Consider the following 115343-nt stretch of genomic DNA (forward strand, 5'->3'; position numbering starts at 1 on the left):
TTTTTCCCGCTCTTATCCATTCCAGTGTAGAATGGCAATATTCAGCGCATCCATATCATCTATTGCCTCCGATGGACAGGTAAGCTATGAAAACACGCCCGAACAACAACGATACGACTCTCAAGAGGATTTGATGGGATTCTTCAGTAAACTGAAAAAGGCCTGGGCCAAGCCGGAAGATGTGGCGCAGCAGGCCTTGGATGAATACAAGCGGCAACAAGGCCTCGACGTGGAGCCCGAACCGGCAGAGGAGCCGGTTCCCGAGCCGGAAGCCGCCGCTCCTATAAAGGAAACGACGCCGGAGCCTGTACCTGCCCAGCCAGAAACCGATGCCGCACCGGTGCCCACCGAGGACTGGCAGGCTGGCCTGACTCTCTCTCTGCGACAGGCGGAGCCCAGACTCTCCCAGTGGTTGAACATCATCGTCGAAGGCGTGGAAGAAAAAGGCCCCGCCTTGTGGGACCGGCTGGCCTTTCTGTTCAAGGCCCTGGGCGCCCCCGAGGATGAAGCACAGAATTTCATCGGTAAATTCGAAACATGGCTCGACGAAATGGGCTATGTGGCCGTGGCCGAGTTCAAATCCGAACTCCAATACCGTTTGGCACTGGCACTGGATCTGGAGGACGAGGAAGACGAACGGGACCGCCTGTTCCTCAAACTTTCCGAAGGAATATCCAAGACCCGCGAGCAGATAACCAAACGCATCGACGGCCTGCTCTCCTCCCACTCCTCCTTGGACGACGATTTCTGGGAGGAATTCGAAGAGATTTTGATCATGGCGGACGTGGGCATGGAAGCCGCAAACCAGCTCATGGAAAACCTCAAGGCGCGCGCAAAGAAGGCCGGTACCGACGATCCCGATGACTTCAAGGACATCCTGAGAGCCGAACTCGAAGACATTTTCAAGGTTCCGCCGCGCATTGAGGCTGTAAATCCGCCCGAGGTGCTGATGATGGTCGGGGTGAACGGCGTGGGCAAGACTACCACCATCGCCAAGCTTGCCCACCGCGCTCAGATGCAGGGCCGCAAGGTGCTCATTGCAGCGGGCGACACCTTCCGCGCGGCAGCTATCGAACAACTCGAGGTCTGGGCCAACCGCATTGGTGCGGGATTCTTTGCCAAGGCCGAGGGCAGCGACCCGGCCGCAGTGGCTTATGAAGCCATGGATAAAGCTGTGGCCGAGGGCTACGACCTGCTCCTGCTGGACACGGCCGGTCGGCTGCACACAAAAATCAACTTGATGGAAGAATTGAAAAAAATCGAGCGAGTGGTTGGCAAGAAACACGAGGGTGCTCCCCACCGGACCATCCTGGTTATCGATGCCACCACCGGCCAGAATGCTCTGTCCCAGACCAAGCTGTTTAACGAGGCTGTGGGTGTGGACGAAATCATTCTGACCAAACTCGACGGCACGGCCAAGGGCGGTGTCGTCGTGGCTGTCACCCTACAGAACAAGCTGCCGATCACCTTTGTCGGGCTCGGCGAAAAGATGGAAGACCTGAGGCCGTTCAACGGCAAGGACTTCGCCAAGGCATTATTAACCTAAACCTTTAAGAAACGGTACAAATCGTGTCAGAAGAATTCAAGGATCGCAATGGGATCGAGGAAGGTGAAGCTTCCTTTGCCGAACTGTTCGAACAGTACAGCGAAGGCGGCGGGGACGACCTGAACGTCGGCGACAAAGTCGCCGGCTCCGTCATCCAGGTGGGCGAGACCACGGTTTTCGTCGACACCGGCACCAAGCTGGACGGCATCGTGGAAAAGGAGGAGTTGCTGGACGAAGACGGCAACTGCACCGTCAAGGAAGGCGACACCGTGGAACTCTACGTGGTCGGCAAGGACTCCGGCGGCATCAAGCTTTCCCGCGCCCTGTCCGGCATCGGTGGCCTGGCCATGCTTGAAGAGGCCAAGGCGGGCGGTCTGCCCGTTGAAGGAACCGTGGATTCCACCTGCAAGGGCGGTTTCAACGTCACCGTCATGCAGCGACGCGCTTTCTGCCCGGTCAGCCAGATTGACAACCGTTTCGTGGAGAACCCCGAGGAATACGTGGGCAAGACCATGGAATTCCTGATCACCAAGCTGGAGCAGCACGGCCGCAACGTCGTCATCTCCCGCAGGGCGCTACTGGAGCGGGAAACCGCCCAGGCCGTGGAGAACTTCACCGCCGAGACCCAGGTGGGCGACGTGGTGGAAGGCATTATCACCCGGCTTGCTCCCTTCGGCGCTTTCGTCGAAATCATGCCCGGCCTGGACGGACTGGTACACATCTCCCAGATCGGACACGGCCGCATCGGTCATCCCGAGGAAGCGGTGAGCGTGGGACAACGGGTCAAGGCCAAGGTTACCCGCTACGAGCACGACGACAAGGGCCGCCTCAAGATTTCCCTGTCCATGAAGGAACTGGCCCAGGACCCCTGGGATACAGTGACCGCAACCTTCTCCGAAGGCGACAAGGTCACAGGCAAGGTAGTGCGGCTGGCCGACTTTGGCGCCTTCGTGGAGATCGCGCCCGGTGTGGACGGTTTGGTGCACGTCTCCGAGATGAGCTACACCCAGCGCGTCCACAAGCCTTCCGACTTCGTCAAGGAAGGTCAGGAGGTCGCGGTCAAGATCAAGTCCATTGACCCTGCGGCGCGCCGAATCGGCCTGTCCATGAAGGATGCCGAAGGCGACCCGTGGATGGAAGTGGCAGAGAAGTACCAGGCCGGACAAAAGGTCACGGGCACCGTGGAGAAGCAGGAGCAATTCGGCATCTTCATCCAGCTTGAGCCCGGCATTACCGGCCTGCTGCCCAAATCCGTCATTGCCCGGAGCGAAAACGCGGCGGCCTTTGAAAAGCTGCACTCCGGCGACAGCGTTGAGATCGTCATAAGCGAGGTCAAGGCTGCTGAGCGCAGGATTTCCCTGACCACCGGCGATGCCGCGGACGATGGCGACTGGAAGCAGTTTGCCCCCAAAAAGTCCAAGCCTTCCAGTGATTCCGGCAACATGGGATCTCTTGGTGCAGCGCTTCAGGACGCCTTCAAAAACAAGAAATAGCGTCACTCGACAAACAACAAAAAAGCCCCGGCCTGTTCAGACCGGGGCTTTTTTTCATACAAAACAGCTTAAAACGGTGAGGATGCCTCGGCGACAAAACCGGGAAATTCGATGCGCTGATGATGCAGCCGCAAGCCGCCGTTTCCCGCACTGCCATAGAGGGAGTCACCTACGATGGGGTGCCCGATGGATGCCAGGTGGGCCCGAATCTGGTGTCTCGCCCCCCTCTTTATCAGGCAACGGACCAGGGTGGTCCGCGTCTCATGATCGTGAGAAAGCGTCTCTACCCCTGTCCAGCGCCCCTCATCCGGATTATCTCCCTCAAGTACTCGGGTCTTCTTGCGGTCATCCGTATCCAAAGCGTTCTTGACGGTAGCCAGCCCATCCAGCCGCCCCTGGACCTCGGCAAGATAAAACTTCCGAAGCTGTCCCGCCTCTTCCAGCTCCTGATAGCGTGTAGCGGCTTCGGGATTCAATGCCACAAGCAGCAACCCGGAAGTCAGGAAGTCCAACCGATTCAGAAGAGTGACCTCCCCATCGAACAGGTCTGGCAGGACCGCCTCCACACTGGCGTCATCCTTGCCCTCAATGGCGGCTGAATGCACGCCGCCGGGTTTGTACACGGCAGCGAAATCGCCGGTTTTCTCGACCACAAAAACGCCCAGTTCCGAATGCGTCACGGCTTCCTGCTCCCTGTTGATAAGAATTTCCTGGCCTGCCCGGACCTTGTATCCGGGCTTGCGGGGAGCGTCCGAAACCCGGACACGCCCCTCGTCGCACAACCTGCGGCGCAGGCGGAGCCCGGACTCGGGCAACGGTGACGCAAGGACCTTATCCAGGCGCAGGCCGTCACTTGATTCCGGCACGATGAAACTGATTTCAGCGGACATGCCCGATTATTGCCCGATCAAAGAATAATCCGCAAGTATTTCAAGCCTCGTTGACGCATAAAACAAATAGTCCTAGTGTGTGCCGACAATTGAACGCCGTTGCGGATTCGAAACGAAATTTCTCCTGGATGCATAACCGGTTGGGATTGCATCCAGACAATGCGAAAAGACAACTACCGCTTGCGCCGGAACAAGGCTTTCATGGGAAACGATAGAGAGGCAAGGAACGGATATATGACAACGGAAGTGCTTTGGATATCGGCGGCTGAGATCAGCGCGCTGAACATCCCCATGCAAGACATCATGGAACGGGTGGAGGCGGGATTCGCCTCCGTGGGTCGTGGCGAGACGGAAATGCCGGCCAAGATCGGCATTCACCCGAGAGAGAACTGCTTCATACACGCCATGCCCTGCTACGTGGGCGGGGAAGACCTGGCCGGGATCAAATGCATTTCGGGCTATCCGCCCAATCCGGCCAAGGGGCATCCGTACATAACCGGCCTCATGGTCCTTTGCGATCCCGCCACCGGCCTGCCCCTGGCAGTCATGGACGCAGCCTGGATAACGGCCTGGCGCACTGGCGCGGCCTCGGGAGTTTATGCCCGCCACTTCGGCAACCAGGACAGCGCCTCCGTGGCCCTCATCGGAACCGGCGTGCAGGCCAGAACCAACCTCCTGGCAATGAAGGAGGTCTTCCCCAGACTCGACACCGTTTTCTGCCAGGACATTTCGGACGAGGCCATGGCCCGCTTCATCAATGACATGCAGCCCCTGCTCCCGAAGGCTGAATTCGTCGCCTGTCCGGACATCCCCGCCGCCGTAGGGGATGCGGACGTGCTCATCACCTGCACCCCCATCGTGGAGGCGCCAGAACGACCCGTGGCCCGATCAATGATCAAGCCGGACTGCCTCGCCATTGCCGTCGACTACGATGCAGCGCTCAACGCCGATGTGTTCGCGGGTGGACACTTCACCTGCGACAATTTCAACCAATACACCTGGACCCGGGAACAAGGGGGATACTTCCGAAACGGGTATCCCGGCCCTGCCGACATTGACGCGGACATGGGAGAGATATGCTCGGGCGCAAAGGAAGGCTTGCGTGCAGGACAACGCGGCGCGGTGCTCATGGGCATCGCCAGCCACGACGTCATGACCGCCGCCCTGGTTCATGAAAAAGCTCTGGCCGCCGGGATCGGTACCGAGGTGAAACTGTAGCCATGACCGGATATCTCTACGTCCTCGCCGCTGCCGTCATGTGGGGTGTGATCGGCATCTTTACCAAGCACATCCTGGCCGAAGGGCTCTCCGCCCTGGAGATCGCCTTCTGGCGCGCCATGTTCGGTTGGCTCATGTTCCTGGCCCATGCCACACTCAAAAAGCAGCTTAGAATAGCCCGCACGGACCTCCCCCCCCTGCTCGGTTTCGGCTTCATCTGCGTGACCTTGTTCTACAGCTCCTATCAACTGGCTATCCGCGACGTTGGCATGGCCATGGCTGCGGTGCTGCTCTATACGGCCCCGGCCTGGGTGGCGGTTCTCTCCTGGCTGGTGCTCAAGGAGCGCATGACCAAGACCAAGACTTTCTGCGTAGCCATGACCATCCTCGGCGTGTCCAGCATCAGCCTGGGCCCGCAACTGACGAGCGGTGCGAGCTGGCAATTCGGCTGGTTCGGCCTCGCGGCGGGTCTTATTTCAGGGCTGACCTACGCCCTCTACTACATCTTCGGGAAGAAGTTCCTCTACCGCTACGAGACTCCGACCATCTTCGTCTACGCCATGCCCTTCGGAGCCGCACTGCTACTGCCCTTCGTGAACTTCGCGCCCAAGTCGGCCTCGGTCTGGATGTGGCTTATCAGCCTCTCCGCCGTGACATCGTACGGCGCGTTCTCCGCCTACTATGCGGGCCTCAAACGTCTGGACGCCACGCACGCCTCGGTGGTCGCCACCTTCGAACCCGTGGTTGCCGCCGTGCTTGCCTACTTCCTGTTCGGGGAAAAATTCTCCCTGCTCGGCTATGCCGGTGCCAGCCTGATCATCCTGGCCGTCTTCATGGTCGTCATGACCGGCTCCCGGGCCAGCCGCGCCGCTGCGGAGGGATAACCACGCATGTCCGAACTCAGGCAAGTCAAAGCGTCCGCAGGGTCGGGCAAAACCTACCAGCTCACCCGCCGTTTTCTCGGCCTGCTCGACCACGCCGGGGAAACCAGCCGCCCCTTTGCCTGCGCCTCCAGGCCCCACCAGGGCTACGCCTGGCCCGAGATCATGGCTGTGACCTTCACCAACAAGGCCGCCGCCGAGATGAAAGAGCGAGTCATCTCCGGCCTCAAGCAGGCCGCACTGGACCGTAACGACGAAGGCTCGGAATCCCACGCCTGCTCGCCTGCCAAGGCCGCCAAGGCCGTGGAAGCCATCCTACGCCGCTACCACTACCTAAACATCAGGACCATCGATTCACTCCTGGCCCTGCTCTTGCGCCTCTTTGCCTTGGAATTCGGCATCCGACCGGATTTCCAGATGATCTTTGATGAAAGTGAACTGTTCGAAGCGGTCTACGACCACTTTCTGGCACTATGCGAGGCTGACGAACCGGAGCGAGACCTGCTTGCCGGGGCCATGAAAACCCTGATCCACACCGAAGGCAGGTCCGGCTTCTGGGTGCAGGATACGGTGCGAGGCCGTCTGCTGGACCTGACCCGCTTCCTGCGCGCCGAAAGCGGCCCCCTGCTCACGGACCAGGAGGAGATCCTACAGTTGCTCATGGCCGGACACGCCGACTTCCTCGGGACGGTCAACTCCACCATTGAGTATTTCGCCGACACCGGGCTGCCCTTTGCCAAACGCTTCATCGATTTTCTAGAAGCATGCCGAGTCTGCGCCCTGTTCGATCCCCCCAAGGATTCGGCCTATGTCGCCAAGGAGAGCCTTCGCGACTGCGTGAACAAGGCGGGCAAGGACAAGGTGGATGACCGGGCAGAGGCGGCCTACGCCGAATTGAAGCAGGTGCATGCCCGCTACACCGTAGACCAAGCCATGCTCTCCGGGGCCTATTTTCTGGCTCCGGCGGTAAATATGGCCCTACGCTTCCTCAATGGCCTGGACGAGTTGCAACGACAGCGAGGCCTGGTCCTGGGTTCCTCCCTGGCGGGTTTTGTGGATCACCTCCTTAGCCGAGGCGACGCCGTTTCCGAGGCATACTGCCGCCTGGGCTGCCGCCTACATCATCTCCTGGTGGACGAATTCCAGGACACTAGCCGCGAACAGTGGCGGGCCATAACTCCGCTCTCGGGAGAATGCCTGGCCAAAGGCGGTTCCCTCTACTATGTGGGCGACGTCAAGCAGGCCATCTACGGCTGGCGCGGCGGCGACTCCGATCTCTTCGACGAGGTCCTGACCCAGCCCGACCTCGCCTCACTGACGGAGAACGCCGAGTCGGACACCCTGCCGGACAACTGGCGCAGCTTCCGCCATGTGGTGGAATTCAACAACCATTTCTTTCGGAATTTCGAAGTGCTTCCCCAGGCCTGCGCCTTGGCCGAAGCGATCTTTCCTGCCGTGCCCGACGAATTCACGGCGAGCTTCGCGCAGGACCTCACGGCCAACTTCGCTGACTGCGCCCAGGACATCCCGGCCAAACACGTGACCACCCTGGGATATGTGCGCATGGAGCGCCTGCCGGGCGGCAGGAATGAGGAGATTGAAGAACAGGCACTGGAGGCGCTGGAGGAACGGCTGGACGAACTGACTGCCCGCCGCCCATACAGAGACATTGCCGTCCTGGTCCGTACCCACACCCACGCGGCACTGGTATGCGACCTCCTGGTGCAGAAGGACATCCCAGTCATCACGGAAAACTCTCTGCAACTGGATCGCCATCCCGTGGTCAGGCAACTGACCGGTCTGCTCGGTTTTCTTGATTTTCCCAGGGACGACCTGGCCTTCCTAACCTTCGCCTCGGGACGTGAGGTCTTCCTCTCAGAAGCCGACATATCGGAAGAGACCTTCCACGACTGGCTTGCCAAACCCAGAAAACGCCCTCTGGGCGTCTGTTTCCGCGACGATTTCCCCGAGGCTTGGCAGCGGCTCATCGAGCCCTTTTACAATCAATCCGGGCTAATGACGCCCTACGACCTGACCCGCGAAGCCATCCGTGTCTTCCGCGTGCTGGAGCGCCACCCCGAGTCGGAGCTCTATGTGCGCCGCCTGCTGGAGGTGGTCCATCTGGCCGAGGAAAACGGCTACGGCTCCCTGTCCGGTTTTCTGGAGTTCTGGGCTGAAAAATCCGGCGAGGAAAAGGTCCCCCTGCCGGAAAACATCGACGCAGTAAGGATCATGACCATCCATAAGTCCAAGGGGCTGGAATTTCCTGTGGTCATCATCCCCTTCCATAACTGGCCCGTGCGCCCGGACCGGGATTTCCACATCGCCCGCCACGGCCAACACCGGGTGCTTACCCCCATGAAGAAAAGCCTGGGCAAGCCATACCTGACCAGCCTGGGCCGGGCCGTGCGCGAACAACTGAATCTGCTCTATGTGGCCTGGACCCGCGCCCGCGAGGAGCTCTACGGTTTCTTCACGGAGAAACCGGCCAACTCCCCGGCCCTGGCAGCCATGAACCTGTTTCTGGACATGGACGGGGACGAAGCGGTTTTCGAACACGGTGAGACACCGGAAGGAGCCACCGCCTCGGCCAAACCCGCTGCACCCGTGACGCGTGACCTTCCTGCCGGGACGGAGACGGTCAGGCTCATGGACTGGCTCCCTCGCCTGCGCGTCTATCGTCACAACCGGGACGAATATTTCTACAACGAACGCATGCGTGGCGAAGTGGCCCACCGGGTCATGGAACACCTGCGGATCACCGGAGACGACCAGAGGGATTCGGAGAGGGCCATGACCCTGGCCCTGCGCGACTTCCCGGCCTTGGGGGCTCTGGATGAGCCTGAGCAAGAACGGCTGGAAGCGGACCTGCGGGGCATGACCGCATGGGCGCTCTCCGAGCCCCGTCTGCGGTGCTGGCTCGCCACGGGTGAGCGCGAGCCCGAGGTCATGGACGCGGACGGTAACTTCAAGCGGCTGGACCTGCTCTACCAGGGCGAGAAAACCGTGGTCGCCGACTTCAAGACCGGCCAGCCCTCGCCCAAGAACCGCACCCAGGTGCTGGACTACATGACCATCCTCGAACAGACGGGCGTGATAGCGCCCAAAGGATTCCTGGTCTACCTCGACCTGCGGGAAATCCACGAAGTGGGAGGGGAAGGATAGTGCGCAACATCACCCTGATCCCCTGGCAGAACGATTTCATCCCGGCCCTGGGACGGCTTCTGGTCGCGCGCGACGATTTCAGCCGATGCACCGTGCTTTTCACCCATGATCGGCCTCGCCGCTATCTCAAGGCGTTCTTCAAGGAGTGCCATGATCTCCCGCGCCCGGTTTTCCTGCCGCGCATGACCTCGGTGACGGAGTTCACCGCCGGACTGCGGCGCGAGCTGGCCTCGGTCCCGGTCAAGGCCGTCCACCGGCTGGACCTGGTGGAATTGCTGCGTACCATTGTCTCCGACCTCCACGCTTCCGGGCGCGGCCTGCTGGCCCGTCTGCCCGAGCTGGATCGGGAGGCGTTCCTGCCCTGGGGCATGCAACTCGCCGGGCTTCTGGACGACCTCCTTCGCCAGGACATCGAGCCCGAAGATCTCACCTACATGGAGGGCGAGGTCTCCCTGTATGCCAGCGGCCTGCTGGAGCAGCTCGGGGCCATCCACCGGGAATATGTCAATCGCTTGTCCGAACGAAACTGGACCACGCCGGGACTAGACTGCGCCTTTGTCACCCGAAATATCATCGCAGTGACCGAACAACTGCGGGAACGCCCGGTGATCGCTGCAGGCTTTTACGCACTGAGCGGCACCGAGGACATACTTTTCAGGCGGCTGTGGGAGGATGGCATCCTGCATCCGGTCATCCACTCCGACCCGGCCCTGGCGCTGGGCGAGACTCCCCACTGGGCAGCCGCCGAACACACGGCGTGGCTCGGACGCTGGAAAACGCGCGCCGAAATCCCCGAAGGCGATGAAGCGCAGATCGGAGAACCCGTGATCCATTTCCGCGAGGGCTTCGACCGCCACTCGCAACTGGCGGCCCTGACCGAGGACATGGCAGCCGCCCCGGACCGGGATGGCAACGCCGTGATTCTGCCGGACGAAGGCGCGCTCCTGCCGGTCCTGCACAACCTGCCGGACAAGGAGCCGAACATTTCCATGGGCTATCCCCTGGATCGGACATCACTGGCCCGGCTGGTAGAGACCCTGCTGACTCTCCAGGAAAACCGGCTGGAGGACGGACGCTACTATTGGCGTGATGTCATCTCCCTGATCCGCCACCCCTACCTTCGCCTGCTCGGCCCTGAGCACCGCCCTCTGCGCAGGATATTTCACGTGTGGGAGGCCGAGATCCGCACGGGTGAAAGGTACATCGACCCTCTTGCCTGGCATCCTCCTTACGGTGACGAAATCCTGGACGGCGTGGATCGGGCGGAGGCTGAGCCGCTGCGCCGTTCCGTCCTGGACTACTGCCTGGACGGCTTCACAAACGTCCGTTGTCTGGAGGATCTTGGCAGAGCTCTGAATTCGCTCGCGGCCATGCTCCACGAACATGGGGAAGGGCTCTGGCACACTTATCTCGTGGACGCGGAATGCCTGTTCCGCTTGACCACCTCGGTAGTGCCCCAACTGCGCAACGTGGAAGCGCGGCATGAGGAATTCAGCCGCTCCACCCTGTTTGCCCTGCTGCGCGGCATCCTGTCCGGAGAGCGCGTCTCCTTCGAGCCTGACCCGCTGGGCGGCCTCCAGGTTCTGGGCGTGCTGGAGACACGGCAGCTCCACTTCCGTCGACTCTTCATCCTCGACGCCGTGGAGGAAAGGCTGCCCGGCACCAATCCCTACGACCCGCTCCTGCCCGACGCCCTGCGCAAGCTGCTTGGCCTGCCCGACGCCAGGGAGCGAGACAACGTCTCCGGCTACAACTTCTACCGGCTGCTCATGGGAGCCAAGGAAGCGTTCATCTATTACCAGAGCGGCGTCCAGCCCGGCCTGCTCGACGCCAAATCCGTGCGAAGCCGCTTCGTGGAGCAACTCCTATGGGAACGCGAAAAGCGGGAAGGCCGAATCCTGGCCCACGACCGGGACGTCATCCGCACGGTGACCTTCCCCACCGGCTCCCTGCAACGCGCGCCACGCCCAGTTCCAGCCACCGAAGCCGTCCGCTCTCGACTCATGGAAATACTGGTCAAACGCGGCCTGTCGCCGTCGGGGCTGGACCGCTACATGCAGTGCCCCAAGCAATTTTTCTACAGCTATCTTTGCGATGTTCGCCCAGTGGACCAAGTGAACGAGGAAGGCGACCGCAGCGAATTCGGCTCCCTGGTCCACGAAGTGCTCCGTGAATACCTCACACCGCACATCGGGCGAAAGACCCGCCTCGGCGAGTTGGACCCGGAACCGCTCGCGGCTCTGTTTGCAGAAAAATTCGCCGGGAGCGAACTGGCCCGGACCCTGTCCTTTGACACGCGCATGGCCCTGGTTCACACGGGCCGCCACCGACTGGAACGCTTCCTCGCCTCCCAGGAGACCGCCACGCTGCTCGGGCTGGAACAACGGCTGGAGACCACGGTCGAGATAACCGCACCATGCCCGCCCATCGTCCTGAAGGGTTTCCTGGACCGGGTTGAGGAACGCGAGCAAGGGGTATATATCCTTGATTACAAGACGGGCGGCGGGGTCACTCCGAAGAAAGCCGTATGGGAAGACATGGACCTATGGGACCGCATCCACGGCTTTGTCCGGGCCGAGGACGACCCGGGCCTGACCGAAGACGTCGCCCGAGTCGTCCAATCCATCCAGCTTCCGGCCTACATGCACCTGTACCACGCGAGCGAAGGGACCGTTCCGCACAACGCCGGGCTGATCAAGCTGGCAGAGGACGGCAAAACCGAACTGCTCTTCCCCGACAAATGGACAGAAGAGGAGCGCGAGGACGTGGTCGGCAATATGACCCCGCTACTGATCAGGACGTTGATCAATCACATGCTCACCACAACGGTATTCGCCCCTCAACCGGGCCGCCGCTGCAAGTGGTGCGACTTCAAGGCCCCCTGCGGGCAATAAGGAAAGACAACCATGCAATACAGTGAAGGAACCATCGGCAGGGTCTTCACCCTGCGCCTCGAAGACGGCGAACGCGTGCCAGACGTCATCGAACAATTCGCCAAGGAGCATGACATCCGCTGCGCCCACTGCACTCTGGTGGGTGGTATCGACTCGGGAGAACTGGTGGTCGGTCCCGAGGACGGCAATGCCGAAGTCATCAAAGCCGTGCACCTGCCCATTACCGAGGCCCACGAAGTGGCAGGGGTAGGCACCCTCTTCCCGGACGAGGATGGCGAACCGGTCCTGCACATGCACGCGGCCCTCGGACGCGACGGCAAGACCCGCGCCGGCTGCGTACGCCCCGGCCTGGACGTCTGGCTGGTTGGCGAGGTCGTGATCATGGAAATCCTGGGCACGGATATGCTTCGCAAGGTCGAACCGAAGAGCGGCTTCAAGCTGCTGGCCAAGGACTAAACCTTGCTCAAAGCCGATATCATCATCTGCGGGGCCGGAATCATCGGTCTGACCCTGGCCCGTGAACTGGTCGAGGCCGGTTATTCGGACATCATCATCTTCGACAAGGAAGATGCGCCGGGTTACCACGCCTCGGGCAGGAACAGCGGCGTGCTGCACGCGGGCATCTACTACGATCCCGGTACGCTCAAGGCGAAGATGTGCCTGGAAGGGAACCGACGCATGCAGGCCTATTGCGAGGAACATTCCCTGCCACTGCTCAAGACCGGGAAGGTCATCGTCACCCGGACCGCCGCCGAACTGGACACCCTGGATGAACTGCAACGCCGGGCCACGGCCAACGGCGGCACAGTGGAGATGATCGACGCCAAACAGCTTGCGGAAATCGAGCCCAATGCGAGGACCGTCCTGCGCGCCCTCCACTCCCCGCTCACCGCCGTAGTCGATCCCAAGGCGATCCTGCAATCCTTGCGCGATGAACTGGAACGCTCGGGAAAGGTCCGCTTCCTCTTCGGCACCCGCTTTCTCGAAGCCATAGGCGACACCATACGGACCAGCCAGGGCGACATGGGATACGGCCTGTTCATCAACGCGGCGGGTGCGTTCAGCGACAGAGTGGCCCAGTCCTTCGGCATAGCAAAAAAGTACCGCCTGCTGCCATTCAAGGGGATCTACCATGTCCTGAAAAAACCTGCGGCAGACAAAATCCGTGGCTCCATCTATCCGGTACCGGACATCAAGAATCCATTCCTCGGGGTCCATTTCACCCGTAGCGCGCACAATGACGTCTACGTCGGGCCCACGGCCATCCCGGCTTTCGGCCGGGAGAACTACGGTATCTTTCGGGGAATTGACGGCGAACTGCCTGAAATCCTGCTGCGTGACGCCCAAATGTTTATGCACAACCGAAAATTCCGAGGCGTTGCCCTGAGCGAGCCGCGAAAGTATTTCTTCAAATACTTTTTCCGAGATGCCGAAAAACTGGTCAAACATGTCGTGCCCCGAGATCTGCTGCCAAGCCCCAAGGTCGGCATCCGACCGCAGCTCGTGGACATCGAAAACAGGAAACTGGTCATGGACTTCCTGGTGGAAAAGCACAAAAACACCGTCCACATTTTGAATTCAATCTCTCCCGCTTTCACAAGCTCCATGTATTTCGCGCAATTAGTATTAAATAAATACATTCTTAACGGATAACACTCACTTGAAACATGTGTTTATCTTGACTTGATGGTAAAATAAGCGCATGGGACAGAAAATTTAGAAATCCATGAGGTACTTCAATGCAACTTCCGAGTTTGTCCTTCGGTGACCTGACCGCCAAGCTGCCCATCATCCAGGGCGGCATGGGTGTAGGCATCTCTCTTTCCGGCCTGGCCAGCGCCGTCGCCAATGAAGGCGGCATCGGGGTCATCGCCACGTCCATGATCGGCATGCGCGATCCCCAGCGCGCCAAGGACCCCGAAGGAGCGGACCATCGCAGCCTCATCGAAGAGATCCGCAAGGCGCGATCCAAGATGACCGACGGCCTGCTCGGGGTGAACATAATGTGTGCCCTGACCAACTACAGCGACATGGTCAAAACCTCCATTCGCGAAGGCGTGGACGTCATCATTTCCGGCGCCGGTCTGCCCATGGATCTCCCCGGCTACCTCCGTGAGGTCAAGGAGGAGATGAAGCAGGAAGTCAAGACCAAGCTTATCCCCATCGTCTCTTCGGGCCGCGCGGCCAATATCCTCTGCAAGAAGTGGATGAAGAAATTCGACTACCTGCCCGATGGCTTCGTGGTTGAAGGCCCCAAGGCGGGCGGGCATCTGGGATTCAAGGCCGAGCAGCTTGAAGAACCCGAGTACCAGTTGGAACGGATCGTCTCCGACGTCATCGCCGCAGTGAGACCCTTCCGAGAGTCGCACAAGAAGGACATTCCGGTCATCGCCGCCGGAGGTGTCTACACCGGTGAGGACATCGCCAAATTTCTCGAAATGGGTGCCGCCGGAGTCCAGATGGGCACCCGGTTCGTGGCCACACACGAATGCGACGCGGACGAGGCCTTCAAGCGCGCCTATGTCAACGCCAAGCAGGAGGACGTAACCATCATCAAGAGCCCGGTCGGCCTGCCTGGCCGTGCCCTGAAGAACGCCTTCCTCGACGCCGTGGCATCGGGCCTGAAGCATCCCAAGAAGTGCGTGCACAAGTGCCTGCACAGTTGTGCCGAGGAGAACTCGCCCTACTGCATCGCCCAGGCCCTGGTGAATGCCTACAGGGGCAAGCTCAACGCGGGCTTCGCCTTTGCCGGGGCAAACGCCTACCTGGTGGACAAAATCGTCTCGGTCAAGGAACTGATGAATTCCCTCAAGGACGAGTACGAGCGGCGGGTCAAATAAGCCCACCGGCTTCACTAGAATATGAAAAGAGGGCCTCCATTTGGAGGCCCTCTTTATTTTTGAGACGTCTGCTTAAGGATGCAGCCCAAATCTTCCTAGAAAAGAAGCACGGTGGCTTAAGCTTGTTTTTCCCGATGGCGTTTACTCGAAACGACGGGCGGAAATGATCGACACCGGGTCCACCGGAACGTCGTCGAATCCCTGATAGCTTTTAGTCTTGGTCTTGCTGATCTTTTCGGCCACGTCCATTCCGTCCGCGACCTCACCGAACACGCAGTAGCCGAAGTTATCATCATCCTCGCCCGTATGATCCAAGTCCGGATTATCCGCCACGTTGATATAGAACTGGGAGGCGGCGCTGTGCGGATCGGGCAGCCGGCCCATGGCCACGGTGCCCTTGAGATTCTTCAGGCCATTGGTCGCCTCGTTGGTGATGGGTTCGCGGGTCTCCTTCTCTTCCATGGAAAAGGTCAGGCCGCCAGCCTGTATCATGAACCCCTTGATGACACGATGAAAAAGCGTGCCGTCATAAAATTCGTCATCAACATACTGCAAAAAGTTCTCAACGGTCTTGGGGGCCTTTTCCGGAAACAGCTCCAGCAGGATTTCTCCTTCCGGGGTCTCGAGAAGAACCAGGGGATTTTCCATCTTTCACTCCGTATGGGGTTGATGCTTAGTCTTTGTCATCCTTGCCCTTGCCCAGACCGGCCAAGGGGTGCGCGGAGTCGTATACCTGCATGATGCGCTGCATGTCCAGATGCGTGTAGCGCTGGGTCGTGGTCAGGTTCTCATGGCCGAGCAACTCCTGCACGCTGCGCAGGTCGGCCCCTGCTTCAAGCATATGTGTGGCGAAGCTGTGCCTCAGCATGTGCGGATGCACGTCCTTGGGCAACCCGGCCAGACGGGCCAGCTTGGCAACGATGCGGTTGGCACCACGCCGGTTGAGACGCTTGCCGGAGCGGACGCCCAGAAAAAGCGCCTGCTCCGTGTAGTCGTCCCCGAGCAGGGCATGGCGTTGCTCCATGTAGCGACGGATGCGCTTCATCGCCGCGTCGGAGAGGGGCACGATACGCTCCTTGGCTCCCTTGCCCACCACGCGCAGCACGTCCGAGTCCACGTCATTGAGATCAAGACCGATCGCCTCGCTAATGCGCAGACCCGAGCCGTACAGAACTTCGGCCAGTGCCAGGTCGCGCAGACCCTCCGGGTCCGGCTCGATGGCCGCCTCCATCATGGCCACGGCCTGATCCACGTTGAGGAGTTGCGGATGCCGCTTCTCCTGCTTTGGATTACGCACCCCAGCCACCGGACTTGTCGCCACGATCTTGTGTTTGCGCAGGTAATTAAAATAGGCGCGCAGGCTGGAGAGCTTGCGACCCATGGAGGTCTTGGAAAGCCGTTGCCGATGCATGTCCGCAAGAAAGCCACGCACGTTATCCCGATCAACACGCGTTGGTTTCTCCAGGCTTCGCCGGGATCGTCCGAGAAAATCCTCGAACTGCTCCAGGTCCGTGGAATAGGCTCGAATGGTAGCCTCGGAGTAACCTTTCTCCACCGAGAGATACGCCAGAAAACCGCGTACCAGCTCGCCGTGACGTCTATCCCTTTCGCTGGTCGATGACATAGCTGGACTTGGGGTTTTCCTTAGCCTTCTTCTTCAGGCCCATGGCGATGGAGGAGACCTCACCGTAGTGCCTGATCCGGCCTTCCTCGTTGATAACCACGGCGATGGACACGGCCATGAGCGGGAAGACCCGCGTATTGCCCTCCCGGTCAACGGAGGTGATGTTGCCCCGCTTGCGATCCTCGGGGTCGTAGAAATGCGGTACGATGTCGTCGAACGCCTTGATGATCCGCCTGCACGCGTCCTCCACTTTGTCAGGAGGCAGGATGAAAACGAAATCGTCACCACCCACATGGCCCACAAAGCTGGGCACGCCGGGATAGCTGCGGATGGTGTTGACGATGAGCCGGGCTGACATCATCAGGATTTCATCCCCGCGCGAAAAGCCGTACTTGTCATTGTAGGACTTGAAATAGTCCAAGTCGCAATAGGCCAGGGCGAAGTCCTCCCGGGCATCAATAAGAGACTGGATTCGCTGAATGATCGAAGTGTTCCCTGGCAGCTTGGAGAGCGGGTTGGCGTCCAGGGCGCGCATGGCCCGGCACAGAGTCAGGTTGATGCGGTCACGGACTTCGGACGGATTGAAGGGACGGACCAGGAAGTCATCCACCTCAATCTGGTTCCAGTTCCATGGGGTTTCGACGTCGATGGGGTCCACGCACATGACCACCGGCAACTGCCGGTAGACGTTTTCGCTCTTGACCAGGTTGGCCACCTCGCGGCCGGAAATGTCGCTAAGCCGGTTATCCACAACCAGCAGGTCGGGCGGTTCGTTGAACAAATGCTCGATGGCCCCGCCGCCGTGCTCGAAGACCTTGAATTCCATCACGTCCGGAGACCACAATCCCTTGAGCATCTCGGCAAACGCCTTGTCTGGCGAAAGAAGAAAGGCGGTCTGCTTGCGCTGAAAAAGGGAATCTTCGAGGGTCTGGTTCATGAAACAATCCTGGTTGGTTACGGAATCAGAAGGTCACATCCGAGACCTCAAGCAGTTGATCGGCCATCTCGTCCATGACCTTGTCCAGGTCGGACATCTTGAAGCCCAGTTCCATGAGTGCCTCGGGGCGAAGATAGGAGGTCTGGTCATCGCCTGCATTGCCGAACTCGAAGAGGCGGACCAGAAAATCCCCCAGATGGACGACGCAGGACATAGGTTTATAAAACTCCGCCAGTTGCGGCGCATGATGGCGGGCCATGGCCTCGCGGATGTTGGGCGGCAATCCCCAGTGCCGGGCCAGCCAGGCGTTGATGCGGTCGTGCCCGAAACCGAGCACGTCCTTCTCCGCCTGAAAATAGGTCAGTTCCTTGGCCTGGACCGTCTCCGATATCCGCTGGTGCAATTCAGGAAGCTGGACAGCGGTAACGACCTTTCCCAGATCATGCAGCAGCCCGGCCACGGCGTACTCCTCCGGGTCCTCGAATCCGGCGCGGCGGGCGATGATGTTGCAGGCCGTTGCGCAGCCCAATGAATGCTCCCACAGGCCCTTCATGGCCTGGACCATCATGTCGAAGACCGAAGTGGAAATAATAATGCCCCGGATAACGTTGAAACCGAGCAGCACCAGGGCGTGCTGAATCGAACTGATGCGACCGGGAAAGCCGTAGATGGGCGAGTTGACCATCTTCAGGACCTTGGCTGACAGGACCTGATCCGTGGAAATAACCTTGGCGATGGCCTCGCTGGAGGTCTCCGGGTTCTCGATGAGCGAGGTCACCTCATCCAGAACGTGCGGCAAGGTCGGCAGGTCCTTGACCGCCAGGATCTCGCCCTTGACGCTGGTTTTGAGGTCCGGTTCCATGGCCTATTCCCCTGCTCCGTATGCAGCGCTATCGCCCGTCGCATCATTTTCGGCGCCGTCGTTGTCATCGCCTTCACCCGAGAGCAACGCCTCCATGGCCTTGCGCTTGGCTTCCTGCGCTGCAGCCTTGATACGAAAATACTGGGCCATGCGGTTCTTCACGCGCATCATCCATTTGTCCTTGGCATGACGACGAAAAAGATGGTCGAGCCGTTCCAGACGTTCGGCATAAACCGTCCCTGATCCGGCCCCGCCCATGTCCACGGGATGCCCCTGGACCGTAATGCGGTCGATCTTCATGTTCTCCAACCGGGCAATGAGGCTTTCGGTCAGCTCCATCCCCTCGGCCATGATAGTCATGCCGCCTTCCTTGGTCACGGGCTTGGCCAGCTTCATGCCGGGGGCGGCTAGATCTATGGGTATCTTCTGCATGCGGGTTCCAATTGGACTATTTCCGTCTTCAGCACACCATGGCGGGAGTAACCAATGTACACGCCCCACCCTTCCGGCTCAAGCCCGACGCGCGTCAAATCTTATCAAAAAAGATAAGTACGCCCATAATGACAAAAGCCACGGCCGCTATCTTCTTGATGACCTCTGTGGGCACGTACTGGCAAATGAATTGAGCAAACATCACGCCCAGGAAGCTCACGAGGACCAAGGCCAGGGAGGACCCCAGAAAGACGGTCCACGGTTTCTGGGTCTTGGCGGTCATCAGCATGCATGCCAGTTGCGTTTTGTCTCCCAGTTCGGCCACGAACAGGGTTCCGAAAGTCGTTGCGAGCAGTTTCCAATCCATATCTTTACCTCTTTATTATTCTTCCCTTGCGAGATACCACATACCGGGCAGTTGCTGCACCGCGCCACGCATCTCGAGCATTATCAAAATCTTGCTTATCTTAGCCGGAGGCCACTCAAGGCGACGCCCGAGAGAATCCACATGGACCTTGTCCTCTGCGACGAGAACTTCCATGACGCGGCTCTCGTCGCCGCTCAAATTCATGGACTCACGCTCCACAGCCGAAGGACGCTTGCGCGATGCCGGCAGCAAACCGTCTCCTTTGGCGGCCCCATTGGCTCGACCTATCCGTTCGGTAGGCTCCCTGCCGGACGACGAAGTTCCCTCTACAGGAGCGGTCATGAAATTTGTCGTACCCCTCGGCGTCCCTTCCAGTTCAGATGTCGTCCCCTCTTCAAATGGCTCCGGATCCGGAATATCGTCCAACTCGCGGGCGAAATCATAACGCAGAATCTCCACGATATCCTCGGCAGTTTCCACCAGGGCCGCGCCCTGCTTGATCAGCCGATGGCACCCGGTGAACGTTGGCTGACCAAGGGGCCCGGGGAGAGCAAAGACGTCCCGCCCCTGCTCGCCTGCCAGTCGGGCCGTGATCAGGCTGCCGCTATTGTGAGCGGCCTCGGCCACCAGAACCCCCAAGGACAGGCCGCTGATCAACCGATTGCGCACAGGAAAATGCCCGCTTCTCGGCCCCACACCCGGGCCGTATTCGGTGACGACCAGCCCCTGTTCCTCCAACTTCCGCCGTACGTCCGCATTCCGACCCGGATAATCAATGTCCAGCCCGCAACCCAGAACCGCGATTGAGCCACCAACGCCGCTCAGACCGCCGAGGTGGGCCTGACGATCAATCCCCAGTGCCAGCCCGGAGATCACGGTGATGCCGATCCCGGAAAGCTGGGATGCAATGTGCCCGGCCGCCCGCAGGCCCAGGGCAGTGCACTCGCGGGCGCCGACGACTGCCACGCCGGGGTTGTTGAAAAGAGTCGTGTCGCCCCGGCAGTATAGCAGGACCGGCGGATCCTCCAATGTCTTGAGGGAGTCAGGGAACCGGGGATCGAACCATGTGACCACATCCATACCCGCCCGACGAGCCAGCCGAAACTCCTCTTCGGCCTTATCGCGCCATGCCTCGGATCGACACTTGGCGACAATGGATTTGATGAAATGACTCTCCACGCCCAGAGGAATCCAGGCTTCTGTCCTGCTGAGCGCATCATAGGCGCTATCGAAATGGGAAAAAAGCTGTTTCCATACCCTCGGGCCAAGGCGCGGGGTATGTTTCAAGGCCAGACAGGCAAAAAATTCTTTATCCAAGTCCATCGGGATGCTGCCCCTGTTGCGGAAACCGCTTCACATGAAAAGCGACTAGCCGCCGGAAGGCCTGACGGCGAGTCTATCCGCCCAATCGGCGCAATTCCTTGCGGGCCAGCTTGGCGGGAGCGGAATCCGGGAAATCCTCGACCAGGGCGCGCAGATAGAAAACTGAATTATCCGGATCGCCCACCCTTTCATACGACATGCCGATCTTGAGCAGTGCGGCAGCCGCCTTGTCGTGTTTGGGGAAACGGCCAGTGACCTCCTTGAAGGCCAGGATGGACTGGGCATAATCCTTTTGAGAATAATAGGTCTCGCCTTTCCAATAGAGCGCGTTGGGGACCAGATCATCCTTGGGGAAACGCTTGAGAAAGGCGTCGAAACCGTCGCGCGCCGCTGCATATTTACCTGCGTCGTACAGGGCCATGGCCGATCCATAGGCGGCCTTCGGGGCTGATTTTACATTTTTTTTCGGAACAGGCTTGGGCTTGACGGCCTTGGGGGCTGGCTTGTCACGGTGAACAACCGTAGGTTCAGGGATAACCGGCGGCGGCCCGGGCACCTTGTCCCACGGCTTCTCCTCGGCGCTCTGGGCAACCGGTTCCGCACCGGATTCCGGCGCCGGCTTGCCGCCTTCCACCCATTCGTCGGGTTCGGGCTTGAGATCGGTTACCCACCCCTTGTTCGCCCCGTCCTTCATGTCGTCAGGTGCGTCGGCGGCACTGTCCGCCACAACGCCGCCCGCCTTCAGAGCAGCGACTTCCTGCTCCAACTCGGCAATACGCTTATCTGCGTCGGCGGCTTTTTCATCAATGGTGTCCGCCTGACGCCGCTGTTCCTCGCGAAAATTTAGGAAGCTCTCCTCCAGGCTCTTGAGTCGCCACTCCGTGCTCGCATCGGTGGTCGCCTGCCGCTGTTGCATGGCGGTACAACCGACGGCAAACAGGCACAAGGCGGCAAGCAGAACGAGCTTCAGATACTTCATGCGGCAATCTCCAGTGATGCGACGTCAAACATTGCATGATGAATAGTCGATGAACGGGTTTTTGGCAAGGAATCGTTGGGAATCAGCCGGCCGGAAACCCCTTCCGCGCCTTGCATCCGAGACGTTTTTCAGGCACATAAGCCCACGGGACGGCCCCTCTCGCGTCGTCCACACTATCCGGAGACAGATTACCGCCATGACATTACAAGAGACATTGACCATGACGGCCCTCATGCTGGCGCCCGCTTTCTTCAGCCTGCTCGGCATGGCCGCCCTGGGCAGCCCCGCCGTCGCCACCCTCGGCGAAATCGCGGCCAAGACCAAATCCAGGGTCTTTTACGAAAAATACGGACAGCAAACCGCCGCCATGGGCCTAATCCTTTTCATTCTGCTGATCCTCGTGGAAGTGGGCGGCATCGCCCTCATCTACGTAAAGTTTCCTCAATACATCAGGGACATCCTGACACCGGGGACTCCGTTCACCCTGGTGCTGGCAGCCCTGGGTGCGTTCACGCTTCTGGGGATTCCCTATCTGGCCTTCTGGAAAAAGATGCGCAATGCCAAGGCGCTGCGGTTGATCCTCGGCATCGGCGCATCCCTGGCTGGAATCGCAATGGTGGCCTTGGCCATTCCTGCCAAGCTGACCTTCGGCCTCCCCCCGGAGCAGATCACCCCCGCCATTCAGGCCATGCTCCCGCCCATGGCGGTCATGTACTGCATCCAGCTTCTCACCGCTGCAGCAGGACTGAGCTGCGCCTACCTGGTCATGCGCCGCAACAAGGATGATTTCGGACGTGACTACTACAATTTTTCCCTCAAGCTGGCAGCACGTTGGTCGCTGATCCCCATGCTTGGCTTCCTGGCCTGCCAGGGCTGGCTGTTCGCCGTGCTTCCCGAGAACTTCAAGACCCTTGTCATGGGCACCCCCCTGGGCATCGTCTGGGCTGCGGGCGCCGGACTGGGCCTCGTTTGCGCCATTCTCTGGCTGATTATCGCCAGAAGCGCCACTCCCCTGCGTCTCAAGGGACTGAGCTTCCTGAATGCGCTGCTCCTCTGGCTTGTCCATACAGCCAGCGCGGTGCTTTTCCTGAACCTGATGTCCATGAGCTGATCAACGGCTGAACAAGACATGAACAAAAAAAGGCCGGGATGCATTCGCATCCCGGCCTTTTAATATTCGTGCTTCTAGGATTGTTTGGGCGCGGGCAGGCCTGCACCTATAGTCGCGGCTTCCTGCTTTCTGCCAAGCTGAGTGGACAGGGCGTAGATCTCATGCGGATCGAGAATCAGAACCACCGAGCCATCGCCCATGATGGTCGCGCCGGACAGCCCCTTGAGATTGAAGTTGTTCAAATACTGGCCAAGAGGCTTGATGACAATCTCCTGCCTCTCCAGCAGCCGGTCCACGACCAAGCCCAGACGGCGATCGTTGTCATGAATGACGACCATGGGCAACACTTGCCGTTGATCCATGGTCTGGGCCAGGCCAAGCAGCTCGGACAACTCCACGATACCAAGAACTTCGCCGCGCAGGGTCACGGCCTTGCGCTTGTTGACGTCGGAGAGCTTCTCCACCTCGATCTTGGTGGTCTCCGAGACCGCGTCCAGAGGGATGGCAAAGGTATCGCCCGCCACCTGGACCATTAGAGCATCGATAATGGCCAGAGTCAGTGGCAGGGTCAAAGTGAGCTTGGTCCCCTTGCCCACTTCGGACTGGGTGTGAACGCTGCCCTTGAGATTCTTGATGTTGGTTTTGACCACATCCATACCCACGCCTCGTCCCGAGATATCTGTGACCTTCTCGGCGGAAGAAAAACCGGGGGCAAAGATGAGATCCAAGGCCTCGCGATCATCCATCTGGTTGGCTTCCTCAGGGGTGAGAATGCCCTTGCGGATGGCCACGGCCTTGAGCTTTTCCGGATCCATGCCACGCCCGTCGTCCTCGACCTCGATGGCAACGGAGTTGCCCTTGTGATAGGCCCGCAGCCAGACATGCCCTTTGGGCTTCTTGCCTGCGGCGATACGCTCCTGCTCATCTTCGAGACCGTGGTCCACGGCGTTCCTGACCAGGTGGACCAGGGGATCGCCGATCTCCTCGACCACGGACTTGTCAAATTCGGTCTCCTCGCCTTCCATGATCAGTTCCACCTGCTTGCCGGACTTGCGGCTGAGGTCGCGTACCAAGCGCGGGAAACGTGAAAAGACTGACTGAACGGGCACCATGCGCACCTTCATGATGGTGTCCTGCAGATCGTCGGAAATTCGCGCCATGGCGTAGGTGGTTTCCGTGAGCTGCTGGGCCACAACATGCACTTCCTCGTGCCCCTCTTCCAAAGCACGGGCGAGCATGGCGTAGCGGTTGCGGTTGATGATCAACTCGCCGATCACGTTCATCAGGTGATCCAGCTTGTGATGGTCAACGCGGATAGTGCTCGATGCCTTGGGCTTTGCCGGAGGCTGATTTCCGGAACTTCCCCGGCTTGCCGTCGGCGCAGCCTGCGCGGCGGGCTTGGGAGCGGGCTTTGACTCTGTCTTCGGCACGGGTGGCGCGGTAGGTTTCGGAGCAGGCGCAGCCTTGGGCTGAGCGACCGCCTTCTTCTCTGGAGCGGGCTCGGCCTTGGGAGCGGGCTCGGCCTTGGGAGTTGATTCGACTTTGGGAGCGGCGGCGGGGACCTTGACGTCTACAGTCGGGTCTTCCATCGGCTCACCGGAAATCTCCTCGACCTTCTTGAGAATCATATCCTTGAGAATGGCGAATTCCTGATCCAGAATGTCCAACATCAGGGAGAAATCCATATTCGATTTCCTGCCCTGGTCCACCAGGCCCACGTTGCGGCCGGCATACTCCTTTATTTCGTCGAGCCCCATGTACCCGGTGGAGTTATGAATGGTCTGGAAAGTCCTGAACAGCGCGTCCACGATATCCCGCTGGCCGGGATCTTCACGAAGCATCTTCAAGGCCACGACTGCGCTTTCAAGCTGCTGGCCGATGGTCATCACAAACAAGGAAATATCCTCAGGATCGTACTCGGACACTGCGGCACCTGCTGATGCAACGGAATCTGCCGGCTCTTTCGCAACCTCTTCAGCCGGTTCCTCTTCTATTTCGGCCTGTTCGGACACGCCGACGTTTTCCCTTTCGCTGGCCAGGTAATCGCGAACCTCGGCCACATCACCCTCTTCGGTGACCCGTTGGAGCAATTGGACCATAATGCTGGTATCCAGCGGCGTGACCCGATTTGTCTCCAGATCCACCTTGCCCACCAGGTCCTCAATCAGGTCCACTGCGGATAAAAGCAGGTCGATGATGCCCTGACCGCACTCCATTTCCCCCTTGCGGACCTTGTTGAGCAAAGTTTCGGCCTCATGGGTCAACGCATTGAGTTCCCTGAACCCGATGATGCCGCTATTGCCTTTGAGATTATGGAAATAGCGGAAAGTGTCGTTTATCATCTCCTCGCTGTCGTCCGGGCCTCCTTCCAGAGTCAGCAAACAACGATTGAGATTCTCGATAATCTCGTGCGCCTCCTCGAGGAAATCGGCAAGGTGCCCCTCCCCGACTGTCGTCAGTCCATACGGAGTGTCATCGAAATTCGGATCCGGCTGCGGTGTATAGGATGATGTCATGGTTTTCTCCTCCCTCTCCGCTGCGGGCGGAACGGGCGCGGTGTCGATTTCGGCCTGTGCTTCGGCTTCCGGTTCAGGGGCGGCAACGGGGGCTACTTCATCCACTGACTCGACCTCAGGCGGAGCGACGAGAGCTGGTTCGCCTGACAGGACCGCCTCTATCTGGTCAAGAATGGGCTCGGTATCGACGTCCCCCTCAACACCATTGTTCTCCAAGTTGTCGACCATGGTCCTCAAGGCGTCCGTGGCGGAAAGGATCAAATCCATGATCTCTTCCGTAACGCGCATGGAGCCTTGGCGAAGCTCATCGAGAATATTTTCCGCCTTATGCGCCAACTTGTTGATTTTATTCAATCCAAGAAATCCAGATGCCCCCTTGAGGGAGTGCATCGGACGGAAGATCTCATTGAGTAGTCCAAGATTATCCGGGGACTTCTCCAACTCGAGCAGATTGGGCTCAATGGTTTCCAAATGCTCTTTGGCTTCAATGAAAAAGTCGGCTAAGATTTCCGAATCAAGAAATTCCTGGCTCATTCGATGCCCTTATGTTTTGACGTCAGGCCCCTTGCGGACCGAACAACGCGGGATTCATGCCCGCTGCCTCCTCATCAAGGAATCAGCCGAGCAGCATCTTTACGTTGCGCACCAACTTTTCAGGCTGCGCAGGTTTGACCATGTACAGATTGGCGCCGACGGTCAAGCCCGTCGCAATATCCTTGTCCTGCCCCTCGGTGGAAAGTACGACAATGGGGATGTCGCGATAAGCCTCCTGCTCCCGCACGGTCTTGATGAAGGTCAAACCGTCCATGCGCGGCATGTTCACATCGGAAACAATGAGATCCACCTGCTCTGCGCTGTATAATTTTTCCAGTCCGTCCAGTCCGTCTTCCGCCGAAGTGACCCTGAATCCTTCCTTCTTCATGATGAAGGCCACCAGATTCCGAACCGTCTTGGAATCATCAACAATGAGAATATGCTTGGCCATGACTTCTCGCTTCCTCCAAAACTTGTGTAAAAAAACAATTATGCCGCACGGGGCATCCGCCCCGATACGCTTCCCCCCATTCAAGCCAGTTCCGCTATTCCTCCTTCTTGTAGACGATCGCTCCTGGATAGTGGATCGGCTTGAAGGCCCGGCTGATATTGTGCAACGACTCCGAATGGCCGATGATCAAATACCCTCCCGGCAGGAGATTGTCGTAGAATGACCCAATGACTCTTTTTTTCATTTCATCGTCAAAATATATTATCACATTGCGACAAAAAACGATCTGGGAACGCTCCACCAACCGGGTTTGCGCCCGGTCCTTGAGATTGATGGGGCCGAAGTTGACGATCTTCTTGACCTCTTCCTTCAAGGTGTTGGTTCCTTTGTCCATGATAAAATACCGTTGCGCGATCTCCTTGGGCGTGGTGCGCAAGGTATAATCATTATATACACCACGGCGCGCCGTTTCCAAAACCCGTCCGGAAAGATCGTTGGCAGAGATTTTGATGTCCCATTGCCCCACCTCGGCCTTGAGCATTTCATGAATGATCATGGAGATGGTATAAGGCTCCTCCCCGGTGGAACAACCGGCGGACCAGATCCGCAGCTTCCTTCCCTTGCTGCGGCATCCCTCAAGCACCTCCGGCAGGACCTGCTCTTGAAACACCTGCAACTGCGGTGGGTTGCGATAGAAACTTGTCTCATTAGTCGTGATGACCTCGAACAGTTTCTTCAATTCCTGATCCTTGCCCGCATCGTACCGCAGGTAATTGTAATACTCCTCGAAATTACGCAGCTTGAGTTTCTTCAACCGGTTGCCAAGCCGATTCTCCAACAAATACTTGCGGTTGTCTGCGACATATATCCCGCATTGATCATAAATGAAATCCCGCAGGCTCAAGAACTCCTGTTCAGTTATCTTGAGTTCCTTGCCAAGGGAAATAGTCTTGGAAAAAAGCGACGACATGTACCCTATTACTCCTGGGATTCCTGCAAAGCGGTAATGGCGTTTTCCGCCGCACTGACCAATTCATATTCATCGCTGTCCGCCAAATCGAGCAAAGCCCGGAAAGCCGCCGTTCCGCCGATGTGACCAAGGGCCTCGATGACCTTCAGGACCATGAAGCGGTTCGGATTCGCCAGCAACTCGATGAGTCTCGCGGTAGCCTGTTCATCCCGGTATTCGCCCAGGGCGTCTATAGCCCGTATCTTGACCCAGTCGTCGGGATCGTCCAGGGCACCAATAAGATAGGGAAGAAATTCCGGAGCCTTGCATTGCCCAAAAATTTCGACCACGGTCATCCTGACGTCCTTGCTTTCGTCCCCGATCATGGAGATGACCAAAGGCTTCCACTCTTCGCTGACGTCGCAAATGGTGACAAGTGACTCCACGGCCACCTTGCGGATATCGGGAATCTCGTCTTTCAGCCCATGCTTGATGTGTTCCAGATTCTCAAGCACGCCGACCTTGCCCAGGGCGTATACGGCCATAAGCCGCGACATGGGGTCTTCGCTCCCGGCCATTTCCTTGAACCGGTCGCGGATCTCCGGACTGTCTATGGCGATGCAGGCCTCCAGAGCGGCCTCCTTCACGTCGTCATACTGATGGGAAAGGAGGGGAAAAATCCTGTCTGCCACTTCGGCTAGCCGTAGCCTTTCACCCAGCATGTAAACCGCGCTCTTGAGCACGGTGCCGTCCCGGTGTTCCTCCAGGATGCGGATAAAGAAATCCTTGGCTTCGATGTTACCGCGCTCGGCGGCAACGGTGACGATCTGCCGCTGGATGGGCAGCCCCACCTGCCAGAAAGCGTCCATGAGCACCTTGCATACCTGATGCTCGCCGTCACAATGGTCCGGAGAAATCTGGGCCAGAGCCTGGACGGCAGCCCTCGCCACGTCCTGATCCTCGCCAAGGACTCCCTCCTCCAGGGCGTTGGTCATGCCAATCCTTGCAAGGGCGTCGATTGACGCACCATAGCGTTCATGGTCGCCGTCCGGATCAAGCCCGCCGGCAATTCGGAGAATGCCCTCGGAAGCCTTTTCCCCGCCCACGTACGCCAGGCCATTGATGGCCGCATCCTGAATTTCGACATCCTCATCCTCAAGCGCCACCAGCAGATACTGACGGAACCGCTCGCGCTCCTCGGCACTAAGCAGCGTGAGGGACTTGCCTCCAAGAATTCTGACCACGGCCTTGACGATCTTGTTGCGCAATGCAGTGTGGGAGCCCTCCATGCGACGGAGCAGCATGGTCACGGCCTTGACGTTGCCCAGCTCTCCAAGGGCGTCGATGATCATGGAGGCGACCAGGTCCGAAGCCTTGTCCAGGGCCTTGACCATGGCATCAACCGAGCTGGAATGGCCAATTTTGGTCAACGCCTCAATGACGGAATACTGGACCCACTCTTCATCTTCTATGGCCTTGTTCAGGCAAGTGGCGGCTTCCGGCTTCCCCAATTCCCCGAGGCTGACGGCAGCCTGATACCTGACGTTCACCTCCGGGTCCTTGAGCAGCGCCTCGCACAACGGCTGGACGGCCAGAGCGGTGTCACTGGAGCCGAGAATGTCGGCAACAAAAATTCGGATGTCCGGATCATCGTCATGAATGAGCTCGATAAGGGAAGGCAAATCCTGGCTACCGACCTCGCGCAGGATGTCCATGGACAGGTTGCGAACCGGTGCTTCATCCGATCGCAGCAGAGGCAGGACCGCACGCACGGTTTCCTTGCCTCCGATCTTTCGCAGGGAGCTGTCCGCCGCTTCCTGAATGCCCAGATGGTTGGTCGTCAACAATGCGGCCAGGGCGTCCACCGCCTCCACGCAATTGTCTTCTCCCGCCCTGAAAGCACTGTCGCGCACGACTTCCTTATCGTCGCTTTTCAGCAGAGCTAGGTACTCGGTACATTGTGCCATTTGGTTCTCTTCCCCCATACCGTAGTGTTTCCTGCCGGTGTCACTACATGTAAAGATTGGACAGAATGGTTTCCGCCAGATCATCCAGATCCACGACGGCATCCGCCAGATTCTCGTCGACGATGGCCTTGGGCATGCCGTAGACCACGCAGGTGGAGTCGCTTTGCGCCAACGCCCTGCCGCCCTTGGCCTTGAGAGCCCGAATTCCCTCGCAACCGTCATTGCCCATGCCGGTAAGAATGACCCCGAGGGCACGCTTGCCCACAGCCTCGGCCACGGAACTGATGAGCACGTTCGCCGACGGTTTGTAAAGCTCCCCGGCGGGCTCGTCGGTCACCACCACGTCGATACGGCTGATTTTCTGGTCCAGCACCACATGCCTGCCGCCGGGAGCGACGAACACGCAGCCGGGCCTGAGCACGTCGCCGGGCTCGGCTTCCTTGACCGAAAGCTTGCTGACGGAGTTGAGGCGCTGGGCAAAAGGCCCGGTGAAGGCTGCCGGCATATGTTGGGCAATCACGATGCCTGCCGGAAAGTCCTCGGGGAGCGAAGACAGAATCTGCTGCACCACGGGCGGACCTCCGGTGGAAACGCCGATAGCTACCACGTCCCGCTTTGGCCTTCCCGTCCTCGTAGGCATTGGCCTCTTTGCCGGGGCCGGAGACGGAGCCTGGGGCTTGGCCACGGCGTGACGTACAGGCGCTCGATGACGCAGCTTGCGCAAGGCGACCGCCTTCACCTTGGCTATGAGGTCCTTTTCAATCTTGATGATGTCCAAAGAGACCTTGGAAAGTTGTTTGGGAATGAAATCAACGGCCCCGAGCTCCATGGCCTTGAGCGTGGCCTCTGCTCCTTCGGTGGTCAGGGAGCTGACCATGAGCACCGGCCTCGGCGACTCCATCATGATGTGCCTCAGAGCGGTCAACCCGTCCATCCGGGGCATCTCTATATCCATGGTAACCACGTCCGGATCGAGCTTGCGCACCAGATCCAGGCCTTCCCGGCCATCCCTCGCCGTGCCTACGACGTTGATTCCAGGATCTTTTTCCAGCATGGTGCCGATGGCCTTCCGCATGAAGGCCGAGTCATCCACGACAAGAACTTTGATCACGTATTGGGCTCCTTGTTCCAGCTAAACGGCATCCGCCAAGCCGTTCTACAGGCCGGATTCACCCGGCCACAAGCGGTAAACATACGCATCCCTCCCCGACAGGGAAAGACCTATTTTCCGCAATTTCCGTGAAAATATAGGTGTATTTAGCCGCTTTGTCCATGGCATTAGAATAAAGGCTCAACTTTTGCCTTGCCTTTTAATCTCCCGTGGGCTAAACACCCCTCTCACGCAATCGGGATGTGGCTCAGTCTGGTAGAGCGCTGCGTTCGGGACGCAGAGATCGGAGGTTCAAATCCTCTCATCCCGACCAGACATTACAGGCACTTACGGCAAAAGCTGTAAGTGCCCTTTTCTTTTATCCTACACTTTTATCCGACAAGCACGTCGGATATATCCCGCTATGTACCACTCTTGGTCCACCACCATTTTTTCTTTTTCATTCCCTTTCCGGCCGAGATGACCCGAGTCCTCCACCAAGTCTCCCTCCCATGCCCCAAGCCTCCCACCGCAACCTCCCGAAACCACAGAGAAGAGTCTAACCTCTTTTTTTTGTTTCTTTTTACTCGTTGACGCCTAACAGAATCGAGCTATGATTTCGATTCGTTGGCCGTTCTGGCCGGTAACCGCAAACGACGGGGGTTTGATGCGGATTCAAGACCTTCTGGTCAGACAATTGGTCGATATACTCGAGGACGAGGAGCGGCAGGAGGTCGTCGAACACCTCACTGACACGAGTCCGTATTGGTATCTGTGGGTCAGCGACGTGATCATGTGTAAGGGGGCTGTTTTTCATCATGTTTTTGTCCGCGAAGTCCCTGGCGGCGGCTACGAGGGATACGTCTACCGCGGTTTCGACGTTGTCGAACCGATCCTGGAGACCGGACTCGTTTTCGACGCCGAGGCTGCGGCTAGGCAGTGGCAGGAGATCGTCGACAGTCCTGACACCGCGTTGTGTGTCGTTATTAACCGCGAATGCTAGGGGGTGATGGCGTGGAAATCAGCAGAAAAGACGTCGTTCTCGACGATGCCATATTTTCCGAGCTGGTAAGGGTAGGATCAATTGCGCAGTGTTCGATGTTCGATATTTTTGCAGGGATCCGGATTTATCTCGAGGAAAACGGCGAGGTCGTCGCAGAATTCCTCCCCGATGACGGTACGCTACATTACGTAACGTTCCGCCTTTGCGAGTGGTCTCCAGCAGAAGAGGCACCTGCAAAAATAGTCCGGGCTTATGAAGCCGCTCTGCGAAAGGCAGATTGCGGAGGTGGTGTTTACGACATTTTCACCGGCCAAAAAATCAATACTCCAAAACGAAAGGGGGAACTCGGTGAAAAACTCAGGCGAAGAATTGAGGCGCAGTGAATATGACGACCGGGATGAAGATCAGGATTTTGAAGGCCAAAAACGCTACATACAGAAACTTTTAGCAGATTTCGGCCTGGCAGTTGAAACTGTCGAAAACGACGACGGATCAGTGTCGTTCTACTTTTCTGACCCAGACGAACCGGGGCCGGACGACACGGAACAATGAGGAGTGAAAATGGAAGACAAGCTGACACGAAAATCACGCCGCCAAGGGGCGCTGGAGAACGGCGAAATCAACAAAGACGATGCGCACCAGCAGGAGATTCTTTGCTCATGGCCGGAGCTATTCTCCGTCCCCGAAGCCCTGGCATCAGAGATCAATCTCCGTTCCGGGTTCCTGCAAATCTCAACCCCGGGAATGCCGGTCAACGAGTTCGGACATGCGGTAAACGATCTCAAGCGCCACGGGCTTATCCCTGGCGGAATCCGGCCGCACCACTTGCTCTGGGATGGACAAAATATCGTCGACCTGATGCGCAAGCTCCGCGTCCTCCAGCTCCACGGCACCGTCCATTTTTATGATCTCCCAGGCTATGATCTTGGCCATCCTGCCGTCCTGACGACAGACGCGTCTTGCCAGTGTCTCCTCGACGACACAATCCACGGAAGACACATCTCCAAATATACAGGCCGCGTCGCATCGCTCGACTCTATCGAGCATTACGAGGCCATCGCGAAAAAATGTCTCCGTTCGCCGATCGTCACCCCAGCAACAGTCTACAAAGCCGGTTTCGAGATGACCGGCTTTGAAGCCCTCCCCGACCTGACCGAAGTACGCAAGCGGATCCCCGAAGACGGCCCAGCAACAATCAAAACACGCTGTGTCTACTGCGGCACTGCGGTCAAAGTTCGCGGGTACATGCAAGACCGGGAGCCGCATTACGAAGTCGATACGTCCCCGAGGTGTCCCCACCTCCGCCTCCTCGCCGGACAATTCCGGCTCGATGGACACGGCAGTCAGTTTTTCGATTTCCTTGTCGTCCGCCACGTCCGCGAACCAGACCGCAAGTCTCCCGCGTCACCCAAGTCTCCCAAGGCCGACGACTGATCCCCGTCAAGCCGTCAGCCCTCCTTTAGGCCCCCACTTCGGGGGCCTTTTCTTTTTCCATCTTCTTCCAACCTTTTTCCTTCCACTTTTTCAAACGCATAAAATCTTTTTTTTCGTGTTACCGTCTTTGGTCTTGTCCGAATCAACAAAACCCGGTCAGCGCCATGGGATTTTGCGTTTTGGTTATAGCGCAAAAAATATTGTTGTAAACAGTTGAAATTGCTCATTTTGGTATGAAATAACTAATGCATGGAGTGAGGCTGAACCCCGCAAAACAAGGAGATGAAGAAATGGGAAATGACAAGTTGAAGATGACGGCAGAGCAGTGCGCCAGTGCAGGTATCGCGCGCATCGAGGACGAGGCAAACGAACTCGCAATTGTGCCTGACAACCTGCCTGGAGGTTATGGGTGGGCGGTTTATAACTTCTCTGACTGGGACCTGATTTGCACTGCCCCGGGACACCTTACGGCTGAGGCGGCTGGTTACGCCGCAACCATGTGGCTGAAGGGTCGCGATACCGGATACGAGCAGGGAGAGGAATCTGGTGCCGATTCGGTGCGAAGAGGGATGCTCAAACTTCTTGGGTTCGACAAGGCAACCGTCAAGGTTCTCGACGACTACGGCGTTGCAAGGCCAACCAACATCTAGCTTTCAACGGCCCCGTGGGCGGCGGGGCCAACAAGGAGATAAATCATGGAAATCAAGAGCGACACAGATCTGGATATGACCGCCAGGGAGTTGGGGAACGGCTTCACTTCCGATGTTATCGGCGGTGCCATTGTAGCCGCTGGCACTGGCTCCGAATGGGAGTGGTTCTACATGCGGAAAAACGGCGACGATAGGTACGAGGAAACCCTCATCCTTCCCGGCGACCTCTCCATCCGCATGGCGAAGTTCATCATCCTCCAGTGGTTCGAGGGCTACGACTGTGGCCTCCAGGAAGGCGAGGCAATGGGCAAGGCCGAAGCCAAGCACAAGATGCAAATGGCGCTTGGCCGCATCTAACCACAACCCGTCCCCAGGAGGCAGGGGACGGCCCATAAAAACGGAAAACAAGGAGATAAAGAGATGGAACTGTCGAGGGAAATGATCAGGAATATTTTCAGGGCACCGGAAGCCTCCACCGACCGCCTTGTACGTGTCACCGTTCGACCGGATGTCAGGTTCCTAGACGGCCGAGGCCGAGAGAAGGATTGGTTGCCAGACGTCGATGAGGTCAAAACCTGGGCCTGTGTCGTTCACGGCCAGTGCTACGTGAGCAAGCACAATGGGGTGGTGTTATCAGGCCGGTCCCGGCCGATCGTCAACGACACGTGTCAGGATGGTGATCTTGCGACAGGGGCGCAGACAGTGCGCCTCGCGCCTGGCACTATCGTCCAGTCCGGAATATCAATCGTGTTGCGCAATGGTTTTCGGACTGTGACGGCGGTCGTCGGAATCGTTCCGGAACCTAACCCAATTCCCGCAGACAATGATTTCAGTGACGTGAATCTTTGGCCCCAGGACGCCGCCGTCAAGACGTCGGAAAGCCTCACGCACTTTGCGACGATCAAGGTCGAGGGGGTTGTGCAGTTGTCGCCAGAAGACGCGCGGTTGATCTCAAACTTTCGAGAAGATATTCGAATCCATGGCGAAAAGCATGTCCGAAAGGTATTGGATTTTGTGGCAAACCAAATAAGAAGAAGGATGGACAAGGCCCAACCAAAGTAAAGTCAGGGCCTTGTCCTGTGAAGTAAGAAGTTACTCCGGTCTGAATAATGGTCCCTGCGTCATCTCTTCCCAAAAAGCTCTACCCATTTCATGTTCAACCTGCTAGAGTCCTTAGCATCTCTGACCGGGGGCAAAGGTCAGAACAGGAATATACAACATGGAGGAGGTATGGATCGAAAAACGAAATCGATCTTGCTCATCGCTTTTGGAATCGTGATAGCATTCCCGATCTTTAGCATGACTTACTACACCATGGTGAGGACATCGACGCCTGCTTTTTGTGGCTCATGCCATGAAATCAGTCCTGCCGTTATGGCATGGAAATCGTCAACGCATGTCAATAATGGTCAAGGGTTTGTGGCAGACTGTATGGACTGTCATTTACCTGCACCACATGACACGTTTGACTTTTTTTATGCCAAAGCAGCTCACGGCCTCAAGGATGTCGTTGCCCACTTTACCGGTGGAGCGGAGACCTATGACCGTCAAGTCATGAAAGAGCATGTCTGGTCAACCATGAAAAATGACCAGTGCATGAAATGCCATCGCAACCTGCTGCATATGCCAGCGAAGCGGGGAGCAATGTTGGCGCATCGCAAAGTACTCTATGCCAACAATGGCGAGGAATACCGATGCACCGACTGTCACAGAGAATTGGTTCACAATGTCCGACAGTTCTACGACTACAAGCAGTTCAACGCTCCGTATCGAGCCAATGGCCTGCGAACTCTAGGGAAATAGGAGGGTTTGGAATGAGAAGAAACGTGATTATAACACTGGCTATCGCGATGACCGCCCTTTTCGCGACAGCGGCGGCAGCACAAAACTTCCCGAAGGTTCGGGAATTGCGCATGGATAGGGCAACTCCACCTCAGGGTGTTGCCTGTATCGAATGTCATAAACAGGAAACTCCGGGCATCTTTGCCGATTGGGCTATGAGTCGACACGCCTCGGCAGGTATCACCTGCCTTGACTGCCACCAGGCACAACCCGGCGATAAAGATATCGCAGTAGACCATGAAAAATATTACTCCAGAGGCGATATGCCCATGGGCGAGAAACAGTACTTTGTTCCCATCGCCTCTCCCGTCACCCCCAAAGACTGCTCCCGTTGCCATCCCGACGAGGCCAAGCAGTATTCCAAGAGCAAGCACGCCAACACGATTGAAGTCATGTGGAAGATCGACCCGTGGCTGAATCAGGGCATGAATTCCGACAATGAACGGAAGACCGGTTGCTACTACTGTCACGGAACGGTGCTCAAGATGAAAGATGGCAAGCTGGACCCGGCCACCTGGCCCAATGTCGGCGTCGGTCGTGTGAACCTGGATGGATCCCTTGGTAGCTGTACCAGTTGTCACACCCGTCACCGTTTCTCGGTGATGGAAGCACGCAAGCCCGAGACCTGCGGCCAGTGCCACCTGGGCCCGGATCATCCACAAATAGAGATCTTCAACGAATCCAAGCATGGCGACATCTACCAGGCCTTCAAGCACGAATACAACTTCGACTCCGCTCCCGGAGCATGGACTCCCGGTGTGGATTATCGCGCCCCGACTTGTGCGTCCTGTCATATGTCCGGTTCCGGCAAGCAGCCGACCACCCACGATGTGACCGAACGTCTTTCCTGGGAACTCCAGGCTCCCCTGACTGTTCGTCCGCAGGACTTCAAGCCGTTCCCGTCCGGCACGGATTGGAAAGTCGAGCGTGACAAGATGAAGGACATCTGCAAGCAGTGCCACGGCACCGCTTGGGTCGAGGATCATTACACCCAGACCGACAAGGCTGTGGAAGAGTATAACGAGAACTACTTCAAGCCTGCCAAGAAGATGCTTGATGATCTGTACACCAAGGGACTGCTCGACAAGTCCAAGTTCTTCGACGAACACCTTGAAGTCGAATACTATGAACTGTGGCACCACGAAGGCCGTCGCGCAAGAATGGGTTCTGCCATGATGGCCCCGGACTATGCATGGTGGCATGGGTTCTATGAGTGCAAGCACCGCTACAACAAGTTCATGGAAGAAGCGCGGCACCTCATTGAGACCAACACCAAGGCCTACAAGTACCCTGACTTCCCGAACACTGGTGGAGATACCACCAAGCCTGTGGAAGTTTTTGGCAAGCAGTAAGCCACCTAACCGTTACCAATATCAAGAGGGAGGGGCTTAAGCCACTCCCTCTTTTTTATATTCAGCACTTGGACCGATGATTTATTCCTTTAACGCCACTAACCGATTCCTATTGATGAGGTCATGTTTAGTAGATACGATGAGAGTGTTTTTGCTTGAGTTTAGAGACGCTACACTCTCACATTTTCAAACAGCACGGAAACCTATGCTTACCTATACCTTGATTGGCGTGTTGGCCTTTATAGCGGGCCTTGTTTTTGGAAGATATCTTTTGCCCTTTCCCCTATGGGATAGAGGGGGTTCCCTCGCCCGCCGAAATCGTAGGCAACCAGCCAACTTGAATCGCTTCAATTTTGACAAACAAAAAAAATACGAAAAAGAAGGCCGTAAATTTCCATTTTCATATTAATGAACTGTCGCCTGCCAAAAGGAAAGCATTCGACAACCACTCAGCAACGATTGATTTTTATAGAAGACTAGCTGGCTACAAGTGTTATTAATTGACCCAGGTCAAAGACAACTCCGACCAATGAAGCTAAACTATGCCCCAACAGACTTAATAACTCAGTGTGATAACGATTAGGATAGTAACGTATCTTTCCTACTCTATTGAGATTTTCAAGCGATAACCCTTAACGCGAGGAGACATGTATGTTCTGCTACCAATGTCAAGAAACGGCTAAAAACGCAGGTTGTACAATCAAAGGAATGTGCGGAAAGCCGGAGGAAACGGCCAATCTTCAAGATCTTCTGATTTTTGTCCTTAGAGGTATCGCCGTATATGGAGCAAAACTTAAGGAATTGGGACACCCGGACCGGACAAATGACGATTTCGTACTCCAAGGATTATTTGCAACCATCACCAACGCAAATTGGGATGATGTCCGTTTCGAAGGCATGATTGAAGAAGCCCTGAATCGCCGTGACGCGCTCAAAGCGAAATTCATGGATGCTTACAAGGCAAAAAATGGCAAAGAATATACAGACTCTCTGCCCGAGGCAGCGACATGGAGTGGGCCGGTTTCTTCCTTTGCGGAGAAAGCCAAAACCGTCGGCATCCAGGCCACGGAAGACGAAGATGTACGCTCCTTGCGAGAGTTCCTGATCATCGGCCTCAAGGGCGTGGCAGCCTATGCCGAACATGCCGCTGTACTTGGCTTCCGCAAGCCGGAAATCGATGACTTCATGCTTGAAGCACTGGCATCTACGACCAAAGATCTGTCTGTTGATGAAATGGTCGGCTTGGTTATGAAGGCTGGAGAAACCGCAGTCACAACGATGGCTCTGCTGGATGAGGCCAACACCACCACATACGGAAACCCGGAAATCACCGAAGTCAACATCGGTGTAGGCACTAAGCCCGGCATCCTCATCAGCGGCCATGACCTCAAGGACATGGAAGAGCTGCTCAAACAGACTGAGGGAACGGGCATCGACGTCTATACGCATGGCGAGATGCTCCCTGCCAACTACTATCCGGCCTTCAAGAAGTATGACCACTTCGTAGGCAACTATGGTGGTTCATGGTGGCATCAGAACACGGAATTCGAGGACTTCAATGGCCCAATCCTTCTGACCACCAACTGTCTCGTGCCGCTCAAGAAAAGCAACACCTACCTCGACCGTCTCTATACAACGGGCGTCGTGGGGTACGAAGGAGCCAAGCATATCGCCGAACGTCCTGAAGGCGGAGCCAAGGACTTTTCGGGGATCATTGCCCAGGCAAAGCAGTGTTCGCCCCCTACGGAACTCGAAAAGGGCACCATCGTCGGCGGCTTCGCGCATCATCAGGTCACCGCATTGGCCGACAAAGTCGTGGATGCCGTCAAGTCCGGTGCAATTAAACGATTCGTGGTCATGGCAGGTTGTGATGGACGCCAGAAGTCTCGCGAGTACTACACGGAAGTCGCAGAAAACCTTCCCAAAGACACGGTTATCCTGACCGCCGGATGTGCCAAGTTCCGCTATAACAAGCTGAACCTCGGGGACATCGGTGGCATCCCGCGTGTCCTCGATGCAGGTCAGTGTAATGACTCCTATTCTCTTGCCGTCATTGCCCTCAAGCTCAAGGAAATCTTTGAACTGGAAGACATCAACGACCTCCCGGTGTCCTACGACATCGCCTGGTACGAGCAAAAGGCAGTCGCGGTCCTTCTCGCCCTGCTCTTCCTGGGCGTCAAAGGCATCCGCCTGGGGCCGACTCTGCCTGGATTCCTGTCCCCCAATGTAGCCAAGGTCGTCATTGAGAAGTTCGACCTCAAACCCATCGGAACCGTTCAGGAAGACATCGCTGCCATGATGGCTGGCAAATAACATCAATAGCCCAGTGCCCGCCGGATTGCAGTTCGGCGGGCACTGCTTTTTCCTGACTTTCAAGTTGGCATGCACGATTCACCCCAATCCGTATGCAAAAATAAAAGAGCGATAATGAAAAAACAGTGTGATCCATTAGTGCTAACAGATGAAGACATCCTTGATGCCATGCAAGCCATGCAGGGCTATGTGGACATTACACCGGGGACGTTCAAAGAAATTTATTCGATATCGTATGATTTGGCTTTGAAAAGAATCAGATCATTGGGAAAAGCGGAAGAGATCATGACCGCGCCCGTTCATTGCCTGAACAAAGAAATGAGCCTCACAGAGGCGGCTTCTTTCATGGCCGAACACGGCATAAGTGGCGCTCCGGTTGTCGATGGCAAAGGGCTCGTCTGCGGGGTCATTTCTGAGAAAGACTTTCTCCGCAAAATGGGACTACCAACAACCGCAGGCATCATGTCCGTCGTTGGAGAATGTCTGACAGTCAACAAGTGCTTGGTTTCCGGCCTGCGAGGCCATTACGTCCATGAAATAATGAGCCAACCTCCCATATCCGCACGGGAGGAAACAACGCTGGCTGAAATCTCACAACTGTTCACGAACCATTCAATAAATCGAATCCCCATCTGCAATATGGATGGATCCCCCCTCGGAATCATAACGAGAAGCGATCTCGTCAGCTCCATGTGTCAAACGGTGTAATAGATGAATATTTTTGGAAAAATGAAAGGAACCACGCAGAGTCCTCCCAGAGTCGGAAGCTCAGAGGTAGTCTGGTCGTGGATAGGCGCCTTTCTCGGCATTGCGCTTGTGGGTTCATTTCAATCTTTGATTGTCGATAGCATTGACCGCAACCTTCTGATCGGTTCATTCGGAGCCACGGCAGTCCTCGTCTACGGAGCGATACGCAGCCCGTTGGCGCAGCCACGAAACGTCCTCGGCGGACATGTCCTCTCGGCGATAGTCGGTGTGCTGTCATTTCAGATAGCGGGGGACATCACCTGGCTGGCGGCGGCCCTGGCCGTATCTACCGCCATAGCGTTGATGCACGTAACCAAGACATTACACCCTCCGGGTGGTGCGACCGCGCTCATAGCCGTGATCGGCGGCGATTCGATCCACAACCTGGGATATTTTTATGCGCTGATTCCGGTTGGTCTCGGAGCGATTCTTCTCCTCGCAGTCGCATTAGTGGTCAACAATATGGCCGGTAAGCGGCGTTATCCCGAGTTCTGGCTTTAAATTGGCTAGCTTCAAAGCGAATACGCTTCAACCAATCACACCATAAAGGGGGATAAAATGAGTTTCAAACTGACAGAGAGCGTTACCTGGGTCGGTAAGATTGATTGGGAATTACAAAAATTCCATGGAGAGGAGTACTCAACTTTCAAAGGCTCTTCTTACAATTCATACCTCGTCCGAGATGAGAAAACAGTTCTGATCGACACGGTCTATGGCCCCTTTGGAAAGGAATTCGTCGCCAATCTGGAAAGAGAAATCGATTTGGACAAGATCGACTACATCGTCATGAACCACTGCGAGGTGGATCATAGCGGGGGGCTACCGGAACTCATGCGCCGCATACCGGACGTACCGATTTACTGTTCGGCCCAAGCGGTAAAAATACTGAAAGGCTACTACCACTCCGACTGGAATTTCCAGGTGGTCAAAACGGGAGACACTCTCTCCCTGGGAGAGAAAACCCTTTCCTTCATTTCAGCCCCGATGCTCCATTGGCCGGACTCCATGTTCACCTATATGGACAAGGAGAACGTCTTATTCAGCAACGACGCCTTTGGTCACCATCTCGCATCCGACCTAATGTACAACGATTTGGTCGATCAGGAAGAACTCATGAACGAATGCATAAAATATTATGCAAACATCCTCACGCCGTTCAGCAAGTTAGTGACAAAAAAGATCAACGAAGTGGTTGGGCTGGGATTGCCCGTTGACTTCATCTTCCCCAGCCATGGCATCATGTGGCGCGATAATCCTCTTCAGATCGTACAGAAATATCTGGAGTGGGCAGGCGATTATCAGGAAGATCAAATCACCATCATCTATGACACGATGTGGAACAGCACGCGGGACATGGCTGAAGCGATCGCTTCGGGCATCCGCCAGGCAAACAAAGACGTCGTCATCAAGATTCTCCATGTCGGGCAGCGCGACAAGAATGACATTCTTACGGAGATATTCCGCTCCAAAATGGTGGTAGCAGGTTGTTCGACCATCAACAAAGGCATTCTCTCCCACATGGCGGGCATGCTCGAAATGATCCACGGGCTTGCCTTCAAGAACAAGAAAGGAGCAGCCTTCGGCTCCTACGGCTGGTCGGGAGAGAGTGTCAAAATGATTTCTGACAGTCTTGAAAAAGCAGGAATAGAAGTGGTCACGGACGGATTGAAAACATTGTGGAAGCCTGACGAAGCGGGTCGCCGAGAATGCGAAGCATACGGTAGAAAACTCGCAGAGAACTTATAGCCTTGAAAGGAAATAATATGAGCAATACCAAGAAAGTTGGAGTCGCTTTTGAAATTGAGGGATCAATTCAGTATGCCGATGACTCTGTGGTCAGCCAGACTCTGCTCAACAAGGATACAGGAACAATCACACTCTTCGCCTTTGACGAAGGCCAGGGACTGAGCGAACACACAGCCCCGTTTGATGCAGTTGTCCACATCCTGGACGGACAGGCCCAGATCACCATTGGTGGGGAATCTCATGCAGTGAGCAAAGGCGAGATGATCATCATGCCTGCCAACATTCCTCATGCGCTTCATGCCGAGCAAAAGTTTAAGATGCTCCTGACTATGATTCGGGGAGAATAAAGCAATACAGTTTAGAATCAAATCGCAACCGCAATCCCTCCAGAATTGAAAGAGCCAATGAGTCCTTTCCTTTATAAAGGGCTCATTGGCCAATAAGTATACAAAAGGGGCTTATCCGACTTCTAGTTACTCGGATAGTCAATCCCCGCCAGCGCCCTCAGGAAGACAGAGTCTCACCACGCGGTATTCCCGTGGTAGATAGCCTTAATCCCAAGAACTTTGTCGAACACATCGGATACACCGAGTGGGCTTTCAGAAGGAAGTCCTAGTAAGGCTTCTTTGGTTACCATTTGGCACCCAATGTTCCGAGCCTCCTCTTTTCGTCACACCCGGTTGCGCCATCTGAGAATAAGTATTACATTTTAATAAAAGAGAACTCATTGTGTTGACGGTTGGAGGCACTCAGGCAAAGGATAATATACGACCAAACCTTGCAAAGGAGGCGCTTGTATGGGCGGATGTTGCGATCAAGGCTATAAGCCTAAGGAAGCGGAAAATGTTGCCAAGGATCCGGTCTGTGGAATGAAGGTGGATTGTGGGAAGAAGGATGCCCTCAAGATCAATCATGATGGTCAGGACATCTTTTTTTGTAGCACAGCCTGCATGACCAAGTTTATAAACGATCCTGGAGCCTATTGTAATCCAAAGAAGTCGCTATTCTGTTTTTTCAAGCGACACTAAACCTCAGGGGAGCAAGAAATCTTGTTCCCCTGCAAACTTATATGAGGTTACAATGAACACATTTCTTGCCAATACTGTTGCTCCTATGACCTCTAATGGTTCTGGGAACTGGGATGGACATATGATGAATACGCCCTTCGGTGGTCTAATGATGGTGCTTATTGTGGCCGCCATCGCTTATTTTGTATTCATAAGCATGAGAAGCTCTAACAGAAAGGATGGAAATGACTCCCCTCTGGAGATTTTGAAGCAGCGTTATGCCAGGGGGGAGATCGATAAGGAAACCTACGCTCGAATGAAGGAAGAAATCGAAAACGGGAAGCGATAGTGCGTAAAAAACGCACACATTGTCAGAGTAGGTCATATCTATTCTTTATTCCCCTTATTCGAAATAAGATGAGATTGTTTAATATTGTTGTCAGGAGCGGTTAATACAATACTCAGTCGGAGGCTGCCATGAGCGAATCTTATCATGATAAACGCGAGGAAAGCTCTCATTCAAACAACACAGATCCTGTCTGTGGAATGGATGTCAAAAACGATGAAAACGCGCTCAAGACGTCCATTGATGGAAAAGATTATTTCTTTTGCAGCGACCATTGTTTGAAAAAATTTACCGACAATCCCAATGAGTATATCGAGGAAAAGGCCACCCCCCTTGATCCCGAAGCTTCAACTCAAACGAATGGCTATATTTGTCCAATGCATCCTGAGGTTCGACAGAACAGTCCAGGATCATGTCCCAAGTGCGGAATGGCCCTTGAGGCAGAAATCCCTACGTCCAATGCTGTAAGATACACATGCCCTATGCATCCTGAGGTTATGCAGGACGGGCCAGGCAGTTGTCCGAAATGCGGCATGGCCTTGGAGCCAATGACCGTGGAGGCCGACGAAGAGAATCCCGAATATGACTTTATGCGAAAACGATTCTGGATTTCAGCATTATTCTGTATTCCTCTCGTCATAATAGCAATGCGCGACATGTTGCCGGGAGGGGAATATCTTGACCATCTGGCATCCAATGAAACGTATCACTGGTTAGAACTGGCATTGGCAACTCCCGTCGTTGCGTGGAGCGGATGGGTCTTTCACGTCCGGGCCATCCAATCCATAATGAACCGCAGCCTCAACATGTTCACCCTTATTGGCCTCGGAACTTCAGTGGCCTACATTTACAGCATCATTGCCGTACTATTCCCTGATATATTCCCCACATCTTTCCGCGATGAATCAGGAGCAGTCGGCGTGTATTTCGAAGCCTCTGCCGTCATCATCACTCTGGTCCTCCTCGGACAGATGCTTGAACTCAAAGCTCGGGGGCAGACCAGCGCTGCCATCAAGAGCCTTCTCGGGTTGGCCCCCAAAACCGCTCGTAAAGTATCCGATGACGGTACGGAAGAAGACGTTCCTTTGGAGGAGGTGCTTGTCGGTGACAAGCTACGAGTGCGCCCCGGAGAAAAGATACCGGTAGACGGCGTCGTGATTGACGGCAACAGCAATGTGGACGAATCGATGATTACTGGCGAACCACAACCAGTGGGCAAGACCTCGGGAGATAAGGTCGTAGGTGCTACTGTCAACGGCACAGGCTCGCTGGTCGTGGAGGCTGAAAAGGTGGGCGCTGATACACTTCTGTCCCAAATCGTCCATATGGTTTCCGAAGCCCAGCGAAGCCGTGCTCCTGTGCAAAAACTCGCCGACACTGTGGCCGGAATCTTCGTTCCGTTGGTCATCGGCGCGGCGGTAATAGCTTTCACAATCTTTGGAATTTGGGGACCAGCCCCCAAGATGGCGCACGCCATCATCGTGGCGGTATCCGTCCTTATCATTGCATGCCCGTGCGCCCTTGGACTGGCGACGCCCGTATCGATCATGGTCGCCATGGGAAAGGGGGCCTCCGCAGGCGTGCTGTTCAAAAACGCCGAAGCGATAGAGACATTCAAGCAAGTTGATACGCTGGTTGTCGATAAGACGGGAACCCTGACGGAAGGCAAACCAAAGCTGACCAAGATGGAAGTCATTGACGGTACGGATGAGAAAACATTTCTCTCTTTGGTAGGAAGCGTTGAACGCAACAGCGAACACCCCTTGGCTGAAGCCATTGCCACAGGAGCGAAACAACGTGGAGCTGCATTCAAGGAAGTTGAGGCATTCGAATCCGTAACCGGCAAGGGGGTCGGAGCCATCGTTGCAGGCCACAAGATTCTGTTGGGCAACAGCAGATTGATGGCTGACAACGATATCGACACTCGTGAGCTGACCCCAAAGGCCGAGACCTTGCGGAGCGAAGGGAGTACCGTCATGTTCGGTGCTGTGGATGGTAAGGCGACCGGCCTACTCTGCGTCGCAGATCCTATAAAAGAGACAACACCTCAGGCTATTGAAGCACTACATAATGAAGGACTGTACATCGTTATGTTGACAGGAGACACGGCCACGACAGCCCAGGCTGTCGCTTCCGAGCTTGGCCTTGATGACGTCATTGCGGAAGTCCTGCCAGACGGAAAGGCCGCAACGATAAAACGGCTTCAGGAAGAAGGTCGAACCGTTGCCATGGCTGGAGACGGTATCAACGATGCCCCCGCACTGGCGCAGGCTCATGTGGGGGTTGCCATGGGAACCGGGGCCGATGTCGCCATGGAAAGCGCAGGAGTCACTCTGGTCAAGGGTGACCTGAGAGGGATAGTCCGGGCCAGAAGGTTGAGCCAGGCGACCATGCGAAACATCAAGCAGAACTTGTTCTTCGCATTTATATACAACGCATTGGGCATCCCCATAGCGGGCGGTGCGCTTTTCCCAATGTTCGGCATTTTTCTCAATCCCATGATTGCGGCAGCTGCCATGAGCTTCAGTTCCGTTTCTGTGATCAGCAACGCTCTGCGTTTGCGTGGCGCAAAGCTTTAAAGAGCGAGATTCTGTCCATGCAAGAAAAGGAGGCATCAGTGGTAAACCCAAAGACCATTGTGACCGCCGTATTAGTGCTTGCCATCTCGGCGTCCCACTATGTCACGGCCATGACCGACCTGCGACCACATGTGGTTCTCAGGGAACTCTACTATCTGCCTATTATCCTGTCTGGCCTGTGGTTCGGAATGAAAGGAGGGCTAGGTGTTTCTGGACTGATCGTACTACTTTACGCACCAATGATTATACTCAACTGGTCTGATTTGGCCGCAGTTGATTTAGAGCGCATCCTGGAATGTGGATTGTTCATAACGGTGGGCCTACTGACGGGCCTATTGCGAGACCGGGAACAAGCCAAAGAAAGCCAGCGGGCAGAACAGGTCGCCGCCTTGGCAGGCACTGTGGCTCATGAAATCAACTCTCCGCTTTTCGCAGCCTTGTCCGCTGCCCAGATGCTGGAAGAAGATTTGGAAGACCAAAGCAAAGAGGATGTTGGACTCATCATCCGTAACTTAATGGACATCAAGGAACAAGTGCGCAAAATATCCGGCATCAAGGACGTGATCCTGCAGGATTACGCCGGAAACACACAGGTCGCCACCTTGGGTGGAGAGGAATAGAGGCTGGATTAAAAAGGCCATTCAACTGTAAGCTAACTGGAACAGTTTGGGTGGCGGCAAGCAGACTCGCCGCCACCCGAAATACGGGCTACTTCTTCATCTTTTCCTTGTCCATCTGAGGGCCTCCCTTTGGCATCATTTCCATACCGCCGTTCATCATGCCCATGCCGCCTTTCATCATGCCCATGCCGTTCTTTCCTTCCTTCTGCATCATCATGCCGTCACGCATCATATCCATGCCACCCTTCATCATACCCATGCCGCCTTTCATCATGCCTTGCATCATGGGGTTGTCGCCGCCCATCATGCCCATCTTCTTCTGCATCATGCCCATCCCCTCATCGGCGGACTTAAGGCCTTCTTCCACATCCTTGATGCCGTCCTGGCCCTTTTCCATCATCATCATGCCTTTTTGCATCATGCCCATGCCCTTTTGCATCATCCCCATGCCTTCACTCATCATCATGCCTTTTCCGGCCTTATCCATGTCACCCTTGGCAAACGCAGGAGCCGAAGCGAGTGCAAAAACAGCAATAATTGCGATTGTAAAAATGGACCGCATCTTCATTGAGTTAACCTCCGATTTGTTGATACCGCACCCTTCTCTCTGTCCGAACATCGGGCAGCAAGCGGATAGCGTCAAGATTAGCACATACTTCATAGAGAGGATAGGGGGGGCATAAAACTCCTGACGCCTTTCGTGCCTCACACAATCATTACTTCAATAATTCCTGACTATTATCTCGCTATTATTTAAACACAACGAGGAACGATAATAGAGAATGAGGAGCCAGCACCATGTTTACTCTTCGCCGTTATATCTCCACCCACATCGCGCATAGTTCTTTTGCAGGCAGCAAGGCTGAGGCCACTTCCCCCTTCCTTGGTGCTATAGAATGGAGAGAACAACTTGCAGACGTTTTCCTCACTAATTCCAACGCCCTGATCATCAATCCGAAGCTCACAATGATCGCCGTGTCGACACGTCGATACAACAACATTGTCACCGGGCTTGGATGCGTCCATTGCATTATCCAGCAGCTTCGCAAGCACCCAGGCGATAGCGGTAGAATCGACTTTTGACGGACAACCGCTTTCATCTTCCTTGACTTCCAGAGTTATATTCATGTCCCTGAACATCGGCTTATACTTTTGCACGATCTCGCCAACCGCATCGTTAAGATCAACGGTAGTAATTTGCAGAGTATCCTTGGCGGCATACCGGGTCATGGATTTTACCATATTATCCATGACGTCCAATTCCCCATTAAAATCCTGATTGAACCGAGGTAAACTCAAGCCTCCACCTCGCTCGAACAGAGTTCGTAACGCATGAAGATTATCCTTGATCTCCCAACTGAGGACCCCGACGGTCTTGCCTAACGTGCTCAAGCGCTCTGCTGCGATGAGTTCCTGATTTTTACGCCTCTGCCGGTCGGACAGCCAACCGAGCAGACCGGCCACAAAAAGGAAAATTGCAACTTGCGAAACCATCACCGGCAGAGGCATGGAATGCGCACTATCTGTCTCCATCCCTGTCAGAAAGAGGATCGAGACAAGAATAGAAGTCCAAAGTCCAGGCTTCAGACCAAACCAATACGCCGCCAGCAGGATTGGAATGAAAAACAATTCACGATGCAAACCATGATAGCTGAACGGACCATGAATCCCACTGAAATGCAGAACAGATGCTGCCGCGATCGTCAGGACCAATATATATTTCTTCATGCTTATCTTTCTAGAGCTCATGACAATCTCCTGAAATGACAATAATCTTGCTTACTGGTTAACAGACCGCACGGCCCCAGTGTTCTTTTGCACGATCAGCTTGTCGACGAGAGAACCGTCGTGTGTGACCACATCAACCATGTAATCATTTTCACGGTCTACGACCTCTCCGATAGTAAGATTCGGATTTCGGGCGATCTGACTCTTAACGATGGATTCGGCCTGCCCAGCTGTTGAAACAGCTTGATTCTGACCGTAGTTGCCACCAGAGGAATTCCATCCTTGATTCCCTGTCATCCCGGAGCCACTGGAACCACTCATACTACCACCGCTTCCCATCATGCCGCCAAAGGAACCGCCTTGCCCGTTCCCCTGCATACCTCCCCCCATCATGGCGAAAGAAGATGGCACGGAAACAGCCGCAGCAACGACAATAATACCCATAGCGAAAAGAATGTTTTTCATAATATTCTGCATACAAACTCCAATGTTTGCCGATCCCTTCGGCGTTGACAATGTAGATAGGCAAGGCAAACCGCGTGCCAAACGCTTTTCATTTAAATATATTTAATAAAAACAGATTGATACAAGAATGCATACAAAGTTTAAAAGGCTACGCACTTCTCTTTACGGGCTCCAAGCTGTTTAAAAACTGTACGCGCCTAGCCAGAGTGACTATTTTTTAGACAGCCCAATGGATACCCCATCATATGTTTCAAAAACTGAATGGGTATTATCTGCAGCATTGGCCCATGCATAAACACGTCACTTCTGGCCAAAAGAGAGACGAGGATTCTTCCAAAATTTCAGGCGGTCTGTCGACAAACAGCTAAGAACAGCATACAATATAGGATCAAAAAAAGACCAATTTGACGTATATAGGCCACACTGAGGAAGACAATGTTGAAACAATTCTTTTCACGCCGTCAGTTTGTTAGAGGGCTTGCTGTTGGGGGGACGCTGCTCGGCATGGGGATATCACCGGCCGCGCTGCTGGCCTCGACAAGTTCCACTGCCCATGCCCCGGTTCTCAAGGGCAAAAACTTTAATCTGACCATTGCTCCGCAACCAGTTAATTTCACTGGTGCCCAACGGACTGCCACTGCCATCAACGGCTCGGTTCCGGGACCGACACTTCGCTGGAAAGAAGGAGATACCGTCACGCTCAACGTAACAAACAACCTTGCGGAAACCAGTTCCATCCATTGGCACGGCATCATCCTGCCGGAACGAATGGACGGAGTCCCAGGGATCAGCTTCGACGGAATCGCACCGGGAACCACCCACCGCTATCGGTTTACGGTAAACCAGAGCGGCACATATTGGTATCACAGCCATTCGGGATTTCAGGAACAGACTGGCATGTATGGAGCGATCGTCATCGATCCCATAGATCCCGAACCGTACAGCTTCGATCGAGACTTTGTACTCGTTCTCTCTGACTGGTCGGACGAGGACCCGACCTCCATTTATTCCAAACTAAAAAAGCTGAGCCACTATTACAACTTCAACGAGCGCACCATCTGGGACCTGACCAGGGAAATAGAGGAAAAGGGGCTCCTCCGCACATGGAATGACCGTGCCATGTGGAACCAGATGCGTATGTCCGACCGTGACCTGTCGGACGTGACGGGCTATACTTATACTTTTCTCATAAATGGCCAGACACCGGCCGACGGTTGGACAGGGCTCTTTAAGCGCGGTGAAAAAGTTCGCCTACGCATCATCAACGGCTCCGCCATGACCTTTTTCGACCTCCGGATACCCGGCCTAAAGATGACCGTGGTAGCGGCGGACGGCCAAGACATCGTCCCTGTCTCTGTTGATGAATTCCGTATCGGCGTGGCTGAAACATACGACGTCATCGTCGAGCCCAAAGATGACAGCGCGTATTGCATCTTTGCACAGGCCATAGATCGCTCAGGCTATGCGCGGGGCACCCTGACGCCGGATGTATCCATGAAAGCGGAAGTCCCTGAGATGGATCCACTTCCTATCTTGGGCCATCAGGACATGGGCATGGCGATGAATATGGAAGGAATGGACCACGGGGGCGGCATGGACACGGCTTCCCACGATAGCATGAACATGACCGGAGCCCCGGCAATGGACCATTCCCAGCATCAAATGGCCAAACCGATGCAGGACATGGCAATGCTCGGGCGAGCCGGGTTCGGCAGCCAAGCGCCCATCAACCATGCCCCCACGGAATACGGCCCCCATGTCGATATGCGAGCCGACAACCCGTTGGCCAGGCTTGACGATCCAGGTGTCGGCCTGCGCGACAATGGCCGCAGGGTGTTGACCTATTCCGATCTCCGAAACCTCTACCATACGCCGGACATGAGAGAGCCTGAACGAGAGATACAACTCCACCTGACAGGCAGCATGTCCCGTTACATGTGGTCAATCAACGGTGTGAAGTATGCGGATGCGGAACCGATCCATTTCAAATATGGCGAACGGCTGCGTATAACGTTCGTCAATGACACCATGATGAACCACCCGATGCACCTGCATGGCATGTGGTCAGATCTTGAAACGGGCGATCCGCACACCATCCCCAGGAAGCATACTGTAATAGTCCAACCCGGCTCAAAGCTGAGCTGCCTTGTCACTGCCGATGCAATGGGGAGTTGGGCCTTCCATTGTCATCTGTTGTACCACATGCTCGGCATGTTCAGAAAAGTCGTCGTCAGATAGGAGGTCGCCATGAAACGATACCTGATTCTCACTCTGCTCCTTCTGCTCATGCCTATACTCTCGAATGCCGAAGAGATGCAGGACGACCCTATTCTGTTCAGCCTGACGGTGGACAAACTGGAAATGAAAGCGACTGAGGGCAGCAACCCTATTGAGTGGGATGCCGAAGCGTGGGTTGGCAGGGATCTGAACAAACTATTCTTCAAGACAGAGGGAGAATACCGCGAAGAGAAAATTGAAAACGCCGAAATCCAGGCTTTATACAGCCGGGCCATAACGTCGAACTGGGATTTTCAAATCGGCGGCAGAAAGGACTCCTACCAAGAACCGGGGAAACCGGATCGCAATTGGCTCGCGTTTGGGTTTTACGGAGTCGCACCTTATGGCTTCGACGTGGACGCCGCATTTTTCCTTGGCGAAGATGGAAGAACCTCGCTTCGTTTCAAAACCGAATATGAAATTCTGCTGACTCAAAAGCTCGTATTGACACCGGAACTGGAAATGAATTTCTTCGGCAAAGACGATTCAGCGACCCAGACGGGATCAGGTCTCTCCGAAACCGCGATGGGAATCAGGCTTCGTTACGAAATCATAAGGGAATTCGCCCCCTACATCGGCCTCGATTGGACAAGGCTCTGGGGTAAATCAGCAGACTACGCCAAGGAGGAGGGAGGGGACTATGACAATATCCGATTTGTAACAGGGATCAGATTCTGGTTCTAGGTACTCGGAAACCAGCCATGACCAAGCCATCCCGGTGACCTTGGAAGTAATGGGATGGCCCAGTCCCATTACTTCTAATATCAGGATATACCTCTACGTGTTTTTTCTTAGTCAAGACCATAAAGATTTCTCGGAATATCAAATCGTATAGCTAGTAATTCCAGCCTTGGTTCCCTCACATGCCAGAATCATTGGCGTGACTCATATGACCACCATACGAACCGTCATGTCTCTGCCCAATATGTCCAAACCCTGCGGGGGCGCAGGCGGCCAAGATTGTTAAGGTTGCCAAAACAAAAACCAAGCACGTGATCAAAAAAACTTTTTTATACCAGTAAGCATACAAACTCCAATGTTTGCCGACTCCTTCGGCGTTGAATATACGCAGAGGTATGGCAAGCTGCGTGTCAAGAGCGCCCTCTATCACTATATGTACTGTAAAAACAGACTGATACAGAGATAAAAAGGAGAACAAACCTTAAGTTCGCTCTCCCTCAAAGGCACTTGATTGCCAAAACAAATGTACACCACAAGCCAAGGTGACTAATTTATAATCAACAGAAAATCGAACGCCTATAAGACCTTCATGATCGTTATAGTTATGTCATCCAGCTTCTGTGCGTCCCCCCGGAATTCGTCCAATGCATACATCAAGGTCTGAATTATCTCATTTGCAGAATGGTCAGAATGATCACGAAGTATATCTCTCAACCTCTGCTTGCCGAACATCTCCCCACTCGAGGAATGCGTTTCCCATATTCCGTCAGTACCCACGGCTATAATGGTCCCGGAGTTCAAATGCTCAATTTCGCATAACTCAAAATGCACCTCGTCAATTACCCCCAAAGGCATCCCCTCCCCCGCAAGCTCCACAAACGAGTCCTTGGCCGGATCATAGAGCAAGGCGGGATCATGTCCAGCCCGAACCCACCGTAACGCCTTGTCTTCGGTCAACTCCATAAGGAACAGCGTCATAAACCGCCCCGATAAGTCCATATCCTCAAACATCAATGCATTGACCGATTCGACAATACGGTCCAACCGCGCGTCACTTCCAGCCTGACAATGCAGGTACGCTCTGGCCGAAGACATCATGAGCGCAGCCGGTACGCCATGCCCACTGACATCCCCGACTGCGACCACAAGCCCTTCTCCGTCAGCTGTCACTCTTGGGATGAAGCCATAATAATCGCCGCCGGTTTCGTCACAGTATTCACTGATCGCTGAGATGTCCGCACCAGGAAACACCGGGGCCGACAACGGCAGAAGGCTCTGCTGCACTTGCTGCGCCACTTCCAGTGAACTTTTCAACGCCACCCGTTCCTGGAGTTCCGGCACCATCCCGTTGAATGCCTGGCCGAGTTGTCCTATTTCATCCGTACTGCGCACTTCGACCCGTGTCGAAAAATTACCCTTGGCGACCTTTCGAAACGCGCTGGCAAGCGCAGCAATATTCCGAGTAAAAAGCCTAGACAGAAGCAGAGCCAGAACAAGTACTGTGACGCACACGCTCAAGGCGAAAATGACCATTTTCGCATTGTGTCTACCGACTTGAGACAGAACATATTCTTTAGAAGACAAGGCATCCTTGATCACATCCTCTCTGGGGACGATCAACATGAGCGCAGTTCCGTCAGCATCTACCGGTGCAAAACTCCACAGAGCTTCCCTGCCATCATAAGGCATGGCGACAGTCATTGGCTCCTGCTTGCGCAAGGAGTCCACAGCGTTATCGTATTGTTCCTGATCGTCAGAAATGAGTCTTGCCGTCTCTTCAGGGAGAGTCCAGTGACGCCCCATGACTTCGGAGGCTTGTTCCTGAGCTATTACCCTGATTCTATCGGCATGATCGGTGGAAAAGTCAGCCTTGACAAGGAACGATTTTGTCTCATGCGAAAAGATTCTTGTCTGGTGCTCCCCTCCCAAAAGCGAGTCCACCGGAATCACGAAGGACACTTCACCTTCCACATTACCATGGATATCACGCACAGGAGCAGAAATACGAAAAGCCGATCGTCCAGTCCGGGAATCAATCCTTGGAGAGGCCCATTGCAAAGATTGGCTTAAAGTGGCGTCAATATCTTCCATAACAAAACGCCGCATCCCCATTCCCATCCGCATCGGCATCATGGCCCGAGAGTCTTTCGACACACCGGGATATGCTATCGTGACGCCGTCGGGAAGCCTGACCTCAATCCAAAGGATAAGCCCTGGGGACTCAAGCTTTACCTGCTCAAGCAACGGCAACAGTTTGTCATTAACATCGGACTCTGCGTCGACAGGGACAACGGTTAGCTTTTGAAAATCAACTCCCAAACTCTCTGTACGGCCCATGCGTTGAAAGTAATACTGCTCAGCCATTCTTCGGATTTGTTCTCCAGAAGGGGACAATATGCCCGATACTCCAACATGAGAATGCCCATAGAGAACCCCTTCGATTTTGGATGCCAAAAAGAGCGCAGCCGATTCAAGCAATTGTCTTTCCCGCCCAAGAACCTGAGCTCGATCCTTCACGATACGCGTCAAGCCGGTACTGGCCTTGTGAATAAGGACATTTTCACTCCGCGTTGCCAAGTCATCCCCGAGACGAGTGAGATCATTACGAACAACAGCTCCGACGCATAGCAACGGCACCAATGAAATAAAAAGCAAAAGAATCAGCAGTTTGTATCGAATACTCATGTTCATCTCCCTGGCAAGGTCTGCCGCTCGTTTTATTCTCCGGCCACGCTGATATGCGGCTTATCCGTGAGTCGGAGAATGGAATTGCAACAACAGGTCCATCGCTCCATTTTTCCCAATAGCGAACAAGGAATCCTTCTTCGACGACACACACCACAATGACATTACAGCCCGTATTTCTTTAACTTATTGTTTAGAGTCGTCCTTGTGATGTCGAGTATTTTGGCCGCTTCGCTTTTGTTCCAGCCGGTCTGCTCAAGTGTTGCCAAAATGGCTATTTTTTGGACATCTTCCAAAGGCTGGCCTCCAAGTTGCCCTTTATCGGATTCGGTCTGATCGGCCTGCTCGTAATCCTTGGTCAGACTGGCAGGGAGTTCCTTTTCTGTAACATACTCGCCCATACACAGGATGATGGCGCGTTCAATCATGTTTTCCAGCTCGCGGACATTGCCAGGCCAAGAATGACGGATAAGCATATCCATAGCCAGAGGACTAAATCCCTTAACAGTTTTCCTATTCTTTTCGGCGAAGCGCTCAAGGAAAAAATTGGCCAACAGGGGGACATCATCCTGCCGTTCACGGAGAGCTGGCAATCTCAGCACCATGACATGCAACCTATAGTATAGGTCTTCGCGAAAACGGCCCGCTTCCACCTCGGCCTTGAGATCCTTATTGGTGGCGGCGAGGATGCGGACATCCACAAACTGCACAGTATCGCTACCCACCCGTTGAATTTCACGTTCCTGCACGGCACGGAGCAATTTAGCCTGCATGGGCATGGATATTTCCCCGATTTCGTCAAGGAAGATCGTTCCCTTGTTCGCCTGCATGAACCTGCCATCGCGGCGCTTGTCCGCTCCGGTAAACGCTCCTTTTTCGTGACCGAACAGTTCCGACTCCAGAAGCGTCTCTGAAAGTGCGGCGCAGTTGATCGTCACGAGTTGCTTCTTTTTTCGGGCGCTGGTTGCGTGAATCGCCCGGGCAATCAGTTCCTTGCCTGTCCCGGATTCTCCGGTAATCAGAACCGTGGCTTCCGTGGGCGCTACTACCTTGACCATATCAATGACGTCCCGCATGGCAGAGCTGGTCCCGATGATGCCGGTGAGAGATTGTCCGGCGGAGACGGTTTCCTTGAGGTGGCGGTTCTCTTCGGACAATCGCTTATGGTCGAGGGCACGCTCCAGAGTTATCTTGAGTTCGTCAAAATTGAGGGGCTTCGTCAGGTAATCATAGGCTCCGAGCTTCATAGCTTCGACCGCCACGTCAACGGATGAATACGCCGTCATTATGAGTACGGGAATGGCCGGGTTGAACGCCTTGATCTCTTCCAGCGCTTCAATGCCACTGACTTTTGCCATGCGAACATCCATGAGCACCGTGTCATACGGATTCTCCTTGACAGCCGCGACCGCCTCGCCTCCATCCATCGCGGACGCTGTTTCATATCCCCAACCGCCAAGGATGGTTTCGAGCATCGACAGGTGCCCTTTGTCGTCGTCGACAATGAGTATATTGGTCTTCATGATTGCAAGCCTTTATGTGGATTGAGGTAATGAGATGGTGAAAGTCGTCCCGTTGCCGACGGAACTTGCAAAATCGACGTATCCGCCGTGCCCTTCAACTATCTTACGGACAACGGCGAGGCCGAGTCCCGTCCCCTGGCTTTTGGTCGTAAAATAGGGATCAAATACAGTAGCCATGTTTTCTTCGGCGATACCGTGTCCTGTGTCCTCAACCTGGATGATCAGGTCCGTATCGGATTTCAGGACTCTCAAGGTCAACCGACCTCCGGCATCCATGGCCTGAATGGCGTTTATTCCCATGTTCAACAGTGCCTGAATCATGCGGTCGGCATCCAGCTTTACGGGTGGGAGATCAGACTGTACGTCGATTACGACTTCGATCCCGAGGTCCGTCGCATCCTGCTGGAATAGACGAGAGACTGTGTCCATGACAAAGGCCATGTCCACTTCCTTCGGGCTGATCTCAGAAGGACGAGAAAAATCGAGCAGTTCGGATATAACGCGGTTTAGTCGTTCTGTTTCGGCAATCATGACCATTGCGGCTTTCCGATTGTCACTGTCTTCGTCAAACAGTCCGGCGAAGTAGGTCGCGTAGCCCTTGATACTGCTGAGTGGGTTGCGAACTTCATGCGCGATACCTGCTGCGAGATTGCCGATGGCGGCCATCTTCTCCCGCTGCTTCATTTCCGCCTGGAGTCTGTGGATTTCTGTCAGGTCACTCAGAATAAATATTGCACCAAGCGACAAACCTTCATCGGAAACAACCTGTGCGACACCGATATTGCCTGGGAAGCACTTGTCGCCTGAACTGACTTGCAACTCCTTGGTAATAGGCCCTTTCATCCCGGATGACTCCGATGCCAGTTCTACGATTGCAGCGGGAAGCACATCGTTCACATTCTGATGCAAAGCTATTTCAGCCTCAACGCCAAGCAATGATGCCGCATCACCATTGATATGGGTAACGATATCATCCGGACCGGTCACAACGAGGCCGATGGGGAGATGTGCGACGATCTCTGAAGCGAAGATTTGCGAATCCTTCAACTGCTGACGTGACCTCCGATATGCCTGAACCCAGAAGAGTGAAATCATGCAGCCAAGGCCCACGAGCAAAAGAACACCCGAAGTCATGATCATTACCCTGACGTCGGTTTGGCGCGCCTCGATAAAGGGCTCGGTATCAAGACCAATAAAGATCAGCGGCCTGTCTACGGTTTTGCCGGCAGTCTCGGCTCCGTTCATCCCCCAACGAGTGTTTTCGGCCCTCTCTTGGGCTCCCATCATGTGGTGCCCCATCATTTGGTGCATCATTCTGGAGCCACCGGTTCCGAGAGAAACGAACTCTTTATAGACGACGAAAGAATCGGCTTGATCTCCGTCCTCCATGATCATCCACCGGGCCTGTTGGCCTGGGGACATGGCCCTTATTTGGTCAGAGCCAAGATATGTGCTGCCTATCTTTGCTTCGTCATTGTGGGCGATCACCCGCCCTTCGCGGTCCGTCAAGAGAATGAATCGTATGTCCGGCAGTTCAGCGGTCGCGTCAATCAGTGCTTGGAGCCTGTCCTGTGCACCATAGCTTCCCATCATGCCCGCACGCGCCCCAGCTTCGAAAGATCTAATCAGTGCCTCGCCTTTTTCGCCGAGCACCTTCTCCATATCGCGAACTTCACGATTGTAGTTGAACACGGCAAGAGCACCAACCACCAAAGTCATGATGACGGCCATGCCCAGAACCATCCAGACAGGCGCAGAACTTCCCAATAGTCTTCTATTCAATGACATACGACTCCCGCAGGACAAAAACGATCATTTTTTAGACACTCGCCATCCTTATCTGATCAAAAATTAACCACACATCGGAAGTTTGGCAAGTGACCATATCCCTCACCTGCGCCCTTAAAACAATAAAAGCAACATGATTTCAATACATTAATACAAGAAAGAAGAACTTTGGCACGCCCCTTGCCTTATGAGCAGTACGAACACGTTACAAACCTTATCGGAGGAATTTATCATGAAGAAGACTTTTATGACACTGGCACTGGTTGCGGCTATCGCTCTCGTTTCCGTAAACGCCATGGCCTGGGGCATGCATGGATACCAGGGCAACGGGTACGGCATGCACCAAACCACCCAGGTCGACACCAAGGCGTATCAGGAATTTCTGGATTCCACTGCCGACCTGCGAGCGGCAATCAGTGCTGACCGGGCTGAGGTTGCAGCCCTCATGGCCGGACAGAACCCGGATGCCAAGCAGGTTCGCACCCTGACCGAACGGATCAATAAGAACATCGCCACTCTCGACGAAAAGGCCGAAGCGCTTGGCCTGCCCGAACACGGCTTCATGGAACGCGGCATGATGCACGGAGGCATGATGCACGGCGGCATGATGGGCTTCAATGGACACGGAAACGGTTACAACTGTCCGGCTTGGTAACCACACGGACACGATGAATTCAGCGGGAGGGAGCTTTCCCTCCCGCTACAACTTTTCAGGAAGGCACCATGTTCAACTGTAATTGGGGATTCATGAACAGTTTCGGCCACGGCTTCGGCATGGGCGGCTTCGGATTCATCTTCAATCTGCTCTTCATCGGACTCCTTGCTTATTTGGTCTACAAGATCATTAAGCGAGTTTCCCGCTCCGATGGGCGACAGGACCGGAATGATTCTTTGGAAATCCTGAAGCGCAAGTATGCAAACGGAGAAATCAATTCGGAAGAATTCAACAGAATGCGTGAAATCCTTAAGGCATAAATCAAGCCTGTACCACCCCATGAGAGACATAGTGTTGCGCTGCCCAATTATCGTTTCCCATTATACTACTCCTCATCATCAATTTGGGGTATGCTGTTAGTATCTTAGAAGCCCTGAGTGACAACCCCCATTTCGGAGCCAGAATGAAATTCACAACACCAAGAGTCTTCACGATTCTGATCACGCTTACCTTGTTGTGCGTCCCTGTTGTACACGCCGGCGATTCCGAACAGGCCGTCAAGCAAAACGGTGCTCCCAGCAGCTACCTCGGCGACCGAGAGGAGTTGAGCGACCTGCGCGTCTTCCTCAAGCTCGCGGCCGAGAACAACAATGAACTGCGGGCCTCTTTCCAGAAGTGGCAGGCCGCGGTCAAGAAGGCTGTAGGAGCTGATACGCTCCCCGATCCGAAATTCTCTTTCGGCTACTACACCACGCCTCTGGAAACGCGCGGTGGCCCGGCCCGCTACAGGTATGGTCTTTCCCAGACTCTGCCGTTCTTCGGCAAGCTCGGCTACAAGGAACAGATGGCTTTGCGTGAAGCGGACGGCTTCAAGGCGAAGTTCGACAGTCTGAAGCTGACGACCTTTTTCGAGGTCAAGAAGATCTACTACGAATACTCGTATCTTGCGCGGGCGATTGAGATAACGAAGGAAAACATCGAGTTGATGAAGTACCTCGAAAAGATCGCCACCGCCCGTTACACCACAGGCTCCGCCAAGCATTCAGACATCATCCGCCCACAGGTCGAGCTCGGCAAGCTCGAAGATCGGCTCAATTCTCTCAACGACCTGCAGCGCCCTCTTGCAGCAAGCCTCAACGCCTTTCTGGATCGCCCTGCCGATACGGCAATTCCGTTCCCCGATTCCATACCGGTCATGTCCTTCACCGAACCCGAGGACACCCTGTTTGACGACATCCGCGCCAATCCGAATCTGACCTATTGGGAAACCGTGGTCGCCAAGGAAGAAGCAGGCAAGAACCTCGCCGAAAGCAACTACTTCCCCGACTTCACCTTCGGCGTCGACGTCACCGAAGTCGATGACGCCCGCAACCCCGGCGTCATGGGCGACGGGCAGAATCCGATCATGACGTCCATGTCCTTCAACATCCCCATCTGGCTCAACGCCCGTGAAGCAGCCGTCGATGAAAGTCAGGCCAAGATTCTCGCCGCCAAGCGGAGCAGGGCGGGGCTTGAACGCAAGCTGACCGCGGGCCTCGAACTCGCCCTCTACAAGTACCGTGACGCTGGCCGCAAGATCGGCCTCTATCGCGACACCCTCGTGCCCAAGGCTGAGCAATCCCTCGGTGTGACCATGGAAGCCTTCATGACCGGTCGGGGCACCTCTCTTGACCTCATTGATGCAGAACAGACCCTGTTGGAACTCCAGCTCGCCTACTATCGCGCTCTGACGGATCAGGCGCAGCGACTGGCTGAAATCGAAACCATTGTGGGCCGCGAACTCCCTTGTCAGTTCCACGGTTCGCTTCTCAAGAAAACGCAATAATTATGTTGAATAAAGCACTCGCGACCATGCTGGTCTTTTTTGCCCTGGGCACGGCTCCTCTCGGGAATCATGCCTCCGCGCAATCGACCGAACAGAAACTCTGCCCCGTGATGGGGTTTGACATAACCCGGGAACTTTTCACGGACTACAAGGGAAAGCGCATCTATTTCTGCTGCCCGGACTGTCCTCCCAAGTTCAAGAAAAGCCCGGAAAAATACATGAAAAAGCTGCTTGACAATGGCGTCGTCCCGGAAGACGCACCGCAGGCATAGCCGAGGAAGACATGAGTACATTCAGAAATTCGAAGATCGCCGTGATCGTCATCGTTGTCAGCATTGCTGCCTTTGCTGCCGGCTACATAGCCAAGGGCACCGACGTCCCGCCGCCGACAGCGCCTCACGCCGAGGAAGTCGGTGAGCATGACCTCGAAGAACATTTCGACGAGAACGGCAATATTACGTGGACCTGCTCCATGCACCCGCAGATTCAGCTCCCTGAGCCGGGAAAGTGCCCCATCTGCTTCATGGAGCTGATTCCCCTCGAACGCAAGGACGAGGGCGAGCAGTCCAGTATCCGGGAAATCACGCTGACGGACGAGGCGCGCAAGCTCGCGGGCATCTCGACCGAGACGGTCAAGCGGCTGGATGTGGCCGTGGAAACTCGCATGGTCGGCAAGGTCGACTACGATGAGACGCGGGTCCGGAACATCACCGCATGGACCGGCGGCCGCGTGGACAAGATGTACGTCGATTATACAGGCGACACCGTCAGGCAGGGACAGCCCATGGTTTCCGTCTACAGCCCCGAATTGCTCACCGCGCAGGCAGAACTGATTCAGGCCGTGAAGGCCATGGGCGACCTCAAGGACAGCAAGCTTGATCTGGTCAGAAGGAGCGCTGTGCGCACCGAAGAGGCTGCTCGTGAGAAGCTCCGTCTGCTCGGGTTGACCAAGGCCCAGATCGACAAGGTTATTCGCGACGGCAAGGCTGCCGACCATATCACGTTGTATTCTCCCCAGAGCGGCGTCGTCATCAAGAAGGACGTCAACGAAGGGCAGTATGTGAAGACCGGCGCTTCCATCTATTCCATCGCCGATCTTTCGACGCTCTGGGTCATCCTCGAAGCATACGAATCCGATCTTCCCTGGGTTGATCTCGGCCAGCAGGTTCAGTTCCAGACCGAGGCGTATCCGGGCAAGACGTTCAAGGGCAAGGTTGTGTACATCGACCCGCTCGTCAACGAAAAGACTCGTACCGTGCGTGTCCGTCTGGCCGTGCCCAACAAGGACGGCAGCCTGAAGCCCGGCATGCTCGTCCGCGCCACACAGCACAAGGAAGGCGGTTCCAAGACCGCCGGGGAATCTCCGCTGGTCATCCCGGCTTCCGCCCCGCTGATCACCGGCAAGCGCGCCGTGGTCTACGTCGCCAACCCCGACAAGCCCGACTCGTATGAGGGCCGTGAAGTAGTGCTCGGAGCAAAGGCGGGTAATTATTACATCGTAAGGAGTGGTCTTGAGGATGGCGAACAGGTCGTCACCAAGGGCAATTTCAAGATCGACAGCGCGGTCCAGATCGTGGCCAAGCCGAGCATGATGAATCCAGCCTCAGGCGACGCCGCCATCAAGAAAGAACTTCCGGCGTTGTTCGTGTCCAAGCTCAAGATCCTTGCCGATACGTTCGCCTCGCTGAAGGAAACGGTCGCATCAGGCGATCTGAGCCGCACCCACCTCGCGTTCGGCGAGTTCAACAAGGAATTGCGTCTCATCGACGGTTCCGCGCTGGAAGGCAAGGCCGCCTTGCGCTGGAAGGAACAGTCCATGCTGCTCGGCAACGACGCCATCCTTGGGGCCGAAGCGCCTGATACCGAGCGTCTGAACGAGATATTCACGGAAATGCAGGAGCATTACTCCGTCCTCAGAAGCGCATTCAGTCTGGAGGCGTCCGACGCGGCGCACGAGGCTCCTAAAGTCTTCCGTCAGCAACTCGGTCTGGTTTATGCCGCATACGAGCCCATGGCTCAGGCGCTGGCCACCGATGATGCCGAAGGCGCCCGCAAAGCTGCGGCCAAGGTCTCCGGCGCACTGCGCCTGATCGACGAAACCGTACTCGACGGCCCGTCCCACAACGTCTGGACCGGCGCCCTTTCCAAGATGAATGACGGATTGGCCGCCATCCGCGACGCCAGCGACATCGTCGGCATCCGTACGGGATTCGGCCCGCTTTCCGCCGGTCTCGGCGAAGCCATCGCCAAGCTCGGCGTCGACACCGACGGTCCGTTGTTCGAGATATTCTGCCCCATGGCCTTCGACTACGAGGGAGCCACATGGCTCCAGCGCACAGAGGAAGTACACAACCCGTACTTCGGCACGGCCATGTCAACCTGCGGCGAAATCAACCAGCAGCTCAAGCGGTAACCGGTGGGCGATATGGACAACCAACCGCGCATAGAAGCAAAGACTCTGACGGACAAGGTCATCCGGTTCTGTCTGGAGCAGAAGCTGATCGTCTTCCTGCTCGTGGCTCTCATTATGGGTTGGGGCATGGTGGTCGCACCCTTTGACTGGAGCACGGGAAGCCTCCCGCGCGATCCGGTTCCCGTGGACGCCATCCCGGACATCGGTGAAAATCAGCAGATCGTCTTCACCCAGTGGATGGGCCGTTCCCCGCAGGACATGGAAGATCAGGTCACGTATCCGCTCACCGTTTCACTGCTCGGCATTCCCGGCGTCAAGACGGTCCGCAGCTACTCCATGTTCGGCTTCTCGACCATCTACGTCATCTTCGACGAGAAAGTGGAGTTCTACTGGTCCCGTTCTCGGCTGCTCGAAAAGCTGAACAGCCTTCCTCCCGGCACCTTGCCGCAGGGCGTCCAACCGACGCTCGGCCCGGATGCCACAGCTCTCGGTCAGGTCTTCTGGTACACCCTCGAAGGGCGTGACGAGAACGGCAACCCCACGGGAGGCTGGGATCTCGACGAACTCCGCAGCATACAGGACTGGTACGTCCGTTACGCGCTCCTCGGGGCGGACGGCGTCAGCGAAACGGCTTCAGTTGGCGGTTTTGTCAAGGAATACCAGATCGACGTCGATCCCGACGCCATGCGGACCGCTGGTGTCACATTGCAGGACGTGTTCTCCGCCGTGAAGCAGTCCAACCTCGACGTCGGCGCTCGCACCATTGAAATCAACAGCGTTGAATACCTCATTCGCGGCATCGGTTTCGTCAAGAAACTGGCCGACATCGAAGAAGCGGTCATAAAGGTCAGCAACAACGTGCCCATCAGAGTCAAGGACGTGGCGCAGGTCACGCTCGGCCCGGCATTGCGGCGCGGTGTGCTCGACAAGGGCGGCGCAGAGGCCGTGGGTGGCGTTGTCGTCGTCCGTTACGGCGAGAACCCGCTCCAGGTCATCAAGAACGTCAAGAAGAAGATCGCCGAGATCTCGCCGGGCCTGCCCAGCAAGACGCTGGCCGACGGTACCGTCTCAAAAGTCACCATCGTCCCGTTCTATGACCGTTCCGGCCTGATCAACGAAACCCTCGGCACGCTGAACACGGCCCTGACAGAGGAAGTGCTCATTACCATCATCGTCGTGCTCATAGCGGTCATGCACCTGCGTAGTTCGCTGCTCATCTCGTCGCTGCTGCCCATGGCGGTCATGATGTGCTTCATCGGCATGAAGACCTTCAAGGTGGACGCCAATATCGTCGCGTTGTCAGGTATCGCCATCGCCATCGGCACCATGGTCGATATGGGAATCATCATCTGCGAGAACATCCTCAAGAAGTTTGAGCACGCCTCGTTGGAAGAGAGCCGGATGAAGGTGATCTTTGACGGCGCCTCGGAAGTGGGCAGCGCCATCATGACCGCAGTGGCCACAACCATCGTCAGCTTCCTGCCCGTCTTCGCCATGGAGGGACCGGAGGGCAAGCTGTTCAAGCCGCTGGCCTATACCAAGAGTTTTGCGCTCATTGCCTCCATCATCGTTGCGCTGACCGTGCTCCCTGCCATCGCGCATCTCATCTATCGCCGCAAGACCCCAAGCACCAGGAAGGGGCTGCCGAATCATCTGGTGGATATTCTCTATATCGCAGCCGGAGTGGCAGTCTCCGTGTTCGTGAAGTGGTGGCTCGGCATCTTCCTTGTGGCCCTCGGCCTGCACCGCATGTTCGGTCATTTCCTGCCGCCGCGCGTGGAAGCTCTGTTCGGCAAGGTGGAGAACTGGGGCGTCATCGCGATGGTGACGATCTTCCTGTCCACACATTGGCTGCCCCTCGGCCCGGAAAAGGGTGATTTCAAGAACGCCATCTTCGTCGTCGTGCTCATCGGCGGCCTGATGCTCTTCTTTCAACTTTTCCAGCACTGGTACACCACCATGCTGCGCTGGGTACTCGACCACAAGGCCACGTTCATGTGCCTGCCTGCCGCAGTCATCCTCTTCGGCGGACTGGCCTGGTTCGGCGGCGGGGCCATGACGTCCTGGCTGCCCGATGCCATCCGCGCCTCCGGCCCGGTGGGTGCGCTGATGAAAACCTTCCCCGGACTGGGCAAGGAGTTCATGCCGCCGCTTGACGAGGGCTCGTTCCTCTACATGCCGACGACCATGCCCCATGCTTCCATCGGCGAGGTACAGGACGTCCTGTCCAAACAGGACATGTCCATGCTGAATATCCCCGAGGTGGACAGCGCGGTCGGCAAGCTCGGCCGGGCGGAAACGCCTCTTGATCCGGCTCCGGTCTCCATGATCGAGACGGTCATCAACTACAAACCCGAATATCTGACAGACGAGTCCGGCGAACGGTTGCGCTACAAGTTCGACGAATCCCAGAAGGACTACATCCGTTCCGCCGAAGGCAAGCCGCTTCCGGCCGAAGACGGACTGCCTTACCTCGTGCAGGGGTACTACCCCCGTGACAAGGAAGGTCGCCTCATCCCCGACCCGGACGGCAAGCCGTTCCGCCAGTGGCGCACGCGGCTCGATCCGGCCCTGAATCCCGGACGGGAGGAATGGGCAGGCGTCCGCACCCCCGACGACATCTGGGATGAGATCGCCCATGCCGCAGAGATTCCCGGCACGACTTCGGCGCCGAAACTTCAGCCAATCGCAGCGCGTATCGTCATGCTGCAGTCCGGCATGCGCGCTCCCATGGGTATCAAGGTCAAGGGCCCGACCCTAGAATCCATCGAGACATTCGGCCTTCAGCTGGAACACCTGCTCAAGGAGGTTCCGTCCATTCAGCCCGCCGCCGTCGTGGCCGACCGCATCGTGGGCAAGCCGTATCTGGAAATCGTCATCGACCGCGAGGCCATCGCCCGATATGGTATCAAGCTGCAGAAGGTGCAGGACGTCATCGAGGTGGCAGTGGGCGGCAAGATGCTCTCGACGACCATTGAAGGCCGCGAGCGCTACCCCATGCGGGTGCGCTACATGCGCGAATTGCGTGACAGCATGGAGTCTCTTGAGAATATCCTCGTCGCCGCCCCTTCCGGTGAGCAGATTCCGCTCAAGCAGCTGGCCGAGATGCGCTACGTGCGCGGCCCACAGGTCATCAAGAGTGAAGACACATTCCTCATCGGCTACGTTCTCTTCGACAAGAAGCCCGGATATGCCGAGGTCGATGTCGTAGATCATGCACGCACTCTCATAGACAGCAAGATCGCCACGGGCGAGCTGAAGGTGCCGAGCGGCGTGTCCTATGAATTCGCAGGCAACTATCAGAACCAGATTCGGGCCCAGAAGAAGCTCGCCGTCATCCTGCCGCTGGCGCTCATGGTCATCGTGGTCATCCTCTATCTCCAGTTCAAGTCCATGGCCACGACGCTCATGGTCTTTTCGGGGATCATTGTCGCATGGTCGGGAGGATTCATGATGATCTGGCTCTATGGGCAGGACTGGTTCCTCAACTTCAGCGTCTTCGGCTCAAGTATGCGCGACCTGTTCCAGGTCCATCCCATCAACCTGAGCGTCGCCATCTGGGTCGGCTTCCTCGCCCTGTTTGGCATTGCGTCTGATGACGGCGTCATCATGGCGACCTATCTGGATGAGAGTCGCGGAAGCATGGACATGCATGACGTTCCGTCCATCCGGGCCGCCATTCTCGAAGGTGCGCAACGCCGTATTCGTCCCGCATTGATGACGTCGGCGACCACCATTCTCGCTCTGATTCCGGTCCTGACATCAACGGGACGCGGCGCGGACATCATGGTTCCCATGGCCATCCCGTCCTTCGGCGGCATGACTATCGCCATCCTGACCGTCTTCGTCGTCCCGACGCTTTACTGCCTCGTGGAAGAAATCAAGTTCAAGAAGAACAATCGGACCATGCCGGATGAACCGGTGCAGTCCATTGAATAAACGTACAAAACCATTGAAGGAGAACCGTATGAAAAAATTGACCACTCTTACCATGGCCCTGGCCTTGACTCTGCTCGTTTCCGGCTTTGCATTTGCCATGCAGGGAATGGATCATTCCGCAATGAAAGCTGGCGACATGTCCATGCAGGACAGCATGAAAGTCATCAACGACAACATCGCCATGATGAAAGCCGACGTTGAGACCATGAAGGACGCCGGTCAGCGCAAGGCTGCCATGGGCGCCATGAACAAGCACATGACCAACATGCACCACGGCATGGCAGGCGTCGAGGCTCACGCCAAGGCGAATCATGACACAATGATGGAAGATTCCATGAAGCAGCTCAACAAGGACATGATGGTCACCATGAAAGGCATGGGCATGATGAAGAAGGATGCCGACAAGGGTATCTCCATGATGGAAGAAGGCATCGCCAAGATGGAAAAGGCCATGCATTCCGTGAAAGGTATGAAATAAAACTCTGAATGCAAGGGCCAAGAGACCTACTTCTTCCGGTTCATCCGGCTCAAGCGTACTTTTGACAAAATGAAAGGACATGGCGTCCAACCGATGAAAGCATCACCAACCATCGGAAGGAGTAACCGCCATGTCCACGAGTTTCATCTACCACGCGTTCGGCCTGCGAGGCTACGACTACATTCGACAGGATTTTATTGCAGGCAATGTTATCCTGAAGGTTCAACCCAAGGATGAGCTTATCCGCTGTCCTTGCTGTCGCTCCAGAGACATCATCAGGCGAGGTTTCTCCGAGCGGTGGGTGCAGACCGTTCCCATCGGTTTCAAGCCGGTCTGGCTCGTTATCCCCGTACAGCGAATAGGATGCCGTAATTGCGGCGTAGTTCGATTGATTGACGTGCAGGTCGCAGAGCCAAAGCGATGGTACACCAAAGCGTTTGAGCGTTATGCTCTCGCTCTGGCGAAAAAGATGACAATACAGGATGTTGCCGATCTGCTGGGCGTCGGTTGGGATACGATTAAATCGATTTTCAAACGTTACCTGTCTCGTCGTTTCTCGAAGCCCAAATTGGGAAAACGCAAGTATATCGCCATAGATGAAATCAGTGTCAGAAAAGGCCAGAAGTATCTGACGCTGGTCATGGACCTTGAAAGCGGCGCGGTCGTCTTTGTCGGAGAGGGCAGGAGCCGTGAAACACTCATTCCGTTCTGGGCGCGTCTCAAGAAGACAAGAGCCAAGATTGCGGCCGTGGCAACGGATATGAACGCCGGATACATCAGCGCCGCCATGGAAAACCTGCCGGACGCGGCTATCGTGTTCGACCGCTTCCATGTGGTCAAACTGATGAACGAGAAGATCACGCAGATACGGCGGCAACTCTTTCGAGAACTCTCATCGCCGCTTGAGAAGAAAGCGCTCAAAGGCATGCGATGGATTCTTCTGAAGAACCCTGAAAACTTGGATGAAAGCCGTGATTAAAAGCAACGTCTGGATGAGGCCTTGCGGCTGAACAAGCCGTTGGCAACGGCCTATTATCTGAAAGAGGATTTGCGGCAACTCTGGTCTCAGCCGGACAAGGAAACAGCGGAAAAAGTCATCAGCGACTGGGTCGCCAGGGCCTAGGCTTCGGAAATCCGACCCTTGCAGGTCATGGCGAGGACGCTTGCTTCGCATCGTTTCGGCATCCTCGCCTACTACGATCACCCCATCTCCTCAGGTCCAATCGAGGGCACGAACAACAAGATCAAGACGCTAAAACGGCAGGCCTACGGCTATCGAGATACGGAATTCTTCAAGCTCAGGATCATGGGCATTCATGAAACGAAGTACGCTTTATTCGGATGAACCTTTTTTTCACCCATATAAATTGGGGATCGCATAACAATCCCGACAGGCATGCGGGCAACCGACGTAATGGATGACTGAAAGCCCTGCTATCGGCAGGTTGGATTTGCTGATAATCCTTTTGGTCCATTTTTATTTTATTTTCATAAACACCTGCCGCTTGTCAGCTTGGCTGACCATCGGCTTGTTTTTTCCTGTTGCTCATTTTGAAATCAACTTTGACCTTATATAAGCGACTCGCAGGCAGATTTAGGATTTTCACACCGGTTTCACGAGTAATGAATTCTAGTGTCACCGCCTCTTCCTCACGGGAGCGGGAAGTGAGCGTGAACCATATATTGAATTCGTTTTCCCGTTCATAATTGTGAGTGACTCCAGGTTGCTTGTTAACCACATCAACAAATGTATCCATCAGTTCGACCGAAACCTTGGCCGCACAAAGGGTAGAAACCCAGCCGAGCCTGTATGCGTTAAAATTGGCACCTATACGCCGAATAATGCCAGACTCACGCATTTTCCGGATACGGGACATCGCCTCATTTTCATCTATGCCAACCTGTTTGCCAAGTTCGGTGTATGGGCGAGAGCATAACGGGAATCCCGTCTGCACTATGTCCAGTAACTGCCGATCCAGTTCATCCATTTCGCCATCTTGTCTCACGACTGCGCACCTCGCAGAAAACACTGTAAAACAGTTAGTTCCAACCGGCTGGAAATTCAATTGCAATCAAATAGGAGGATTTCCTTTTCGCTCTGCGATCACACTCTGCCCTCCGAGAACATACTCCCCGACATGTACCGCTGGGCGATAACTTTGAGGCAAATAGAGTTCGACACACGAGCCGAACCGAATGAGTCCGTATCGTTGGCCTCGTTCTAGAGAATCCCCCTCTACCGTGCGACAGACAATGCGACGGGCAATTAGCCCTGCGATTTGAATCATGCTCCACGACGACTCATTTTCATCAACAATCAAATAGCCACATCGTTCATTATCTGTGCTGGCCTTATCAAGGGAGGCGTTGAAAAATTTCCCTGGCCAGTATTTTATGGTTTTCACGGTTCCCGCAACCGGCGTCCGGTTAACATGAACCTGAATAAGATTCATGAAAATACTCACACAGAGGCGTTCCTCGCCCGTCATGGGATCTGACTTTGTTGCCATTCGGATGACCTTTCCGTCGGCAGGACTGACTGCCAGTCCCGAAGCCTGCGGGACAACGCGTTCGGGATCACGGAAAAATCCCACCGAAAACCAACATAATAATAAAGCGACACAGGCTGGAATGGCCCAGCCCAATACAGCGAGAATAAGAGCAGACAGACCAGTTAACCCAATACAGGGAAAACCTTCAGGGCTTATACTAATGCTTGGTGATCGCATATCAAAACCTCACGTTAGATAACTACGGTTTCGCCGTCTTCCGGCACCGCAATGTTTGTGTCAAAGCCATTTTCTATCGAGAACTCGCGCAGCTCTTTCCTGGAGAGCACCGCATGGTTGACCGCTTCCATGTGGGTAGCGATAAGCGTGGCGTTTGGTGCGGCCTCATGAACCTTCAGAACATCCCGCTTACCCATGATGATGGAGCCTAGGCCAACCACTTGAGCATCCCCGCTGTTCAGAATGACAACTTCAGGAGTGTATGTTTCCAACGAATTCTCAACGTGATGATTCCAGACAGTGTCCCCGGCCAGATAGAGAGTCTTTTCAGAAGGGTGTATGAAAATGACGCCACAGACGGTGCCGAGCATATCCCCCAACTTTTCCATAATGGAATCACTGCCGTGCTGACCGGGGGTTTTGACCAAACGAATCCCCTCGAACTCCGTTTCCGAGTCCAACACGCGGGTATTCGTGAATCCCGCCGAACTGACTTCTTTCTGGTCTTGCTCGTTTTGGACGAAAACCAAGAGGTCCTTAGGGAGGGCTGCCTTGGCGATTTCATCCCAATGGTCCCCGTGTGTGTGGGTAAGTATTACAGCATCGACCTGGCTAAGTTCATGAATAGTCACCGGTAACTCGACCAACGGGTTTGACAGTTCGCTGTTCACCGTTCCAGGAAATCCGGGGAATGAAGCTTTTTCTGACAGCATGGGATCTACAAGGAACCGTTTTCCTGCGTATTCTATAATCGCTGTAGCGTTTCTAATCTGTTGGAATTTCATTGTGATATTCTCCTTTTTATTGGACCGAACGGTCCACAATTGGGTAAAAAAATTATTCCTCGTCAAGAAGGGAGAGCACTAGATTGAAAGCTTCGTCCAGCCGTTCATGATCGCATTTGGCACGAACCATTACCTGCAAGCCTGGGAAAGCGACGACAAGTATTCTAGCGAGTTCCCTCGGGGTTTTCCGTCCTTTGATGGATCCATCAATCCGGCCTCGCTCAATTGTCTGAGTCAGCATTCTCTCCATACACTGGAAATCCTGCTTCACTCGAACACGAACATCCTCGTCGTGGGGAGCCATCTCGACGGCTTGGTTAATGCTCATACAACCGTTAGTGAACTCGTCAGCCTTGGCTCCCTCAAGAATAATACGATAAAACTGTTCGATCCCGTCTCGGGCAGGAGAATGGCTAAGCACCCGGCTCGCTTCTTCCCTGCGAGTGTCACGATAAGAGTCAAACGCTGCCAGAAAAAGGTCCCGCTTGCCTCCAAACGTTGCATAAAGGCTGCTTTTGCTTAAGCCAGTCGTTTTCAACAAATCCATAATAGACGTGGCCTCATACCCTTTATGCCAGAAAAGTTTCATTGCCTGATGCAACGCTTCTTTCGAGTCGAATTCCTGGTGACGTGACATAAAACTTTCCCTTTTTTGGGCGAATCGCTTTCAACTAGAGGAAAGATAACCAAATTGGAACGCTTGGTCCAGAATTATTACCACACTTTTACCAGCCCAACGCCACACCAGTAGTCTTCGATAATTCTGTTACAGATAAGCAACCCCAAACTGCTGCCCCGACAGCTTAACCGCCAGGCGTAGGCTATCGCGCTCCGATTTGCGCCTCCTGCCAGATGTCGGGCGCCGGAATGCTACCCACGACTCACGATGTGACCGAGCGTCTCTCCAGGGAACTCCTGGCTCCCCTTACCGTTCGTCCGCAGGACTGCAAGGCTTTCCCCTCCGACACAGACTGAAAGAAAGGGACAAGATGAAGGACATCTGCAGGCAGTGCCACGGCACGGCCTGGATTGAAGACCACTGCGCTCAGACCGACAACGCAGTTGAAAGTATAATGACCACCCTGCTACCGCATATATCATGTACGTTCCGTCATCGGCCGGAAGCGGGTGATACGGCCCTGTCGTCGTTCCAACAACATCACCGGTCACGAAATCGACGATCTCGTAATGGTCGATTGGCAGTGTACCGGCCTCGGCCGGAGTCCTGCGGATCCCGTCATCCGACACAACGATACCCCTAACCGCTCCAGGAGGCAGGATCTCGGATACGACCGTCGCCCTGTCCCCAGCGTTGCCGGCTATGTCCTCGCCATAGACGACGAGCGCTCTTTTCCCTTCCCAGTCGCCCGGGACGGACAGCGTGTTGCCCCTGGTCGTATCGAGGACGGTTCCGCCCTGCTCGGCCAGGATCCACTTGTTGGCGCGGTAGGTAGATGCTTCGCCCTGGACGACCGAATACACGGCATCGGTGCCGACGAACGACACGGCAACGTCCAGTTCCCTGGGGGCCGTGATCTTTACGGCGATTTCCGCCGGTCTCCCGGGGCGGCAGGAGATTTATTATTCGATCCTCGTGTTCTCGACCGTATCGTCAGCGTCACCAATTAACTCGCCGCCCTTGTCCAATGCCTCAAGCACCCTGAGCAAGCTGCCCTTTCCGCTTCTGCCAGTGATAGCGTCCTTCAGCTCTACGAGCTTTTGGAAACCACCAAGGACGTTGTTGACATCCCTGGGGTCCGCAGGACCTGCGGATGTTTACCATCAAGCGGATATTGCCCACGTAGCGGACAAGGAAATATTGGAGGTTCTCGCCAATGACCTTACCGAGTTGCGATTTCGTCAGTTCGGCTTCCCGGTCGATCGCCTCGGCGACGTTCCGCCTGGCCTCGTCCCGTTGCTTCGGCCACTCTTCCGCTTTCCCGCGTTGCGACAACATGCTTGAAGACACGCAGTACTTCTTCGCCAGATCCTTGTACGATAGAAATCTGCGACCACCGTCCTCGCCTATCGGACCGTTGACGAACTCCGCCCTCACCGGCTCCCAATCGAGGCCCTTCCAGCCACATTTCTTGCTCATCGCATTCCCTTGGCCTTTAAACGCTGAAATAAAGAAAAAAAAAGCTAAATACGCTTCCAAGCCGACAAAACAGGAGGGTTTCGGGACGGTTTTATCCCGAGGCCCTTACTTATTCGCCTCGGCGACCGTTTCGAGAGACTCGATCGCGAAAAAAAATGGAAAAAGATGAGGGAATGGGGGATGGAAGCCGGGAAGAGGCGGCGGGATTGGAGTGGTGGGAACTGGAAACGGAAAAGGCCCCGCCAGGGGCCTTCCTTCGGCGGCATAGGGGTCGCCAAGGTTTAGTTGGAGTGGTTAATCGTCGTTAGCGTCGATAAGCTCGTCGACCAGCTCGCTGGCGTAGTCTCTGGTATCAACAACGATACAACCGGCACTGTCACAACCACGGTCGTCAAGGACGTCACCCATCAGGCTCGTCAGGGCGGATACGGGATCGTCACCAAGGTCGTCCAGCGTGTAGGCAGGAGTATCACCAAGGGTGGTGTGCAACCGTCGGTGGCCTACCCTGAACGAGTCGGCGAAATACTCGTCTGCGGTTATGATGTCGGCCTCCGCGACATCAACGTCGAAAATCCCGTCTGTCAGCTCCTCGAAGAAATCACCAGCCTCGGGGTCCACGTCAAAGTCAAACCCACCGACCCAGTTGTTGCCGTTCCACGACTCCTCGAAGCAGGCGCGGACACGGCCAAGCATTTTCATGTTCTTGTCGATCCAGTAGGCAAGGCTGTATGCGTCGGCCATGTTGCACACCACGTATTCTCCAACAAGATTGTTCCATACGTCACTGGAGCAACTCCCCCTCTCGTGGTGGCCACGGGTCACGACGTAGATTTCGCCGTCACGCCAGTCAACCTGGAGGAAAATGTCCTCACTCTCGGTGCCACCAGCCAGGTTGTCGCGGACAATGCAATCGATGGCCGACTCCGGCTCAAAGCGGTTAACCATTTCGGCAACAACGTGCTTTGCGACTTCGTTGTTTGTCTTTTCGTTCACATTCCTCATTCTCAATCTCCTTGTTTTTGGGGCGGTCCTCACCGCCGTTGATAGTGTGAATATTTCACACCACAAACACAAAAGTCAAGTTTTTAGGGCGTCCAAAGCAATATTTTCTTGATTTAGAAAAACCAGTGAGCGCCAGGATATTTTACTGATTCAAAGCCCTTTTTGGCTGATGAAAGAGAAGAAAAAGGCCCCCGGATGGGGGCCAAAAATCGAGATATGCCTCGCTCTCGGGTGGTGTTCCCTGGCAGGTGGTGTCCCCGCTTGTGAGCAACGTTGGTTCGGCCGCCCCGAGCCACGCGGGGGGGGCCATGGAGGGAAATTCCCTCCGTCAAATCACGGAGCAGGTCGGGTCGCGTGTTCGGCGACGCGGCTCGTATGCCGCTCCGATGTTGTCATGGGGTCGGCCGTTGTAGACGGTCACGAGCCTCAATCCGTTTTTGCACGGCACTGTCACTGCCGTGAACCCCAGAAGATAGTGCCTGGTGGCGCCCAGCCATCCAGGACTTTTCTCGCCCATGGCAACACATGCCAAGGCGGTAGGTGCAACGATGTTGCGTTCTTGCATACGGGAATAAGCATGCTTCGTAACAATCACATTGATAGCGCCTCCTTCGGTCTATACCAACCTGCCAATCCATTTCCCTGATCATACCACCAGCCAACGGCCGATCGCCACTTTTCAGCCGCAAAAAATGGCCTTGGAGGAAGGAAATCGAAGGGAAAAAGAACGAAAAAAAAGAAGGGCAAGGATCCAAAAAGGATACTCGCCCCCCTTCACTCGGTTTCTACTTCCCCTAGTCATCTGGGGACGCGGGGGGAAACAGGGTATAGCTAACACCCATCGCGACATTCCCAGGACAGAACCCTGTTCACGCGGAACGATGTCACGAACGAGTCGAGGTCGTATTCGTAGACACACCCGTCAACAGTCACATGCGGATCCCCGAATGACGCGTCGATGTGCGGCGCGAGAATGCGCAGGACATGCGAAAACAGATCGAAGTCCTCTCCGCACGTCTCGTCGTAGTGATAGCCAGTCGCAATGCGGTGAATATCCATTACCGCATCGACAACCTTGTCGAGACTGTTAACAGTAAGACGCTCGCGCAGCATCTTGACGGCCTCGTCGTACGTCAGTTCCGGGGTGTCATCGAAGACGTTGATAACACCGTTAAACAACTTGATTGCGAGATCGGACATGACTACACCCCCACCCTTCTCAAGCTTCCCTCGTCGGTCATGACGTACCGGCGACCGTACGAGCTGACAACGACGTCACCCGGCCCGTGCGAACAATCCGAAAGCTCCGGCCGCACAACCCTCCGCTTCCCGACAAGCTCGTAGCCCCATACCGTCTTCCTGACTTTCTTCCCGTTTCCGTCGTCGACCAGGGCCGTCTTCACATGCCGGCGGAACCGCTGCGTTTCGACCATGTTCTTGACGTGCAAAACCATTACTCTTGCCATGTTTTTCTCCTTGGCCGCGTTTTCGATGCGGTCCTTGCCTACTTATTCGCCGCCAAGGGGTCAGCTCTTGCAAAAACGGACCGTCAGAAGCCAAAAAAAGGAGAAAAAGATGAAAAAAAGGAACCGCCCCCCTTCATTTTGGGTGCGGTTCCGGGCGGGGGAAACGGCCAGGATGGGCCGTCGCGGTATCGCCGACAGGCGGTGCCGAAACATGTGAAGCAACGCGGAATGCGTTACGGTACGTCCCGCGGGACGTGCCGAAACAATACGGATTACGGCTTTGGTTTGATGAAAAAGATCTTGTGATAGCCCTCTGCGTAGAACCGGTTGAGATCTGGCTGGATACCCGGGGCCAGGAGCGCCCCCGGAAGGACGAAGCCGAGGACGATGGCCTCTGCCTCGCCTGGCCAGATACCGGTCCAGCGTGAGAATGCGGGGTCATGGCCGTAGCATTCACACTGGCAACGTTGGAGGCCGCAAACGGAACACCGTTCGACCTCGCATCCGTTGCGGTGCGGAGTGCAAGGCTCGACTCCGCAGGAGGGGCATCGTGAAAGGCCGGCGAGATGGCTTGTTTTCCGTGTCATGCTTCACCTCCTGGGATCCTGTCCCAGCCCTTGAGTTCGAACTTGATGACCACTTTTCCGGGCCACATGTCCGACTCCGACCAGCCTCCGGCATCGATCATATCAGTCAGCAATTTGAGGAATTCTGGGACGGAAACCTGCACAATCTCGATCTTGTCGATCGTGATCCCGACATCTGTCCGGCCTCCGGAGAAAGCGAGATAGCGTTCGTTGTCCTGCATGTCGATGCCGACACCAGTCGGAGCCGCCGACCCCGCAAGTTTGGCGCAGTGAAAAAGCGCCCGGATCAGACCATGCTTGGTCGGATTGTCAACGAGATCACCGACCAGTTCGTATTTTTGCGTATCAGAGAGGGGAAATCCTTTCATGAGGCCTCCTTCTTGGGTTCAACGAGCATTGTGCTCACACCCCAAAAATCGGTCAACACATCTCCGTCACTCGTCTTTTTGTTTCCATGCGAGATAAGCCGCGGCGGCATCTGCGGCGTGTTCGAGACGGCATTTTGCTTTCGGCCATGGAGCTGATGGCCACCTCCGCTTCGCCGCATCTATCATATCGTCCTTTTCGCCCTTTCCCGCCCCGAGAAACGCGATTTTCCCGTCCCTGGGCCGGGTCGTGTGGAGCGTCAGCCCCGCCCCTGCACACGTCCCGATCACAACTCCGGCCGCAAGGCGCATCGCCTGGACGGCGTTCATTGATTTGGACCCCTCAAGAGGCATTTCGGCGACGACTTCAGCCGGAGAGAATCGGCTGATGAGGGAAAGAAGTTCGGACGACAACCCCCGAGCGGCTGCCTCCAGGGCGACATACTTTGCAGCTCCCTTCGGCGGCTTCGTTTGCACGGTCCCGGCGGCGACGATCTCGTCACCGTCGAACACGCACCATCCGAGATTTTTCAGGGGAACATCCAGGGCCAACACAGGCCTTTCTTCTACTTGTTTCAACTATCACTTTCATCCAGTGCCTCCTGGAGTTCTTCGTCATCAGGTCCTTTGCCTTCCCGGGGGCGGCAGCCCCCGGCTCTTGCTCCTGCGTCTGCAAGCTTTTTTTATTTTCCCCTTTATTTCCTTTTCATTTGATTTCATTTATTTTTTTATATCCTTTCGCCGCTACAAAGGGGCGGTGGGCCTTTGCCTTTGCCGCCCAGGAACTCGGCAACGGCGGTCAGAAAAGCGAAGCCTGGCGCGGCCTCGAGGCTTCGTGTCCCCGGCGGCCGGAAGTGGTCTTGTCGTCCTGGGCTATACGCTCGTACTCGGCTGGGCCAGTCTTAATTCCGCCGAGCGGGATGACGTGGCCTTAGAACCCGTCGACAGCCGATTTGGGTCCGCCATCGACCGGCGGCACTGTTGGAGATGGGCGCATCGGCCACAGATTGCGTTGTTCGCGTTGCAGATCGCTGAGGCAAAACAGCCGGGGCCGCCGCCGCGCCGCCCCCCCCATCCTAAAACAGTGGTTCCCCCTTTGGGGGAACTGGATTGACGATCTCGAAATGATCTTGGATTTTTTTGATGGCTGGTGAAAAGGGAAGGTGGGCCATTCGATTTTTACGAGAATGTGGTCTGGCTTCCGTTCTGACGGGTTCTTCGGATTGTTCATAGGGACAGGTTCACGAGGGCAACAGAAAAGGCCGTGGCGGCCTGTTTTTTGAACGATTCGGCGGTATGGCTGATCTATTCAGAACGGCGCATCGCCACTTCTTCCTTTCATCAGCCATCTTGAAATCAAAACGGACGCTCTTCGTACGTAATTATTCTGTAAACTAAACACGAGATTTGTATGATTCCACGAATCCAAAGGCTGACAATGATTTCCGGCGATTATTTTTTGGGCAATATCACCGCCATTTCGAGCTGGTTTTTTGGAAAATATCACCGACTTTTTTGGGAAATATCACCATTGCGCCGAAAAGTGATATAAAAATACAAGTTCACACATTGACTTTTAGTTAGTTATCTAGATATTTTTTTAGTTATGGAGGCGACAAGATCAATCAAAAAGGAGATTTCAAGATGGTTAAAGACAAGGTGAACAGGGTCGCCCCGGTTATCAAGCAGCTCCGGGAACTGTCAGACCGACCCCAAAGCCCGGTTGCCTCCGGCGACATCATGCACTTGCGGTACGAAACGACCAGGATGACATACGAGGTATCGAGTACCAGTCCGCTCCCCAGGCAGTGTGACGTCAAAATCTACTACTACTGCCTCGGTGTCAGGCAGCAGCAAGAGTATGACGGAGGCGACAGGAACCGTGTCTCCCTGTCTATCCTCGATATTTTGAAGGGATGCGGCATGTCGAAGTCGAGACAGAACTACGATAACGTTGTCGAGGCGTTGCGGCGATACAACGATTTGCGAATGCGCCTCAAGTACAAAGACGCTTCCGGGATCGCAGAGGACTGGTTTGGCTTGTTTGACGCAAGAATCCGCGACCGGAACGTTGAATTGATATTTTCCGATTTTTATCTCGAGGCGCTTGAGGCAGATGACGCAAACACCCACTTTCTGGCCCTTGAGCACATTGCAGGACTGACCGGCCTGGCAATCCAGATTTATGCGATGATGCAGACGCACCTGTTCAGCGTGACAGACAAAGTCCGGCCCTACAAGGAAAAGGCAAGGCTGATCACACGCAAGCTGTTCGGCGAGGACCGTGGCCGCGAACTGCCAGTCAGTTCCGCCCTGACGCACTACGTCAAGCCGGCCCTTGAACGCATCGAGCGGGAAACGGGTTGGGAAATAAGAGTCGAGAAGGATGGCCGAGGCGAAGACTGCATGTGGACATTCTCGACGAAAGAAATCCCCAACTCATTTCGCGTTGCCGGTCTGACAAAAGAAGACGAGGCTATGATCCGTGGCAACAATGACCATACAGTCGAGACAACTTCCACGCAACCGGCTTCAACCGAACTACCCGACGCTGTAATCCGTGCAATCCCAGAAAAATACCGTGCTGACAAAAAGCTCCGCGAGGTGCTGAACGACCTGTTGACAAGGACGGAAGAGCGAAACGTCATCGTCTTGTGTGAGTCTATAAACACAAGGAAAGTCAAGAATTTTGCGGCAGTTGTAATGGGTATGCACAATACCGGCACCCTCCTGGAACAGGCAAAAAAGGTCGGTGCGAACAGGCGCATCAAGACGTTCGATGAGACTCTCAAGAAGCGCCTCGATGCCGCAGCGTACGTGATTGATTGCGGTGAGGAATTCTTCGTAGAGACGTGCAAGGCCAGAGGGGTAACGCCGGAGCAGGTCAGGGAATACGTCGCCAAAAATCAGGCTAACGACAAAGCGTAGCACACAAGAAAGCCCCCGCCAGGGGGCTTCTTCTTTCTTCATTTTCCTTCCCTTTTCACCAGCCACCATCCAACCAGGTATATCAGTCGTCCCAGGACGATCCGCAGCCGAAATCGTCATCAAAGGACGAGCACCCGATGCCGTCATCAAACGACGAGCTCCCGCATCCGCAGATATCGTCATCAATCCCAATTGACGAACACCCGCAAAAATCGTCGTCAAAAGCCGAGGTCGAACTCGACCAATCATCGTCGGACGAAAACATGAAGCTATCATCCGAACTCGATGACCAGTCGTCATCAGCGAATGGATCATGGTAGATATTGCAAGGTAGATGGCTGTAAATCGGAGAATAGTACAGGTCGTCATTATTCAAAAAATCGTCGTCATGAAACATGTCATCCGAAGACCTGGTCCCTATTTCATCGCCAAACATCGACTGCCATCCGTCCCCACCATCAGCCTCACCGGCCGACCAGTTCGTCGTCACGCCGCCACCGTTGCTGACAAGCGCCCCAAACAGCACAGCCGCCCCAAGTATCATAATCACGATCTCCATCTTGCTTCCCCTTTTTCTTTTTTCCTCTCCATTCACACAATCGCTCGATTCAGCGCCTGAGCCCAGAGATTTCTCCACCTTATTGTGTCATAACCCATCTTTTTTATTCTTTTTTCATCTTTTAGGGGTGTTACGGCCGATCCGGTTTTTCCGGGTGCAGGTGCGTTTTTTTGCAAGAGTCGCTGTGTAGCCGGCAAATAGGTGAGTATGACACACGAAAAATGATTTAAATCGGCAGAGGATGCGCTGCGGTGGTTGATCGCGGCGCGTGACACGGCGGGGACCGTCGGGTCAGTGACTGGGAGATGTGTTGCAGACGGAGAACTCGGGCTGACGCCTGATGGGGACGTGTTCCGCCCGTCTGCAGAAGACCGGATCCACACGCGACGCGACCTGGAGATGGTGATGGACGGCGGGATGGGCCGGAGATGCGCAAGGTCCTGGCCGTTTACCTCGATTGCGAATGCGTCCGGACGTACCCGGAAGACGAGGACGGCGAACGGCGGCCGGGGGCGGTAGACTACGTGGTGTATTGGAGGCGGTGTTCCAGACAATACGCCAACCGGCTGATCACGCAGATGCTGGACGTCGTCGAGAACAACTTGTGGCGGTACGATATGCTCTACGAATGCCCCTACCCTGTTCGCGGCGACATACGTCGGTCGGACGTTGACGAGGGCGGCGGCGTTCGGGCAGTGCGCCAGGTAGTCACGGAAGAAGATCTCGAGGCGGCAGCCGAATACTACTCCGCCGAGGAGCTGGAGGCGGCGGGGATAGAAATTGTCCGCGGGGAACAGAGTTGTCACTGATCAAGTCGGCCGCGGGTTTCTGGTTTATCCGCGGCCGCTTTTTTCGGGGGTTGCGAGAGCCCTTGCTGACAACTCTTTAATTTCCTTTAGAGAGGGGGGAGCTGACAAATCTTTAAAAAGATCCTTGGCGTTAGCGATGTAAAAAATGGCCTATTTTGATCAAAAACGACTGTTTTTGCGTTTTTGAATCGTTTTCGCGTTTTGCGTTCGAAACGCGAATTTCGGTCTATTTTGATTAAAAAACGCCATTCCACATCCTATTTCCCCCGCCCGGAACCGCATAGAGTAAAGGGGGGCGGCCATTTCCTTCCTTTTTTTTTTACTGATCCGATGCTCCTTTTTGCAAGAGCGGTGGTCCTTGCGGCGAATAAGTGAATAAGGGCTGCAAGAAAAATGCGGCCGAGGAGAATAAAATGGCAAAGATCAGAAATGGCGGAGAAATGCTGACAAGGTGCTACGTCTGCGATCAGCCGAACCGTGAGCTGAATAAGCTCGACACGATGAAGGGCGGCAAGGCCACTGTCGAGATCGTCGAGGTGTGCGACAAGTGCGCGGTCCAGCTCCGGCGCAATGCGAAACGGAATGGCAAGGGGAGGAGGTAGACATGGCAATGACCGTTCTCCCACCAGAGCGGCGCTGGAAGTGGCCTAAACAATGGCCGACGAGATGGTGGCAAGGGGCCGAGTCGAAAACGGCAAATCGTACCATATCGTCGTATTGGACATTGACTGGCTCTTGGAAAGCGGCGTCCAGGACAAGCTTTTCGTTGCCCTTGCCATGCGTGAAGTCCCCTTTTCCTTTGACGGCGCCCGCCGCATCGAGACAGCCGGAAACGTCTATGTCATTGGAGAACGGGTGAAACCGAAGCCGACGCCAGACAAGAAGCCAATCGGACATCTCGTCGACGAGAAGGTGGACATGGCCGCCGTCCGGAGGCTCCATGGAACTTCTTGACAACCTCCTCGCAATTCTCCGGCCATCCCCGCCCCCCCATCACACGCCGCAACCAGGATCCACCGATGTTCGACTGCAAGGCCGAACACCGTGGCGAACGGCGGTGACACGACGCCCCATTTCTGCTGTTTCCCCCACGCTTCCCAATGGACATGGGAATACGACTATAGATGAAGGGGGCAGAGATCCTTGGCCCACCGCAGATGATTCTTTTTTCTTCTCGTTACGGCTGTTTCCCCCACTCCCTCTATGCCAGGGAGGACAAGAGACAAGAGTGAAGGGGGCAAAATTTCCTTTTTGATCCTTTTTCCTCGGAATCGCCTTCGCGGCGCTGATCCTTATTTCCTTATCCCGGAGACGGAGTGGACAGCCAACGCAACTCCGAGCACAGTCTCGTACATGAGAAGAAAGGCACCGACACATATCAACAGCATTGTCCCCGGTCTCGTAAACGAATTTCCCAACCACGAACCTGAAACTGCCGCCGCTTGCGTCATCGGCAACCTCCATGGCGGTCAGCTGATAACCGTGGCCAGTCGGCCGAGCGTCGGCAAAACGAACCTGGCGGCGCATGTCGTAGCGAGGGTGTCTGCACTGACGCCAACACCGGTCTCGTCCGCAGTGTTTTCATTAGAGGGGGCGGCCGACATGTTCGCTATGCGTATCTTGTCTGCCGTCTTCTGCGGCAACCTGCACCAAGCCGCAACTCTGCTGTCACACGCCCCAATCGTGATCGATGACACACCGGGTATATCCGAGCTAAAGCTGACTGACCGATGCAGAGACTTGGCGCCACTTGGACTCGTCGTCATCGACTACCTCCAGCTCCTGCGGTCAGGACTTGAGCATGGAAGCCCGGAAGACGAGATCAATCGCGTGGTTCCAGGCTTGAAAAAACTAGCAGAGGATCTGGATGCACCGGTCATTATTCTGTTCCAACTTCCACGACATGTTGATAAGCGCCCGGATCGCCGCCCAGAACTGTCGGATCTGAATCAAGCCTTGGCTGACGCAAGCGACATGGTCATCCTGCTGACTCCTGGCCATGATCACCACTCCAACCACATCATCGCCAAATCCTAGCCATTGCCCCGCTGCCCGCGGGGCTTTCTTCTTTTCCTCCTCTTCAATCCTTTTTCAACAGCGAGAAATCTCTCAACTTTTTTTATTTCATTCGCCAAACAGCTTGACTTCCGCCATAGAAGTGTGAAATATTCACACCATAGACGGCGGCAATAGCCGCAAAACGAAGGAGATCGAAAATGGAAAAAGTCAGACACAGCTGCGGATGCACAAAGAAGTACCGGCTCTACGGTCCTGCACATTCTGTCAGGCGACAGATTGAACACCGCGAGGCAATGCCCTGCCCGAAGTGCAAGAGGGCCGCAGAAGAGGCGGTGTTCATCGCAACGTGCGAAGAGTCCGCCCTGGCGAACACCGAAATGGGACTGCCGGAGCTGACCGGCACCGCCGCCCAAGTCGCATATGCAGAATCAATCCGCCGGGACGGCGTACGGGACGCGCTCCGAATGGTCAACAGCGACCAGGAACAGGACGTTATCGACACCCTGTCCAAGGCGACCGCCGCCAAGTGGTGGCTGGACAACAAGGAGTTGATGTTCGGCGCCTGGACAGCCAAGGCCAAGGCTGACTTCACGGCGTAAACCGGATACATATTTCAAAGGAGAATAGAAATGGCAGTATCACTTGATAAAGACTGGACCCGCGTCAACCTTACGATCTGCGCAGAGACAAGAGACCGGCTGGAGAGCTGGAAGCAAAATGGGATATCACTCCCGGCGGCATTGGCGACATGCGCCAGGCTCGTCTACGCCGACGGAATGTCGCCGCTCCACACGCCCAGGGGCGACATCGAGCGGGTCACGTTCCAGCTCCCTGTCCACGTCCTGGCCATCATCGACCTCCTGGCCGAGCGATGGAAGGTCAGCCGTTCCGAGGCCGCCGACCGTATCCTGCAGATCGGAGCAGAGGCAGTCGAAACCGGCGCGAACACGCAGATGTCGGTCATCATGCCGTTTGAAAAAGAGAAGGTCTAACGTGGGAATCACAGCATCTGCAAGGAGGCCCACCTTGACCGGTGGGCTCTCTTGTCTTTATTTATTGACATGCATCAGATAGTGAGCGATTTTGAAAGATTCCGGAAAACATTTTCTCTTGACAATAAAGAGGTTATCAGCTATATTTTCTGAAAATCCCGGATCGAGAGTTTGTCGAGAAGGCTGCACCCAATGAAGGGTGTCTGTACGCCAAGGAGCGAGTGTGGAAAAGGACCGCACCACCCAAAACGGCAATGGCGAAATAACTAAACACATCAACCCCTTCGCGCTGCTCCACCCCCTCCTGAAAGTCGGGACCGCGAAGCGCATCGAACACACCAAGTACAAGATCTTCGTCAAGCAGCTTGGCGGTGAACTTCTTGATGGTGCTGAGGCTGTCTTCGGTGCCGAGAATGCGGTCTTGACCGGCTGCGTCGAAACCCCCGACGGCATCATTGACGTCGAAATGGACATTACGCCCGAAATGTTCGTCGAACTGATGCCTGCGTTCGGTGCGTTCGCGCCCTGCGACACGCACAAGTCCCGTCGCGCGTCCGTCATCTACAAAAAAGGGAAAAGGCTGTTCCTGACCAAGCGCCCTGCTGTCGTCCGCTCTGCCAACTGCGTCCTGCTTGCTGGGGCCTACGTCGGCGTCTGCGACGGCAGCTGGTTCATCCACGGTTTTGCCCAAGGTCGGCCCGATATGATCGCCAACGGCGTCAAGCTGACCGAGGACGAAGCACGGCGCGTCCTGTACGACGCCGGCTACATCGACTTCACTAGCGCCTGCGACCGAGACCCGGCAAACTACCCCCGCCCCCGCACGGCCAAACGCAAGCGTTGCAAGAACGCCGGACAGGCATCCATGCTCGACGCAATGGGGGTGTCCGATGACCGCTAACGACACCAAGGCCAAGCTCCTCCAGACCAGGTTCATCACCCAGGCAGACCTGCCCAGCCTTCACCCCTGGCCGCCCCTTGAATGGTGGTTCACCGGCGAACGGAACAGGCTCGAGGACTACCTCCAGTTCCTCGTCGAGCATGGCATCGCCCCCGAACCCATGGCCATATCCCACTACGACGACCCCGACAGGATCGGCGGCTGCGGCCGCCCCCTGTGGCGGTGCGACCTGACGTGCCCGAGCAGATGGGAAACGTTCGTCGGCCCCCATCCCCTGCCTGATCCCGACGAGGACGTCCCGTTCTAAAGCCAAAAATCCGCTCAAAACCGCCGGTGGCACGTCATTTTTTGGCGTGTCACCGGCGAAAAACGTCTGGCGCTCACCGGGTTTTCCGTGCGCCATGTTGACGACACCTTGAAACAGTACTTTATCAAGCGATTTCTTATTGTTACGACCTTTACTTTCGTAATTTCGGGGGTGTCCAATAAATGCATGACGGCGACAGCGCCTGGGCCAAGGGGTTGGCCAGGCGACCAAAAAAGCCGCAACCAGGAAGGAGAAAAAAATGGGGTCAAAGAGAATCATCAAGACAGAAGATGGCATGTCGCTCGACGCGACCGGCTACGCCGGACGGTACCTGCTCGTCGATCAGATGGGCGGGGTCCAGGCCGCCACGGACACGAGGGACGCGATCTGCGCGTTCGCGGCTGTACTGGCGCACATCGATAGCCAAATCGTCGCGCTTTCTGCGTACGACGGTTCGACCGGGGAACGGTGCAACGACGAAATCAGCGCAATGGGCACGGCGTACCTTCCGTACGTAATCGATGCACTGATCCCGTGCGCCGAAGACGAAGCGAAACGGGCTATCTACAAACACACGAGAGAACTTCTCGTGGCCGCCGGTGCGGCAACCGGAATTGAGTTGATCGACGAACTGATCCAGTAACGACACGCGGCGGTTGGGGGCGACTGCGGAAACAGCGCCGCAGCGCCCCCAGGGCGGAGCCGTGGAGGCCCGTGTGCAAGCGCTTGGAGAAGCGAATGCACACAAGAACGGAAGAAGGAAGATCGGTAGGAAGGACGTGAAGTCCATGTGGTCATGACGACTAACGGCTGCACAATAGACGGTTGCGCGCATCTATGAAGATAAAGGCGAGGCCGGGACATACACGATGACCAGGGCCAGGGGAGAGATATAACCCACTTCACCGGCAACAAGGAGGCTCCTTTTCGGGGCCTTCTTCTTTTTTAAAACTTTTCCCCGCCAAATCTTGACTCTTGAAATTGCGCCAAGCGAGAATTGGATTCCTTGGGGATGCATTTCCCACCCATTCTCATCTCACTTCCTCCACCGGAAGCCGCGGGAACCTCCCCTGAAAAGGGCCGCCGGCTTCCACTTTTTTTTGCCATGTGCGGTGCAAAAACTGCACATTGCGAAACTTTTTTTGATGCAGAATTTTGCACAATCTGAAAATATACAGTTATTTCAATATGTTTATGCGTAATGCAAAAACAAGGAATCGTCAACTTGTTGAAATAGTTGTTGATTTGCCTATTTTATGGAGTAGACTTGTCCTGATATGGGGAAATCGCATTTGAAAAAATCGGAGGTCGCCGAGACACTTGGCGTGTCGCAGAAGACGGCTGTCCGACTGCTGGAGCAGTGGGGGGTGGATCCGTGCGCAGATCTCGGTCCTGGGCGGGGCATGGGGTATCGGTGGCGGACGGCTGATGTTGTCGCGGCGCTCGAAAAAACCAGGCCGCACCGGATGACACCAGCACCTCGGCCACGGCGCCGCAAGAAGGCGCACGGCCTTGATAGTCCGACGCTCATGGCCGATCTTTTCGGCGAATAGCATAGTCCCGTTGACGCCATTTTCGAGGCGGGGCACCATGTCAGTTCTATGGAATATTTCGAGCCTTGAGGAGGGTTTATGGCGATCAAGCGGCAGAAGGGCAAGAAAGAGACGCTGTATCACGTCTATTATCGGCACCCGTATCTGGACAAGACTGTCTACGAGCCGTTCGGACACGACGAGGATGCGGCCAAGAAACGCAATGCGGAAGTGAAATATTTGCTCAAGTACGACAGGGAGTCGTTCCTGCCGGAGCGGCAGGTTGACGACACGGAGAAGACTGGGCCTACCGTAGACGATATCCTGTTGATGTACCTGCAGGATGTCGCCGCCAGAAAAAAGGGGCAAGATCTGGCGAAGGAGAACATGGAGACAACCCTGTCCCATTTGAAATTCGTACGCCCAATCATCGGGCATATCCCTGTTTCGGAATTGACAAAAGCACACCTGCGGGAGGTCGTCGCCGAACTGCGGAAGCCGCACGTCATTGATATGACATATACCCCAAATGGCAAAACCAAGAAGGTCAAGCGGAAGGTAAAGGGCAACTCACAGACGACGATAAATCGAAAGGTCAGCATCGTCCAAAGCGCCTTGAATTGGGCCGAGGAGCAGGAACTTATCGAGGAAAACCCGGTGTTCAGATTCTCTGGGGCAAAGCGTGGGCCGAACAACAAACCTGCTCCGCCTACTGTCGAAGAAGCCAATCTCATCGTCGCTGCGGCCTCCGATCATGTCCGCCGCGCCGTTGTCCTCGGTGTCGGGACCGGGGCCAGGATGGGCAGGTCCGAGTTGCTGAAGGCGACATGGGCGGACGTGTCTTTCGAACGGAATTGCATCCGTATCTCGTCGGCCGAGAAAAACAAGAACATCACGTATCGGGATATCCAGCTCAAGCCCAATGTCATGGATGCCTTGAGATACTGGCGAAAGAAGGACGCAGATATCGGCCATGTCGGCCACATCATTCATTGGAACGAGAAGCCAATCAAATCGCTCAAAACGGCTTGGTGGAGGACGCTTGAACGGGCCGGGATCACTCGCCGCATCCGTCCATACGACTGCCGCCACCATTTCGTAACAGAAGCCCTTCGCAAGGGGTGCGATCTTAAGGCCATATCAACGATCGCCGGTCACGCAGACCCGACCATGATCTTGAAGCACTACCAGGAAGTCGTCGAGGAGACCAAGGCGGCGGTCATCAACTCCACCTCGGAGCTGGAACTGCCGGACCTTGACACAGGCCCACAATATCTTGCCAAAGCTAAATAGCTACCCCACCAACCACCATCAACATAGCGGCGCTCCGGCGCCGCCTTTTTTTGCTCTGTGTCCCGAACAGATTTGAACCGATTTTTATCCTACAACTTATCCGTTTTTACCCCTATTTTATCCGTTTCACTGTCGGATAAGCCTGTTTTTTCGTATCAAAAACAAGTACTTAGAACGTATTCCATGCGTTCGGGACGCAGAGATCGGAGGTTCAAATCCTCTCATCCCGACCAGAAAATTCAAGGCCTTACGGAAAACCGTAAGGCCTTTTGTTTATTCTAACAATTGAATGCAGAAGACGTCAGCCCTTGCGCAGACTTCGTGTCAGAAAGCGATCGAGCTGGTTGGTGAACTCCTGCTTATCTTTTGGTCCTAGAGGAGCGGGGCCGCCTGAAACCATACCGCCGCTTCGCAATTCTTCCATCAGGTTGCGCATGCGCAGCAGACCCTTGACGTTATCTTCAGTGTACAATTCGCCACGCGGGTTGAGCCCCGTAGCCCCCTTATCAACAATAGCGTTCGCCAATGGGATATCAGCCGTGATCACAAGATCACCAGATTTGACCAAGCGAACAATCTCCTTGTCTGCTTCGTCAAAACCGGACGCCACCTGGACTGCTTTGATCAAAGGCGAAGGAGGAACAGAAAGAAAGGCATTGGCCACCAATGTCACTGGCACTTCACGTCGGAGTGCGGCTTTAAACAATATTTCTTTGATTACATTGGGACACGCGTCGGCATCAACCCAGATATGCATTAGTACCCGCTTAAGCTTAAGATTAACAATAAATCGGCCTGCAAATTCTAGCTGTAAACACAGAATATGAAAACCCTCGACTGCTCCTCCCCCCACTGAATGTCATCCATGCAATGAAATGGAGCCACTTTCCCCCCTCTTCCCTCCAGCGACTCCGACATCCCACCATTTTCGACGTCTGCAACTCACCAATAAAAAAAATACAAGGCAACCTCTTTGAACTTCATGGAATTGCGCGCAGCCAAGCCAAAACCAAGCACTGGGTTGATGATTTGTAGTTGCAAATTCCTTTCGACAGGATATGTAGATTATAAAATCGTCGATTTAAGTACGTGATTCAATTTTGGTAAATTCTGGCTTCCGTTATTTTACCTGCAAGAAAAACGTAAGGAGATGGCCTATGGCTTTTACCGATCATTGCGAGATTTTTGCATCTATTTCAGAATCACTCATCAACTCATTAGTTGCCAATGTGGCTCGGCAACGGCCTTCGCTCTTCAATTACGGCACGAAATCCTTTGTGGACTCTCCCCAGTTCATGTGCAGTGAGATCGAAGTTTCGCCGGGCCTGCCGGGCAACCAACCGCATGTCACTCTGGAGCATCCCCTGCCGGTTCCCGGGGCCGACGGCTATGCCTTTGAGTGGTGTGCGCAACTGGTCAAACTGGAAATCGACTTTCATCCTTTCAACCATGTCCACCTACCGCCAGAACTCTCGCCCGGCACCCAAACACTCGCGCTGCATGCCACTCTTTGCGCGGCGATAGCCTGTCCCTCGAAAAAGGATTTGCAACACCTTGGAGAAAAGGAGGGAGACAAGTATCCCGTAATTGATCCGGCACAGGCCTTCGCCAGCGAGTCTTCCCATCAAAACTTATCCGACAAGGAGTGGGAACTGTTCCCCTTCAATCCGGAACTCCTCAATTGTTTCTGTATCGAACTCTTCGCCACGGCCCACCTGATCACCAACGACACCACGGTGGGCCCGGTCCTCCGCATCGAACTGACGGGACTGGAGATCGTCGACATCAAACCAGACGGCCTGGAGCAAAATCTGGAATGCTTCATCGCGACGACCGTATCGCTCGGCATTCTTCCTCGGCTCAGGCTGGCTGTCCGCGACCTGCTTTTCGACCTGAATGAGTTTGGTCAGTTGTCCATCGGACTCACGGTTCCGTCCGCATCGGTGCCGTACAATCCCAGCATTGAGAAGGACCGCCTTTCGGTTTTTGTCGATGTCAATTTCAGCTGACGGGAGAGTTCCATGAATGATTTTCAATTAGCGATTTCCGAGAAGGTTACTGAAGCCCTTTTCACTCAATTGCGGGACAATTTTTCCGTCAGCCATTCCGACAGCGGCAGCTTCGGCCCCTTTTCGGCCAGCTACTCGGCCGGAATCAAGCTCCAAAACGGAAAGATCGATTTCCAGAACAATGGCACGGTGCTGATCAAGGAGCTCGACATCGTGTACGATCCGTTGAAGCTGACCTTCGGCATCGACATCCCGAAGGTGACAGTCGGCGGCTTTTGCATCATACCGAAACCGTGGGGCGGCTGCGCCTTGCGAGCGCCCAAGAAAACCTTCTTCGGCGGCAATCCGGACATATCGGTTCCGCTGGACCTGAGCGGCATCATCACCACGGAAATTTCCGCCAGTTGCAGCGCAAAGATGAAGCACTTCGACGATCCGGCCAATGCCGGACTCACGCCCTGGAAAGCGAATGCCCTGGGCAAATCGGATCGGTGGCAACTGTTCCTCGAACCCGGCTATGTCGACATCGACCTGATCGATATCGCTGATACGGCCGGCAACCTGATCGACTCTATGGTCGACGCGGCCGTGGACCAACTCCTCGGATTCCTGCCGGGATGGGCGCGAAGCCTGGTCAAGGCCATACTGGGTAGTTTCTCCTCGCTTATCCGAAAGCTGCTCGACATCGGAGACGACGTTCAGGAGTGGCTGTCCAACATGCTCGGCGTCAGCCTGGGTCTGTTCAATTTCGCAGTACAAATGGTGCTCGAGTATTTTGCCGACAAATATCCGATTTTCGAGTTCGACGACCCCTACCCGATGCTGCCGACGGCTCCGGGCCCGGGGGGTTCGGGAGCATTGGTTCCCGTTCTTATGCCGGTCCAATCGCCCGACATAACAGTCAATGACAAGGAGATGGTAATTTCGGCTTCACTGGGGGTGATCTGATGATTTATCTTAATTATGCTGCACTGGGAGCCGTCCGCCTGAGCTCCGATGGTCTGGGGCCTGTCGATTCGATTGCCCATCCACTCAAGGCTGGCAGGTATCACGGAACGGTCTGGCTGAACGACGAGATCGAGGGAACCTTCATCCTCAATATCGAGGCGGAAGGCGATGGCGATCAGGTCGACATCGACCTGGCCTCCATCGGCAAGGTGGGCAAGGCGATCCTCAAGCAGGGTCCGCCCGTCTTCTCCGGCGGCTGCCTGAAAGACGCTCCCGTGTACGCCATGTTCCACTGCGAAGAGGAGCGCACCGGCTACAGGGTGCTGCTGGCCAAGGTCGGCGAGGACAAAAGCGAGTTCGACAGCAAAGCCTTGTCCAAAGGCGACTATTACATCCTTACACCGCTCAAGCCGGGCTCATGGAAAATCACGACCTCCGCAGGCAAGGAAGGCAGCCTCATCGTGGAGGAGGCAAAACCCACGGCCAAAGCGAGAGCCAGCCAGCATGGCGCTACGATAGTCACCGATGGCAAAACCATTAAGCCCGCGAGAACGAAAATCGTGTCGGGTGATGGCGTTGTTTTCGAGATAACAGGCAAAAAGGTCGCCATTGAAGTGGCCCTAGCACAGAGCGGGAGGCCTTCCGGTCAGATTCGCCCTAAAGTCCGCATTCCTGGCAGGATCAAGCGGCCATAGGATAACAGACCTATTGGAATAGCGTGGCCGCATTCCTTGTTGAAACCGCCTTCACGCTCATACAGACACCTAGCACGCATAAATAGGGACTTGAGGAGAACCCTCAAGTCCCTTCTCACGCAGAAACCGAACCATTTCCTAACCTAACGGGTGCAAATCGGGACACAGAGCGCTTCAAGCCGTCAATATTCCATGGCTGACAGATCCACACCGAACTTCTCCCATTGGGCGTTGGCCAGGGAGTTGGCCTTTTCCACCATCTCCTCCTCCCAGGGTTCCAACACCAGGGTCTCGGCCACCAGTTGCCAGATGTATTTCACCTCGTAGGTGTACTCCGTGTAGTATTTAGGGATGCGTTTCATGATCTGGTCGCGGCAATTGGAGCACCCGACCACCACCACGTCGGCGCCGCTTCGCCTGATCTGGTCATACTTGCGCCGGGCATGGTAGGCGGACTCATCCTCGAACGGCATGGGCCACATGCCGCCACCGGCACCGCAGCAATAGTTCAATCCCCGGTTGGGCGTCATGTCCGCAAAGTCGTCCACGCACTGTCGGATGATCCAGCGAGGCTCCTCGTAGTAACCCTTGCCGAAATGCCGAGCCAGCTCGCGGCCATGCTTACAGGAGTCGTGCCAGGTAAACCTCTTGCCTGCGTTGACCGACTTGTCGAGCCGGATGCGGCCCTCGCGAATGATCTGGATGAGGTAGTCATAGAGATAGGTGAACCCGACCTCGTTGTTGGGGTCCTCCAGAACACAAGTCTCCATACCCTTGCGGCAACCGTACGACCCACCGCCGCAGTCAGGCATGATCATCCGTTCGATGTTGTGCTCCTTCATGAAGTCGATCTTGCGCTTGGCCAGCTTCCTGTTGGCGGCGTAGTTGCCGGTAAACAACGCCCAGTCCACTGCCTCCCATCCTGCGGAAGGAACGGTCCAGTCCTCCTTCGCGGCATAGAAGACCTTCCACCACCAGAATTGATCCTCGAAATCGCCGTAGACTTCCTTGGAATTGGGGAAGAAGAGAATCTTGGCGTCATCCTTGTCCACCGGGACATAGAACCCGGGACACTCTTCGGCCATTTCCGCGCCCAACTCGGCCATCCCTTCCAGGTAATCCTCCCTGGCAATGGCCAGATTGTTCCCGGTATCCACGTTGTTCTGCATGCCCTGGTGCAGGGTCCCGGGCACCTTGTCCCGGTCTCGCAAGGACTTCATGTGGGCCATGACAGCGGGAATGTCGATGCCCATGGGACAGGAATAGGCGCACCGTCCGCACCCCGTGCACAACCACGGAAAGTTGGAGTCCACCACCTCGTCCACCATGCCGTAGGAAAGCATGCGCATGACCTTGCGCGTATCCCACCCCTCCATTCCGGGAGTGCCGGTGATCGGGCATCCGTTCGAGCATGTTCCGCAGACCATGCAGGCGCTGAAATCGAATTTGGCGAGGAACTCCCGAACCTCCGCATCCATAGGCTTGGGCATGACCATGTCCATGGCTCACTCCTTTTTTGCGGCGTCGCGCCGCCCGAATCTCCGGGAGCGGCAACGCTCCCGGAGACGATTGCTTCTCTTGGGGCCAGTCATCGGTTACGGCTGAAAGCCGAACTAAACCGTGGCCTCGGCCTCGGCAGTGACCACCTGGCCTGTCTGGTCGTACATAAGGCCGCAGCGCAGGTCGAAGTGGCGGTTGACACTCATGGTCGGACAAGGCGCATTAAGCGCCACCTGAGTGACCGTGGAGCCGAGAAACGCCTTTTCCGGATCCTGCTCCTTGGAATGGTGCGCCATGAGGATCAGGTCCGCGTTGCCCTGGCGCGCCATACGCAGGATTTCCATGGCCGGTTCGCCCGCGCAGGCTTCGAAGGAGCACCCCTTCACGCCGTCAAGACGCCCGCCGTATTCCTCCTTCAGCCGGGCCACGACCTCGCCGCTGTCCGGTCCGCCGGGACCGGCCACGTGCATGACCACAAGGTCGGCCTTATACTGCCGCGCCATCTGTCCGCCGTAGGCCACGGCGCACTCGGCCTGCTCGGAGAAGTCCGTTGCCACGAGGATCTTGTCGAACAACGGTTCCTTGCAGACAACATCCTTGTGCACGATCATGACCGGACAACGGGCTCGCTGACTGACCCGCTCCAGTGTGGAGCCCGCCATATTCCACATGTGTGACCGCTTCTCCTCATAGGCCTTGGTGTGAGGCCCCATGACGATCAGGTCAGTGTTCTTCTTCCTGGCCAATCGCAGAAGCTCGTTGTGCGGGATACCCGCCACGACCACGATCTGCGACCCGGGAATGGACCCGAGGTAGCTGCCGTACATATCCTCCATCTTTTCCTTGAGTCGCCCCGTCTCGCCGGAAGGCTCAAGGTGTTCAATGGCCCCCCAGCCCTGCTCCATGCCCGCAACGTGGGTAAGATAAAGCTTGGACTCGAACTTGGTGGCGAATTCGGCCGCCGCCTTGACCGCGCATTCGTCGATTCCGGTAGGCGTGACGCCCACAATGATGTCCTTAAACATGACTTGCCCCCTTTTCCTGAGGTTGATCCGTTACACCTGCCGCTCCCGTCCCTGTTTCCGGCTCGGGCATCGCCCAGGCCCTGGTTGCCATGTCCTCCCTGACTTTTGCCGTCATGGTCAGGTTCTTCTCCAGTTGCACAGTCTCCCGATCCAGCCCCAGGGCCAGCCCCATGAGCTGGGTCAGGTAGAGTACCGGCACGGGTTTGCCCCCTTCCTTCACCGCCCTCGCCTGATAGGCCTCCAGGTTCATCTGGCAAAGCGGACAGACCGTGGCGATGGCGTCCGCCCCTTCCGCGTCCGCCAGAATGGCTGCCACGGATTCGATGGCCACTTCGGGATGTCCCATCATCAGGGACGCCCCGCAGCAACGGTTGCCCATTCGCCACTCGAATACCTCGCCGCCCATGGCCCTGATGAACGGCTCCATCGAGGTGGGATTGCCGGGCTCGTCGAAAACCGGATAAGGACGAAGGATCTGACACCCGTAATAAGGAGCGATCTTCATACCCTTGAGCCCATCGGTGACCTTCTGTTCAGCGATCTTCGCGCCCACATCCGTCTTGAGCACGTCCAGCAGGTGACGCACGGTCACATCGCCCCGATAATGCAGCCCACTGGCTGCCAGGACTTCATTGACCTGTCCGTGCAGATGACGATCTCCCACCACCTCCCGGTTGACCTTGAGCAGGTTGAGATAGCAGGCCGAGCACGGCGCGAGCACGTCCAGGCCCTCCATCTCCTGCTCCACAATCGCCAGGTTCCGTGCGGGCAGCGCATAATTCATCAGCCGGGAGACCGGCTCTGCGGCGCTCGCGCCGCAGCAGGTCCAGTCCGGAATCTCGATCAGTTCGCAGCCGAGCCGTTCCATGACCGCCCGCGTGGTCACGTCGAACTCGCGGGCGCTCTCCATGAGCGAACAGCCGGGGTAATACGCATACCTCATGACATCCCCTCCATTTCACGGGCCTTGGCGAACAATGGCTCCAGGACCCCGTTATGTACGGAGGAAGGCAGGTGCACCTTGCCCTTGCACAACATCTTCACCCCGAGGGGCAGGAAAGTGAACGGCAAGGCCGGGTCCTTCCGTTTGAGAAAGTAGCGCTGCATCATGCTTGTCTCCTGCACCCTGCCGTGCGTTTCCACATCCTCCATAAAGGCCTCGTAGAAAGCGCCGTTCCTTCGCGCCGCCCGATTGCCGTCCAGCCGGGCCAAACGCTTCAGGGCGGCCATGGCCGAGGTCAGCTTCAATCCGCGCGGGCACCGCAGGGTGCACATGTAACAGGACGAGCACATCCAGAACGTGCGGCTCTCAAGTATCCGGTCCAGCATGCCGAACTGGATCATCCGCCACATGGCGCGCGGGGTCACATCCATGGCGTGCCCGTTAGGGCAGGACGCCGTGCAGGTGCCGCACTGCATGCAAGCGCCCACAGTCTCCTGCAACCCCTTGAGCACGCTGCGGTATTCATCCGATACCGGACTCCATGTTTCCCTGACTGCTCCACTCATGATTCGCTCCTTGGCATAGCCGTTGCCCGGCCTCAGGCCGGTTCCTCCAACGCCGCGTCGATGACCGACAGCATGGGCGCGTCGTGAAATCCCTTCAGCACGGTGGCACTGTTGGGGCACACTGCCGCGCATGCGCCGCAACCCTGGCAGAGGATTTCGTCCACCCGGATCTGTCCGGCGTCCATATCCACCACTCTGGCCCCGTACGGGCAAGCAGAAACGCATGCCTGGCACAGGGAACACAAGGAGTGCCGCACCTGGGCCACCACGGTCTCGCGGGCGATGGTTTCAGCGCTCAGGATGCGCAGGGCCCGCTGTGCCGCAGCCTTGGCCGATGACACGGTCTCGTCCATGCGCCGGGGAGACAAACCGGTGCCGCACGCGTAGATGCCCTGCTTGAGGAAATCCACGGGCCGCCACTTGAAGTCCGCCTCCTGATAGAATCCGTCCTCGTCCACTTCCACGCCGAAAACCTCCAGGAGATCTTCCACGTCGTTGGGCTCCAGCCCGCTGGACAGGGAGAGGATGTCGGTCTTCAGCCGGATTTCGCTGCCCAACACCGGATCGTATCCGGTTATGACGGGCTTGCCGTCCTCGAATTCCACCTTGGGAGCGGTGTCCCGGTCGTAGCGGATGAAGATGGCTCCGGCCTTGCGCGCCTGAGTGTAATAGGTCTCCAGGAATCCCTGGGTCATGATGTCGCGGTAGAAGACATAAATTGACAGGTCCGGGTTACGCTCCTTGAGGTTGAGCACATTCTTGAGCATCTCCGGGCAACAGACCTTGCTGCAATAAGTGCGTTCCTCGTTCCGGGAGCGCCAGCACTGGATCATGGCCACGCCGGACAATGCGCCCGCATCGAGCTTGCCCGAAGCAAGCTTCTCCTCAAGCTCGAGATGGGTCATGACCGATTTGTGCACGCACAGGCCCGACTCATAGACCTTGGCCTCATGGGCTCCCGTGGCCAGAATGGACACGCCGTGTTCCAGGGGGAATACCCCTTCCGGGCCGGCAATGGCCGAACGAAAACGCCCGGCGCTGCCGCGCGAAAGCACCACACGGGAATCTGTGAACACCTTGATATTAGGATGCTTGTTGACCTGACCCATCAGCTCTTCCATGAACTTGCGCGGGTCGCTGCCGTCGAGCTGGGTATACAGCCGCATGGCCATGCCGCCGAGCTCTTCCTCGGCCTCCACCAGGCAAACGCCGTACCCCTGATCCGCAATGGCCATGGATGCGGTCATGCCCGCCAGGCCGCCGCCCACGACCAGGGCCGAACGCGCAACGTCGACCATGACCGGCGGGGGCACCGGGTCTGCGCCCTGCAACCTGGCCACAGCTGTTGCCAGAGCCGAATAAACTTCCTTCTCCGCCCGCACCAGGCAGGCCTCTTCGCCTGCGCCGCACGCCGCATCAAAGGTGACGGTGTAAATATCCACAACGTCCATGAGTGCCGGATTCAAACCGATGGTACGGCCTAGTTCCTTGAGGCGCGGTATGTAGGCGTAGGGCATGCACGCCCCGATGAGCACGCGATTGGGCTTGAACTCCATTGCGGCCCGCTCGATCTCCTCCCACCCTTTGGCCGTGCATGCTCCTGACACGGGCAGCACGTTGCATACCGAGTGAACCCGGGCCATCTTCTTGCCGAGGACCTCAAGATCCACGGCCTGCTCCAGGGTCGGACAGGAGGCACAGATTGCCACCAAAGTACGCGGCGGCTCGCGGGATACATCTGGATACTCCGGTTCCGGCTCCCGCTCGATACCTGCCAGCACATCGTAGACCTTGATGATGCGCGAGGCGGCCTGGGCCGCGGCCCCGGCCTGAATGACCGACTCGGAAATGTCTCGAGGCTGCCCAAAAGCGCCCGCCGCAAACACGCCCACCCGACTGGTCTTCTCCGGCGCATAAGGCTTGGTGTCCACGAAGCCCCATTCGTTGAGATCAACGTCCAGGGTTAGGGCAAACTTGTCCGTCCCCTTGGGAGGCCTCGCCCCGGCAGCCAGCACGACCATGTCATAGACCTCGGTCAGCAGTTCGCCGCTGTCGGCCAGGTATTCGACCTTGATGCCCTCTCCGTCCTCGGTGGGCGTGAGAGAGTGCGGGCGGCTGCGCACGAAGCGCACGCCCTTTTCGAATTCGGCCCGGTTGCGGTAGCGTTGGTACCCCTTACCGGACGTACGCATATCCATATAAAAGATGGTGGTATCCACCTCGCCCCCGGTGACCTTCTTGGCCAGGAGGGACTCCTTGATGGAAAACATGCAGCAGATGCCGGTGCAGAAATCAGCATTCTTCTGCACGTCGCGAGAGCCCACGCACTGAATCCAGGCGATGTTCTTCACGGCCTTGCCGTCCCCCGGCCTGAGCAATTTGCCGCCGGTGGGCCCGCTGCCGCTGATGAGCCGCTCGAACTCCACGGCGGTCAACACGGCGGGATGGGAGTAGGACCAGACGTCCTCGCCCCCTTCTGGGTCCATGGACGGCCTGTAGCAGTCAAATCCACCCGCCAGGACAACAGCCCCGACCTCCAACTCCTCTGTGGAGTCGGACATGATCCGGACATAGAGCTTGTCCAGCCATGGCACGAACCTCCCAGCCTCCAGCGGCTTGACCAAAAACTCGCGCGCACCCAGCATGACAAGGTCTGCGGCGGCTTCAGCCTGATCTGGTTCGGCCAGAAGGACTACATCCATGTCGGGCCGCAACTCTCGGCTGCGGGTAAGGATGCGCTCGGCGTCCATGCCGTTGGTATTCATGCCCAACAGCATGAGGCCGAAGTTCTGCTCTGAAGCGAGCGCGTCCACGGCCTCCTGTCCGCCCGAAACAAAGTGAAGCGGAAAGTTCTGTTCTTTGAGCGCTTCGCGCATGAACGCGGTGGTTTCTGGGTCGCCATCCACAACCAGAATGTGAAACTCCTTACGCTCGTCGAACTTGAAGTCGATAGCCCCGGTGGGACACGCCTCGAAGCACTTCCAGCAGCGCTGGCAGTTGTCGAGATCAAGGACGTAATGGTTGGGAATTGCGTGCGGAACGGGAAGATAAATCGCGGCCCGCTCGGACAACCCGGCGTCGAACTCGCTGGGAACCCGTACCGGGCAAACCTCGGAACACTTGCCGCAGCTCACGCACTTTCCGGGGTCGATCAGTGTGGAGTTTCGCCCCAAAGAGACGAGATACTTGCCCGGCTCCCCCTCCAGTGAAGTCAGCTCGGTGGAGAGCATGATGTCGATATTGTCGTGGAACAGCCCCTTGCGCAGGCAGTACTGGCTGGACGAGTCCCGTGCCATGAGCGGCAGCATCTTGCACATGCCGCAATGATCCGAGGGAAACTGGTGATCCAGTTGACTCAGGATGCCCCCGTGGTTGGGGCGGCGGTCGACGAGCGCCACTTTATGGCCGGTGACGGCCAGGTCAAGGGCGGCCCTGATGCCGCCGATGCCGGCCCCGATCACCAATGCGCCGTATTGCTTTCTCATAATGTCCTCCGGAGTCTCGGCCTAAACCATGTGGGAAACCGTTTCCTGGAACTCGTCTTCCTTGAACACCGACATGGGCGGCGGCTCATCCAGGCTGCGCCCCGGCTCGTAACCGAAGCTCTCCTGGGTCCGCGCCGAGACGGTACGGAACAACTCCATGACCGGGATGCCGTTGGGACAGGCGTTGGAACACTGGCCGCAACCAACGCAGGAGAGGCCCATGTGCGCCATGCGGGTCAAGTGGTAGAAAATGGTGTCCGTGGGCATCTTGAGGCTGCCCTTGCGCTTGGCCCATCCCATGTACTGCCAGGGCTTGTGCTCGAACACGTCGGTATTGAAGACGCACTCCTTGCAGTAGCAGACAGGGCATGCCACCCGGCAGTTGTAACAGTTGACGCAAGAGGCCAGATATTCTGACAGGTCGGTCAGGGTTCCGGTTACCGCCTTGGTCTGCTCGATCATCGCATCGCGGTTGGCGGTGCGCGTCTCGATCATGGCCTCAAGCGCCTTGTCGCGCCCGTTGGCGTTTCCTTCGGCCAGTCCCATTCCGTTGAGCAACGCCTCGCCGCGCGCACTTGCGGCCATGACCGGAATGGACTTGCCCAGGTCCGCCCCGGCCACGCCCACGACGATATCCGCGTTCTGCGGAGCCGGATGCTCGCACGCCCGGCAGGCCGGAGCGATGTCCATACCTTCCCCGGGCCCGCCGGAATGAAAAGCGAGAGTCGCCTCAAAAGGATCGCGACCTTCCTGGAAATTAGCGTATCCAGTGTTGTCAAAGGCCCCCATGCAGTCCACGCCCACGATGATGATGTCTTCGAGGCTACCCTGATTGAGCTTGACCAGTTCCACGAAAGCCCGGATTTCGCAGGGGCGCATGACAGCGGCAATGCGCTCGCCCGACTGCCCTCGCGAGAGCCGGGAAACCAGCTTGGCGCTGTTCACTGGAAAGGCCGGAGACAGCGGATCGGCCCCGGAAAGCTGCTTCGGATCAGTAATCAGGGTTGGCATGGGAAGCCCCTTGCCGAAATGGTGCACCGGCACGAGCACCCCACCAAGAGTCTCGCTCTCCAGCACCCCTTTCAAGAAACCCTGCAACGCGATGATGGGACTCTCCTCTACCTGGATATTCACTGTGGTCGCCATGACGCATCCTCCCTAGACCACGGCCATGGAACGCGTTTCCATGGGACCGAGTTCCCGTATCTCATTGATGAAGTTGTTCACCGTGGCCGCAAACTCGTTGCCCTCGCTGGCGCCGACCCAGGTCAGCCTGACCCGGTCCCGCTCAATACCGAACTGGGGCAGAATCTCGTTGAGCAGCTTGACCCGGCGGCGCGCCTTGTAGTTGCCGTTGATGTAGTGACAATCCCCGGGATGACAGCCGCTGACTAACACACCGTCCGCCCCGGAAAGGAGCGACTTGACTATGTACTTGGGGTCGACCATGCCGGTACACATCATGCGCACCAACCGAACATTGGGCTGCTGAACCATCCTTGACGTCCCGGCCAGATCCGCAGCGGTAAAGGTGCACCAGTTGCAGACAAAGGCCAGTATAGTGGGTTCGAACTCATGACTCATGGTTGCCTCCTCAGGCCGTTTCGCCGGGTTGAATCTCCTCCGTGATCAAGGCCGCGCCGCCCTCCGTTTCCGGCTGCGGGACCACCGGCATCATGCCGAGCAGCCCGTCGATCTCGTCGAATATCTGGGTTTCCCTGAAATGCTTGATCTGGGCCGCGCCGCTCGGGCAATACCCCGCGCAACTGCCGCACCCCTTGCACATGGCCTCGTTGATGACCGACACCTGCCGCCGCTCGTCGAATTCGATGGCCGAATAGGCGCACAGATCGATGCAGACCTTGCAGCCCACGCAGACGTCGGGGTTGATCCAGGAGGTGGTGGGCGAGATGTCGACCTTGCCACGCGCGGCCAGAGCCAGGGCCTGGGCCGCCCCGCCCGAGGCATGGGACACCGCGTCCGGAATGTCCTTGGGGCCCTGACAGGCTCCGGCCAGGAACACGCCGTCCGTTGCCGTGGAAACCGGTCCGAGCTTGGGGTGCTCCTCAAGGAAGAAACCATCCTGTCCCTGGGCCACGCCGAAGATGCGGGCCACCTCGGTCACATCCTTGCGGGCCTCCATGGCCGTGCAGAGGATGACCATATCCACGGGCACCCGTACATTCATGCCGAGCAGGGTATCCTCTCCGACTACCACCAGCTTGCCGTCTTCCTCCACGATCTCAGCCGGTCTGCCCCGGATGAAAGTCACGCCCTCTTCCTGAACGCGCTTGAAAAACTCCTCGTACCCCTTACCGAAGCAGCGCATATCGATGTAAAAATTGTAGACCCTGGCATCATGCCCTACCTTGTCCTTGATCAGGTGGTCGTACTTCAGGGCGTACATACAACAGGTCCGGGAACAATATTCGTGGTAGTTTTTGTCGCGGCTGCCCACGCAATGGATGATGGCCACGGCCTCGGGCTTTTCCCCGTTCTTCATGACGATGCGCCCTTCGGTGGGCCCCACCGCGTTGTTCAGACGCTCGAACTGGAGGGCCGTATAGACCTCGTCATACTTGCCGAAGCCGTATTCCCGGAGCGGAGTCGGATCCATGGCGTCATAGCCGGTGGCCAGGACGATGGAGCCCACGTGAAAGACCTCATGCCGTTCTTTCTGCTCGTAATCGATGGCCCCGGTGGGGCATATCTTCTGGCAGATTCCGCACTTGTCCTTGGTGATTTTCTTGCAGATTGTGCCGTCAATGACGGGTGTATTGGGTACGGCCTGAGGCGAGTTGCGGTAAATGGCCTTGCGAAACCCCAACCCCTCGTTGAACTCGCTCAACGCCTTGGTCGGACACTTTTCCAGACAGGCCCCACAACCGGTGCAGACGGCCTCGTTCACGTAACGCGGCTTGCGCTTTACCGTGACCGTATAATTGCCTACGAAGCCGGAGACGTCCTCCACCTCTGCCCAGGTCATCAGGTTGATGTTCGGTTCCTGGCTGACGGCCACCATCTTGGGCGTCGAAATGCATGCCGCGCAGTCCAATGTCGGAAAGGTCTTGTCGAACTGGGCCATGTGCCCGCCGATGGATGGGCTCTTCTCCACCAGATGCACCTTGTGCCCGGACTTGGCGATGTCCAGGGCCGCCTGAATACCCGCGATGCCTGCGCCCACCACCATGACGTCGGGGAGGACCTCGACCTCGCGCGAAAAGAGTTCCTGATGCTCCGCCACCCGCTCGACCGCCGCCTCGACAATGCGCTTGGCCTTGGCCGTAGCCTCCACCGGGTCCTCGGTAGTCCAGGAACAGTGTTCCCGTATGCAGCAGTGCTGCATGAGATACGGATTGAGGCCACCGCGCGCGCATGCCTGTTGAAAGGTCTTTTCGTGCAAACGCGGCGAGCAGGAGGCGACCACCACACGATTGAGCCCGTATTCCTTGATATCCTTGATGATCATTTCCTGCCCCGGATCGGAGCACATGAACTGGTAGTCACGAGATACAACCACGTTCCTGAGCCCCTCGGCATACCGGGCCACGTCCGGGCAATCCACCTTGCCAGCAATGTTTGAACCGCAATGACACACGTACACGCCGATTCTGTTGGCCATGATCCATTCCTCCAAAGGTCAGCGAATGCTTTTGCCGCTCGTCAATTCCAGAGTCAGCTCCCCGACAAGCTTCTTCAGTTCCTCGTTTTCGGCAGCCAGCTCGGTGTCTCCCTGTGGAGCCGGTGGCCTTTCGAAAACCCGATGGCAATTCTCCAAAAAAAACCCTCGCCACTTGTAATATTGCCCCGGCCTCAGATCGTTGGACCGGCAGAGCTCGTTGATGCTGCCCCCCATGAGTCCCTCCAGCACGATCTTCGCCTTGGTCCTGGCATCCCACTTCCGTCTCATCCGCAGAACCTCCTTGCCGCCTCGCCTGTCCCGCCATTTCAACGGATTTTCATGGTGACTTGGTGACGCTTTCCTGCCATGAAATCCTTGATACCTTCCGCACGTTTCCCGGCAACCGGCTCAATTCAGGAGAAAAACGCTTAGTTCGAGATCCAACTTTTCGCCGTGGGCGTGTCTCTTTCTGCCTAAGAACAAAATGCGTGCCCTTTTGCACAAAGAGAGAGATTCCATTGAATTATGCAGAGACAGGAAGATAGTCCGGACCGAAAAGATCCTTCATTTCGTGCTATTCTTGTCTCACGCCACAAGACCAGTCTTGTGAGACAAGACTCTCTGCCAACGCCAAGAGACTGAAAAGACAGCAAAAAAGAGGCCCCGCCCAAGGCCGTGGCCAGACAGACTCTCCAAGCCTTTTGCCAATCTCAGCCCGAAAGCTGTCTCGCAGCACAAGACAAGGGACAACAAGATTGGATGAACGATGATACTTATTCAATCATTTCGGCATAAAAGCCTGTATTGCTCTTTTCCGTAAAATTATGATATTTTTCGTAGGGGAATTTTATTCAAGGCAGGTTGGCCATGGCAGACGTACTCGTCATCGATGGAGATGCCGCTTTTTCAAAACACCTGGCAGGTGAACTGGAAGCCCACGGCTTGCCAGCCGCTCACTGCGATTCCATGTTTCGCGGCATGGGCATGCTGCACACCGGGAACTACAAGGGCGTCGTCCTGGGCGACGACCTCTCCGGTGGAGACAGTCTCGCTCACCTGGGAGCCATCCGCGAAATTCCGTCTTTTCCCGAAGTCATAGTGGTTTCCCGGAGCCGGGACCCGAACATGGCCGAAAAAGCTATCCGCAACGGAGCCTGGAACTACGTGACCAAACCGGTCAACCTGCAACGGCTACTGGTACTTTTGACCCGGGTCATTGAATTCCACACGGAGAAACATTCCGGCCAATGCCCCGTATCGCTCCGCCGGGAAGGCATCATCGGCAACAGCCGCCCGCTGCTCTCCTGCCTGGACAATGTGGCCCAGGCGGCCAGTTCCGATGCCAACGTCCTGCTTATCGGCGAAACCGGTACCGGCAAGGAACTCTTTGCCCGCGCCATCCACAAAAACTCCCCACGACGCAACAAGCCCTTCGTGGTGGTCGACTGCGCGGCACTGCCCGACACGCTGGCGGAAAACCTGCTCTTCGGCCACGAACGGGGAGCCTACACCAGCGCGGATTCCAATTCCGTTGGGCTAGTCAAACAGGCCGATGGCGGGACCCTGTTCTTGGATGAGGTAGGCGAACTGCCTATGGGCATGCAAAAGGTCTTCTTGCGCGTACTGGAGGGGAGGAGTTTTCGCCCAGTGGGCGGAATAAGGGAAATAACAAGTGATTTCAGATTACTGGCAGCGACCAACCGGGACCTCGGCAGCATGGTGGACAACGGCGAGTTCCGGCGGGATCTCTTCTATCGCCTCAGAGGCATCCGGATCAAGCTGCCGCCCCTACGTCTCATCGCGGAGGATATCAACGAGTTGGCTTGCAAATTCATCCAGCGCCACAGCAAACGCTTCAAGACGGCTTCCAAGGGATTTTCCCCCGATTTCCTGGACGCACTCATGAACTACGACTGGCCCGGCAACATTAGGGAATTGATCAATACCATTGAGCAGGCTCTATCACGGGCGGGCAACGACGCCGTCCTCTATCCGCGCCACCTGCCCAGAGCCATCCGCGCCCAGGTCGCCCGGCGCGCGCTGGAAAATGCCACGGTCCCTTCGCCCCCTCCTTCGGCGGTGCTGGATCCCGAGACCTTTCCGGCCCTGAAGGTATACCGGCAACAACAGATCGGGGATCTCGAAACACGCTACCTGCGAAATCTCATGGCGGTTACCAACGGCAACATCAAGCTTTCCTGCCGCCTTTCCGGCCTCTCCCGGGCAAGGCTCTACGCCCTGCTCAAACAATACGATATATCCCGCGTCCCAAGCCGCGCGTAAGAACTAACCCGGAAAACCCAGGGCAAACGGAATTCGACTCACACCGAGCCTTGCAGCATTTCCGGAATGTCCTCCGGACCGATGGAAGAATATCGCAGCCGCAACTCCCGCCCTTGGATGTCCAACACCGAACAACGGGCGTGTCCAGGGGTGAAATGAAAGAGATCGTCCATTGGGTGGCCTGTAAGCCGACAGGAGACGGAACGGATAACCCCGGCATGGGTCATGACCAGAACCGGAAGCGGCCCGCCAGACAATGTGGCCATCACCTCCAAGGCGCGGTCAGCCACCTGGTTGAAAGATTCTCCACCTGGAGGAATGAAATCTCCGAACCCCTCGCCGCGACTTGCGTATTCCCTGGGATACCGGCTGCGAATCTCTGTGAAATCAAGCCCATCCCATGCCCCCATGTCGATCTCATTCAGAGCCGGGATATCCTCCACGGGCAATCCCAGCCGCTGAGCCAGTGGCGCAACGGTTTCACGGGCTCGAGCAGCCGGGCTGCATACAAGCCTGACCAGAGGCGCATCCTCCAGTACCTCGGCAAGATGCTCCGCCTGCTCCAATCCCTTGGACGATAACGGGACCGGAGTCCTGCCGATGCATCGCCCTTTTGCCGAATCCGTGGCCGCATGCCGAACCAGGATGATCATCCCAAGACCTCACGGGCGATGCTTTCCGCCGACACTCCCGATTCCTTGTTGAACCGTTGCAATACCACCTCGGCCCGGTCAAGGCGCGCAAGGATGTTGGTCCTGGCGTCCGGCTTGTCTCCGAAGCGCGCCAACTTTTCCTCGAAACGGGTCCTTAGTGGAATGTACTGATCTCCGGCCACCAACTTGTCTGCCAGGAAGACTATCTCCCGTTCCGACAACGGTGCACCCGGACCCAGTTGGAGGTCGCAATGATCGCGCACGACTTCGGCGGCAACATGAAATCCATGCGAAGCCAACCGCTCGGCTCCAACCCTTCCGTGGGCCTTTTCCCCTTTGGCAATATCGTGAACCAAAGCTGCCGACTCGACCAATGCACCGTCCAGACGCCCTGTTGCGGTAGGTGCCGAGTTCACCCTTTCCATCAGGGCAACGGCGACAGTGGCGACAGCCCGGCTATGGGCGATGACCTCTGGAGAAACACTGTGCTGCAAAAAAAGCTGAGCGACTTCCTCCGGGCAGGGAAACGCTCTCCTGGCATAACCGCACGCCACTTCATAATCATCTGGGAAATCGAGGTCATGCACTGTTCCGAAATCCGCAACATCCAGCTCAGCCGCCTCGGATTCGAAGGTATCGAGAACGGCACGCAGGCCTCCTTCTCCGTCATGAGCCAAAATGGAGGGGATCGCCTCGCGGCCAATAAGTGGTGGATGCCCCCGTTCACCAAGGAACCGGGGATAGAGCACGGCGGGACGTCGGGCATCGTATGTTTCCAACACACGGGCCACGGTTTCCCGCCGGACCAACGGAATATCCACGGGCAAGACGAAAAACGCCTCCACATTGCCCAGCGCCTTCACGCCGGTCAGAATGGACGAGAACATACCTTCGGCGAAATGAGCATTATGCACAGCCTCCGCCCCGGCTGCTAGAGCTGCGGCGGCAACCTCGTCGGCCCGCTTGCCGGTGACTACCACAATCCGGTCCACGCCGTTCCCGAGGAAGGTGTCCACGCATTCGGAGAGCACCGTTCCTCGTCCCAACGGAAGGAGCGGCTTGAAGCGCTGCATACGCGAGGAGAGGCCCGCCGCCGGGATGACGGCCCCGATGCGACTCATTTGCCGTTCCCGGACCGGACCTGAATCAGTTCGCCCCCGATGCTGATCGCGATTTCCTCGGGAGTCTGGGCCCCGATAGTCAGACCGATGGGGCAATGGCAACGATCGATATCCGCCTGCGTGTAGCCTTCGGTCAACAGGGTGTCGTAAATCTTGTCCCGTTTGCTCTTGCTGCCGATCATGCCCACGTACTTGGCGGGCGTCTTGAGGGCCTCTGCCAACACGGTCTTGTCGTGCAGATGCCCCCTGGTGACAATAATGATGAAAGCATCATCACCGACATCCAAATCGGCGCAACATCCGGTAAAGGAAGGCAGGACAACTACCTGGTCCGCCTCGGGAAAACGCTCGACATTGGCGAAGTCGTCCCGATCGTCCAGAACCACCGTGCGGAAGCCGACCATGGCCCCCACACGCGCTGTGAACAGGGACACATGCCCCGCCCCGAAAATATATAGCGGCGCAGGCGGAATAAAGGGTTCGTGAAGGGCCATGGATTCCTCGCCCCTCTCAAAAATCGGAGTCTTGCCGGGTTCGGGAGCATCTGCGCCGATCAGCACCTTATGGTCATGAGCGAGCCACTCCTCCTCCTTTCTGAAGGACGTCTCCAGCATTCCCCTTTTCCCTGTACGCATCAGGGTATCCAATTCGCGGTATGCCGCAGCGCATGCGCCGTCCGGTTTGACCACCTCCAGCAGCACGTACAGGCCGCCGCCGCAGATCATGTCCGTTTCGGCGGTCAACTTCTGGGTCATGTCCACGAAGGAAATGGCGCTGGTCCCATCGGCCTGCGCCAGCAAAGCCTGTCCATCGCGCTGCGCCATGGCTTCGGCCAGGCCGCCGCCCACGGTGCCGATGATGCTCCCATCCCTGCGGATGGCCATTTTCGCCCCTGAGGAACGGGGAGTCGAGCCGGAACTCTCCACCACCGAGGCCAGCGTCAGGGCCTCACCCTGATCCAGAAGCCCACACACCGAACGAACAAAAGCTTTCATGACAACCTCTTATATATTTTGAATGCACCGCTTACCCAACCCGGGCACGGCAGGAGCACCATCCTGTTTCATCTCCACTTCAAGCCTTAGCCCCCCTTGCCGCACACCGTGGGACACGGCTTCAATCCCGGACAAAGCAGCAATCACGCTTTCCGAAAGACTCGCCTCTTTCCCGCAGGCCACTACGCGCAGGACGCCTTCGCCGTACGAGGCCGCGAAATCATAGACCTCAGGCAGGGCGTACAGGGTCTCGTTCAACTCGCGCAAGGTCAGCCTGACGCCATCGATCAAAATGCCGTCGTCCGTCCGATATACCAGCGGGTCGAGTCGCCGCATGGGACTCCCGCAAACGCAACTGCCGGGCAGAACGCGTCCCATGTCCCCGGTCCGGTAACGGATAAGAGGCATGCCCAGCTTGAGCGGGGTGGTCACGACGATCTCCCCGACTTCACCATCCAGCAACAACCGGCCCGTCTCGGGTTCGATAATCTCCAGATACAGCTCGGCCTCGCGCAGGTGCATGCCCGAACCGGACGAGCACTCCACTGCACCCCCCAGACCGGTCTCGACCATGCCCCAATGGCGGAGGACCTTGCAACCGAAGCCGTCGGCTACATTGCGGGCCACAGCCTCGGGGGTGACGTCCCAGCACAGAAGCACGGAACGGATACGATTTTTGGGCAATCCGCGTCTCTCCCACTCGCGGACGAGCATATTGACGTGGGCAGGCGACCCGACAATACACGCCGCGTCGCATTCCAGGCAGTGATCCACTGCACGCCTGGCATCCTCCACGATACCATGGGGTACGGCCCGGGCTCCGGTCCGAGACAGTGCGTCCATAAGCAGCCGCCCCACGCCGCCGGGCCTTTCACCGGGCATGAGCACCATGGCGGTCTGCTCCGGCCCCACAAGATTGCGCATGCCCCAACCGAAATAGGCCACCGTGCCCTCCAGGTCCTCCCGTGTGTAGAAAACCCGCTTGGGCTTGCCGGTGGTGCCGGAGCTTTGCAGGGTGACCACCCGGGCGATTTCGTCCTGGGAGACGCACAAAAAACGCTCGGCTCCCTCGCGGAGGTCTTCAGGACCAATCGCAGGCAGACGGGAAAAATCATCGGCGGTCAGGACGGAAACCGGATCAATGTCAGCCAGATGGCGAGCATAAAACGGGCTCCCCTCCTTGGCATGGTCGATCAACTCCCTGATTCGGGCAAGCTGCCAGTCGCGAAGCTGACCAGGCGAAGGAAGCGCCGAGCTCTCCCATCCCATGCGCCGGACGAGCCATTGGTCAAGAACAGGAAGAGGCATGGCACTTTCCCCTGTACAGGGTCTCGCCGTCCATGGACGTCAGGTTGTAGGCGCAAAAAGGTATGAGCCTTCCGTCCGGGGCCACGATGTGGATGCAGCATCCCTTGAGCCGTTCCAGGTCCAAGGTCCACGCATCCTGAAACGCCATGGCCGATACGGCCAGGGTGTGGGTGGCGGCACGGGCCAGGAAGCGATCCAGGTCGTCTTCGCATGCGTTGCTTGCCATGGGCAGCCGGTTTTCAGGAGCGGCCCACTGTCGCTTGACAAAGGCCTTGGCCTTGTCCGCACCTTTTGCTGCGGGTTGCGACTCGCAGCCGCAACCGCCCTTAGCCGAAAGTTTGGTCAGTCCGCCCTCTTCGTTGACCATATAATTAGCGTGGAAGGAGCAATGGGAATGTTCGCACCCAGGCGGAAGAAAATCCACTTCCCGCACCGCGCCGTTGCTCTGACGCTCCAGCTTGCGCATGACCTCCGGCAAGGTGATCCGCTGGGCGTCGGTGGGCGAGGCCGGATGCCTGCCGAAATAGCTGACGGGCTGAAAATGTACGCCCCTTACGGCCGGAGAACGTTCAGATGCCAGTTGAAGAATGGCTCCCAAATTATGGTCGTTAACCCCCGGCATGACCGTAGGCACCAGCACCACGCCTACCCCGGCGTCTGCGAGGGCATCAATGGCGGCCAGCTTGTCCTTGAAAAGCGGCCTGCCCCGCAAGGTTTCGTATATGGCGTCTTCGGTGCCGTCGAATTGAAGAAAAACTGAGTCCAGACCGGCATGGGCCAATCGCCGGGCATAACCTTCCTCACGCCCCAAACGAAGACCGTTGGTGTTCAACTGGACAAAGGGGAACCCCTTGTTCTTGGCCATGCCGATGAGATCAGGCAGATCGTCCCGCACCGTGGGTTCTCCGCCGGAAAGCTGGAGATTGCAATGCCCGGAGGCGCTTTCCACGCTCTGAAGCAAAGACTCGAATTCCGCCACGCTGGGATCGGGAGGCGCGGCCTTACCTGACGAAGCGAAGCATACGGGACATCCCAGATCACAACGCCACGTCACTTCCAGAACGGCAGTGCAGGTGTGCTGCCGGTGAGCCTCGCATAAGCCGCAATCCAGCGGGCACCCGTGCTCCACCCTTGTGGCGGGACGCTTGGGGAGGGAAGGCACCTTGGGCCGAGACCAGGACATGAAATCGGGTCCACCTCGCCAGACCACGGTGCGAAACGTACCGTGCTCAGGGCAGGTCTTGACGAGAAACGTCTCGCCCTCCCTTGTTTCGTGTACAGCAGGGATGGGGTTGAGGCAGATCGGACAAACACTTCTCGGCGTTCGGCCCGTCACAGGTCGCCCCCCTCCGCCGGGTCGAAATCGTTTTCAACGAGAATTTCGCGCACACGGCCATATATATCGGAGAGCAGCGAACCGCACCGCGCCATGTTCGGCTGCCCGCACTCCCCATCAAGAATCTCGCCGCAAGAAGTCCCACCAAAAGCAGAGGTCGCCTCAACAAAGGCGTCGCGCAAGGATTCGAGCATCAGAACCAGCACATCGTTCTTCTCTTCCATGTCGGTGCCCTTGCCGCCGAACAACCCGAGCACCAGGGCCGCACCAGAGAACACGCCGCAGGGGCCAGAACAATCCCCCATGCCGTCGCACAACCCTCCGGCCGCACGAACCAAGTCGGGATTTTCCCGTCCCATCTCGTCCAATGCCAGGAGCACCATTATCTGGCTGCAGCAATACCCTTTTCCAGCAAGCTCCATCATCCGCAGGCCGGTGTCATCCATCATGTCAGCATTCCTTTTTTTGAGCTATCATAAGGTAATAACCGAGCTTTCCCCGGTTGCACAAGCATTCCGAGGAACCGGCAAAGGCAAGACGCGCCGCCAGTTCCCGGAGGAGCCGAGTATGGTCCTCCACGGCGAAGATGGTGAATCCTGCCGCCTCAAGCAGGTCTCGCGTCCTGCGGAGGGGAACGGCCCTGTCGGCACAGGACCCGCCCCCCGCCGTTCCGGAATCCCCGGAGCAGAGGTCGGACAGCACGAGGAATCCGCCGGGCTCAAGCACCCTCCGGAATTCCGACAACCCAACTCCGGGGACCGGGAACAGCGAAAACACACACTCGCAAAAAATTGCCTTGAATGCCCCGTTGGTAAACGGAAGCTCGTCGCCAAGAGCCTGAACAAGTCCAATTCGACTTTCGGCCCGCTCCACCTGGACGGAGGAAGGCTCAACGCCATAGGCCTCGGCTCCATAACGGGCCCTCAGCCGACTGGTCGTGGCCCCCAGTCCGCTGCCTACGTCGAGCACTCGCCACCCGGGCAGAAGACCGATCAGTTCGGCCCCCCTGTCAGTAAGGGAAAAGCCCCCCGGACGCAGGGTCAGTCCGGCCGCGTCGCGCAGTTCCGGCCGCTCCCAGAGCGGCGCGGGCTCGGCCAGCACGGTTACTTGTCCTCCAACATATGCTCAACGTTGTACATCTTACCCGTGGCCAGACTCTCGGGGATGAATACCATCCCGCACTTGGGGCAAGTGGGCAACTCAACATTGAACAGGGAATCGAGATATGCCAACTCCACCGTCACAGGCACCAGCTCTTCATTGCACGGCAGACATTTCCAATCCACCGCTTCCTCAACGGAGATTTTGATCACACTCATTTTCTGCCTCCCATAATATGCATGCGGTGGCTCCAGACGTTATGAACGAGAAACGCTTCGCCCTCGCGCTCGAACTCAACCCAGTAAGTGACCACCACCGGCCTGACGTAGGACAACAGGTGGCCATTCTCCTTGTTTACGAACATGTTGCCGGTATCCCGCGCATGCAACAACACCTTCTGCACGTCACTCACCAGGATACGACGCTGCTCCATGTTTTCGGCGGCCAGATCGGAAAACCGGACCTGGATGGCTTCGAAAGGCTCGGCAGAGCCGCCCTCCTCATGCCACAGGTCGGTCAACAACCTTTCCTTGAGCCGCGCGCGGTTCTCCCTGCGCAGGGAGTATCCGGGAGAGGGTCTGTCCGCCCCTCGCGTCTCGGCGGGATATAGCAGGTCATACAGATGCAGGGCCTTCTTGCCGGTTTTGGCGATCATGTCCCGGCACATAACGCAATAGGTAACGAAATCCTCTTCCGCAGCCAACGCCCGCTTTTCGGCAAGGCTTTCGGCCAGACTCGGGTTGGCTTCGGAGAGCAGGCCGCCGTAGCCGCAGCACTTGGCCCGGTCTCCGCTGAATTCGGGTTCCACCACTTCGACGCCCACCCCGTCCAACAAGGCCCGGACATCCTCCTGCAACATGGCGTTGTGCCGGGCAGCGCAGGGATCGTTGATGGCCATGATACCGCCAGCCTTTGAAGCGCATTCCGCAGGACCGAGGGCGCGCAGGATGGACCAGTGGGAGACAATCTCCGCCTCGGGCAACCCCGCTCTGAGGGTCTTGAGACAGGTGGGACACGCCACAATGATCTTGGGGGAGCCCAGCCCCTGCCAGGTTTCGCGCAACTCACCCATGGCTTCTTCCATGAGAGCCTCACGCCCGGCCCAGTGGGCCGGAGCCCCGCAGCAACGGAGCATCAGCCCCACGTCGCTCAGCCTTTTGCGCAGGTCCGCATAGGCGGCCTCCACACTATCCGGGCCGGACGCGGTCAACTGACAACCGGGGAAAAATACGTACTCGCTGGCTTGCACTCCTGGTGCGTGGCGCGCCAGCGCACTCTTCTCTCCGTTGGCAAAGGCCATATCACGCAGGGCGAATTCGTGAGCCGACTGCGGCATGGTTCCCTTCTCGATCATGGTCCTGCGGGCCTGTAGACAGACCTCGCCCATGTCGAAATCCTCGGGGCAAACGGTTTCGCACAGACCACACATCATACAGGAATTGATCATGGTATTGGCTTGGCGCGTTCCCATGACAATGGACTCGTTGTTGTAGATCTGCCGAGCGTAAACCTTGGGATATCCCTTGAAGTGATGAAGATACTCGCAGACTTTGACGCACTCCATGCACTCGCACTGAATACACCGCTTGGCCTCGTTCTTGGCCTCGACCTCGGAATACCCGGCTTCGCAGGAAACCGGTGGTGCGGACTCGACATCTGCAAGACTTGTGAACAGACGGCTCTTGTACGGGCCCTCGAGTTCGCGTTTGAGCACCATGGAGACGCCCTGAGTATAACGCTCAATGGAGTTGGCCGCGCGGCGGCCTGCTGCAGCCTGGAAGACGGGAGAGGACTCATCGCGACGACAGGTGAAGACGCCAGCTCGCTGCGTTCCCAGGGTAAGTCCGTCGGGCTGGCCGAAATCTGCAACTTCCGAAGACACGTCGTCGCTATCAATGAACATGGCATCGCAGTCTTCCATGAGCGACTCGACGAGGTCGGAGGAAATCTCCGTATCGGGCATCAGGTGAGCCCCCATGGTGACCAGGCTGGCAATCTCCTTGTCCAGGAGCTCCGCGGACACGCCCCGCTCCGAAAGTGCTGCTCGGGCGCAGTCGAAAGACTGACAATACAGGGTGACGTCGAAACCTCGGCGGGTCATCTCCCACGCAGCGCAAAGGCCCGTCAGGCCTGCGCCGACCACGGTGACGCGCTTGCGGCGGGACGGCAGTGGACGGGGTGGCGCCACGGCCTTGGCGTTCTCAGCGCAGAAACGTTCAAGACATCCCATCTCTATTGCGCCGCCGGCATCCTTCCGTATACAGGCCTCCTTGCAAGGGGCATCGCATATCCGGGCAAGCACTCCGGGGAGCGGCAGCGTCTTGGCCAGGATAGTCCAGGCTTTGTCCACCCTACGCTGTCCCATAAGAGCGCAAAACGTTTTGGCATCCACGTGTAACGGACAAGCCGCGATGCATTGAGGCGTTTCATCCTGAATGCAACGGCTCTCCAATTCTCTCAATTCCGCCTGTTCCATGACACTCCCGCAGGAAAAGTATGGGCAGCGGCCCGCGTCATGCGCGGACCGCTGCCTGTTGCAGTTATTTCAGATTAACCCTTGAGGCCGGCAAGGACCTTCTCGGGCAGTGCGGGCAATTCGCGGATGCGAACGCCGCAAGCCTGGTAGATGGCGTTGACCACCGCAGCGTGCGGAGCGGTCAGCGGCATCTCGCCAACGCCGGAGGCGCCGAACGGGCCGTCGGGGCGAGGAGTCTCGACGTAGATGATCTCCATGTCGTCCGGGATCTCCTTGATGTACGGGAAACCGGCACCGACCATGGTGGAGTGCTTCTTGATGTCCTCGTAATCCTCGGTGAGGGCCAGGCCGATACCCTGGGCGACGCCGCCGTGGATCTGGCCGTCGACGACCAGGTAGTTGTTCACCACGCCGATGTCGGCAACGGTGACCATCTTCTCGACGGTGGTCTTACCGGTGGCCACGTCAACGGCCACGGAGGACATGAACACACCGTACATGTAGCAGCAGAAGGGGCTGCCCTGGCTGTTCTCGTCACAATCGTTGGCCGGAGCGGTCCATTTGCCGTTGATATGCACATCGATGTTCTCGGCAACCATTTCATCGTAGGTGCGATAACCGCCGCCGGGCTTTTCCATGGCCTTGATCAGGTTTTCGCAGGCAACGCGAATGGCCTGGCCAACGACAACCTGGGAGCGGCTACCACCGGCGGGACCGGCGTTGGGCGCATAGCGGGTGTCGTTCATGACCAGCTTGATCTGATCGGGAGTCAGGCCGAGGGGACGCAGGGCTTCGTGAGCGGTACCGAGGGTACCCATATCGGCGCCCTGGCCGTGGTCTTCCCAGCAGCTGAACACGGTGACGGTGCCGTCAGCATTGAGCTCGACATCGATTTCGGCGGTGTCCGGGCCGTCAAGGCCGGAGCCGTACACACCCACGGAGACGCCGACACCGCGCTTGATGGCGTCGGTGGAGTCAGCGGCAGCTTTCTTCTTGGCTTCCTCGTAGATGGGACGAAGCTTTTCGATCATCTCGGGCAGGGAGTAGACTTCGGGGTCCTGACCGGTGGGGGTGGTGGCACCCTTGCGGTAGACGTTCTTGTAGCGCAGTTCCAGCGGATCCATGCCCAGCTTTTCAGCCAGCTCATCCATCAGGATTTCGGAGGGGAACTCACTTTCGGGAGCGCCGTAACCGCGGAAGGCCGCGCCCCAGCAGTGGTTGGTGCAGACGGTGCGGCCCTTACCACGAATGTTGGGGATGTCGTAACCGGCACCAATGTACTGGGCGGCACGCAAGGTGACCAGATCGCCGAACTCGGAGTACGGGCCGTGGTCGACGGTCCAGTCGGTTTCCATGGCGAGCAGCTTGCCTTCCTTGTCGGCGGCGTAACGGACAGTAGAGAACTGCGGGGAACGCTTACCGGTGTAGGTCTGCTGCTGGTGCCAGGTGTAGTTCAGGAATACCGGGCGACCGGTGGCCATGGTGGCAGCGCCAACGAGGGCTTCCATGGTCGGGCTGAACTTGTAACCAAAGGTACCGCCGGTGGGGTTCTGAACCATGACGATGTTCTCAGGTTCCACGCCCAGACCGGGAGCGATCATGTAGAGGTGCAGGTGCAGGCCAATGGACTTGGAGTGGATGACCAGCTTGCCCTCGTCGTCCAGGTAAGCAAACCCGACGTCCGGCTCGATGGGCATGTGCGGCTGGCGGGTGGTGTAGTAATCGCCTTCCACGACCACATCGGCGGAATCGAAGATGGGAGAGGTTTCTTCGCCCTTGGCGATGATCGGCTCGTAGTAGATGTTCGGAGTACCGGGGTGAATCTCGATGGCGTCATCAGCCATGGCGGCCGGGGCGCTCATGTATTCGGGCAGCTGCTCCAGCTCAACCTTGACGAGCTTGGCGGCTTCCTTGGCGATCTTATCGGTCTCGGCGCAGACGATGGCGATGGCGTCGCCGTACTGGAAGACCTTTTCATCACAAAGGATGGGACGATCCCAACCGTCACCCTTGTTGGTGGGGAAGGTGATCAGACCGGTGATGCGGTTCTTGCCCTTGACGTCCTTGTGCGTGACGACCTTGTAAACGCCGGGCATTGCCTCGGCTTCCGCGACGTCGATGGACAGGATGTTGGCATGAGAGACCTCGGCCTGGACCAGGGCGCAATGCAGGGTTCCGGCGGGGAGCTTCAGGCCCAGGTCGGCACCGAAGTCCCAGGTGCCGGTGACCTTGGCGACGGCGCTCGGACGAGGGAAGTTGGTGTTCCAGATACGGCCGTCTTCGGGGATCTTGAAGGCCAGGTCCTCGGCGCTCATTTCACCGCGCATGACGGCAGCGGCGGACATGACGGCGTCGACCAGCGGCTTGTAACCGGTGCAGCGGCAAGCATTGCGATGCTTCTGGAACCAGTCGCGAACCTCGTCACGGGTCGGGTTGGGATTGCTTTCCAGCAGTCCGACGGTGGAAACGATGAAGCCCGGAGAGCAGAAGCCGCACTGGGCGCCGCCGTGGGCGATCCAGGCGAGCTGGATGGGATGCAGGTTGCCGGGAGTACCGACACCCTCGAGGGTAAGAATTTCGGAGCTTTCAGGAACGCGGCTCATTTTCCTAGTACAGGAGCGAACCACTTTACCGTCCAGCATGATGGTGCAGCTACCGCACTGGCCCGTGCCGCAACCGATCTTGACGCTGGTCAGGCCGAGATTCTCGCGCAATACATTGGCGAGTGACTCGTCCTGCT

At 56.5% G+C, this 115343-nt stretch carries 105 protein-coding genes, 1 tRNA gene and 1 pseudogene (1 of these 107 running past the window's edge); 55 read left to right on the forward strand and 52 right to left on the reverse strand.

What is annotated here, in order from left to right:
• Positions 1-133 precede the first annotated feature (133 nt).
• Together ftsY and GM415_RS15150 are read left to right on the forward strand one after the other, a co-directional pair.
• A complete protein-coding gene (gene ftsY / locus GM415_RS15145) occupies positions 134-1546 on the forward strand; it encodes a signal recognition particle-docking protein FtsY (protein WP_158949636.1) in 1413 nt (470 codons plus the stop codon).
• A gap of 23 nt (positions 1547-1569) precedes the next feature.
• A complete protein-coding gene (locus GM415_RS15150) occupies positions 1570-3039 on the forward strand; it encodes a 30S ribosomal protein S1 (protein ID WP_158949638.1) in 1470 nt (489 codons plus the stop codon).
• A 68-nt stretch (positions 3040-3107) separates the two neighbouring features.
• Here GM415_RS15150 and GM415_RS15155 read toward each other — a convergent pair whose 3' ends face one another.
• Positions 3108-3929: an RluA family pseudouridine synthase gene (locus tag GM415_RS15155; RefSeq protein ID WP_158949640.1), complete on the reverse strand. Its 822-nt coding sequence runs from the start codon at positions 3927-3929 to the stop codon at positions 3108-3110.
• Between the two features lie 234 nt (positions 3930-4163).
• Here GM415_RS15155 and GM415_RS15160 point away from each other — a divergent pair, with 234 nt between their 5' ends.
• From GM415_RS15160 to GM415_RS15190, 7 genes are all read left to right on the forward strand, one after another.
• The gene (locus GM415_RS15160) at positions 4164-5147 is read left to right on the forward strand and encodes an ornithine cyclodeaminase family protein (protein WP_158949642.1); all 984 of its coding nucleotides are present in this window, start codon (positions 4164-4166) and stop codon (positions 5145-5147) included.
• Positions 5148-5149: 2 nt separating this feature from the next.
• Complete coding sequence (locus GM415_RS15165; RefSeq protein ID WP_158949644.1) at positions 5150-6031, forward strand: DMT family transporter; 882 nt, start codon at positions 5150-5152, stop codon at positions 6029-6031.
• A 6-nt stretch (positions 6032-6037) separates the two neighbouring features.
• Complete coding sequence (locus GM415_RS15170) at positions 6038-9193, forward strand: UvrD-helicase domain-containing protein (RefSeq protein ID WP_158949646.1); 3156 nt, start codon at positions 6038-6040, stop codon at positions 9191-9193.
• Positions 9193-12087 (forward strand): PD-(D/E)XK nuclease family protein, encoded by a 2895-nt coding sequence (locus GM415_RS15175; protein WP_158949648.1) that lies wholly within the window; start codon positions 9193-9195, stop codon positions 12085-12087. The genes GM415_RS15170 and GM415_RS15175 overlap by 1 nt, the downstream gene beginning before the upstream one ends.
• Positions 12088-12099: 12 nt before the next feature.
• Positions 12100-12543: a PPC domain-containing DNA-binding protein gene (locus tag GM415_RS15180; protein ID WP_158949650.1), complete on the forward strand. Its 444-nt coding sequence runs from the start codon at positions 12100-12102 to the stop codon at positions 12541-12543.
• A gap of 3 nt (positions 12544-12546) precedes the next feature.
• Positions 12547-13740, forward strand: coding sequence for an L-2-hydroxyglutarate oxidase (gene lhgO, locus GM415_RS15185; protein ID WP_158949652.1), 1194 nt, complete (start codon positions 12547-12549; stop codon positions 13738-13740).
• 86 nt (positions 13741-13826) lie between these two features.
• On the forward strand, positions 13827-14927 hold the full coding sequence (locus GM415_RS15190; RefSeq protein ID WP_158949654.1) for an NAD(P)H-dependent flavin oxidoreductase: 1101 nt from the start codon (positions 13827-13829) through the stop codon (positions 14925-14927).
• A gap of 141 nt (positions 14928-15068) precedes the next feature.
• Here GM415_RS15190 and GM415_RS15195 read toward each other — a convergent pair whose 3' ends face one another.
• The 8 genes from GM415_RS15195 to ybgF form a co-directional block, all read right to left on the reverse strand.
• Positions 15069-15575 carry a peptidylprolyl isomerase gene (locus GM415_RS15195; protein ID WP_158949656.1) on the reverse strand — a complete coding sequence of 169 codons (507 nt, stop codon included), beginning with the start codon at positions 15573-15575 and terminating at the stop codon, positions 15069-15071.
• Between the two features lie 25 nt (positions 15576-15600).
• Positions 15601-16551 (reverse strand): tyrosine recombinase XerC, encoded by a 951-nt coding sequence (xerC, locus tag GM415_RS15200; protein WP_158949658.1) that lies wholly within the window; start codon positions 16549-16551, stop codon positions 15601-15603.
• Entirely contained in the window at positions 16526-17488 is a 963-nt protein-coding gene (locus GM415_RS15205; RefSeq protein WP_158949660.1) for a GGDEF domain-containing response regulator, read from the reverse strand. Before GM415_RS15205 ends, xerC begins: the two co-directional genes overlap by 26 nt.
• Positions 17489-17513: 25 nt before the next feature.
• The gene (locus GM415_RS15210; protein ID WP_158949662.1) at positions 17514-18350 is read right to left on the reverse strand and encodes an HDOD domain-containing protein; all 837 of its coding nucleotides are present in this window, start codon (positions 18348-18350) and stop codon (positions 17514-17516) included.
• A 3-nt stretch (positions 18351-18353) separates the two neighbouring features.
• The gene (locus GM415_RS15215; RefSeq protein WP_242012270.1) at positions 18354-18782 is read right to left on the reverse strand and encodes a hypothetical protein; all 429 of its coding nucleotides are present in this window, start codon (positions 18780-18782) and stop codon (positions 18354-18356) included.
• A 94-nt stretch (positions 18783-18876) separates the two neighbouring features.
• Positions 18877-19149: a TMEM165/GDT1 family protein gene (locus GM415_RS15220; protein WP_158949664.1), complete on the reverse strand. Its 273-nt coding sequence runs from the start codon at positions 19147-19149 to the stop codon at positions 18877-18879.
• A gap of 15 nt (positions 19150-19164) precedes the next feature.
• The gene (gene dprA, locus GM415_RS15225; RefSeq protein ID WP_158949666.1) at positions 19165-20472 is read right to left on the reverse strand and encodes a DNA-processing protein DprA; all 1308 of its coding nucleotides are present in this window, start codon (positions 20470-20472) and stop codon (positions 19165-19167) included.
• Between the two features lie 73 nt (positions 20473-20545).
• The gene (gene ybgF, locus GM415_RS15230; protein WP_158949668.1) at positions 20546-21451 is read right to left on the reverse strand and encodes a tol-pal system protein YbgF; all 906 of its coding nucleotides are present in this window, start codon (positions 21449-21451) and stop codon (positions 20546-20548) included.
• A gap of 196 nt (positions 21452-21647) precedes the next feature.
• Between ybgF and GM415_RS15235 the strand changes: the two genes are divergently transcribed.
• Complete coding sequence (locus GM415_RS15235) at positions 21648-22562, forward strand: hypothetical protein (RefSeq protein ID WP_158949670.1); 915 nt, start codon at positions 21648-21650, stop codon at positions 22560-22562.
• 74 nt (positions 22563-22636) lie between these two features.
• On the opposite strand, the gene GM415_RS15240 is transcribed toward GM415_RS15235, so the two are convergent.
• The 5 genes from GM415_RS15240 to GM415_RS15260 form a co-directional block, all read right to left on the reverse strand.
• A complete protein-coding gene (locus GM415_RS15240; RefSeq protein ID WP_158949672.1) occupies positions 22637-25612 on the reverse strand; it encodes a chemotaxis protein CheA in 2976 nt (991 codons plus the stop codon).
• Between the two features lie 82 nt (positions 25613-25694).
• A complete protein-coding gene (locus GM415_RS15245) occupies positions 25695-26063 on the reverse strand; it encodes a response regulator (RefSeq protein ID WP_158949674.1) in 369 nt (122 codons plus the stop codon).
• Positions 26064-26157: 94 nt separating this feature from the next.
• On the reverse strand, positions 26158-27033 hold the full coding sequence (locus GM415_RS15250) for a CheR family methyltransferase (RefSeq protein WP_158949676.1): 876 nt from the start codon (positions 27031-27033) through the stop codon (positions 26158-26160).
• Positions 27034-27041: 8 nt separating this feature from the next.
• On the reverse strand, positions 27042-28979 hold the full coding sequence (locus GM415_RS15255) for a HEAT repeat domain-containing protein (protein ID WP_158949678.1): 1938 nt from the start codon (positions 28977-28979) through the stop codon (positions 27042-27044).
• A gap of 43 nt (positions 28980-29022) precedes the next feature.
• A complete protein-coding gene (locus tag GM415_RS15260) occupies positions 29023-30090 on the reverse strand; it encodes a protein-glutamate methylesterase/protein-glutamine glutaminase (RefSeq protein WP_158949680.1) in 1068 nt (355 codons plus the stop codon).
• A gap of 236 nt (positions 30091-30326) precedes the next feature.
• On the opposite strand from GM415_RS15260, the gene GM415_RS15265 reads away from it, so the two are divergent.
• The 19 genes from GM415_RS15265 (at position 30327) to GM415_RS15355 (ending at position 45708) form a co-directional block, all read left to right on the forward strand.
• Positions 30327-30403: transfer RNA gene (locus GM415_RS15265), tRNA-Pro, on the forward strand.
• Positions 30404-30736: 333 nt separating this feature from the next.
• Entirely contained in the window at positions 30737-31072 is a 336-nt protein-coding gene (locus GM415_RS15270; RefSeq protein WP_158949682.1) for a hypothetical protein, read from the forward strand.
• Between the two features lie 11 nt (positions 31073-31083).
• A complete protein-coding gene (locus tag GM415_RS15275) occupies positions 31084-31455 on the forward strand; it encodes a hypothetical protein (protein ID WP_158949684.1) in 372 nt (123 codons plus the stop codon).
• The gene (locus GM415_RS15280; protein WP_158949686.1) at positions 31421-31624 is read left to right on the forward strand and encodes a hypothetical protein; all 204 of its coding nucleotides are present in this window, start codon (positions 31421-31423) and stop codon (positions 31622-31624) included. The genes GM415_RS15275 and GM415_RS15280 overlap by 35 nt, the downstream gene beginning before the upstream one ends.
• Before the next feature lie 9 nt (positions 31625-31633).
• Positions 31634-32506 carry a hypothetical protein gene (locus GM415_RS15285; protein WP_158949688.1) on the forward strand — a complete coding sequence of 291 codons (873 nt, stop codon included), beginning with the start codon at positions 31634-31636 and terminating at the stop codon, positions 32504-32506.
• Positions 32507-32796: 290 nt separating this feature from the next.
• On the forward strand, positions 32797-33156 hold the full coding sequence (locus GM415_RS15290; RefSeq protein WP_158949690.1) for a hypothetical protein: 360 nt from the start codon (positions 32797-32799) through the stop codon (positions 33154-33156).
• Positions 33157-33201: 45 nt separating this feature from the next.
• Positions 33202-33513 (forward strand): hypothetical protein, encoded by a 312-nt coding sequence (locus GM415_RS15295; RefSeq protein ID WP_158949692.1) that lies wholly within the window; start codon positions 33202-33204, stop codon positions 33511-33513.
• Between the two features lie 63 nt (positions 33514-33576).
• Positions 33577-34218 (forward strand): hypothetical protein, encoded by a 642-nt coding sequence (locus tag GM415_RS15300; protein WP_158949694.1) that lies wholly within the window; start codon positions 33577-33579, stop codon positions 34216-34218.
• Between the two features lie 168 nt (positions 34219-34386).
• Complete coding sequence (locus tag GM415_RS15305) at positions 34387-34959, forward strand: NapC/NirT family cytochrome c (protein WP_158949696.1); 573 nt, start codon at positions 34387-34389, stop codon at positions 34957-34959.
• Positions 34960-35153: 194 nt separating this feature from the next.
• Positions 35154-36350 (forward strand): multiheme c-type cytochrome, encoded by a 1197-nt coding sequence (locus GM415_RS15310; protein ID WP_242012271.1) that lies wholly within the window; start codon positions 35154-35156, stop codon positions 36348-36350.
• 651 nt (positions 36351-37001) lie between these two features.
• Positions 37002-38663, forward strand: a complete 1662-nt coding sequence (hcp, locus tag GM415_RS15315) for a hydroxylamine reductase (RefSeq protein ID WP_158949700.1) — start codon at positions 37002-37004, stop codon at positions 38661-38663.
• Positions 38664-38777: 114 nt separating this feature from the next.
• Entirely contained in the window at positions 38778-39371 is a 594-nt protein-coding gene (locus GM415_RS15320; RefSeq protein WP_158949702.1) for a CBS domain-containing protein, read from the forward strand.
• A 3-nt stretch (positions 39372-39374) separates the two neighbouring features.
• On the forward strand, positions 39375-39911 hold the full coding sequence (locus tag GM415_RS15325; protein ID WP_066802619.1) for an HPP family protein: 537 nt from the start codon (positions 39375-39377) through the stop codon (positions 39909-39911).
• A 57-nt stretch (positions 39912-39968) separates the two neighbouring features.
• Positions 39969-41156: an anaerobic nitric oxide reductase flavorubredoxin gene (locus GM415_RS15330; RefSeq protein ID WP_158949704.1), complete on the forward strand. Its 1188-nt coding sequence runs from the start codon at positions 39969-39971 to the stop codon at positions 41154-41156.
• Between the two features lie 17 nt (positions 41157-41173).
• Positions 41174-41503, forward strand: a complete 330-nt coding sequence (locus GM415_RS15335) for a cupin domain-containing protein (protein WP_158949706.1) — start codon at positions 41174-41176, stop codon at positions 41501-41503.
• Positions 41504-41953: 450 nt separating this feature from the next.
• Positions 41954-42184, forward strand: a complete 231-nt coding sequence (locus GM415_RS18260) for a YHS domain-containing protein (protein ID WP_158949708.1) — start codon at positions 41954-41956, stop codon at positions 42182-42184.
• 52 nt (positions 42185-42236) lie between these two features.
• Complete coding sequence (locus GM415_RS15345; RefSeq protein ID WP_199244303.1) at positions 42237-42512, forward strand: SHOCT domain-containing protein; 276 nt, start codon at positions 42237-42239, stop codon at positions 42510-42512.
• 128 nt (positions 42513-42640) lie between these two features.
• Positions 42641-45088 (forward strand): heavy metal translocating P-type ATPase, encoded by a 2448-nt coding sequence (locus tag GM415_RS15350; protein ID WP_158949710.1) that lies wholly within the window; start codon positions 42641-42643, stop codon positions 45086-45088.
• Positions 45089-45105: 17 nt separating this feature from the next.
• A complete protein-coding gene (locus tag GM415_RS15355; RefSeq protein ID WP_158949712.1) occupies positions 45106-45708 on the forward strand; it encodes a DUF4118 domain-containing protein in 603 nt (200 codons plus the stop codon).
• Between the two features lie 88 nt (positions 45709-45796).
• On the opposite strand, the gene GM415_RS15360 is transcribed toward GM415_RS15355, so the two are convergent.
• The 3 genes from GM415_RS15360 to GM415_RS15370 all read right to left on the reverse strand — a co-directional run bounded on the left by GM415_RS15360 (position 45797) and on the right by GM415_RS15370 (position 47913).
• Positions 45797-46351 (reverse strand): hypothetical protein, encoded by a 555-nt coding sequence (locus GM415_RS15360; protein WP_158949714.1) that lies wholly within the window; start codon positions 46349-46351, stop codon positions 45797-45799.
• 110 nt (positions 46352-46461) lie between these two features.
• A complete protein-coding gene (locus tag GM415_RS15365; protein WP_158949716.1) occupies positions 46462-47457 on the reverse strand; it encodes a sensor histidine kinase in 996 nt (331 codons plus the stop codon).
• Between the two features lie 30 nt (positions 47458-47487).
• Positions 47488-47913, reverse strand: coding sequence for a hypothetical protein (locus GM415_RS15370; protein WP_158949718.1), 426 nt, complete (start codon positions 47911-47913; stop codon positions 47488-47490).
• Between the two features lie 423 nt (positions 47914-48336).
• On the opposite strand from GM415_RS15370, the gene GM415_RS15375 reads away from it, so the two are divergent.
• Positions 48337-50139, forward strand: coding sequence for a copper resistance system multicopper oxidase (locus tag GM415_RS15375; protein ID WP_158949720.1), 1803 nt, complete (start codon positions 48337-48339; stop codon positions 50137-50139).
• A gap of 9 nt (positions 50140-50148) precedes the next feature.
• Complete coding sequence (locus tag GM415_RS15380) at positions 50149-50862, forward strand: copper resistance protein B (RefSeq protein ID WP_199244304.1); 714 nt, start codon at positions 50149-50151, stop codon at positions 50860-50862.
• A 573-nt stretch (positions 50863-51435) separates the two neighbouring features.
• Here GM415_RS15380 and GM415_RS15385 read toward each other — a convergent pair.
• The 3 genes from GM415_RS15385 to GM415_RS15395 form a co-directional block, all read right to left on the reverse strand.
• A complete protein-coding gene (locus GM415_RS15385) occupies positions 51436-53544 on the reverse strand; it encodes a PP2C family protein-serine/threonine phosphatase (RefSeq protein WP_158949722.1) in 2109 nt (702 codons plus the stop codon).
• 164 nt (positions 53545-53708) lie between these two features.
• Positions 53709-55067: a sigma-54-dependent transcriptional regulator gene (locus GM415_RS15390; protein WP_158949724.1), complete on the reverse strand. Its 1359-nt coding sequence runs from the start codon at positions 55065-55067 to the stop codon at positions 53709-53711.
• A 12-nt stretch (positions 55068-55079) separates the two neighbouring features.
• Positions 55080-56798 carry an ATP-binding protein gene (locus GM415_RS15395; RefSeq protein ID WP_158949726.1) on the reverse strand — a complete coding sequence of 573 codons (1719 nt, stop codon included), beginning with the start codon at positions 56796-56798 and terminating at the stop codon, positions 55080-55082.
• Between the two features lie 289 nt (positions 56799-57087).
• On the opposite strand from GM415_RS15395, the gene GM415_RS15400 reads away from it, so the two are divergent.
• The 8 genes and pseudogenes from GM415_RS15400 (at position 57088) to GM415_RS15435 (ending at position 67510) form a co-directional block, all read left to right on the forward strand.
• Positions 57088-57510, forward strand: a complete 423-nt coding sequence (locus tag GM415_RS15400; protein ID WP_158949728.1) for a Spy/CpxP family protein refolding chaperone — start codon at positions 57088-57090, stop codon at positions 57508-57510.
• Between the two features lie 68 nt (positions 57511-57578).
• Positions 57579-57830: an SHOCT domain-containing protein gene (locus GM415_RS15405; RefSeq protein ID WP_158949730.1), complete on the forward strand. Its 252-nt coding sequence runs from the start codon at positions 57579-57581 to the stop codon at positions 57828-57830.
• Positions 57831-57973: 143 nt separating this feature from the next.
• Positions 57974-59335 carry a TolC family protein gene (locus tag GM415_RS15410; RefSeq protein ID WP_158949732.1) on the forward strand — a complete coding sequence of 454 codons (1362 nt, stop codon included), beginning with the start codon at positions 57974-57976 and terminating at the stop codon, positions 59333-59335.
• Positions 59336-59337: 2 nt separating this feature from the next.
• Positions 59338-59607 carry a YHS domain-containing protein gene (locus tag GM415_RS15415; protein ID WP_242012272.1) on the forward strand — a complete coding sequence of 90 codons (270 nt, stop codon included), beginning with the start codon at positions 59338-59340 and terminating at the stop codon, positions 59605-59607.
• 11 nt (positions 59608-59618) lie between these two features.
• Complete coding sequence (locus GM415_RS15420) at positions 59619-61748, forward strand: efflux RND transporter periplasmic adaptor subunit (protein ID WP_158949734.1); 2130 nt, start codon at positions 59619-59621, stop codon at positions 61746-61748.
• A 12-nt stretch (positions 61749-61760) separates the two neighbouring features.
• The gene (locus tag GM415_RS15425; protein ID WP_158949736.1) at positions 61761-65687 is read left to right on the forward strand and encodes an efflux RND transporter permease subunit; all 3927 of its coding nucleotides are present in this window, start codon (positions 61761-61763) and stop codon (positions 65685-65687) included.
• 28 nt (positions 65688-65715) lie between these two features.
• The gene (locus tag GM415_RS15430) at positions 65716-66165 is read left to right on the forward strand and encodes a hypothetical protein (protein ID WP_158949738.1); all 450 of its coding nucleotides are present in this window, start codon (positions 65716-65718) and stop codon (positions 66163-66165) included.
• Between the two features lie 130 nt (positions 66166-66295).
• Positions 66296-67510: pseudogene (locus tag GM415_RS15435) on the forward strand (ISL3 family transposase).
• Between the two features lie 163 nt (positions 67511-67673).
• Here GM415_RS15435 and ahbA read toward each other — a convergent pair.
• From ahbA to GM415_RS15455, 4 genes are all read right to left on the reverse strand, one after another.
• Positions 67674-68153, reverse strand: a complete 480-nt coding sequence (gene ahbA / locus GM415_RS15440; RefSeq protein ID WP_158949740.1) for a siroheme decarboxylase subunit alpha — start codon at positions 68151-68153, stop codon at positions 67674-67676.
• An 84-nt stretch (positions 68154-68237) separates the two neighbouring features.
• The gene (locus tag GM415_RS15445) at positions 68238-68894 is read right to left on the reverse strand and encodes a phosphatidylserine decarboxylase family protein (protein ID WP_158949741.1); all 657 of its coding nucleotides are present in this window, start codon (positions 68892-68894) and stop codon (positions 68238-68240) included.
• Between the two features lie 14 nt (positions 68895-68908).
• Entirely contained in the window at positions 68909-69679 is a 771-nt protein-coding gene (locus tag GM415_RS15450) for an MBL fold metallo-hydrolase (RefSeq protein WP_158949743.1), read from the reverse strand.
• A 52-nt stretch (positions 69680-69731) separates the two neighbouring features.
• Positions 69732-70316, reverse strand: a complete 585-nt coding sequence (locus tag GM415_RS15455) for a TetR/AcrR family transcriptional regulator (RefSeq protein WP_158949745.1) — start codon at positions 70314-70316, stop codon at positions 69732-69734.
• Positions 70317-70807: 491 nt separating this feature from the next.
• Between GM415_RS15455 and GM415_RS15460 the strand changes: the two genes are divergently transcribed.
• A complete protein-coding gene (locus GM415_RS15460) occupies positions 70808-71308 on the forward strand; it encodes a hypothetical protein (protein ID WP_158949747.1) in 501 nt (166 codons plus the stop codon).
• Positions 71309-71330: 22 nt separating this feature from the next.
• Here the strand turns inward: GM415_RS15460 and GM415_RS15465 are convergent, their stop codons facing one another.
• The 7 genes from GM415_RS15465 to GM415_RS15500 all read right to left on the reverse strand — a co-directional run bounded on the left by GM415_RS15465 (position 71331) and on the right by GM415_RS15500 (position 75776).
• A complete protein-coding gene (locus GM415_RS15465; RefSeq protein ID WP_158949749.1) occupies positions 71331-71777 on the reverse strand; it encodes a hypothetical protein in 447 nt (148 codons plus the stop codon).
• Positions 71778-72071: 294 nt separating this feature from the next.
• Positions 72072-72779, reverse strand: a complete 708-nt coding sequence (locus GM415_RS15470; RefSeq protein ID WP_158949751.1) for a hypothetical protein — start codon at positions 72777-72779, stop codon at positions 72072-72074.
• Positions 72780-73610: 831 nt separating this feature from the next.
• Positions 73611-73979: a hypothetical protein gene (locus GM415_RS15480; RefSeq protein WP_158949755.1), complete on the reverse strand. Its 369-nt coding sequence runs from the start codon at positions 73977-73979 to the stop codon at positions 73611-73613.
• A gap of 2 nt (positions 73980-73981) precedes the next feature.
• Entirely contained in the window at positions 73982-74245 is a 264-nt protein-coding gene (locus tag GM415_RS15485; RefSeq protein ID WP_158949757.1) for a hypothetical protein, read from the reverse strand.
• Between the two features lie 272 nt (positions 74246-74517).
• A complete protein-coding gene (locus tag GM415_RS15490) occupies positions 74518-74832 on the reverse strand; it encodes a hypothetical protein (RefSeq protein WP_158949759.1) in 315 nt (104 codons plus the stop codon).
• On the reverse strand, positions 74829-75200 hold the full coding sequence (locus GM415_RS15495; protein WP_158949761.1) for a hypothetical protein: 372 nt from the start codon (positions 75198-75200) through the stop codon (positions 74829-74831). Before GM415_RS15495 ends, GM415_RS15490 begins: the two co-directional genes overlap by 4 nt.
• 66 nt (positions 75201-75266) lie before the next feature.
• A complete protein-coding gene (locus tag GM415_RS15500; protein ID WP_158949763.1) occupies positions 75267-75776 on the reverse strand; it encodes a RuvC family protein in 510 nt (169 codons plus the stop codon).
• A gap of 1065 nt (positions 75777-76841) precedes the next feature.
• Between GM415_RS15500 and GM415_RS15505 the strand changes: the two genes are divergently transcribed.
• Entirely contained in the window at positions 76842-78125 is a 1284-nt protein-coding gene (locus tag GM415_RS15505) for a hypothetical protein (protein ID WP_158949765.1), read from the forward strand.
• An 82-nt stretch (positions 78126-78207) separates the two neighbouring features.
• Here GM415_RS15505 and GM415_RS15510 read toward each other — a convergent pair whose 3' ends face one another.
• A complete protein-coding gene (locus tag GM415_RS15510) occupies positions 78208-78684 on the reverse strand; it encodes a hypothetical protein (RefSeq protein ID WP_158949767.1) in 477 nt (158 codons plus the stop codon).
• A gap of 428 nt (positions 78685-79112) precedes the next feature.
• Here GM415_RS15510 and GM415_RS15515 point away from each other — a divergent pair, with 428 nt between their 5' ends.
• From GM415_RS15515 to GM415_RS15560, 10 genes are all read left to right on the forward strand, one after another.
• Positions 79113-79493 carry a hypothetical protein gene (locus GM415_RS15515; RefSeq protein ID WP_158949769.1) on the forward strand — a complete coding sequence of 127 codons (381 nt, stop codon included), beginning with the start codon at positions 79113-79115 and terminating at the stop codon, positions 79491-79493.
• Between the two features lie 413 nt (positions 79494-79906).
• Entirely contained in the window at positions 79907-80095 is a 189-nt protein-coding gene (locus tag GM415_RS15520; RefSeq protein WP_158949771.1) for a hypothetical protein, read from the forward strand.
• A gap of 52 nt (positions 80096-80147) precedes the next feature.
• Complete coding sequence (locus GM415_RS15525; RefSeq protein ID WP_158949773.1) at positions 80148-80447, forward strand: hypothetical protein; 300 nt, start codon at positions 80148-80150, stop codon at positions 80445-80447.
• Between the two features lie 399 nt (positions 80448-80846).
• Positions 80847-81530, forward strand: coding sequence for a DnaB-like helicase C-terminal domain-containing protein (locus GM415_RS15530; protein ID WP_158949775.1), 684 nt, complete (start codon positions 80847-80849; stop codon positions 81528-81530).
• A 179-nt stretch (positions 81531-81709) separates the two neighbouring features.
• The gene (locus tag GM415_RS15535; RefSeq protein WP_158949777.1) at positions 81710-82111 is read left to right on the forward strand and encodes a hypothetical protein; all 402 of its coding nucleotides are present in this window, start codon (positions 81710-81712) and stop codon (positions 82109-82111) included.
• 30 nt (positions 82112-82141) lie between these two features.
• Positions 82142-82504: a hypothetical protein gene (locus tag GM415_RS15540; protein WP_158949779.1), complete on the forward strand. Its 363-nt coding sequence runs from the start codon at positions 82142-82144 to the stop codon at positions 82502-82504.
• A 223-nt stretch (positions 82505-82727) separates the two neighbouring features.
• Entirely contained in the window at positions 82728-83405 is a 678-nt protein-coding gene (locus GM415_RS15545; RefSeq protein ID WP_158949781.1) for a hypothetical protein, read from the forward strand.
• On the forward strand, positions 83395-83712 hold the full coding sequence (locus GM415_RS15550) for a hypothetical protein (protein ID WP_158949783.1): 318 nt from the start codon (positions 83395-83397) through the stop codon (positions 83710-83712). The genes GM415_RS15545 and GM415_RS15550 overlap by 11 nt, the downstream gene beginning before the upstream one ends.
• Positions 83713-83971: 259 nt before the next feature.
• Complete coding sequence (locus tag GM415_RS15555) at positions 83972-84355, forward strand: hypothetical protein (protein ID WP_158949785.1); 384 nt, start codon at positions 83972-83974, stop codon at positions 84353-84355.
• A gap of 988 nt (positions 84356-85343) precedes the next feature.
• Positions 85344-86537: a tyrosine-type recombinase/integrase gene (locus GM415_RS15560; RefSeq protein WP_158949787.1), complete on the forward strand. Its 1194-nt coding sequence runs from the start codon at positions 85344-85346 to the stop codon at positions 86535-86537.
• A gap of 301 nt (positions 86538-86838) precedes the next feature.
• Here the strand turns inward: GM415_RS15560 and GM415_RS15565 are convergent, their stop codons facing one another.
• Positions 86839-87294 (reverse strand): YaiI/YqxD family protein, encoded by a 456-nt coding sequence (locus GM415_RS15565; RefSeq protein ID WP_158949789.1) that lies wholly within the window; start codon positions 87292-87294, stop codon positions 86839-86841.
• Positions 87295-87694: 400 nt separating this feature from the next.
• Between GM415_RS15565 and GM415_RS15570 the strand changes: the two genes are divergently transcribed.
• From GM415_RS15570 to GM415_RS15580, 3 genes are read left to right on the forward strand one after another with little or no spacing between them, the layout of a single operon-like run.
• Complete coding sequence (locus GM415_RS15570) at positions 87695-88546, forward strand: hypothetical protein (RefSeq protein WP_158949791.1); 852 nt, start codon at positions 87695-87697, stop codon at positions 88544-88546.
• Positions 88547-88558: 12 nt separating this feature from the next.
• Positions 88559-89494, forward strand: a complete 936-nt coding sequence (locus GM415_RS15575) for a hypothetical protein (protein WP_158949793.1) — start codon at positions 88559-88561, stop codon at positions 89492-89494.
• A complete protein-coding gene (locus GM415_RS15580) occupies positions 89494-90189 on the forward strand; it encodes a hypothetical protein (protein ID WP_158949794.1) in 696 nt (231 codons plus the stop codon). Before GM415_RS15575 ends, GM415_RS15580 begins: the two co-directional genes overlap by 1 nt.
• Before the next feature lie 182 nt (positions 90190-90371).
• Here the strand turns inward: GM415_RS15580 and GM415_RS15585 are convergent, their stop codons facing one another.
• The 9 genes from GM415_RS15585 to GM415_RS15625 all read right to left on the reverse strand — a co-directional run bounded on the left by GM415_RS15585 (position 90372) and on the right by GM415_RS15625 (position 101618).
• Complete coding sequence (locus GM415_RS15585; RefSeq protein WP_158949796.1) at positions 90372-91691, reverse strand: (Fe-S)-binding protein; 1320 nt, start codon at positions 91689-91691, stop codon at positions 90372-90374.
• A 111-nt stretch (positions 91692-91802) separates the two neighbouring features.
• A complete protein-coding gene (locus GM415_RS15590; RefSeq protein ID WP_158949798.1) occupies positions 91803-92714 on the reverse strand; it encodes a universal stress protein in 912 nt (303 codons plus the stop codon).
• Positions 92707-93657 (reverse strand): CoB--CoM heterodisulfide reductase iron-sulfur subunit B family protein, encoded by a 951-nt coding sequence (locus GM415_RS15595; protein WP_158949800.1) that lies wholly within the window; start codon positions 93655-93657, stop codon positions 92707-92709. The genes GM415_RS15590 and GM415_RS15595 overlap by 8 nt, the downstream gene beginning before the upstream one ends.
• Positions 93654-94223 (reverse strand): 4Fe-4S dicluster domain-containing protein, encoded by a 570-nt coding sequence (locus GM415_RS15600; protein WP_158949802.1) that lies wholly within the window; start codon positions 94221-94223, stop codon positions 93654-93656. The genes GM415_RS15595 and GM415_RS15600 overlap by 4 nt, the downstream gene beginning before the upstream one ends.
• Before the next feature lie 32 nt (positions 94224-94255).
• Positions 94256-97708 carry a 4Fe-4S binding protein gene (locus tag GM415_RS15605; protein WP_158949804.1) on the reverse strand — a complete coding sequence of 1151 codons (3453 nt, stop codon included), beginning with the start codon at positions 97706-97708 and terminating at the stop codon, positions 94256-94258.
• A 21-nt stretch (positions 97709-97729) separates the two neighbouring features.
• Positions 97730-98854, reverse strand: a complete 1125-nt coding sequence (locus tag GM415_RS15610) for a Coenzyme F420 hydrogenase/dehydrogenase, beta subunit C-terminal domain (RefSeq protein WP_158949806.1) — start codon at positions 98852-98854, stop codon at positions 97730-97732.
• 12 nt (positions 98855-98866) lie between these two features.
• Positions 98867-99292 (reverse strand): hydrogenase iron-sulfur subunit, encoded by a 426-nt coding sequence (locus GM415_RS15615; protein ID WP_158949808.1) that lies wholly within the window; start codon positions 99290-99292, stop codon positions 98867-98869.
• Between the two features lie 10 nt (positions 99293-99302).
• On the reverse strand, positions 99303-101330 hold the full coding sequence (locus GM415_RS15620) for a CoB--CoM heterodisulfide reductase iron-sulfur subunit A family protein (protein ID WP_158949810.1): 2028 nt from the start codon (positions 101328-101330) through the stop codon (positions 99303-99305).
• 18 nt (positions 101331-101348) lie between these two features.
• Entirely contained in the window at positions 101349-101618 is a 270-nt protein-coding gene (locus GM415_RS15625) for a transposase (protein WP_158949812.1), read from the reverse strand.
• A gap of 579 nt (positions 101619-102197) precedes the next feature.
• Here GM415_RS15625 and GM415_RS15630 point away from each other — a divergent pair.
• Complete coding sequence (locus GM415_RS15630) at positions 102198-103613, forward strand: sigma-54-dependent transcriptional regulator (RefSeq protein ID WP_158949814.1); 1416 nt, start codon at positions 102198-102200, stop codon at positions 103611-103613.
• 38 nt (positions 103614-103651) lie between these two features.
• Here GM415_RS15630 and GM415_RS15635 read toward each other — a convergent pair whose 3' ends face one another.
• The 10 genes from GM415_RS15635 to GM415_RS15680 all read right to left on the reverse strand — a co-directional run.
• The gene (locus tag GM415_RS15635) at positions 103652-104266 is read right to left on the reverse strand and encodes a histidine phosphatase family protein (protein WP_158949816.1); all 615 of its coding nucleotides are present in this window, start codon (positions 104264-104266) and stop codon (positions 103652-103654) included.
• The gene (locus GM415_RS15640; RefSeq protein ID WP_158949818.1) at positions 104263-105387 is read right to left on the reverse strand and encodes a DVU_1551 family NTP transferase; all 1125 of its coding nucleotides are present in this window, start codon (positions 105385-105387) and stop codon (positions 104263-104265) included. The genes GM415_RS15635 and GM415_RS15640 overlap by 4 nt, the downstream gene beginning before the upstream one ends.
• The gene (locus GM415_RS15645; protein WP_158949820.1) at positions 105384-106382 is read right to left on the reverse strand and encodes an XdhC family aldehyde oxidoreductase maturation factor; all 999 of its coding nucleotides are present in this window, start codon (positions 106380-106382) and stop codon (positions 105384-105386) included. Before GM415_RS15645 ends, GM415_RS15640 begins: the two co-directional genes overlap by 4 nt.
• 9 nt (positions 106383-106391) lie before the next feature.
• Positions 106392-107690, reverse strand: a complete 1299-nt coding sequence (locus tag GM415_RS15650; RefSeq protein WP_158949822.1) for a DVU_1553 family AMP-dependent CoA ligase — start codon at positions 107688-107690, stop codon at positions 106392-106394.
• The gene (gene trsS / locus GM415_RS15655) at positions 107671-109026 is read right to left on the reverse strand and encodes a radical SAM (seleno)protein TrsS (RefSeq protein ID WP_158949824.1); all 1356 of its coding nucleotides are present in this window, start codon (positions 109024-109026) and stop codon (positions 107671-107673) included. The genes GM415_RS15650 and trsS overlap by 20 nt, the downstream gene beginning before the upstream one ends.
• Positions 109023-109475 carry a DVU_1555 family C-GCAxxG-C-C protein gene (locus GM415_RS15660; protein WP_158949827.1) on the reverse strand — a complete coding sequence of 151 codons (453 nt, stop codon included), beginning with the start codon at positions 109473-109475 and terminating at the stop codon, positions 109023-109025. The genes trsS and GM415_RS15660 overlap by 4 nt, the downstream gene beginning before the upstream one ends.
• Before the next feature lies 1 nt (position 109476).
• Positions 109477-110127: a DVU_1556 family methyltransferase gene (trsM, locus tag GM415_RS15665; protein ID WP_199244305.1), complete on the reverse strand. Its 651-nt coding sequence runs from the start codon at positions 110125-110127 to the stop codon at positions 109477-109479.
• A 2-nt stretch (positions 110128-110129) separates the two neighbouring features.
• Positions 110130-110345 (reverse strand): DVU_1557 family redox protein, encoded by a 216-nt coding sequence (locus GM415_RS15670; protein ID WP_158949829.1) that lies wholly within the window; start codon positions 110343-110345, stop codon positions 110130-110132.
• Positions 110342-112603, reverse strand: coding sequence for a pyridine nucleotide-disulfide oxidoreductase/dicluster-binding protein (locus GM415_RS15675; protein ID WP_158949831.1), 2262 nt, complete (start codon positions 112601-112603; stop codon positions 110342-110344). Before GM415_RS15675 ends, GM415_RS15670 begins: the two co-directional genes overlap by 4 nt.
• 74 nt (positions 112604-112677) lie before the next feature.
• Positions 112678-115343 carry the 3' portion of a molybdopterin-dependent aldehyde oxidoreductase gene (locus GM415_RS15680; RefSeq protein ID WP_158949833.1) on the reverse strand. Its footprint extends 52 nt past the window's final position, so 2666 of the gene's 2718 nt are visible here — the last part of the coding sequence; its start codon lies off the right edge, out of view; its stop codon occupies positions 112678-112680.

It is taken from the genome of Pseudodesulfovibrio cashew (genome assembly GCF_009762795.1).
In the GTDB taxonomy this organism is placed as follows: Bacteria; Desulfobacterota; Desulfovibrionia; order Desulfovibrionales; family Desulfovibrionaceae; genus Pseudodesulfovibrio; species Pseudodesulfovibrio cashew.

Coding starts and splice junctions, on each gene's coding strand:
- ftsY (WP_158949636.1), top strand. CDS start 134: ATGGGATTCTTCAGTAAACTGAAAAAGGCCTGGGCCAAGCCGGAAGAT.
- GM415_RS15155 (WP_158949640.1), bottom strand. CDS start 3,929: ATGTCCGCTGAAATCAGTTTCATCGTGCCGGAATCAAGTGACGGCCTG.
- GM415_RS15160 (WP_158949642.1), top strand. CDS start 4,164: ATGACAACGGAAGTGCTTTGGATATCGGCGGCTGAGATCAGCGCGCTG.
- GM415_RS15165 (WP_158949644.1), top strand. CDS start 5,150: ATGACCGGATATCTCTACGTCCTCGCCGCTGCCGTCATGTGGGGTGTG.
- GM415_RS15170 (WP_158949646.1), top strand. CDS start 6,038: ATGTCCGAACTCAGGCAAGTCAAAGCGTCCGCAGGGTCGGGCAAAACC.
- GM415_RS15180 (WP_158949650.1), top strand. CDS start 12,100: ATGCAATACAGTGAAGGAACCATCGGCAGGGTCTTCACCCTGCGCCTC.
- GM415_RS15190 (WP_158949654.1), top strand. CDS start 13,827: ATGCAACTTCCGAGTTTGTCCTTCGGTGACCTGACCGCCAAGCTGCCC.
- GM415_RS15195 (WP_158949656.1), bottom strand. CDS start 15,575: ATGGAAAATCCCCTGGTTCTTCTCGAGACCCCGGAAGGAGAAATCCTG.
- xerC (WP_158949658.1), bottom strand. CDS start 16,551: ATGTCATCGACCAGCGAAAGGGATAGACGTCACGGCGAGCTGGTACGC.
- GM415_RS15205 (WP_158949660.1), bottom strand. CDS start 17,488: ATGAACCAGACCCTCGAAGATTCCCTTTTTCAGCGCAAGCAGACCGCC.
- GM415_RS15210 (WP_158949662.1), bottom strand. CDS start 18,350: ATGGAACCGGACCTCAAAACCAGCGTCAAGGGCGAGATCCTGGCGGTC.
- GM415_RS15215 (WP_242012270.1), bottom strand. CDS start 18,782: ATGCAGAAGATACCCATAGATCTAGCCGCCCCCGGCATGAAGCTGGCC.
- GM415_RS15220 (WP_158949664.1), bottom strand. CDS start 19,149: ATGGATTGGAAACTGCTCGCAACGACTTTCGGAACCCTGTTCGTGGCC.
- dprA (WP_158949666.1), bottom strand. CDS start 20,472: ATGGACTTGGATAAAGAATTTTTTGCCTGTCTGGCCTTGAAACATACC.
- ybgF (WP_158949668.1), bottom strand. CDS start 21,451: ATGAAGTATCTGAAGCTCGTTCTGCTTGCCGCCTTGTGCCTGTTTGCC.
- GM415_RS15235 (WP_158949670.1), top strand. CDS start 21,648: ATGACATTACAAGAGACATTGACCATGACGGCCCTCATGCTGGCGCCC.
- GM415_RS15240 (WP_158949672.1), bottom strand. CDS start 25,612: ATGAGCCAGGAATTTCTTGATTCGGAAATCTTAGCCGACTTTTTCATT.
- GM415_RS15245 (WP_158949674.1), bottom strand. CDS start 26,063: ATGGCCAAGCATATTCTCATTGTTGATGATTCCAAGACGGTTCGGAAT.
- GM415_RS15250 (WP_158949676.1), bottom strand. CDS start 27,033: ATGTCGTCGCTTTTTTCCAAGACTATTTCCCTTGGCAAGGAACTCAAG.
- GM415_RS15255 (WP_158949678.1), bottom strand. CDS start 28,979: ATGGCACAATGTACCGAGTACCTAGCTCTGCTGAAAAGCGACGATAAG.
- GM415_RS15270 (WP_158949682.1), top strand. CDS start 30,737: ATGCGGATTCAAGACCTTCTGGTCAGACAATTGGTCGATATACTCGAG.
- GM415_RS15285 (WP_158949688.1), top strand. CDS start 31,634: ATGGAAGACAAGCTGACACGAAAATCACGCCGCCAAGGGGCGCTGGAG.
- GM415_RS15290 (WP_158949690.1), top strand. CDS start 32,797: ATGGGAAATGACAAGTTGAAGATGACGGCAGAGCAGTGCGCCAGTGCA.
- GM415_RS15295 (WP_158949692.1), top strand. CDS start 33,202: ATGGAAATCAAGAGCGACACAGATCTGGATATGACCGCCAGGGAGTTG.
- GM415_RS15300 (WP_158949694.1), top strand. CDS start 33,577: ATGGAACTGTCGAGGGAAATGATCAGGAATATTTTCAGGGCACCGGAA.
- GM415_RS15305 (WP_158949696.1), top strand. CDS start 34,387: ATGGATCGAAAAACGAAATCGATCTTGCTCATCGCTTTTGGAATCGTG.
- GM415_RS15310 (WP_242012271.1), top strand. CDS start 35,154: ATGAGTCGACACGCCTCGGCAGGTATCACCTGCCTTGACTGCCACCAG.
- hcp (WP_158949700.1), top strand. CDS start 37,002: ATGTTCTGCTACCAATGTCAAGAAACGGCTAAAAACGCAGGTTGTACA.
- GM415_RS15320 (WP_158949702.1), top strand. CDS start 38,778: ATGAAAAAACAGTGTGATCCATTAGTGCTAACAGATGAAGACATCCTT.
- GM415_RS15325 (WP_066802619.1), top strand. CDS start 39,375: ATGAATATTTTTGGAAAAATGAAAGGAACCACGCAGAGTCCTCCCAGA.
- GM415_RS15330 (WP_158949704.1), top strand. CDS start 39,969: ATGAGTTTCAAACTGACAGAGAGCGTTACCTGGGTCGGTAAGATTGAT.
- GM415_RS15335 (WP_158949706.1), top strand. CDS start 41,174: ATGAGCAATACCAAGAAAGTTGGAGTCGCTTTTGAAATTGAGGGATCA.
- GM415_RS18260 (WP_158949708.1), top strand. CDS start 41,954: ATGGGCGGATGTTGCGATCAAGGCTATAAGCCTAAGGAAGCGGAAAAT.
- GM415_RS15345 (WP_199244303.1), top strand. CDS start 42,237: ATGAACACATTTCTTGCCAATACTGTTGCTCCTATGACCTCTAATGGT.
- GM415_RS15350 (WP_158949710.1), top strand. CDS start 42,641: ATGAGCGAATCTTATCATGATAAACGCGAGGAAAGCTCTCATTCAAAC.
- GM415_RS15355 (WP_158949712.1), top strand. CDS start 45,106: ATGCAAGAAAAGGAGGCATCAGTGGTAAACCCAAAGACCATTGTGACC.
- GM415_RS15365 (WP_158949716.1), bottom strand. CDS start 47,457: ATGAGCTCTAGAAAGATAAGCATGAAGAAATATATATTGGTCCTGACG.
- GM415_RS15370 (WP_158949718.1), bottom strand. CDS start 47,913: ATGCAGAATATTATGAAAAACATTCTTTTCGCTATGGGTATTATTGTC.
- GM415_RS15375 (WP_158949720.1), top strand. CDS start 48,337: ATGTTGAAACAATTCTTTTCACGCCGTCAGTTTGTTAGAGGGCTTGCT.
- GM415_RS15380 (WP_199244304.1), top strand. CDS start 50,149: ATGAAACGATACCTGATTCTCACTCTGCTCCTTCTGCTCATGCCTATA.
- GM415_RS15385 (WP_158949722.1), bottom strand. CDS start 53,544: ATGAGTATTCGATACAAACTGCTGATTCTTTTGCTTTTTATTTCATTG.
- GM415_RS15390 (WP_158949724.1), bottom strand. CDS start 55,067: ATGAAGACCAATATACTCATTGTCGACGACGACAAAGGGCACCTGTCG.
- GM415_RS15395 (WP_158949726.1), bottom strand. CDS start 56,798: ATGGCCGTCATCATGACTTTGGTGGTTGGTGCTCTTGCCGTGTTCAAC.
- GM415_RS15400 (WP_158949728.1), top strand. CDS start 57,088: ATGAAGAAGACTTTTATGACACTGGCACTGGTTGCGGCTATCGCTCTC.
- GM415_RS15405 (WP_158949730.1), top strand. CDS start 57,579: ATGTTCAACTGTAATTGGGGATTCATGAACAGTTTCGGCCACGGCTTC.
- GM415_RS15410 (WP_158949732.1), top strand. CDS start 57,974: ATGAAATTCACAACACCAAGAGTCTTCACGATTCTGATCACGCTTACC.
- GM415_RS15415 (WP_242012272.1), top strand. CDS start 59,338: ATGTTGAATAAAGCACTCGCGACCATGCTGGTCTTTTTTGCCCTGGGC.
- GM415_RS15420 (WP_158949734.1), top strand. CDS start 59,619: ATGAGTACATTCAGAAATTCGAAGATCGCCGTGATCGTCATCGTTGTC.
- GM415_RS15425 (WP_158949736.1), top strand. CDS start 61,761: ATGGACAACCAACCGCGCATAGAAGCAAAGACTCTGACGGACAAGGTC.
- GM415_RS15430 (WP_158949738.1), top strand. CDS start 65,716: ATGAAAAAATTGACCACTCTTACCATGGCCCTGGCCTTGACTCTGCTC.
- ahbA (WP_158949740.1), bottom strand. CDS start 68,153: ATGGATGAACTGGATCGGCAGTTACTGGACATAGTGCAGACGGGATTC.
- GM415_RS15445 (WP_158949741.1), bottom strand. CDS start 68,894: ATGCGATCACCAAGCATTAGTATAAGCCCTGAAGGTTTTCCCTGTATT.
- GM415_RS15450 (WP_158949743.1), bottom strand. CDS start 69,679: ATGAAATTCCAACAGATTAGAAACGCTACAGCGATTATAGAATACGCA.
- GM415_RS15455 (WP_158949745.1), bottom strand. CDS start 70,316: ATGTCACGTCACCAGGAATTCGACTCGAAAGAAGCGTTGCATCAGGCA.
- GM415_RS15465 (WP_158949749.1), bottom strand. CDS start 71,777: ATGAGCAAGAAATGTGGCTGGAAGGGCCTCGATTGGGAGCCGGTGAGG.
- GM415_RS15470 (WP_158949751.1), bottom strand. CDS start 72,779: ATGAGGAATGTGAACGAAAAGACAAACAACGAAGTCGCAAAGCACGTT.
- GM415_RS15480 (WP_158949755.1), bottom strand. CDS start 73,979: ATGTCCGATCTCGCAATCAAGTTGTTTAACGGTGTTATCAACGTCTTC.
- GM415_RS15485 (WP_158949757.1), bottom strand. CDS start 74,245: ATGGCAAGAGTAATGGTTTTGCACGTCAAGAACATGGTCGAAACGCAG.
- GM415_RS15490 (WP_158949759.1), bottom strand. CDS start 74,832: ATGACACGGAAAACAAGCCATCTCGCCGGCCTTTCACGATGCCCCTCC.
- GM415_RS15495 (WP_158949761.1), bottom strand. CDS start 75,200: ATGAAAGGATTTCCCCTCTCTGATACGCAAAAATACGAACTGGTCGGT.
- GM415_RS15505 (WP_158949765.1), top strand. CDS start 76,842: ATGGTTAAAGACAAGGTGAACAGGGTCGCCCCGGTTATCAAGCAGCTC.
- GM415_RS15510 (WP_158949767.1), bottom strand. CDS start 78,684: ATGGAGATCGTGATTATGATACTTGGGGCGGCTGTGCTGTTTGGGGCG.
- GM415_RS15515 (WP_158949769.1), top strand. CDS start 79,113: ATGCGCAAGGTCCTGGCCGTTTACCTCGATTGCGAATGCGTCCGGACG.
- GM415_RS15520 (WP_158949771.1), top strand. CDS start 79,907: ATGGCAAAGATCAGAAATGGCGGAGAAATGCTGACAAGGTGCTACGTC.
- GM415_RS15525 (WP_158949773.1), top strand. CDS start 80,148: ATGGCCGACGAGATGGTGGCAAGGGGCCGAGTCGAAAACGGCAAATCG.
- GM415_RS15530 (WP_158949775.1), top strand. CDS start 80,847: ATGAGAAGAAAGGCACCGACACATATCAACAGCATTGTCCCCGGTCTC.
- GM415_RS15535 (WP_158949777.1), top strand. CDS start 81,710: ATGGAAAAAGTCAGACACAGCTGCGGATGCACAAAGAAGTACCGGCTC.
- GM415_RS15540 (WP_158949779.1), top strand. CDS start 82,142: ATGGCAGTATCACTTGATAAAGACTGGACCCGCGTCAACCTTACGATC.
- GM415_RS15550 (WP_158949783.1), top strand. CDS start 83,395: ATGACCGCTAACGACACCAAGGCCAAGCTCCTCCAGACCAGGTTCATC.
- GM415_RS15555 (WP_158949785.1), top strand. CDS start 83,972: ATGGGGTCAAAGAGAATCATCAAGACAGAAGATGGCATGTCGCTCGAC.
- GM415_RS15560 (WP_158949787.1), top strand. CDS start 85,344: ATGGCGATCAAGCGGCAGAAGGGCAAGAAAGAGACGCTGTATCACGTC.
- GM415_RS15565 (WP_158949789.1), bottom strand. CDS start 87,294: ATGCATATCTGGGTTGATGCCGACGCGTGTCCCAATGTAATCAAAGAA.
- GM415_RS15570 (WP_158949791.1), top strand. CDS start 87,695: ATGGCTTTTACCGATCATTGCGAGATTTTTGCATCTATTTCAGAATCA.
- GM415_RS15575 (WP_158949793.1), top strand. CDS start 88,559: ATGAATGATTTTCAATTAGCGATTTCCGAGAAGGTTACTGAAGCCCTT.
- GM415_RS15580 (WP_158949794.1), top strand. CDS start 89,494: ATGATTTATCTTAATTATGCTGCACTGGGAGCCGTCCGCCTGAGCTCC.
- GM415_RS15585 (WP_158949796.1), bottom strand. CDS start 91,691: ATGGACATGGTCATGCCCAAGCCTATGGATGCGGAGGTTCGGGAGTTC.
- GM415_RS15590 (WP_158949798.1), bottom strand. CDS start 92,714: ATGTTTAAGGACATCATTGTGGGCGTCACGCCTACCGGAATCGACGAA.
- GM415_RS15595 (WP_158949800.1), bottom strand. CDS start 93,657: ATGAGGTATGCGTATTACCCCGGCTGTTCGCTCATGGAGAGCGCCCGC.
- GM415_RS15600 (WP_158949802.1), bottom strand. CDS start 94,223: ATGAGTGGAGCAGTCAGGGAAACATGGAGTCCGGTATCGGATGAATAC.
- GM415_RS15605 (WP_158949804.1), bottom strand. CDS start 97,708: ATGAGAAAGCAATACGGCGCATTGGTGATCGGGGCCGGCATCGGCGGC.
- GM415_RS15610 (WP_158949806.1), bottom strand. CDS start 98,854: ATGGCGACCACAGTGAATATCCAGGTAGAGGAGAGTCCCATCATCGCG.
- GM415_RS15615 (WP_158949808.1), bottom strand. CDS start 99,292: ATGAGTCATGAGTTCGAACCCACTATACTGGCCTTTGTCTGCAACTGG.
- GM415_RS15620 (WP_158949810.1), bottom strand. CDS start 101,330: ATGGCCAACAGAATCGGCGTGTACGTGTGTCATTGCGGTTCAAACATT.
- GM415_RS15625 (WP_158949812.1), bottom strand. CDS start 101,618: ATGAGACGGAAGTGGGATGCCAGGACCAAGGCGAAGATCGTGCTGGAG.
- GM415_RS15630 (WP_158949814.1), top strand. CDS start 102,198: ATGGCAGACGTACTCGTCATCGATGGAGATGCCGCTTTTTCAAAACAC.
- GM415_RS15635 (WP_158949816.1), bottom strand. CDS start 104,266: ATGATCATCCTGGTTCGGCATGCGGCCACGGATTCGGCAAAAGGGCGA.
- GM415_RS15640 (WP_158949818.1), bottom strand. CDS start 105,387: ATGAGTCGCATCGGGGCCGTCATCCCGGCGGCGGGCCTCTCCTCGCGT.
- GM415_RS15645 (WP_158949820.1), bottom strand. CDS start 106,382: ATGAAAGCTTTTGTTCGTTCGGTGTGTGGGCTTCTGGATCAGGGTGAG.
- GM415_RS15650 (WP_158949822.1), bottom strand. CDS start 107,690: ATGCCTCTTCCTGTTCTTGACCAATGGCTCGTCCGGCGCATGGGATGG.
- GM415_RS15660 (WP_158949827.1), bottom strand. CDS start 109,475: ATGATGGATGACACCGGCCTGCGGATGATGGAGCTTGCTGGAAAAGGG.
- GM415_RS15670 (WP_158949829.1), bottom strand. CDS start 110,345: ATGAGTGTGATCAAAATCTCCGTTGAGGAAGCGGTGGATTGGAAATGT.
- GM415_RS15675 (WP_158949831.1), bottom strand. CDS start 112,603: ATGGAACAGGCGGAATTGAGAGAATTGGAGAGCCGTTGCATTCAGGAT.